Genomic DNA, 115,343 nt, shown 5'->3' with positions numbered 1-115,343 from the left:
AAACGATCAGGAAATCCGTGACGTGCTCTCCAAGCGTTATCATTTTGCGATGAAACGCCTGACACAAAGCAACAGTGAAGATGTTTTCCAGCTGGTGATGAATGCCTTCGCGCATGAAATCGATCCACACACCAACTATCTCTCTCCACGCAGCACCGAGCAGTTTAATACCGAAATGAGCTTGTCTCTGGAAGGTATCGGCGCAGTACTGCAGGGCGACGACGATTACACTGTCATCAATTCGATGGTAGCTGGCGGCCCGGCGGCCAAAAGCAAAGCTATCGCAGTCGGTGACCGCATTGTCGGTGTGGGACAGGTTCAGGCAGGAAAACCAACGCCAATTGTTGATGTGATTGGCTGGCGTCTTGATGACGTCGTCGCGCTCATCAAAGGACCGAAAGGCAGCAAAGTCCGTCTGCAAATCTTGCCTGCGGGTAAGAATGCTAAAAACCACGTAATCACCCTGACTCGCGAGAAAATCCGTCTGGAAGACCGCGCAGTTAAAATGACCATCAAGAATGTCGGCGCTCAAAAAGTCGCTGTGATGGACATACCTGGCTTCTACGTGGGGCTGACGGATGATGTGAAAGTTCAGCTGCAGAAAATGGCGAAGCAGAACGTAAACAGTCTGGTTATCGATCTCCGTACCAACGGCGGCGGTGCTCTGACTGAAGCGGTTTCGTTGTCTGGTCTGTTCATTCCAAGTGGCCCGGTGGTTCAGGTTCGCGATAACAACGGTCGTATCCGTCAGGACAGCGATACCGATGGCGTCGTTTACTATAAAGGCCCGCTGGTGGTTCTGGTTGACCGTTTCAGTGCTTCTGCTTCCGAAATCTTTGCTGCCGCAATGCAGGATTACGGTCGTGCGCTGATTGTGGGTGAGCCAACCTTCGGTAAAGGTACTGTTCAGCAATATCGTTCTCTGAACCGTATTTACGACCAGATGCTGCGTCCTGAATGGCCTGCGCTCGGTTCTGTGCAATACACTATCCAGAAGTTTTATCGTATCAACGGTGGCAGTACGCAGCGTAAAGGGGTTACCCCGGACATCCTGATGCCAACCGGTATTGAATCGATTGAAACCGGCGAGAAGTTCGAAGATAACGCACTTCCGTGGGATAGTATTAACGCGGCAACTTACACCAAATTAGGCGACATGAAACCGTTCCTGCCTGAATTGCTGAAAGACCATGAAGCCCGTATTGCTAAAGATCCTGAGTTCCAGTACATCCAGCAAGACATCGCTCATTACAAGGCGCTGAAAGACAAACGTAACATTGCCTCTCTGAATTACGCTCAGCGTGATAAAGAAGATAAAGAGGATGATGCGCTACGTCTTAGCCGTCTGAATGAACGCTTCAAGCGTGAAGGCAAGAAGCCGCTGAAATCTCTCGACGATTTGCCGAAAGATTACGTTGCTCCGGATCCTTATCTCGATGAAGCTGACCATATTGCTGTTGATCTCGGCACTATGGAAAAGGCTCAGGCCGACCAGACCGCCGCTAAATAAGCAAGCGGTCAGTCAAAGAAGAAAGCGCACTCAGGTGCGCTTTTTTTATGCGTGATTTTTTAAAATCATCTTAATTTCAGGCGTGTCTGTGAAATAAAACACTTCAAAATGTAAAGTATTGTGAATTCAGGCCTTCTGAACGCATGGACTCTTGAATCCTGATAAGAAGCCCATAGGATCAGTACAGCCGGGTAAGCTATGTGCCGGTGGTTAAACTCTGCCAATAACAATGAAGTAACAATGAGGAAGTAAAATTTTATGATGCGTATAGCGTTGTTCCTGCTGACTAACCTGGCCGTTATGCTGGTATTCGGGCTGGTGCTTAGCCTGACTGGCATTCAGCACAGCAGCGTGCCGGGATTAATGATCATGGCCGGGCTGTTTGGCTTCGGTGGTGCAATTGTCTCGTTGCTGATGTCTAAATGGATGGCGTTGCGCTCGGTGGGCGGTGAAGTTATCGAGCAACCTCGTAATGAAACTGAACGCTGGTTAATGGAAACCGTTCGCCGTCAGTCTCAGCAGGCGGGTATCGGCATGCCACAGGTCGCGATTTATCACGCGCCCGATATTAATGCGTTCGCGACAGGCGCGCGCCGCGATGCTTCTCTGGTCGCTGTCAGTACCGGATTGTTGCAAAGCATGAGTCAGGATGAAGCCGAAGCGGTTATTGCCCATGAAATCAGCCACATTGCGAATGGCGACATGGTGACCATGACCCTGATTCAGGGTGTGGTAAACACCTTCGTTATCTTCATTTCCCGCATTATCGCGCAGGTGGCCTCCGGTTTCCTTTCCGGTAACCGTGATGGCGAAGAGAGCAGCAACGGCAATCCGCTGATTTATTTTGCCGTGGCGACCGTGCTGGAACTGGTATTTGGTATTCTGGCCAGCATCATCACCATGTGGTTCTCGCGTCACCGTGAATTCCATGCCGATGCGGGTTCTGCAAAACTTGTAGGCCGTGAGAAAATGATTGCTGCGTTGCAGCGTCTGAAAACCAGCCATGAACCGCAGGAAGCGGGAAGTATGATGGCGTTTTGTATCAACGGTAAATCGAAGTCATTCAGCGAGCTGTTCATGTCTCACCCGCCGCTGGATAAACGTATCGAAGCGCTGCGCAGCGGTGCTTACATTAAATAAGTAGTAAATAATCAGCCTCTTGCGATTATTGATAAAAAAGCTCGGCAATAACTGCCGGGCTTTTTATTGTCTGAATTTTACAGTTTAGCGTTTTCTGCTTCACGCTGGCTGCTGGTTTTCTGCGTCATGCGCAGCAGACTGACCAAAGCGCCGGTGCCTGCGAGAGTTCCAGCGAGGATAAGCGAAGCGTGCGTACCGTGTTGCGGGAACAGGTTGAACATCAGTGCAACCATCGCCGCGCCGGTTGTTTGTCCCAGAAGACGAGCGGTACCTAGCAGGCCACTGGCTCCGCCGCTGCGATTGCGTGGCGCAGAGCTGATGATCGTGTGGTTATTGGGGGACTGGAACAGCCCAAAACCGGCACCGCACAGCAACATGCGCCAGATGATATTCAGATGCGAAGGTTCTGGTGGCAGTAATGAGAGTGAAAATAATCCGAATGAAAAGACCACCAGACCAATTCCGCCCAGCATTCCCGGATGGAAACGTTCCACCAGACGGCCTGCAATCGGTGCCATTACCATCGTCGCCAGCGGCCACGGCGTCAGCAAAAGACCGGTTTCCACTGAATTGAGGCCTAATGTGTTTTGCAGGAAGAAGGGCAGGGAAACAAATGCCAGCATCTGTGCGCTGAAAGAGCACAGGGAAGTCCCGAGCGACATACTGAAAATTGGAATACGCAGCAAATCAACCGGCAGCAGCGGGAAAGGTCTCGTCAGCTGACGGCGGACAAAGAACCAGCCGATGATCAGCAGCGCAATGACCTCACCGAGGATTAGCATATGATTCAGGCCCTGCGCAAATCCGCTGATGGCGCTTATCAGTAAACCAAAGGTCAGGGCGTTCATCACGCTGCTGGTGATATCAAATCGCTGTCCCTGGCTGCGTGTTGAATTGGCGGGTAAAAACTTGAGGCCAAGGATCAACGCGACAATACCAATCGGCACGTTGATGGCGAACAACCATTGCCAGGATGCAACAGAAAGGATACCCGCGGCGATGGTCGGTCCTGCCGCTGCGGAAACGGCCACGATCAGCGCATTGATGCCCACGCCGCGCCCTAAGAATCGCTGAGGATAGATAATCCGGATTAGCGCAGTGTTCACACTCATGATCGCAGCGGCACCAAAGCCTTGTAAAACACGGGCAACCGTCAGTGTCAGCAGGGAATCAGAAAGGGCGCAAAAAAGTGAAGTGATGCTAAATACCAGCAATCCGGTCTGATAGATACGCCGGTAGCCGAAAATATCGCCAAGCGATGCCAGAGAAAGCAGCGAAATAGTAATCGCCAGCTGGTAGGCATTTACCACCCAGATTGACGTCGCCGGACTGGCGTGGAAATCATTGGCAATGGTTGGCAGCGCGACGTTTGCGATTGCTCCGTCCAGCACCGAAACGGTGATCCCCAGTGCAATCGCCAGGATCGCGCCGTATCTTTGTGGAAGAGGTAAGCCATCAGTGGGTGTCGGAGTCATGAGTTCTGTCAGTGCGTAGTCATCAGTGAGGGGAATATTACTACGCTAATCAACTTAAAGTGACAATTGTCACATGATGAAATGAATTATTTATCCCTCTGTCAGGAATGAAACTGGCTTAACAGTTCTTACATTCTCAATCAATGGGTTGATTGCTTCTGTGCAATGCTTGCCACTATAATAAAAACCACGTTCTATTTTTTTTGAAACAAAACCAACGCGAGCAGGTAACTCACCCTATGGCTATCGCAGATCTTGATAAGCAACCCGATTCCGTCTCTTCTGTCCTGAAAGTTTTTGGCATTTTACAGGCGCTGGGCGAAGAACGTGAGATTGGTATTACTGAACTTTCTCAACGCGTTATGATGTCTAAAAGCACGGTTTACCGTTTTCTTCAGACCATGAAGTCACTCGGTTATGTTGCGCAGGAAGGCGAATCAGAGAAATACTCACTGACTCTGAAATTGTTCGAACTGGGTGCCAAAGCGCTGCAAAATGTCGATCTGATCCGCAGCGCGGATATTCAGATGCGCGAATTATCCCGCCTGACCCGTGAAACTATTCACCTTGGCGCGCTGGATGAAGACGGGATTGTCTACATCCATAAAATTGATTCGATGTACAACCTGCGTATGCATTCACGTATTGGTCGCCGCAATCCGCTACATACCACGGCGATTGGTAAAGTGTTGCTGGCGTGGGGCGATAAAGCAGAAGTCGCTGCGCTGTTGCAGGAAATTGAATTCACCCGAAGTACTGAAAACACCATCATGAACGCCGCCGATTTGCAGACTGCATTGTTACAGGTGCGCGAGCAAGGTTACGGCGAAGATAACGAAGAACAGGAACAAGGCCTGCGTTGTATCGCAGTTCCTGTCTTTGACCGCTTTGGCGTTGTGATTGCCGGGTTAAGTATTTCCTTCCCGACCATTCGTTTTTCTGAAGAAAGCAAAAGCCACTACGTGGAAATGCTGCACACCGCCGCACGTAATATCTCTGAGCAGATCGGATTCCACGACTATCCGTTCTGAGTCAGTACTGAACTGTAGGCATAAAAAAACCGAAGCCATTGGCTTCGGTTTTTTGTTTCCAGCAATCTGAACTTAGAGGTGAGCCAGTTCTGCTGTTTCTTCTGAATCCATCACTTCTTTGTCGGTCTGTTTCAGCAACTGGCTGGTGATCGTCCCGGCAGTCATTGAACCGCTGACATTCAGCGCCGTACGACCCATATCAATCAGTGGCTCGACGGAGATAAGCAGTGCCACCAGCGTAACCGGCAGCCCCATCGCAGGCAACACGATCAGCGCAGCAAACGTCGCACCGCCACCCACACCCGCCACACCGGCAGAGCTCAGTGTTACGATACCCACCAGCGTTGCAATCCACACCGGGTCAAACGGGTTAATACCCACTGTTGGCGCAACCATAACGGCCAGCATTGTCGGGTATAAACCAGCACAACCGTTCTGGCCGATAGTGGCGCCAAAGGAAGCGGCAAAGCTTGCGATCGATTCCGGAATACCCAGACGACGCGTTTGTGCTTCAACGCTCAGCGGAATGGTCGCTGCACTGGAACGACTGGTGAAGGCGAAGGTCAGCACCGGCCAGACTTTACGGAAGAATTTCGCAGGATTCACGCCAGTGAAAGAAAGCAGCAGCGCGTGTACCACAAACATAATCCCCAGACCCAGGTAAGACGCAACAACGAAGCTGCCCAGCTTAATGATGTCCTGAATGTTGGAACCGGCAACCACTTTGGTCATCAGCGCCAGAACGCCGTAAGGTGTCAGTTTCATGACCAAACGCACCAGTTTCATCACCCACGCCTGCAGGGTATCGATGAAGGCCAGAACACGCGGACCTTTCTCTGCGTCATCTTTTACCAGTTGCAGGGCAGCAACACCGACGAAGGCAGCAAAGATAACGACGCTGATGATCGACGTCGGGCTAGCGCCTGTCAGGTCAGCAAACGGGTTCTTAGGAATAAAGGAAAGGATCAGCTGAGGCACGCTCAGGTCAGCCACTTTGCCTACATAGTTGGACTGAATTGCCGTCAGGCGCGCGGTTTCCTGCGTTCCCTGAACCAGACCGTCAGCAGTCAGACCAAACAGGCCGGTAACAAAGATACCCACCAGCGAAGCAATCAGCGTGGTGAACAGTAAGGTACCGATGGTCAGGAAACTGATTTTGCCCAGCGAAGATGCATTATGCAGTTTCGCTACAGCACTCAGAATCGAAACGAAGACCAGCGGCATGACAATCATTTGCAGCAACTGAACGTAGCCGTTACCGACAATGTTGAACCAGGTAATAGAAGTCTTCAGTACCGGATCATCGGAACCGTAAATCAGCTGTAACGCCAGGCCAAACACAACACCCATGGCCAGACCGAGTAATACTTTTTTTGCCAGACTCCATTGCTTGTGGCGGGTTTGCGCCAGCAGCAAAAGGAGGACAACGAAAACCACTACGTTAAGAACGAGCGGAAGATTCATACCGAACTCCAGACTTATAGTTTTGATATTTAAAACGGGTGTTCCCGACAGGGTTTGCACCATCCCAAAGCAATGGTGAGCAGGATATCAGTTTGGGCACCTGAACATTTATATCCAAAAAGAATGCGTTATAACTTTTTGGTTTTATTTGTACCAATTATCGCCAGATTGGTGATATTTCATGCTGCTCAGATGAACAATTTCAGGATGTGGTTAAAAATGTCCGGATTGATTGCACCAATGATGGGCGTCCAGTCGGGCCAGAACAGCGTTAATCCGACCAGCATCAGACACAGCGTCCGTTCCAGCTGATTGCCTTTTTGACTATTGATTAGCGGCAGACGAAAACGCCAGCGGCATGGCCAGAGCAGGGGGACGCCAGCGGGCGTCAGCATATCAGCAAGAATATGGCTCAGATAACCGATGATCATGGCGTGAAAAGCGTCCACCGGAATGACCCAGTCGTGAGGGAAATGCGTGCGTAACAGGAAAATGCCCCCCGCCACGGCCAGCAGACTGTGGGTAAATCCTCGGTGACCAAATGCTCTGGCAATAGGATGAGAAAGCCATTTCAGACGCTGGCCGAGTACGGATTTCGGATGATCGATGTCGGGCAATAAGCAGGTAAGCAGGGACCCTGGAATAATATGCCACCAGTCGCCGTGCGCCAGCTCCGGAGAGAGCTGCGCCTTTTTGGCAAATACCGCACAGGCGATTGAGAAAATGAGATGGCCTTCCGCCGTCATGACGCGTCCGAACTGGATAACTGTTATTTTATCCAGTATAAGTGAAACTGTCACAATCTTGGAAGAGACACCCTGTAACTAATTGTCAACGGACTGATTAAAAAGAAAAAGGCGTATAAAAATACGCCATTTTACTGTCACGTCTTAGGCTGTTATCGCGCCAGCCAACCACCATCAACCGCAATCGTATAGCCGTTGACATAGTCGGATGCTTTTGACGCCAGAAATACCACCGGCCCCATGACATCTTCCGGTAGACCCCAGCGCCCGGCAGGGATCCGGTCGAGAATTTCTTTACTGCGGTCATCATCGGAACGCAGTTGTTCGGTGTTATTAGTCGCCATGTAACCCGGTGCAATCGCATTCACATTCACGCCATGCTTTGCCCATTCATTGGCCATCAGGCGGGTAATTCCCATCACTGCGCTTTTCGATGCAGTATAGGAAGGAACACGTATCCCGCCCTGATAAGAAAGCATTGAGGCGATGTTAATGATTTTGCCGCCCTTGCCTTGTTTGATGAATTGTTTCGCCACTGCCTGAGACATGAAGAACAGTGTCTTGCTGTTAACATTCATCACGTCGTCCCAGTTTTTTTCACTGAACTCGATGGCGTCTTCCCGGCGGATAATCCCGGCGTTATTGACCAGAATGTCAATATGACCGAATTCAGCAATGGCCTTTTCGATAAGCTGCGCAATGTCTTTAATGCTGCTCAGGTCGGCACGTAAATCAAGAAAGCGGCGACCGGTGGCGGTGACCTTTTGCTCCGTCTCTTCAGGAGCCGACTGGTTGATTCCCACGATATCGCAACCCGCCTGGGCCAGACCCAATGCCATGCCCTGGCCCAGTCCGGTATTACAGCCGGTCACGATGGCGACTTTGCCGCTTAATTCAAATGAGTCGAGGATCATATTCAGAATCTCTTTTGCAACGGCACACATTCGCCATAAAATGATGAATTGCTCTGCCATCTGCGGCAGAGCAAAGAGTTAGCGCAGTTCGCTGACCTTGACATGATCCATGTCGTCGAATACCTGGTTTTCTCCCACCATTCCCCAGATGAAGGTGTAATTTTTGGTGCCCACACCCGCGTGAATCGACCAGCTTGGTGAAATCACCGCCTGTTCGTTATGCACTAATAAATGACGGGTTTCCTGCGGTTGTCCCATCATGTGGAACACAGCAGTTTCTTCTTCCATATTGAAGTAGAAATACACTTCCATGCGGCGCTCGTGGGTGTGACAGGGCATGGTGTTCCACAGGCTACCTTCTTCCAGTTTGGTCAGCCCCATAGTCAGCTGGCAGGTTTCCAGTACGTCAGGCACGATAAATTTATTAATCGTGCGGCGGTTGCTGGTTGCTGCATCGCCGATGGTTTGTGGTGAGGCCTCTGCCAGTGTGATTTTCTTGTTCGGGAAAGTCGTATGGGCAGGAGCGCTGTTGTAGTAAAACTTGGCAGGTTTAGTCGCCTCAACACTGCTGAATTCGACATTTTTTGCCCCCTTTCCGACATACAGCGCTTCTTCATGACCGATTTCATATGTCGTGCCATCAACCACGATAAGTCCCGGCCCGCCAATGTTGATCACACCAAGCTCGCGACGTTCGAGGAAATAGCTCACCCCAAGTTGCTTACCGACTTCATCTCCCACAGAAACCGTTTTTTCAGCAGGCATGACACCGCCGACAATGATGCGGTCGATATGGCTGTAAGTCATCGTGTAGGCATTTCTTTCAAAGATTTTATCGATGAGAAATTCGCGGCGTAATTCGGCGGTATCAAGCGTTTTTGCGTGGTCGCTGTGAATGCTTTGACGAACTTGCATGTCGGTGCCTCTCGTAGAGTAGCGATTAAGGAGGACTTACCGGGCGTGTCTGACCGTTGCGTGGCAGTAACAGCGTACAGAAGCAGGAGAGCTCCCGGCTCGTCCTTGTTACTTAAAGGATAGGTTCATTGGCATGCGAATTCAATAAAAATGAAATATCGTTTTATTTATTTTATGAGTCAGCTCAAGGTTTGTGAAATTAAACGTCGCTTTGAGATTTATGGCTGAGGATGTGCGTGATGAAGGGATGAAAAGCAGCTACGTGCGCAGCAACGGTTGCCGCTGCGCATTTGTATCAGATGATATGTGCCGCGGCCAGCTCTTCCAGTGAGGACAGTTTGATATCCGCCAGCGCCCAGCGCGGATCTGCGAAATATTCCTTATCCGGTACCACCACAGAGCGCATACGTGCGGCTTTTGTGGCAATCATGCCATTAAAGGAGTCTTCAAGCGTGACGCAGTTCAGCGGATCGACGGCTAACTCGCCGGCAGCCAGCAGGTAAACTTCGGGATGCGGTTTGCTGTAGGGCAGTTTCTCGGCTGAAACGCGAACCTGGAAATAGGCTTGCAGATTGAACATTTCCAGTACGGTATCGAGCATAAATAATGGCGACGCGGAGGCCAGGCCAATCTTCAGTCCCTGATCACGGCATAATTCAAGCGCGTGGTTTACGCCGGGTAACAATGGCCGGGTTTGTTCGACCAGTTCAATGGTCCGTGCGATGATCATCGAAGCCACCTCCGCCTGGGCAGGTCCTTGCCACGGCAGCACCTGATACCACATTCTGACCACCTGATCGATGCGTAGCCCCAAAGTGTCAGGCAGCAAATGTCGCTGAGAAATATCGACGCCAAGGCGGCTGAAAACGTCCAGTTCAGCCTGAACCCACAACCGTTCAGAATCTATTAACAGACCATCCATATCGAAAATTGCTGCATTAACAGGGCGGACATAAGCCATGAAAGCGGACTCCCTAACAGTGAATAGGCCATCACTTTACCATTGGCTTTCGTGCGGATGAAATTTGTTGTACGGACAAATGACCTAGGGGCTCATACTGAAGAGGGGCTAACTGATTAAAACATTGGGCGGGAAAACCTTTCTGTGGGTAAACTTAGCTGTTGCTTAAGGTATCCTAACAAGGGGAATTCATGACGTACCAACAGGCCGGACGTGTGGCAGTGATTAAACGGATTGCAGGATGGATTATTTTTATCCCTGCGCTGCTTTCAACGCTGATCTCATTGCTAACCTTTATCAATGAGCATACTAAAACAGAGCAGGGCATTAATGCCGTTATGCTGGATTTTGTCCACGTGATGGTTGATATGATTAAGTTTAACACTTCGTTTTTGAACGTTTTCTGGTACAACTCGCCGGTACCTTCCCTTGGGCAAGGCGTGACAACCGCGAATATCATGTTCTTTATCATCTACTGGCTGATTTTTGTCGGGCTGGCACTTCAGGCTTCAGGCGCGAGAATGTCCCGTCAGGTGAAACATATTCGCGAAGGGATCCAGGATCAGCTGATCCTTGAGCAGGCTAAAGGTGCAGAAGGGCGGACCCGTCCTCAGATTGAAGAGCGTATTGTGATACCCCGGCACACCATTTTGGTGCAGTATTTCCCGTTATATATTTTGCCGATCATTATTGCGGTTATCGGATATTTCATTCTGAAATTATTAGGTTTGATCGCCTGATAATTCCATCAACATATTCATAACATGTTGCTGGGCGATATGTTATCGAACGGCGTTAACGATATAAATAAGGCCTGAATATTCACGTGTTCAGGCCTTATTTTTTGCAGCTTAAGGAGTCAGACGTTAATTGATGTCATCGTGTAACAGTCTTTCAACTGCACGTTGAGCGACCACCAGATGCTGACCGCCGAATAAATTACTGCGGTTAAGCAGATAATATAACTGGTATAGAGGTTGTCTCGAAATGAAGTCATCAGGTAACGGCGTTTTGCTCTGGTAACCGTCATATAACTGAGGCGGAACATTGGGATACAACGGCAACATAGCGAGATCACATTCCCGGTCGCCCCAGTAACACGCCGGGTCGAATATAACAGGACCGTTTTCTGATAACCCGCAGTTATGCGGCCATAAATCGCCGTGTAATAAAGACGGTTGTGGCTGATGATTCTGTAAACGTGCATGAACCATCGCGGTGATATCTTCAATATTGCCGAACGTCATGCCTTTTTCTGCCGCCAGTTGTAGCTGCCAGCCAATCCTCTGCTCTGCGAAAAACGTCGCCCAACGCCGTTGCCAGCTATTGGGTTGCGGGAGCGTCGCCAGTTCATTATCGAAATCGAGACCAAATTGCAGCTGTTCACTCCATTGGTGCAGTGCGGCAAGTTGTTGCCCCAAAACATACGCATTATGCGCATCCAGCGGTTTTTGCGGGATGTACTCAAGCAGAAGAAAGCTGTAATCACGGTCACTGCCCACGCCATACACTTCTGGTACCCGGACGGTCTGGCTACGCGCAAGCAGGGCGAGCTGATCGGCTTCTGCGGCAAAAATGGGCAGCATTTCGCGCGCATTGCATTTCACAAACACATCCCTGTCACCATAGCTCAGCCGCCATGCCGGGTGAATTTCACCTCCCGGCAGTTCAACACGTTCGCGGATTTCAGCACTGCCAAGGTGTTCACTCAACAAACGATTGACGGCTTGCCACATGGTATTACCCCTTCTGACTGGCCCGATAATTCATTAAGTTAGCGTTTTCTCTTCTTTAAAAACCCGATCCGGCGCACGGCTGAATCAGATGATGATGTTAATTTATGCAATTTTCGACGTTGATGAACTGAGAGCGTAATCAGTGAATCTGTTATTTTCAGAATATGTGACATGAAAGAGGTTTTATATACAGAATTGTCTTATCGACATGTTCCTAACCCCCTTGTTTAACAAAACAATAATAATAATAGACTAAAAATATATTCAGGTGTGGAAAGAAGATGTATATGCTACATCTCGTCCTAGTCGCGAGAGAGATAACGTGAAACCAAACATTCTTTATTTGATGGCCGCGCTATTGTTGGCGGGTTGCGCTAAAGAAACACCGGTTCAAACAACGCATTTTCTGAATCCATCGCCGCCACCTCAGCGCGATGCCTCATTAATGCATCCGGGGCCATATGGTGATGTCATTCACCAGGCGGCAAATACTTACGGCGTCGACGAAACACTTGTTAAAGCAATCATTCAGGTCGAATCTGGATATAACCCAACCGTTGTCAGCAAATCGAATGCGATTGGGTTAATGCAGCTAAAGGCCTCAACGGCAGGACGCGATGCCTACCGGATGAAAGGACGTTACGGTCAGCCCACGCCGCGTGATTTGAAAGATCCGGCGGTGAATATTGATCTGGGAACGGCGTATTTGAGTATCCTGCAACAGCAACTGGCAGGCATCAACAACCCTGAAACGCGTCGTTACGCGACAACATTAGCCTATGTGAACGGGGCCGGGGCGTTGCTGAGAACGTTTGCGAAAGATAAAACCTACGCAATTGCAAAGATTAATCTGATGACGCCTGCTGAGTTTTCACAGCACGTGCAGAAAAATCATCCTGCACCTCAGGCACCGCGTTATCTGTGGAAAGTGAACAACGCTTATCTTGCCATGCGATAAGCGTTGTTGTTTCTGCCAGCAGCTCAGGCTGCTGGCGGTAATGTCTTGATGATTTCAAGGATCCCGTTAATCACAAACTGAACGCCCATACACACCAGCAAGAATCCCATCAGACGTGAAATCGCTTCAATCCCACTTTTGCCGACCAGGCGCATAATTGCCCCTGAACTGCGCAGCGTTATCCATAAAATCAGTCCGACTAAAAAGAAAATAATCACCGGTGCGACGGTGATGATCCAATGCGGGAAATCAGAATCTCGGACGGTAGCAGCGCTGCTGATGATCATCGCAATGGTACCCGGGCCCGCGGTGCTAGGCATAGCCAGCGGAACGAAGGCAATATTCGGCGATTCCTGCTTGCGCATTTCCTCGGTTTTATTCTCAATCAGCACTCTTTCTTCCACGTGGGGCTGTGGAAACAGCATTCTGAAACCGATAAAGGTAACGATCATCCCCCCCGCAATCCTCAGTCCGGGAATGGAAATCCCAAACGTGTTCATCACCAGCTGACCAGCGTAATACGCCACCATCATGATGATGAAGACATACACAGAGGCCATCAGCGATTGCTGATTTCTTTCCTGCGTGGTCATTTTCCCTGAAAGGCCGAGCAGCAGTGCCACGGTAGTCAGGGGGTTTGCCAGCGGAAGGAGTACCACCAAACCCAAACCTATTGCTTCAAATAACAGCCTGACCTCAGACATATGCTTCCCTTATTCCATGTTTCTCTGAATACCTTATCTTGCCGGTGGGGATTACACGAAAAATATCCCCATTAAGCAACACAGGTTGCTGGAAATTCGCACTTTACGGGTGTTAAACTCGTTGCCTGTTTTCACGTCGCGTCCCGATACAATTACGTGATGTATTCCTGGGTGCCTATATTCGGCAAAGTAAAGCTGAATAGCGTGAATAACTACATGAAATTACACTCAAATATTTTTCTAGATGTGCTCTGTCGTGTGGGGCACCACTGTAGATTAAGGAATTAACATGCCTGTCATTACTCTTCCTGATGGAAGCCAGCGCGTTTTTGATCGCCCCGTTTCTCCTCTTGATGTTGCGCTTGATATCGGTCCTGGTCTGGCGAAAGCCTGTATCGCGGGTCGTGTTAACGGTGAACTCGTCGATGCAACTGACCTTATTGAAACCGATGCACAACTGGCGATCATCACCGCTAAAGACGAAGCCGGTCTTGAAATTCTGCGCCATTCCTGTGCGCACCTTTTGGGTCATGCCATCAAGCAATTGTGGCCAGACACCAAAATGGCTATCGGCCCGGTTATCGATAATGGCTTCTACTACGACGTCGATTTAGATCGCACGTTGACTCAGGAAGACATCGAACTGCTTGAAAAGCGCATGCACGAACTGGCTGAAAAGAATTACGACGTTATTAAAAAGAAAGTCAGCTGGCAGGAAGCACGCGATACCTTTGCAAGCCGCGGCGAAGAATACAAAGTGGCCATTCTGGATGAAAACATCAGTCATGATGACCGTCCGGGCTTGTACCACCATGAAGAATACGTTGATATGTGCCGTGGTCCGCACGTACCGAATATGCGTTTCTGCCATCATTTTAAACTGCAGAAAACCTCCGGTGCTTACTGGCGTGGCAACAGCGACAACAAAATGCTGCAGCGTATCTACGGCACCGCATGGGCAGATAAAAAGCAGCTGAATGCCTATATTCAGCGTCTGGAAGAAGCCGGTAAACGCGACCACCGTAAAATTGGAAAGCAACTCGACCTGTACCATATGCAGGAAGAAGCGCCTGGTATGGTGTTCTGGCATAACGACGGCTGGACTATTTTCCGTGAGCTGGAAGCTTTCGTGCGCATGAAACTGAAGTCATATGACTATCAGGAAGTAAAAGGTCCGTTCATGATGGACCGCGTGCTGTGGGAAAAAACGGGTCACTGGGAAAACTACAAAGAAGCGATGTTCACGACTTCTTCTGAAAACCGTGAATACTGCATCAAACCGATGAACTGCCCGGGTCACGTTCAGATCTTCAACCAGGGTCTGAAATCCTACCGCGATCTGCCGCTGCGTATGGCCGAGTTCGGCAGCTGCCACCGTAATGAGCCGTCAGGTGCATTGCATGGTCTGATGCGCGTTCGTGGCTTCACTCAGGATGATGCCCACATCTTCTGTACTGAAGAGCAGGTGCGTGATGAAGTGAATAGCTGTATCCGCATGGTTTACGACATGTACAGCACTTTTGGTTTCCAAAAGATTGTGGTGAAATTGTCCACTCGTCCTGAGAAGCGCATCGGTACTGACGAAATGTGGACTCGCGCTGAAGATGACCTCGCGGCTGCGCTGACTGAAAACGACATTCCGTTCGAATATCAGCCAGGTGAAGGGGCGTTCTACGGTCCAAAAATTGAATTTACCTTGCATGATTGTTTGGATCGTGCGTGGCAGTGTGGTACCGTGCAGCTCGACTTTTCATTACCTGGTCGCTTGAACGCCTCTTATATCGGCGAAAGCAACGACCGCCAGGTCCCGGTAATGATTCATCGTGCTATCCTGGGTTCAATGGAGCGTTTCATCGGTATTCTGACTGAAGAATACGCTGGCTTCTTCCCAACATGGATGGCTCCGGTACAGGTAGTGATCATGAATATCACTGACACACAGGCTACCTATGTCGAAGAATTAACTAAAAAACTGCAAGATGCAGGCATTCGCGTTAAAGCCGACTTGAGAAATGAGAAGATTGGCTTTAAAATCCGCGAACACACGCTACGCCGTGTTCCTTACATGTTAGTTTGTGGCGATAAAGAGGTCGAAGCAGGCAAAGTTGCTGTTCGTACCCGCCGCGGCAAAGACTTAGGAAGCATGGATGTTAGCGAAGTCGTTGACAAACTGCTGGCGGAAATCCGCAGCAGAAGTCTTCATCAACTGGAGGAATAAAGTATTAAAGGCGGAAAACGAGTTCAACCGGCGCGTCCTAATCGCATTAACAAAGAGATTCGCGCGCAAGAAGTTCGCCTCACCGGCGTCGATGGCGAGCAGATTGGTATTGTCAGTCTGAATGAAGCTCTTGAAAAAGCTGAGGAAGCGGGCGTCGATTTAGTAGAAATCAGTCCGAATGCCGAGCCGCCAGTTTGTCGAATCATGGATTACGGCAAATTCCTCTACGAGAAGAGCAAGTCGACTAAAGAGCAGAAAAAGAAACAAAAAGTTATTCAGGTTAAGGAAATCAAATTCCGACCTGGTACCGATGATGGCGACTATCAGGTCAAACTACGCAACCTGATTCGCTTTCTGGAAGATGGCGATAAAGCCAAAATCACCCTGCGTTTCCGTGGGCGTGAAATGGCGCACCAACAGATCGGTATGGAAGTGCTTAACCGCGTCCGTAAAGACCTGTGTGAAGATTCTGAACTGGCCGTTGTCGAATCCTTCCCTACGAAGATCGAAGGTCGTCAGATGATCATGGTGCTCGCACCTAAGAAGAAACAGTAAGGCTTCCAAGTAATCCTGCTACGCGGTGCTTGCACCGCGTATGCTGGATTCGCCTTTCTGATTCATGTTAATAACAATGCGAAGTGGAATTTAAAATGCCAAAGATCAAAACAGTACGCGGCGCCGCTAAACGCTTCAAAAAAACCGCCAACGGTGGTTTTAAGCGTAAGCACGCAAACCTGCGTCATATTCTGACCAAAAAAGCTACTAAGCGTAAACGTCACTTGCGTCCAAAAGGCCTGGTATCCAAGAACGATTTGGGTCTGGTCTCTGCATGTCTGCCGTACGCATAAATACACTTTTTTTCATCTAGAATATAAAACTCAGGAGAGCATATGGCTCGCGTAAAACGTGGTGTGATTGCACGTGCACGTCACAAGAAAATCTTAAAACAGGCGAAAGGTTACTACGGTGCCCGTTCTCGCGTATATCGTGTTGCATTCCAGGCTGTTATCAAAGCTGGTCAATACGCTTACCGTGACCGTCGTCAAAAGAAACGTCAGTTCCGTCAGCTGTGGATCGCGCGTATCAACGCAGCAGCTCGTCAGAACGACATGTCTTACAGCAAATTCATTAACGGCTTGAAAAAAGCTTCTATTGAAATTGACCGTAAGATCTTGGCTGACATCGCAGTCTTCGACAAAGTGGTATTTGCCGCTCTGGTTGAGAAAGCGAAAGCAGCACTGGCGTAAGTCAGGTGAAAGAGGGAGCTTGCTCCCTCTTTTATATTTTGTGTTTAAAAACATTCTGTTTCGTTGTTTAATACCCTTAGTTTGATACGAAGCACTTCGTCAGAACATCAGCACAAAATTTACAACCGATAAGGTAACGCAAGCATGAATGCTGCTATTTTCCGTTTCTTTTTTTACTTTAGCGCCTGACTCAGGAAGGCTTTCGCGCGTAAGAGAAGAAACGAAAAGTAGCGCCTAAGCCTCCCTCGTGGAGGCTTTTTTGTATCTGTGCTTTATACACTAAGGTTCAGGGTCAAAATCGCGCCCCTGATTAATCACGGTTATTTTACATCGGGCCATATTGGCCAGAAGAAGAGGAAAGCAATGCCACATCTCGCAGAGCTGGTTGCCAATGCCAAGGCAGCCGTAGAGAGTGCTCAGGATATCGCCGCGCTGGATAACGTGCGTGTCGAATATCTGGGTAAGAAAGGCCACCTGACACTCCAGATGACAACACTCCGTGAATTACCTGCGGAAGAACGTCCGGCAGCGGGCGCGGTCATCAACGAAGCGAAAGCGCAGGTTCAGGAAGCCCTGAATGCGCGTAAAAATACGCTGGAGTCTGCCGAACTGAATGCACGCCTGGCTGAAGAAACGATTGACGTTTCCCTGCCTGGCCGTCGTATTGAAAACGGCGGTCTGCATCCGGTGACCCGAACTATCGACCGCATTGAAACCTTCTTCGGTGAATTAGGCTTTACCGTGGAAACCGGCCCGGAAATCGAAGATGACTATCATAACTTCGATGCCCTGAATATCCCGGGGCACCATCCAGCACGTGCTGACCACGATACTTTCTGGTTTGATGCCAAGCGTTTGCTGCGCACCCAGACTTCCGGTGTTCAGATCCGCACCATGAAAGATCAGCAGCCGCCGATCCGCATTATCGCGCCGGGCCGCGTTTATCGTAACGATTACGACCAGACTCACACCCCGATGTTCCATCAGATGGAAGGCCTGATTGTTGATAAAGACATCAGCTTCTCCAACCTGAAAGGCACACTGCACGATTTCCTGAACAACTTCTTTGAAGCTGATTTGCAGATCCGTTTCCGTCCTTCCTATTTCCCGTTCACAGAACCTTCCGCGGAAGTGGATGTAATGGGTAAAAATGGCAAATGGCTGGAAGTGCTGGGTTGCGGCATGGTGCATCCGAATGTACTGCGCAACGTCGGCATTGATCCTGAAGTGTATTCCGGTTTTGCCTTCGGGATGGGAATGGAACGTCTGACCATGTTGCGCTATGGCGTGACTGACTTACGTGCATTCTTCGAAAATGATCTGCGTTTCCTCAAACAGTTTAAGTAAGGCGGGAATATCACATGAAATTCAGTGAACTCTGGTTGCGTGAGTGGGTAAACCCAGCCATCAGCAGCGAAGCATTATCAGACCAAATCACCATGGCCGGCCTTGAAGTCGATGGCGTTGATCCGGTTTCCGGCGCTTTCAATGGCGTGGTAGTCGGTGAAGTCGTCGAATGTGGTCAGCACCCTAACGCAGACAAACTGCGTGTGACCAAAGTGAATGTCGGCGGCGATCGCCTGCTGGACATCGTTTGTGGTGCACCAAACTGCCGTCAGGGTCTTAAAGTTGCGGTCGCGACTGTGGGTGCTGTATTGCCGGGCGATTTCAAAATCAAAGCCGCCAAACTGCGTGGCGAGCCTTCAGAAGGCATGTTGTGTTCGTTCTCCGAGCTGGGTATTTCTGAAGATCACGACGGTATCATTGAGCTGCCGCTGAATGCGCCGGTTGGCACCGATATCCGCGAATTCCTGAAACTCGATGACACCATTATCGAAATCAGCGTGACGCCAAACCGTGCTGACTGTCTGGGCATTCTGGGCGTGGCGCGTGATGTGGCGGTGATTAATCAGCTGCCGCTGATTGAGCCGGACATCAATCCGGTACAGGCCACTGTTGACGCTACCATTTCCATTGATGTGCAGGCGCCTCAGGCGTGTCCGCGTTATCTGGGTCGTGTGGTTAAAGGTATTAACGTTAAGGCTGCCACACCATTGTGGATGCGTGAAAAACTGCGCCGCTGCGGTATCCGTTCTATAGACGCTGTTGTCGATATCACCAACTTCGTGTTGCTCGAACTGGGACAGCCGATGCATGCGTTCGATTTGAATCGCATCAGCGGTGGCATTGTCGTGCGTATGGCACAGAAAGACGAAGCGCTGACCTTGCTCGATGGCACAAAAGCAAAACTGGCGGAAGACACGCTGGTGATCGCTGACCACGAGAAAGCGCTGGCGATGGCCGGTATCTTTGGTGGCGAACATTCAGGTGTGAACGATGAAACGCAGGATGTCCTGCTGGAATCTGCGTTCTTTGCTCCGCTCTCAATCACTGGCCGCGCACGCCGTCAGGGCCTGCATACGGATGCTTCTCATCGCTATGAACGTGGTGTGGATCCTGAGTTGCAATTTAAAGCCATTGAACGTGCAACCGCGCTGCTGTTGAGCATCTGTGGCGGTGAAGCCGGTCCGGTCATCAACGCGACCTCAGAAGAGCATCTGCCAAAAGCGGCAACCATCACATTGCGCCGTGAAAAACTGGATCGTCTGATTGGACACCATGTTGAAGATGCACAGGTGACCGACATTCTGACCCGTCTGGGCTGCCAGGTTAAGCATAATGGCGACCACTGGGTGGCTGTTGCGCCAAGCTGGCGTTTCGATATGCAAATAGAAGAAGACCTGGTGGAAGAAGTGGCCCGTGTTTACGGCTACAACAACATTCCTGATGTGCCGGTGAAAGCCAGTCTGGTGATGACTAAACACCGTGAAGCGAATTTGTCGCTGAAACGTGTGAAAAATCTGCTGGTTGACCGCGGCTTCCAGGAAGCGATCACCTATAGTTTTGTTGATCCAAAAGTTCAGGCTCTGCTGCACCCTGGCGAAGAAGCGCTGATTTTGCCAAGCCCGATTTCGGTAGAAATGTCAGCAATGCGTCTTTCACTGTGGTCTGGCCTGCTGACTTGCGTAGTAAATAACCAAAATCGTCAGCAAAGTCGTGTGCGTTTATTCGAGAGCGGCCTGCGCTTTGTGCCTGATACACAAGCTGATTTGGGTATCCGTCAGGACGTCATGCTGTCTGGTGTGATCTCCGGAACGAAAAATGAAGAGCATTGGGATCTGGCGCGCCAGTCAGTTGACTACTACGATTTGAAAGGTGATCTTGAGGCTATTCTTGAGCTTACCGGCAAAATGAACGATGTACAGTTCAAGGTTGAAGCAAATCCTGCGCTGCATCCTGGGCAGAGCGCAGCGATTTATTTACGCGGCGAACGTATTGGTTTCATTGGTGTAGTACACCCTGAGCTGGAACGTAAACTCGATCTTAATGGTCGTACCGTGGTCTTCGAACTGCTGTGGAACAAGGTCGCAGACCGCGTACTGCCTGATGCGAAAGAGATTTCTCGCTTCCCGGCGAACCGTCGTGACATCGCTGTTGTAGTGGCCGAAAACGTGCCCGCAGACGATATTTTGGCAGAGTGCAAGAAAGTTGGCGCAAATCAGGTAGTTGGCGTAAACTTGTTTGATGTGTACCGTGGCAAGGGCGTAGCTGAAGGTTACAAGAGCCTGGCTATCAGTCTGGTGTTGCAGGATACCGGCCGTACACTGGAAGAAGAGGAGATCGCCGCTACCGTTGCGAAATGTGTAGAGGCTCTAAAACAGCGATTCCAAGCATCCTTGAGGGATTGAACCTATGGCGCTTACTAAAGCTGAAATGTCAGAACACCTGTTTGAGAAGCTCGGGCTGAGCAAACGGGATGCCAAAGACCTTGTTGAGATATTTTTCGAAGAAGTCCGTCGTGCTTTGGAAAATGGCGAGCAAGTAAAACTGTCTGGCTTTGGCAATTTTGATCTGCGTGACAAAAACCAACGTCCGGGACGTAACCCGAAAACCGGCGAAGATATTCCGATCACGGCGCGTCGTGTGGTGACTTTCCGTCCGGGACAGAAATTGAAAAGTCGTGTAGAAAATGCCACTCCGAAAGAATAAGTGAAATCAGCAAAAAGGCCGCGAAAGCGGCCTTTTTTTTGGGCTTGACCCGTCCTAATTAGCGTTGACACGTTTCCGACTTAAATCCGGAGAACGTGATAATGGCTGAGTTTAAACGCACGCAACGTGACTATCCTTTGTCTTTTAAAATTGCTGTTGTTGAGCAGGTTGAAAAAGGCGAACTGACCTACAAACAGGCTCAACTGCGCTATGGTATTCAGGGACGCTCTACCGTCCTGACCTGGTTGCGTAAGCATGGCCGACTCAACTGGGCTCCAGGTCTTCTTCAGCTCTCCAGCCGGAATTTACCCATGGATCAACCCTCTGCACCTTTAACGCCTGAACAAAGAATCAAAGAACTGGAAGAACAGCTTGAGCGGGTCACACAGAAAGCTGAGTTCCTGGACGCCGTCGTTAATGTCCTGAAAAATGACTTTGGGATCAGCGTAATAAAAAAGCGACCAGGCAGGTCCTCACACAAAAACAAACCCAAAAAATAACGATCACCCGCGTCTGCCAGTTTCTGGGCCACAGCCGCCAGGCATGGTACCAATATATTACCCGGCTGAATGAACGGCAGAAACAGGACGTAAAGATCATCAATTTTATTAAAACGGTCCGGATGCGACAGCCCCGTATCGGAACCCGTAAGCTGCACTATCTTCTTAAGGAACAATCAGATGGTGAGTTATATATCGGACGTGACAAACTCTTTTCTCTGCTCAAAGAACGCAGGTTACTGGTTCCCGTTAGACGGGCTTATCATAAAACAACTGACAGTCATCACCGTTTTCGGCGACATCCGAATCTACTGAAATCCGGGCCGGAACAGGTGGTGGTGTGCCATCCGGAGCAGGTGTGGGTGGCAGATATTACTTATTTGCCGACCCGAAGTGGGATGGTCTACCTGAGTCTGATCACTGATGCCTGTTCAAGGAGGATCATGGGGCATTATGTCCACAGCGATCTGCGCACAATAAATGTTGCAGAGGCGCTGAAAAGGGCGTTAAAACAGCGAAAAACGAGCGAGCCTCTGATACATCACTCCGACAGGGGAATACAATACTGTTCAGCGGCTTATCAGTCAGTACATGAGAAAAACGGCTTAACGTGTTCGATGACAGACGGTTATGACTGCTATCAGAATGCGCTGGCAGAAAGAGTGAACGGTATACTGAAGACAGAGTTCCTGCTGTCTCGGCCGGCAGACCTGGAACAGGCAAGAAAGATGGTGAAAGAATCGATAGAGATATACAACGGGGAGCGACCGCACCTGTCGTTAAAATACAAAACGCCCGATGAATTTCACCAGGCGTTTTGAGGCTGAAAAGTGTCAACCTATATCAGGACTAGTCACTACATTTGCGGTTTAGTGAAAGGAGAAATAGGCATAGAAATGCGCAGGAAGTGAAAAGATTTCGTTAATGAGGTAGTCGTTTCAGGAATCGTCTGATAGATTAAATTCAACGGCAAGGCGTCTTTAATATTATATTTTACGGATTAGTTGTTAATTATTATTTGTATTTATCATAAGCAATGTTTTGTTCAATTTTTATCTCGGTGGGATTGTATAAAACAAAAAAGGGGCCAAAGCCCCTTGATGTTAAACGCATTGGCATCTGTTTATATTCAGATTCGCAGTCAGTAATAAACAAATGCAATGATGAAAATTCTTAATTAACGTTAGTGCCAGTAATAATGCGGATGACCACCGCCATGACCACCACCGTGGCCGTAAGGGCCCGGGAAGATACAGCCACTAAGGCTTACAACGACCAGAGCAACACCAACGAAAGCTAGAATACGACGCATAGGAATGTCCTTTATTGGAATAAACAATTTAATTATAAATAAAAGGCCGGCGGGTTATCGTCAGGCTTGCGTTAAGATTTGTTAGTATCGTAATAAGAATTGAATAGTTAATAACCTTCGTCCTGCTGAACTATTTCAGTCAGGATATATATGTATTTTTATTGTAAGGCCACAGCAAGTTATCCGAAAATGCGCCGCTCTCTTATATTCTCTGTCTTTCCTGCCTGATATAAAAAACACGTCATAAAAAATAAAGAAGGCGTGACTCTTATGAAAAAATCTCTTTTATTGCTTTGTTGTGCACTGGCATTGCCTGTGATCGCGCAGGCAAATGTTTCTGTTGACGTTAACGTACCCGGCGTATCGGTGCATCTCGGGGATCAGGACCAGCGCGGCTACTACTGGGATGGTTATGACTGGCGTCCGCCGCAGTGGTGGCATGATCATCAGGGCCATCATTACGGTGAGCGCAATGAGCATGGTATGTACTGGCATGGCAACCGCTGGGACTCTAAACCGCCGCAGCGTGGCCATAGCAATCCGCCCCACAACCCACCCCACAATCAGGGGCATCCGAACAATGGCGATCACCACGATAATCGTGATCATCAGGGCGGGCATAATGACAATCACGGGAATGGACAGCCGATCCCGCCAGATGGCCATCAGGGCCACTGATCCCATAGCTTCCATAAAGACTTTTCAAGCCGGTGCTTTGTCACCGGCTTTTTTGTTTCCCATTTTTATCATTATCCGGTTCACTAGACAGAGCTAACTGACTAATATCGGTAGGATAGTCATCCACAGCAAGTCTCAGGAAACTGCTTTTCATGCCAATTCCGCAGACCTATTCTGCTCTTGAACAACAACGGGAACGCCGTGACCGCCGGTGGCTGGTCGGGCTGAGCCTGTTGCTGGTAATTATTTGCGTATTCAGCCTGAGCGCGGGTGAAAACTGGTTATGGCCCGATCAGTGGCTGAGCAGCGAGGCACGGCTTTTTGTCTGGCAGTTGCGCTTACCCCGCGCTATCGCCGTAATTTTAGTCGGTGCGGGTCTTGCCGTTGCTGGCGCAGTAATGCAGTCATTATTCGAAAATCCGCTCGCCGAACCCGGATTACTGGGCGTTGCCAATGGTGCTGGTGTGGCGCTGGTATTTTGCGTCATGCTCAGCCACGGCATTTTACCTGTCTGGGTGATGAGTCTGGCGGCGATTGCCGGTGCACTGGTTGTCACATTTTTCCTGTTAACTATTTCCCGTAAACGTCTGTTAACCAACGCCCGTATGCTGCTGGTTGGCGTCGCGATCGGTATCGTTTGCAGCGCCTTAATGACCTGGGCCATTTACTTCAGCAGCAATCTTGATTTACGCCAGCTGATGTACTGGATGATGGGCGGGTTCGGAGGCATGGACTGGAACCAGATCTGGCTGGGATTACTGTTACTGCCGGTATTGCTGTGGCTGATCTTTCAGGGCAAAGCCCTCAACCTGCTGTCACTGGGGATTGTACAGGCGCAGCAACTGGGGATATCGCTGACGGCGTGGCGCTACGTTCTGGTTCTCGCGGTCGGCTGGATTGTCGGGCTGAGTGTGGCGTTGTCCGGGGTGATAAGTTTTATCGGACTGGTTATTCCGCATATTTTACGTCTGGCAGGTATCACCGATCAGCGTCGTTTACTGCCAGCCTGTGCGCTTGGCGGCGCCTGCGTGTTACTTCTCGCAGACGTAGTATCAAGAATTGGTCTGCATGCAGCAGAATTGCCCGTCGGGGTGGTTACCGCCACGCTGGGGGCTCCGGTCTTCATCTGGCTGCTGATCAGAGTCGGACAAATCCGCTGATTATTTATGGCGGGTCGTCTATGCTCTCCCTTTACCTAACCTGCAACTATCAGGATAAAAACGATGAGTAATGACATTTTTAACATCTCCCTGAAAACCATTGATGGCGAAACCACAACGCTGGGTGCTTATAAAGGTTCTGTATTGCTGGTCGTGAATGTAGCGTCACAATGTGGCCTGACCAAGCAGTATGAAGGCCTGGAAAATATTTATCAGGCATGGCATGACCAGGGATTTGAGGTTCTGGGCTTCCCGTGTAACGAGTTTGGTGCGCAGGAACCGGGCACGGAAGATGAAATTAAAACCTTCTGTACCACGAACTTTGGTGTGAAATTCCCGATGTTCAGCAAAATCAACGTCAATGGCGAAAACCGTCATCCGCTGTATTCTGCGCTGATTGCGGCCCGTCCCACGGCGGTAAAACCGGAAGACAGTGCGTTCTACGAGCGTCTGGCGAGCAAAGGCCGTCAGCCGCTAAAACCGGATGATATTTTGTGGAACTTTGAGAAATTCCTTATCGGCCGTGACGGCACTGTGGTGCAGCGCTTCGCACCGGACATGACGCCGGAAGATCCTATTCTGATGGAAACTATCAAAGCCGCACTGGCGAAATAACAGATTGATGCAAGCACACATGCTGGAATGTCGCGAAATTGCGGTTGAAGGTCGCCTTCTGGCGTTTAGTTCGCACATCGCGCCAGGAAGCCGCGTTCATCTCATCGGGCCAAACGGAGCAGGGAAGAGCACATTACTGAACCGGCTGGCAGGAATGTCGGGTGGGAAAGGTGAGGTCTTTATCGACGGACAACCTCTGGCTGAACTGTCAGGGCCGCGTCTGGCCCGACTACGTGCGTGGCTTTGCCAGCAGCTGACACCGGCATCTCTGATGCCGGTCTTTCAATATCTGTCACTTCATCAGCCGCAAAATTCCGATCCTGTTGTGCTGGGGCGCACGATTGCAAGATTGTGCTCCGCGCTGCATCTTGACGATAAACTTGCCCGCCCGGTCACGCATCTTTCGGGGGGAGAATGGCAGCGGGTTCGCCTCGCGGCAGTTTTACTGCAGGTGTGGCCTGATGTGAATCCGGACAGCCGGTTGCTGTTTCTCGACGAACCGATGAACAGTCTGGACGTGGCGCAACAGCAGGCACTGGACAAGCTGCTCACAGAATTCTGCGCTGCCGGACGTTCAGTGGTGATAAGCGACCACGATCTCAATCATACTTTGCATTATGCTCATGAAGTCTGGCTGATGTCGGCGGGTGAGGTTGTTTCGGCGGGGAAATGTTCTGTAGTTATGCGACCTGAAACACTTTCTGCGGTTTATCAGGTGGCATTTCAGGGATATGAACTGGCCGGTCGCCAATGGATAATGGCAGCGATGGCGTAACGCACTACTTAATCAATAGCGGTGTAATTATTTTATTATCAGCTGTTAGGTTTTTGACTGACCTTACCCTGTTCATAAAAAGAACAGTGTTTTCATTTTCTAAATAAAGTTCATTTTTTAGCATGTCGTTGAGTTGAATTCAATGCCTTGTTTTTAAAAAGCTTTTGCTTATCAATATTATTTCTTTTCTTCTGGTTTAGTTTCTATTTAACTTCACAAAACTGGAAAATCCTTAAGGTTAAATTAAGATTAAACCGACATCATAAGATTCATAAATTTATGACAGTGTTTACCTGTCGTTAAATAAATACGGTCTAAAGTTGGCATCAATTAATTACCTTTCGGGACAGCGTAATGGAAAACTTTTTGCCTTTCTCCCGTCCGTCTATGGGCGAAGAAGAGATAGCGGCTGTGGGACAGGTTTTGCGCTCAGGGTGGATTACCACCGGACCACAAACAAACCAGCTGGAACAGGATTTCTCCGCCGCTTTCGGTTGTAAACATGCTATCGCAGTCAGTTCCGCAACCGGTGGCATGCATGTCACGCTGATGGCGTTGGGCATTGGTCCCGGCGATGAAGTCATTACCCCATCCCAGACATGGGTTTCAACTATCAATATGATTGTTCTGCTGGGCGCAGAACCCGTCATGATCGACGTTGACCCGGATACCCTGATGGCCAGTGCAGAAGCCATTGCTTCCGCCATCACGCCTAAAACTAAAGCGATTATCCCGGTGCATTACGCGGGCGCGCCTTTAGATCTTGACGCGATTTACGCTGTCGCCAGTGAACACGGTATTCCGGTCGTAGAAGATGCTGCACATGCAGCAGGGACCCGTTACCGCGACCGCTGGATTGGCGCGCAGGGAACGGCAATTTTCTCCTTCCACGCAATCAAAAATATGACCTGCGCCGAAGGTGGCCTGATCGCCACGGATGACGACGAACTGGCGAATAAAGTCCGCGCGTTGAAATTCCACGGTCTGGCCGTTGATGCCTTTGATCGCCAGGTTCTCGGGCGCAAACCGCAGGCTGAAGTTGTCGAGCCCGGTTTTAAATACAATCTGTCCGACATTCACGCGTCTATTGCGGTCGTTCAGCTTAAGCGCCTGCATGAAATCAATGCGCGACGCGCCGAACTGGCTCAGCTTTATCTCGATAAATTACAGGGCTCACCTTATCTGCCAATGAATGTGCCGGCTTACCCGCACCTTCATGCCTGGCATTTATTCATGATCCGTGTGGATGAAGAGCGTTGCGGTATCAGCCGTGACGACCTGATGGAACGCCTGAAAGAGCAGGGGATCGGAACCGGTTTGCATTTCCGCGCAGCTCACACTCAAAAATATTACCGCGAACGTTATCCGCACCTGAGCCTGCCAAACAGTGAATGGAATTCGGCACGTTTGTGCAGCCTGCCGCTGTTCCCTGATATGCAAAACAGTGATGTGGACCGTGTTGTCGCGGCTCTTTTTTCCCTTCTGGAGGCGCAGTAGTGGCGCAATACGAACCCATTCGTAAAGTCTCGGTGGTTATCCCGGTCTACAACGAAGAAGAAAGCTTGCCAGCGTTGTTATCACGTACGCAGGCAGCCTGTAAGCAATTAACGCAACAATACGAAATCATTCTGGTGGATGACGGCAGTTCTGACAGCTCCGGCGACATGCTCACCGCAGCCGCAGAACAACCGGACAGCCATGTTATTGCTGTATTGCTCAACCGCAATTACGGTCAGCATTCCGCCATTATGGCCGGTTTCAGCCATGTGTCAGGCGACCTGGTCATTACGCTTGATGCTGACCTGCAAAACCCACCGGAAGAAATCCCGCGCCTGGTCGCCACGGCCGATGAAGGCTACGACGTTGTTGGTACCGTGCGCGCGAACCGCCGCGATTCGTGGTTCCGTAAATCGGCCTCGAAAATGATCAACATGATGATCCAGCGCGCCACCGGTAAATCAATGGGCGATTACGGTTGCATGTTGCGTGCTTATCGCCGCCACATTATCGAAGCCATGTTGCATTGCCACGAACGCAGCACCTTTATTCCTATTCTGGCAAACACCTTCGCCCGCAAAACGATTGAGATCCCGGTTCAGCACTCAGAGCGCGAATTCGGTGATTCCAAATACAGCCTGATGAAACTCATCAACCTGATGTATGACCTGATCACCTGCCTGACCACCACGCCGCTGAGAATGCTCAGCGTGGTGGGCAGTGCGATCGCCATCTTCGGGTTTGTGCTGGCGGTATTTCTGATTTTAATGCGCCTTATCAACGGTCCTGCCTGGGCTGCGGATGGCGTGTTTACGCTATTTGCATTGTTATTCATGTTTATCGGTGCGCAATTTGTGGGCATGGGGTTACTCGGTGAATACATCGGGCGTATCTACAATGATGTCCGTGCGCGTCCCCGTTATTTCGTTCAAAAAGTCGTCGGCGTTCGTTCCGAAGATAACAGTCAGGATAAAGAGTGATGAAAGCGATTGTATTTGCTTACCATGATATCGGTTGTGTTGGTTTACAGGCTCTGGTTGACGCGGGTTATGATGTTCAGGCGGTCTTTACGCACACTGATGCCCCGAATGAAAACCAGTTCTTTTCATCTGTGGCCCGTCAGGGCGCTGAACTGAATCTGCCAGTTTACGCACCGGAAGACGTAAACCATCCATTGTGGGTCGACCGCATCCGTGCTTTACAGCCTGATGTTATTTTCTCTTTCTACTATCGCAACATGCTGAGCGAAGAGATTTTATCTCTGGCGCCACACGGCGGTTTCAATCTGCACGGTTCATTGCTGCCACGCTACCGTGGCCGCGCACCGGTTAACTGGGCACTGCTTAATGGCGAAACTGAAACCGGCGTTACGCTGCATAAAATGGTTAAACGCCCGGATGCGGGCGATATCGTGGGTCAGCGTAAAGTGGCTATTGCCGCTGATGACACCGCACTCAAACTGCACGCTAAAGTGCGTGATGCCGCTAAAGCACTTCTGACGGATGTATTGCCGGAAATGAAAGCCGGTAAAATCACCCTGACCCCGCAAGACGAATCCCAGGCCAGCTATTTTGGCCGTCGTACCGCTGCGGATGGCGAAATTCACTGGCACAAATCTGCTACTGAAATTAATAACCTGATCCGTGCTGTGACCGAACCTTACCCGGGTGCGTTCTCTTATCTGGGTCAGCGTAAACTGACTGTCTGGCGGGCACGTCCGCTGGATACTCAGCATGACAAACAACCGGGCACCGTGCTTTCTTCTGATCCGCTGACCATCGCCTGTGGCGAAGGTGCACTGGAAATTCTGGCGGGGCAGAGCGAAAACGGCCTGTATGTTCAGGGTTCCCGTCTGGCGCTGGAACTGGGCATCATGCCTGACATGCGCGTGTCGACGCTGCCAACGGCCGTTATGAAACGCCGTACCCGTGTGCTGATTCTGGGGGTGAATGGTTTCATTGGTAACCACCTGAGCGAACGTTTGCTGCGTGAAGACCGTTATGAAATTTATGGTCTCGATATCAGCTCTGACGCGGTCAGCCGCTTCATGGATAACCCGCATTTCCACTTCGTTGAAGGCGATATCAGCATCCATTCAGAGTGGATCGAATATCACATCAAAAAATGTGATGTCGTTCTGCCGCTGGTGGCCATCGCAACGCCAATCGAATACACCCGTAACCCGCTGCGCGTGTTCGAACTGGATTTCGAAGAAAACCTGAAAATCGTTCGCGACTGTGTGAAATACAAAAAACGCATCATCTTCCCGTCAACGTCTGAAGTTTACGGTATGTGTGATGACAAAGAATTCGATGAAGATCATTCCCGTCTCATCGTCGGCCCGATCAACAAACAACGCTGGATTTACTCTGTTTCTAAACAGCTGCTGGATCGTGTTATCTGGGCTTATGGCGCGAAAGAAGGCCTGAAATTCACGCTGTTCCGTCCGTTTAACTGGATGGGACCACGTCTGGATAACCTGGATGCGGCGCGAATCGGCAGCTCACGTGCGATCACTCAGCTGATCCTGAATCTTGTAGAAGGTTCTCCGATCAAACTGGTCGATGGCGGCGAGCAGAAACGCTGCTTTACTGACATCAACGACGGTATCGAAGCGTTGTTCCGCATCATCGAGAACCGCGACAACCTGTGTGACGGTCAGATAATTAACATCGGTAACCCGACCAACGAAGCGAGCATCCGTCAGCTGGCAGAAATGCTGCTGAGCAGCTTTGAAGCTCACCCGCTGCGTGCTCAGTTCCCGCCGTTTGCCGGTTTCAATCTGGTCGAGAGCAGCACTTACTACGGTAAAGGCTATCAGGACGTTGAGCACCGCACGCCGAGCATCAAAAATGCCCGTCGTCTGCTGGACTGGAAACCTGAAATTGGCATGGATAAAACTGTCGCCGAGACGCTGGATTTCTTCCTGCGTTCTGTAAATCCTGACGCTGACAAAGCCTGATACGGTGCCAGACATGAAGAAAGTGGGTCTGCGCATAGATGTGGATACCTGGAGCGGCACCCGTGAGGGTGTCCCTCAGCTTCTGCAAACCCTTGCAAAACATAAAATTACCGCCAGTTTCTTCTTCAGCGTTGGCCCGGATAACATGGGGCGCCACTTGTGGCGCCTGCTTAAACCGCGCTTTCTGTGGAAAATGCTGCGCTCCAATGCTGCCTCTCTTTACGGCTGGGATATCTTGCTGGCGGGCACCGCCTGGCCGGGTAAACCTATCGCACGTGACCTTGGTTATCTGATGAAAGAAACCGCGAAACGTGGCCACGAAGTCGGATTGCACGCCTGGGATCATCAGGGCTGGCAGGCAAAAGTCGGGAAATGGTCAGAGAAACAGCTGGAAGAACAAATCCGGCTGGGGCTGGATGCGCTTGAAAAAAGCCTGGGTCATGACGTTGAATGTTCGGCGGTAGCGGGCTGGCGTGCAGATGAACGCGTCATAGAAGTGAAAGAGCGTTTTCATTTCTATTACAACAGCGATTGCCGCGGAACCCATCCTTTCCTGCCCGTGCTGGAAAATGGAACTCTGGGAACGGTGCAAATTCCGGTGACGCTGCCGACTTACGATGAAGTGGCGGGTGGCGAAATTACTGCGGATAACTTCAATGATTTCATTCTTGATGCTATCGCCCAAGATACGGGTGTGCCGGTTTATACCATCCACGCCGAAGTGGAAGGGATGTCGCTGGCAACCCATTTTGACGAGTTACTGACTCGCGCTGCCGCGCAGGGGATCCAGTTTTGTGCGCTGGGCGATTTACTCCCGCAAGATCTCAGTACGTTGCCGCATGGCAAAGTAGTTCGCGCCAGTTTCCCTGGACGGGAAGGTTGGTTAGGTTGTCAGCAAGAAGGTTTTTCCTGATGTCGAAAACAATTAAAGGCGTATGGAGCACCCTGATCCTGGTGTTCTTCGCGCTCGTTTATCTTGTTCCTCTTAATACCCGCATGTTGTGGCAACCCGATGAAACCCGTTATGCCGAAATCAGCCGCGAAATGCTTCAGCGCGGCGACTGGGTTGTACCTCATCTTCTCGGATTGCGTTATTTTGAAAAACCGGTGGCAGGTTACTGGTTCAACAATATCAGCCAGATGATTTTTGGTGAAAGCAACTTTGCGGTGCGTTTTGGTTCCGTCTTCAGCACTATGCTGAGCGCCATTCTGGTGTTCTGGCTGGCAAATCTGATGTGGCGTAATCGTCAGACCGCTTACATCGCTGTGCTTATCTACCTTTCCACTTCGCTGGTGTTCAGTATCGGCACTTACAGCGTTCTGGATCCGATGATCACCCTGTGGATGACCGCAGCTATGGTCGCCACCTGGTTCTGCCTGCGGGTTTCGCGGACACCGCAGAAAGCCATGAGCTGGATAGCTCTGGGACTGGCCTGCGGTATGGGCTTTATGACCAAAGGTTTTCTGGCGCTGGCGCTGCCAGTGATCGCGGTTCTGCCGATTGTCTGGCGGGAAAAACGCTTCAAAACCCTGTTTGGCTGGGGGCCGCTGGCGGTTCTGAGCGCGGTGGTACTGAGTTTGCCGTGGGTGCTGGCAATTGCGCGACATGAACCTGATTTCTGGAATTACTTCTTCTGGGTCGAACATATTCAGCGGTTCGCTGAAGCGGATGCACAACATAAAGCGCCGTTCTGGTTCTATCTGCCGGTGCTCTTATTGGGCGCTCTGCCTTGGCTCGGTTTGCTGCCGGGCGCATTGCGTGAAGGCTGGACTAAACGGGTTATGCGCCCGGAACTGTTCTTCCTGCTGAGCTGGGCGATTATGCCGCTGATCTTTTTCACCATTGCCAAAGGTAAACTGCCGACCTACATTCTGCCGTGCTTTGCGCCGATTGCGTTGCTGATGGCTGATTATCTCGAACAGATCCGCCAGTCTGGTAAATTACGCGCGTTGAAAGCGAATGGTGTCCTCAACATCATCTTTGGTGTTCTGATGGCGGTCGCTGTTCTGGTGATATCAGGCATTCTGCCGTTCCACGTTAAAGCCGTCTTTACCCGCACGGAATTACCCCGCGCTCTGATCGGTATTCTCTGTTTTGCCGTGTGGGCGCTGGCAGGGGCGATGTCTCTGACTGACGTGAAAAAACGCTGGTACTGGGGCGCGGTCTGCCCGCTGGTCCTGGCGCTTTTAGTCGGACAAGCCATTCCGCAGAAAATCATAGATTCCAAACAACCTCAGAACTTTTTAGAGCAACACTTTGATTTGTTACATGACAGTCGTTTTGTTCTGGCAGACAACGTCGGTGTGGCTACCGCAGTTGCCTGGTCACTGAAGCGCAGTGATATTCTGATGTTTGATGAAAAAGGCGAGTTGCAATACGGATTAAGTTATCCTGATGCCAAAGATAACTTTATTGATGCAGCAGGCTTCCCTGCATGGCTGCAGAAAGCCCGTCAGGAAGGAAATGTCTCTGTGATCCTCAGGCTTGACCGCAATGCGCAAATAAAATCAACCCTGCCTGCGGCTGACCAAACAGTGAAGTTTGATCGTCAGGCGATACTGTTCTACAAAAAACTGCCATGACCGGATTCCTTCTGGTTCTGGCGGTCAGTGTGATTACCTGTGCCGGTCAGCTTTGTCAGAAGCAGGCCGCTCAGGTGTCCGCTGACGGAATGGCGCGCGTACTGCGCTGGCTGGGACTGGCGGTGCTGCTGTTGGGCATCGCCATGCTGCTGTGGCTGCGGGTATTACAGCTGATGCCGCTGAGTCTGGCGTATCCGATGCTCAGTCTGAATTTTGTTCTTATTACCTTATGTGCCCGCTGGTTTTTCCATGAATATGTCGACGGTCGCCACTGGTGCGGCGTCGCGTTAATCATGTCCGGGATTGCACTGATGAGTGTCAGCTTATGAAAGGCTATCTGTGGGGCGGAGCCAGTGTGCTGCTGGTGACAACCGCGCAACTTCTGATGAAATGGGGGATGGTGCAGCTCCCGTGGATTGCTCTGTCTGCCATTGACACCTCGTTTATTCTTAGCCATTTAAGCGCGCTGATTGCGGTATTTTTTGGATTGTGCGGATACGTATTATCTATGGGCTGCTGGTTTTTTGCTTTACGGCATCTGCCGCTCAACCGCGCTTATACCTTGCTGAGTCTGAGCTATGCGCTGGTATATATCGCGGCGGTAACCTTGCCCTGGTTCAATGAAAGCATCAGCTTAACCAAAACGATGGGCGGGTTACTTATTCTGTCCGGTGTGTGGTTGATTCACAGTAAGCCTGTCAAAAAGCCTGAATAAATTTATTCTGAAACGATAAAAATCATCATAAAAGATTGGATGACGGATAAAATAGCGCTAAATTCTATTAGTTCTTAGATAACGGCGACTTATCCGGCCCGCGCAAACCTTCGTGTTCCGGTGATGCCGTGACGCTATTGAGGAAGGAATGCACTATGCGCTGGTCGTCCGTATCCATGTATTCCCTGCTGGCTGTTGCCGCGTTAATTCTTAACGGTTGCAGCAGCCACGCTCCACCGCCAAGCGGCCGGTTTGCTGATTCAATTACCGTTGTTGCCGAGCTTAATGATCAGCTCAGTCAATGGCATGGTGCGCCTTATCGTTATGGCGGCTTACAACCCAGCGGCGTCGATTGTTCCGGTTTCGTCTTTCGTACTTATCGCGATCGTTTTGGGGTGGTATTACCAAGAACAACAGTCGATCAAACTAAAATCGGCACTAAAGTTTCCCGTGATGAACTCCTTCCCGGCGATCTGGTTTTCTTTAAAACCGGCAGCGGAGAGAACGGTTTACACGTCGGGATTTACGATACCGCAGACCAGTTTATTCACGCCTCGACCAGTCAGGGCGTCACGCGTTCCTCACTCGATAACGTCTACTGGCGCAAGGTCTACTGGCAAGCTCGCCGTATCTGATACGGCATAAAACCCATTCCCCCTGATTTCACTGCGTATTTCATCCTGTTTTTTGCTGTTATTATCAGAGCAGACTCATTCAGGATGAATATGCGATGAAACCTCTCAGACTATTACTTTCCGATTCTTATGATCCCTGGTTCAACCTCGCCGTAGAAGATTGCATCTTCCGCGAAATGACGACTCAGCGGGTTTTATTCCTCTGGCGTAATGCTGAAACTGTGGTGATCGGGCAGGCGCAAAATCCCTGGAAAGAATGTAATACCCGAAGAATGGAAGAAGACGGTATCCGGCTGGCACGCCGCAGTAGTGGCGGTGGCGCGGTGTTTCATGATCTTGGGAATACTTGTTTTACGTTTATGGCGGGTAAGCCGGAATATGACAAAAGTGTCTCGACCAACATTATCCTCAATGCCTTAAAAAGCTCAGGCATCGACGCCAGCGCTTCCGGCCGCAACGATCTGGTGGTTCAGACCGCAGAAGGTGAGCGCAAAATCTCAGGTTCAGCTTATCGTGAAACGGCAGACCGCGGTTTTCATCACGGAACTTTGCTGCTCAATGCCGACCTGAGCCGTCTGGCAAACTATCTCAATCCTGATATCAAAAAGTTGCAGGCGAAGGGAATTACGTCAGTACGTTCCAGGGTGGCAAATCTCAGTGAATTTGTGCCGGATATTAACCACGAGCAGATTTGCGAAGCCGTGACTGCCGCTTTCTTTGACTGGTACGGTGCGAGCGTGGAACCGGAAATTATCTCACCAGACGTTTTCCCTGATATTCCGGGCTTCCCGGAACGATTTGCGAAACAAAGCAGCTGGGAATGGAATTTTGGCAAAGCACCGGCATTCAGCCATCTGCTGAACGAACGTTTTGTCTGGGGCGGGGTGGATATCCACTTTGACGTTGAAAAAGGCAGCATCAGCCGCGCGCAGGTTTTCACTGACAGCCTGAATCCAACCCCTTTACTGGCCTTAGCCGATGCACTTGTTGGTACGCGCTACCATGCGCAGGATGTCGGACTCACGTGCCAGGAAATCCTCGGTCAATATCCGGAAATGCGGGCAGAACTGACCGAACTACAATCCTGGCTGGTGCGTTGTATTCAGTAAGTATGAGTCCCGGAGATAGCCATTCTTACGCTGTCTCCGGTAAGAATTTAGCCACGACTCAGTTTATGTTGCAGACTTCTTTTCACCATCAGCCATTCATGGTCAATGATGGAAAAAACCACTGTGTCGCGATAACTCCCGTCAGCATTTTTGCTGTGATTGCGTAATACGCCATCCTGTTTAGCCCCCAGACGGGAAATCGCCGTGCGTGATTTATGATTATGCCAGTGAGTCCTGAATTCAACGGCAATCGCCTGAAGTTGTTCAAACGCATACTCCAGCATAAGTGCCTTACATTCTGTGTTCACCGAGGTTCGCTGGAAACGTAGCGCATACCAGGTAAAACCAATTTCCACCCGGTGGTTTTTGACATCGGCATTGGAAAATCGCGTCGTGCCGATAACTTGTCGGGTATCGTTATGGACGACAACGTATGGCAGAGCGCGTCCTGCCGCCTGCTCATTCAGGGCATCATCAATATACTTTGTCACCGTTTCCGGGCGGGGAACGGAGGTAAACCAAAGCTCCCATAATTCGCCGTCGGCAGCAGCTTCAGCCAGTGCCTCCGCATGGTCGTGACGTAAAGGGTGCAAACTGATAGTACTGCTTTCCAGAACCGCTTCTTTTAACCATAACGTCGCTGACATTGTCTAATAACCCCAGGTTTATTATTTGTTTAGAGGAGATGAAGCGTTCTGAGTGAGTGCCTCATTTGCCGCAGAACGCCTTGCGCGATATCTCATAAGACACTATAACCATTAACTAAAATCTTTGAAGATGCCTACGCGCAGACGTTCGCGTAAAATGTGACCTTTAATTTGTCTAAATATGTCTGATCGCGCTCATGCTGAACGTTGCGTGTTTTCACTGCTGACGATAAGATTAGTCTGAAACCCCTGTAATGACTGACATATCCCTCAATGAGAAGGTGAATAAGGGGAATCACATCTTGCAACGTTTTATTTCGCAGTCATCAGCACCGTTGTCGCCGCAAACTGGCAGCAGGACTGGGTCTTTCTTGATATCAATTTCTCTAACGTTTCGGTTACGCCTCGGGGCTCCGGCATCTTTATGATTTGATTGATAGTCAAAAAGGTTATTAATCAATTCGCAGTGCCGTTGATGTTTTGGATAAAAATGAAAATACAATTCGATACGGCCTTTAACAGTAGCTATCTGTGTCAGCCGGTCTACACCATTGAAGGGAAATTGCTTGCCGTAGAATTAATTTGCCGTTTTTCAAGCGCAGACAGCAAGCTGGTTATGCCTACAGAACTGGTGTTAAACCTCTTATCGCCACAGCAGTTACTGCATTTTCTCAACGAACAGCAAGTCTGGGCGAATGAACACGCCCGATGGTTTCACGACAATCAGGTTATCCTGAATATCAGTGTTGAAGAAAAACAGGTGGCTTTATTGCTCAGGGATGAAAAACTTCGTGAGGCTTTTAAAGCGCTTCCTTTTATTCATCTCAACCTGAGCGAATCATTTCCACAGCTTTCTCAGGGAAGGAATAACGCGCAACTGGTTGCACTGAAGCAACATTTTACTTTGTGGCTGGAAAACTTTGGCTCCGGAAATATTACAATGGCGCCGATTTTTGATCATCTCTTCCAGTGGGTGAAACTGGATAAAAACCTCTTCTGGCAACTTTATGACGGCGAGCATTTTACTATCGTGATGCCGTCATTAATCCGCAATGTTAACCGTTTTTGCCGCAATATCGTGGTCGACGGACTGGACAGTCAGGAGTATTTCGATGCATTGCGTAAGAAGGATGTGCAGGGTGTAAAAGGTCTGTTGTGGCCGGGTGTTGATCCCGCTGAGATGGACAGTCTGCTCAACCGGCCAGCTCAATTTCATTAATCGTCACTGTCGTCTTGATATTCAGGATCCCGGTCAGCACCCGCTGTACCGGGATTTTTTATGGCGGGTGACAATAATCTCCCTGCACTTACTCCGTGTTAATCGCGACAGAGCAGACCTACACTAAAGAAAAGGGGGATTTATGCCACAATTCGAACACCACTATGCAGACCAACTGCCCGGTTTTTACACCGCGCTGAAACCGACGCCACTTAAAGGTGCGCGCCTGCTTTATCATAGCGAGTCGCTGGCGCAGGAGCTGGGGCTGGATGAATCTCTTTTCGGCGCCGGTCACCGTGAATACTGGTGTGGCGAGAAATTCTTTCCGGGCATGCTGCCGGTGGCGCAGGTTTACAGCGGACATCAGTTTGGTGTCTGGGCCGGTCAGCTGGGAGACGGGCGTGGCATTCTTCTCGGCGAACAGGTTTTACCCGGCGGAAAACGCTTTGACTGGCACCTGAAAGGCGCCGGACTGACGCCATATTCACGCATGGGCGATGGCCGCGCAGTATTGCGCTCCGTCGTGCGTGAGTTTCTGGCCTCAGAAGCGCTGCATCATTTATCTATTCCCACCACGCGCGCATTGACGATTACCACCAGTGATGAGCCGGTTTTTCGTGAACAGCCGGAGCGCGGCGCGATGCTGATCCGCGTGGCCGAAAGCCATATTCGTTTCGGGCATTTCGAACATTTCTATTACCGCAAACAGCCCGAACAGGTGAAGCAGTTAGCCGATTATGTGATTGCTCACCACTGGCCAGAATTGCTGGAAAGTGAACCGGTCGAATCTGTACGTTATCAGCGCTGGTTTACGGAGGTAGTCGGGCGTACCGCCAGTCTGATGGCGCAATGGCAAAGTGTCGGATTCGCCCACGGCGTGATGAATACTGACAATATGTCTATTCTCGGGCTGACTATTGATTATGGCCCATTCGGTTTTCTGGATGATTATCAGCCGGGTTACATCTGTAATCATTCCGACCATCAGGGGCGCTACAGCTACGATAATCAGCCTGCCGTGGCGTACTGGAATTTGCACCGCCTGGCACAGACGCTGTCCGGCCTGATGACTACGGAACAATTACAGACGGCGCTTGGTGAGTATGAGTCAGTGCTGATGAAGGTTTACGGTACGCTGATGCGCGGCAAGCTGGGCTTCTTTACCGAGAACAAGCAGGACAACGACCTGCTGACCGGCCTGCTGAGTCTGATGGCGAAAGAGGGCAGGGATTTCACTCAAACCTTCCGGTTATTAAGTCAGACCGAACAGCAACAGGCCAGCTCGCCGTTGCGCGATGAATTTATTGATCGTGCGGCTTTCGACAGCTGGTATCAGTCTTATCGCCAGCGCCTGCTGACGGAGGAAGTTGCTGACTCGACGCGTCAGGATGCGATGAAACAGTGTAATCCGAGAATTGTTCTGAGGAATTATCTGGCGCAGCAGGCCATTGAACGCGCTGAAAAAGATGACATCAGCGCGCTGACGCAGTTGCATCAGGCTTTGCGTGACCCGTACAGTGACGCAAAGCAGTATGACCCGATGGCAGCGCTGCCGCCGGACTGGGGAAAACATCTGGAAATATCCTGCTCCAGCTGACAAAAAAGCCACAAAGCAAACTGCCTTGTGGCTTTTTCATTTGTTAACCGCGTTTTACTGGCGTAGAAAAACCTGAGGCAACGCGGTATCCGGATGCGGACAGACGTTTAAATCAGCCTGATACCAGCGACTCAGCGTTTCTTCGCTCAGCACCTGAGCCGGTGTCCCGCTGGCAACCACTTTCCCGCTATGCAGCAAAATAATCCGGTCGGCATACAGCGCGGCAAGATTCAGGTCATGCAGAACACAACACACAGCCAGCGGCGTCTGTTGCGTGAGCTGACGCAACAGGCGCAGCGCATGTTGCTGATGATATAAATCGAGCGCAGAAGTCGGTTCATCGAGAAACAGCCAGCGCGGGGCAGGCTCCGGTTGCCAGAGCTGGATTAATACCCGTGCCAGCTGAACACGCTGCTGTTCGCCACCGGATAACTGGCGGTAGTCACGCTCAGCCAGATTCAGGCAGTCTGTCTGCGCCATCACTTCTGCCAGCGCGAGCTGCATATTTTGCTGACCGTGCGGCGAGCGGCCGAGGGTCAGCACTTCGCGGACACTGAACCCAAATGCCAGCGTACTGTTCTGGCGCATTACCGCACGTGTGCGTGCCAGTTCTTGAGGCTGCCAGTCGTTCAGCGGTTTGCCCATCATCGAACATTGCCCGGAATCCGGGGCAAGATAACCGGTTAACATGCGCATCAGCGTTGATTTACCAGCACCGTTTGGCCCGATCAGTGCCACCATTTCGCCGCTTTCCAGACTGAGCGATACATCATCAATCAACCGGCGACTATTGACAGAATACGTCAGGTTTTCTGCCGTCATGCATGAGGACAAGTCAGACATTTCGCGGTACCCCAGGGCGAAGGATTAGCCAGAGGAAATACGGGCCCCCGAGTATACTGGTCAGCAAACCGACCGGCATTTCTGCCGGGGCGACCAGTGTGCGGGCCAGCGTATCCGCCAGCAATAACAGGCATGCTCCGGCCATAGCTGAACCCGGCAACAGCCAGCGGTGATCGGCGCCAATTCGCATACGTAAAAGATGCGGGATAACCAGACCGATAAAACCGATAACACCGGAAACTGCCACCGCAGCCCCCACCAGCAGGGCGCTCAGCAGCAACAACTGCAACTGGGTACGACGGACATTCACGCCCAGATAATGCGCATCTTCTTCACCCAGTTGCAGAATATTCAGACGTCGCGCCATAAACAGCGCTGCCACACAAGCAGGCAGGATAAGCGACGACGCGACGGCCAGAGTCGGCCATTGCGCCTGCCCGAGACTGCCCATGCTCCACAGCGAAAACTGACGCAACTGCTGGTCATCACTGACATACGTCAGAACACCCACCGCTGCGCCGCACAGCGCGTTAATGGCGATCCCCGCCAGCAGCAGGCGGGATAATCCGCCATGCCCGAAACGGCTCAGCGTGAATACAATGGCAGAAATCGCCAGACTGCCGAAAAAGGCGCTGATCATATGACTGTAAAGAGCCAGAAGCGGCGGCAGGGCGAAGGGCATGACAATGGTCAGTGCGACGGCCAGCGCCGCACCGCTGCTGATCCCAAGCAAGCCCGGATCGGCAAGAGGGTTTCTGAATAACCCCTGCATCACGGCACCGGAAGTCGCCAGTGCACAGCCGACCACCACAGCCAGTAAAACGCGTGGCAAACGTATGGTCAGCCAGACCTGCCAGAGGTCATCGTCAAAAGGACGCGAAAGCAGCGTTCTGAGTGACAACGCCATCGCGCCGGTATTGGCTGCGAGAATAGCCAGAAGCAGCAGAGCACCGCCGAGTCCGATCAGCGCCCAAACAGGCGAGCGGCGTCGTGATGGCATTGGAGGGCTCATGCTGCTCATTTAGCCTGTTCCGCCGCCTGACGAAGTTGCGCCATCACTGCCGGAGTTTGCAGGCCAAAGCCCAGCAGTGACATATCATCCAGCACTAAAACGCGTTTGTTTTTGCCCGCTGGCGTCATGGCCACGCCCGGTAATTTCCAAACCTCATCCAGCCCGCCAAGCGTTTTGACACCGTCTGCAGTCAGCAAAAGAATATCCGGCGCACTGGCAATCACGCCTTCCTGAGAAAGCGGACGGTAACGGCTGAAGCCCTGCATGGCATTTTGGGCACCCACGGAGGTGATCATCGCATCTGCCGCTGTATTTTGCCCCGCAGCCATTGAAGACATACCGCCGTGGCTCATCACAAACAGCATTTTTACCGGCAGCGCGTCATGGCGAATGGTCGAAAGCTGTGAACGATATGTGGCAATCAGTTTTTCACCTTCAGCCTGACGATTCAGGGCACCGGCGATAACCTCGATTTTTTCAGGAACGGTATTGATTGAAGGCGTACCCGGTACACGGACGACCTTTACGCCATTTTGCGAAAGCTGCTGCAACACAAGTGACGGTTCTGCCAGTTCGCTGCTCAGTACCATTGAAGGGTGCATAGATAAAATACCTTCGGTATTCAGCTGGCGCATATAACCGACATCGGGCAATGCCAGAACAGCTTTCGGGTGCAGACTGGTGCTGTCGCGGGCCACCAGCTCATTGCCAGCCCCGAGGGCATAAACAATCTCAGTGACATCGCCGCCGATGCTGACCAGCTTTTCAGCAGCATGAACCAGAGGTGCTGCCAGCAATGTGCCAGCAGTTAACAAAACTTTCAGGGAGCGTTTCATGCTGCAACGCCTTCGCCATTGAGCTGAGCCAGCTGCTCGCGCCACTGAGTCTGTTCTGGCGTGCCTTCGGTACGCTGTCCGTAAAGCTGAGCAATCTGAGTTCCGTCGGCCGCAAATAATTCCAGGCTGGTGACGAAACCGTCTTTGGTCGGCTTACGGGTGATCCAGCTTTGCGCGATGGCGCTTTCTACCAGATGCAGCGTGAAGCGTTCATTGAACACGTTGATCCACTCTCCGTGCGGCATCACTTTTTCAATCTGGCCGGTAAAGATCTGCACACAGCCCCGGTTACCAACGAAAATCATAATTTCGTTTTGATCCTCTTTGGCGATATTCAGCAAGCGGGTCAGGGAACCATTTTCCACGCGCCATGCCAGATCATTCCCCACCGCTTCAAAGGCCTGCTGACGTGTAATGTCATGGCGTTTCAGCAACTGAAAGAACTGATGTACGTCGGTCATTGCGCGCCATTCTGCATCAATAGCACTGGCATCAGCCGGTTTCACTGCCGGAGCAGATGATGCGGCTTCAATTTGCAGAGGCGGATTCACGTCGCTTTTGTACTCTGTAATCAGCGCGTCCCAGGCTGCCATATCGGTTTCATCAGTGTTGTAAACTTTATGCACTGCATCGCCATGAGTATCAAAAAACTGAATGCTGTGACGAACGCCGCGGGCCGTAGTTTCGGACATACTAAAAATATGCTGCCAGTGTTGCAGGAACAGGCGTAAATCCAGTGCCCGCGGATTCAGAATCAGGCCAGCATGACCATTCAGGTGCTGATTCTCATAGCGACCTTGCTGCTCATGCACGGCAAAATCGTTACGGGTAATCGATTTTGTCCCGCCAACATTTTCCAGAGCAGCCAGCAATGTGCGGGCATCCACATCCAGTCGTGCGGCATCATGGGAAACGCGTAATGCGGTTAATTCCGCCTCACTGATACCCAAAATCGCCGCCAGATCGCGGGCATATTTACCTGGGTTAGCTTCTTTAGCCTGTAAATAATCCTGATAGTGAACTGAATGCATTGCTATCTCCTCGTTAGCCTAAGTCACCCGCTATCTGGCGGGTTAAAACTCGCGATGTTATGTGAATGATTTGTAATAATATTCGGGGCGAAAGCCCGTAATTTTATTTTTTGGTAATGGGAATTACTATCAATTTGATAATCATTATCAAATCATTACAAGAACACATCAAGAAAATTTTTGTTGATAGAATGTAATTTCTGCAAGGTAACCCTCTAATTTAAGAGGGATAGCGAGGTGTTTTGGCGAGAAAAACACTGATAGTCAGGGGAAGTCGCGAACGGCGGGCATAAAAAAGGGCAACGACGTTGCCCTTTAAAAGTGATCGGAAAGTCATCAGAACCGGGTATCAGTGGCCTCAGCCAGCATCGACAACAAGGTTTCAGTATCTTCCCAGCTCAGACAAGGGTCAGTCACTGATTTGCCGTAGACCAACGGTTTACCCGGATGAATCGCCTGACTGCCTTCGACCAGAAAACTCTCTGCCATAATACCGGCAATTGCCGTCGAGCCGCTGCGGATCTGCTGGCAAATATCTTCTGCCACATCCAGCTGACGGCGGTGCTGTTTCTGACAGTTACCGTGGCTGAAATCGACCACCAGACGCTGAGGCAAATCAAACTCAGCCAGGTTCTGGCAAGCCTGCTCCAGATCTTCAGCATGATAGTTCGGCTTTTTACCGCCACGCATGATCACATGCCCGTAAGGGTTGCCTGAGGTGCGATAAATGGTCATCTGACCGGTTTTGTCCGGTGACAGGAACATATGGCTGGTGCGTGACGAACGTATGGCATCAATGGCGATACGTGTATTGCCGTCGGTACCATTTTTAAAGCCAACCGGGCACGACAAGGCTGACGCCATTTCACGGTGGATCTGACTTTCCGTGGTACGTGCGCCAATCGCACCCCAGCTGATGAGGTCAGCGATATACTGGCCGATCACCATATCCAGGAACTCGGTGGCGGTAGGAATACCCAGCTCATTGACGGCCAGCAGGACTTTGCGCGCCAGTTCAATACCGTCATTCACACGGCACGAACCGTTCAGCTCAGGATCAGAAATTAAGCCTTTCCAGCCGACAACGGTACGCGGTTTCTCAAAATATGTGCGCATCACGATTTCAAGGCGATCCTGATATTTGTCGCGCAACACGCGCAGTTTTCCCGCGTAATCAATTGCCGCTTCAATATCGTGAATAGAGCAGGGGCCGACGACAACCAGCAAGCGCTGATCTTCGCCGCTGACAATTTTTTCTATCCGTTTACGTGATTGCATCACGTGTTGTGCGACCGACGGGGAAATTGGCAATTTATCTGCCAGTGCCTGAGGCGTAATCAGGCTGTCGATGCGCGTCGTACGCAGTTCATCTGTTTGTGACATGGTGTTCTCGAAATTTGTTTCTTCTCTGCGGCAGGAATACCGGTAAGTGATGGCGATCACAATAACCGAAAAACAGATGAATTCAACCACTGTCGGCAGGATATGCCACCCAAATCAGGAAAAGGATTCAGAACATACGGCGACTCATACCGAAGCTGTCCATAATCTTCGCTGATATCTCTTCAACGGAATAATTCGTACTGTTGAGATAGCGGATTTTGTTCTTACGAAACAGCGCTTCCACTTCCGAAACTTCCATCCGGCACTGACGCAAAGACGCATAACGGCTGTTTTCAACGCGCTCCTGACGGATAGCGGTCAGACGTTCGGGATCAATCGTCAGGCCAAACAGTTTATGTATATGGGGTTTCAGTGCCGCGGGCAGCTGGATGTTATCCATATCGTCAGCAGTAAAAGGGTAGTTAGCGGCGCGGATACCAAACTGAAGCGCCAGATACAGGCTGGTGGGGGTTTTACCGCAGCGCGAGACGCCCAGTAAAATCACCTGCGCCTGATCGAGATTACGCAGGGAAATACCATCATCGTGCGCCAGCGTGTAGTCAATTGCGGCAATACGCGCATCATATTTGGTGATGTTGCTGGCCGTCAGACCGTGCGTTCGGTTGGCGATCGGAGTGGGATCGACACCCAACTCATTTTGCAGAGGCGCCACCAGCGATTGAACAATATCCTGGCAAAACCCTTCGCTACCTTTAATGATGTCCCGGATGTTGGGAGAAATAATCGAGTAAAAAACCAGAGGACGGGCGCCGGTTTTTTCAAAAATTTCATTGATCTGCTTACAGACAGTTCTCGCACGTTCCTCACTTTCCACAAAAGGTAATGAGTAAGTTGTCGCGTTGACCGGAAATTGAGAAAGCACCGCATGGCCCAAAACCTCTGCCGTAATAGCTGTACCATCGGAAATGTAAAACACGCATCTGTCCACAAACGACTCCTGAATTAAATCACTTCATTTTATTTATTCGCCCCGATTTTTCGCGGCTTATTAAGTAATAACCAGATTTGAAGAAAATAAAAAGGGTAATTCTTCCGCAATTCCATCTTATCTTCATTGCTGCGAGATAGTGCGCAAAATCGCTGTAATAAATGAAATGGCATTTTAAATTTCTCGCGATTCATCGCAGGTTTTTGATTTGCTTCAGCAGGACTTCAGCAGCTCTGTTAGCATGAATTACTGACCGGAGAGGTAGATAACTTCTTCATGATTCATAAGGAATAATGCTCATTTCCCGTCAGTAACGAAAATCCGGGTTCTGGATTTTTCCTAAACAAAAATAGTTTGATTTGCTGGATCGATTCACCTTTCCATCTCTTATGGCTCATTATGCTAGTCTCAAAAAGACAACGTTGTTTAATGACACAAAAAGTGTCGCAGGCAACGGTGGAATAACCGGTTTTACACTCCTGTTGACTATTACTGTAAATAAATAAGAAAGGATTGTTTCATGGCTCATCTCGATCCCGATTTACGCAATGTTATCTGGTACAACCAACTGGGTATGAACGACGTTGATAAAGTCGGGGGCAAGAACGCATCCCTCGGGGAAATGATCACTAATTTATCTGATCTGGGTGTCTCCGTTCCCAATGGTTTTGCAACGACGTCTCAGGCGTTTAACGATTTTCTCGATCAGAGCGGCGTGAACCACCGTATCCATGAATTACTGGATAAAACGGATGTGGACGACATCGCGCAGCTGACTAAAGCGGGCACGCAAATTCGTCAGTGGATCATTGAGACGCCGTTCCAGCCAGAACTCGAGCAGGCTATCCGCGAGGCTTATCAGCAGCTTTCTGAAGGCGAGCCGGATGCTTCTTTCGCTGTGCGTTCATCGGCAACGGCCGAAGATATGCCGGACGCGTCTTTCGCCGGACAACAGGAAACCTTCCTGAACGTTCAGGGATTTGATGCGGTCATGACTGCCGTGAAACATGTTTATGCATCCCTCTTTAACGACCGCGCAATTTCTTATCGTGTGCATCAGGGTTACGACCATCGTGGTGTGGCGTTATCTGCCGGTGTTCAGCGTATGGTGCGTTCAGATCTCGCCGCGGCTGGCGTGATGTTTACCATTGATACTGAATCGGGTTTTGATCAGGTGGTCTTCATTACTTCTGCATACGGCCTGGGTGAAATGGTGGTACAGGGTGCGGTAAACCCCGACGAGTTCTATGTGCACAAGCCGACGCTCGAGAAGAATAAACCTTCGATTGTGCGCCGCACCATGGGCTCAAAGAAAATCCGCATGATCTATGCCCCCAGCCAGGAGCACGGTAAACAAGTCCAGATTGAAGATGTGCCGGCAGAGTTGAGCACCCGATTCTCCCTGAGCGACGACGAAGTGCAGGCGCTGGCGCGTCAGGCGCTGTTGATCGAAAAACATTATGGCCGCCCGATGGATATCGAATGGGCCAAAGACGGTCATAACGGCAAACTTTACATTGTACAGGCGCGTCCTGAGACCGTACGTTCTAACGGTCAGGTAATGGAACGTTACCAGCTCAATGGCAGCAGCAAAGTGTTGGTAGAAGGACGTGCAATTGGTCATCGCATCGGTGCGGGGCCGGTTAAGATCATTCATGACATCAGCGAAATGCATCACGTTAAAGCAGGCGATGTTCTCGTGACCGACATGACGGATCCCGACTGGGAGCCGATCATGAAAAAGGCCTCTGCCATTGTCACTAACCGCGGCGGACGTACTTGCCACGCGGCGATCATCGCCCGTGAACTGGGTATTCCGGCCGTAGTCGGTTGTGGCGATGCCACTGAGAAACTTACCGAAAATCAGAAAGTCACGGTTTCCTGTTCAGAAGGTGACACCGGGTACGTGTATCAGGATGAGCTGGATTTCACAGTGCAAAGTTCTGAAATCGATGAGCTGCCAGAATTACCGCTGAAAATCATGATGAATATCGGGAATCCGGATCGTGCCTTTGATTTCGCCTGTCTGCCCAATGAAGGTGTCGGGCTGGCGCGCCTGGAATTTATCATCAACCGCATGATTGGTGTGCATCCTAAAGCCTTGCTTGAATTTGATCAGCAATCGCCTGAGCTTCAGGAAGAAATCAGCAAGCTGATACAGGGTTACGAGAGCCCGCGGGAATACTACGTTGCGCGTCTGACAGAAGGGATTGCCACATTGGGCGCGGCATTCTGGCCGAAACGGGTCATCGTTCGTTTGTCTGATTTCAAATCAAACGAGTATGCCAATCTGGTCGGTGGCGAGAAGTATGAACCGCACGAAGAAAACCCGATGCTCGGCTTCCGTGGTGCCGGTCGTTATGTCTCAGACAGCTTCCGTGATTGTTTTGCACTGGAATGTGAAGCAATGAAGCGCGTGCGTAATGATATGGATCTCACTAACGTTGAAGTGATGATTCCGTTTGTGCGTACCGTGGCTCAGGCAGAAGCCGTTGTCGCCGAACTGGCTAATCAGGGACTGAAGCGTGGCGAGAACGGGCTGAAAGTCATCATGATGTGTGAAATTCCGTCGAATGCTTTACTGGCGGATCAGTTCCTCGAACACTTTGACGGCTTCTCAATTGGTTCGAATGACATGACTCAGCTTGCTCTGGGGCTGGACCGCGATTCCGGTGTGGTTTCTGAACTCTTTGACGAACGAAATGAAGCTGTCAAAGCGTTGCTTTCGATGGCTATCAGAGCAGCGAAAAAGCAAGGGAAATATGTCGGCATCTGCGGGCAGGGGCCTTCAGATCACCAGGACTTTGCGCAATGGTTGATGGATGAGGGAATCGACAGTTTGTCGCTGAATCCGGATACGGTTGTACAAACCTGGCTGGCGTTAGCGGAAAAGTAAATGGACTCGTAAAGAAATTCCGAAAGCATAAACTAAAGGCTATCACCCACGGGGGATGGCCTTTTCTTTTTTTGTAAAATTACTGGCGACTATTTATACCGGGGAAGGGAGATCAAAAAATCAGAGGTTTTTTCAGGCTGTTTTAGGGGTAATAATTAAATTCGAGCGAACAATAAGCCGGAGAATAAATAAAAAAAAAAGCCCGTCATAGAAGACAGGCAAAGACTACACACAGCAATTTGGGGTATACCGGCTCAGGGGAAAGCCTGTATATAAATCAGTGAGTTGAAATCCGAACTGTTAATAATACTAAGTTTCTCAACGTATTTAGTCTGTAAGAATTCTCCTAATAGGGTTTATTCTCGTACTATTTAGTGAGGGAAGTATTGAGGACTGGTCTGAAGATGTAAAAATGATGGGAAACAAGAAGGGAATAAATAACGGCGCTACCCATTCAATTTCACAGGCAACGCCGTCAGAGTGTTACTTAAGGGAGGTATTATTCATCCAGAGCTTTTAATGCTTCTTCTGGATCCATCTCCGGTTCAGGGGCTTCATGTACCCAGAGTGAAATCAGACGATAGGATACGGCCAGCACGACCGGACCGATGAACAGCCCGATCATACCGAAGGCAAACAACCCGCCGATAACACCAGACAAAATCAGCAGCATAGGCAAATCCGCACCCATGCGGATCAGAACCGGACGCAGTACGTTATCCAGTGACCCGACCACACAACTCCAGACCAGAAGCACGGTGCCCCAGGTATTGTCGCCGGACCAGTAGAGCCAGATGATTGCCGGGATAAGTATCAGCAGCGGACCGATTTGCGCGACACAGCACACGAACATTATTACGGTGAGCACGGTGGCATAAGGGATGCCCGCAATCGCAAGGCCGATACCGCCAAGAATTGACTGCACAATGGCTGTTACGACCACGCCTAAAGCCACGGCGCGGATAGCTTGCCCGGCGAGAATGACGGCGGCGTCACCGCGTTCTGCGGCCAGACGAATAGCGAAGTGGCGGATCCCCAGAGCAACCTGTTCACCACGGCTGTATAGCAAGGCACTGAATAACAACATCAGCGAACAGTGGACAATAAACCGGCCCAGATGACCGGCCTGGGTGACAAACCACGCGGCTGTTTGTCCGACATAGGGCTGAACTTTACCCATCAGCGCGTTACCGCCGCCATTAATCAGCGCGTGCCAGCCGGTATAAAGCTTATGGCCCACCAACGGAATGGAATTGAGCCAGTGGAAATCAGGCATATGCAATGAAGAAGGATGGCTGGCGATTTCTACCAGTGGCGCACCATTTTCAATCGCACTGCTCACCAGCAACGCAATAGGCAAAACAAACAATAAGATCAGCAACAAAGTCATGATGATGACGGCAAGAAACCGGCGTCCCCAAAGCAGGCGCTGGAGCTTTATCATCAGCGGCCATGTTGCGATAACCACCATGCCTGCCCAGACAAACCCAAGAATAAAGGGCTGAACGATCCAGATACTGGCGACGGTCATCAGTGCAATAAACAGCACCCCAAACATAATCTGAGGCAAATCGTAACGTTTAATTGGGAGATTCATTCATGTTTCTCAATGTGATAAACGAAGTAAGGCACGAACCCTGTGCCTCCATACTTTGTATTTCAAGCCCAGGATCTTCAAAGTCCGGGGTATTCAAAATTCAGTGTGCTCATGAGCCACAATGTTCATGGACCTGTGCGCTCAAAATTCAGGCGGTCAGAAATAAGCATGGAACATCCGGCTGCTTTTGGATAGCTCGCCGCAAGATTAGTTGCAACGTGTTTTGCTGATACGTGCTTTTTGCGATTCATCATGAAAGTAATGCAACAAAGGGCAACCAGACGGAGCGCGGAAAAACGAAGTATGTTAGTTTTTATTCTGGGTAAATAACAGGTGGATCTGCACGGCAGATCCGGCAGGTCGCCTCGGGCCCGCCAGGCATACAACAAAGACAGAGTCATAATTCAATGATCCCACAGATTTCTCAGGCGCCGGGTGTCATCCAGCTGGTGCTCGATTTTTTGGAAGCGTTAAAAAAGAACGGTTTTACGGGTGATGTCACAACAACTTACGCAGACCGGCTGACGATGGCGACAGACAACAGTGTGTATCAGCTGTTGCCGGATGCTGTCTTATTCCCAATCGCCACGTCAGACGTCGCATTGATTGCGCGTCTGGCCGGGCAGGAACGTTTTAAAACGCTGGTATTCACTCCGCGTGGTGGCGGTACCGGTACCAACGGTCAGTCTCTGAACCGAGGAATTGTGGTTGATATGTCCCGCCATATGAACCGCATTCTGGATATTAATACCGAGCAGGGATGGGTCAAAGTAGAGTCTGGTGTAATAAAAGATCAACTTAATGATTACCTGCGCCCGTTTGGCTATTTCTTCTCACCTGAACTCTCGACCAGTAATCGCGCGACGCTCGGCGGGATGATTAATACCGATGCTTCCGGGCAGGGGTCGCTGGTGTACGGTAAAACCTCAGATCACGTGCTGGGCGTCCGGGCGATTGTGCTGGGCGGCGACATGCTGGATACCACCGCTATTCCTACTGAACTTGCCGATAAACTGGGCGAAGAGGATTCGGTCATCGGGCGGATATACCGCACTGTGCTCGACAGCTGCCGTGATAACCGGGCGCTGGTTATAGAGAAATTCCCGAAGCTAAACCGTTTCCTGACGGGATACGATTTACGTCATGTGCTGAGTGATGACCTGCAAACCTTCAATCTGACCCGCATTCTGACAGGTTCGGAAGGTTCGCTGGCCTTTATTACTGAGGCCCGTCTGAATATCACTCCCATCCCTAAAGTGCGTCGTCTGGTCAACATCAAGTATGACTCTTTCAACTCGGCACTGCGTAACGCACCTTTTATGGTGGAAGCGAAAGCCCTTTCAGTAGAAACCGTCGACTCAAAAGTGCTGAATCTGGCACGTGAGGATATTGTCTGGCACAGCGTGCGTGACTACATCACGGATGTTGAAGGCAAAGATATGCAGGGGCTGAACATTGTCGAATTTGCCGGAGATGATGCGGATCTCATTGAAAGTCAGGTCAGCGCATTGTGTGAGCGTCTTGACGGACTGATGAGTGACAAAGAAGGCGGAGTGATTGGCTATCAGATTTGTGCCGATCTGCCGGGTATTGAGCGCATCTATAACATGCGTAAAAAAGCCGTGGGGTTACTGGGTAATGCAAAAGGTCAGGCTAAACCGCTGCCTTTTGCTGAAGACACCTGCGTACCACCTCAGCATCTTGCGGACTACATCGTAGAATTTCGGGCGTTGCTCGACAGCCATAATCTAAGCTACGGAATGTTTGGCCACGTGGATGCGGGCGTATTACACGTTCGTCCGGCGCTGGACATGTGTGATCCGCAGCAGGAAATGCTGCTCAAGCAAATTTCCGATGAAGTGGTGGCACTGACGGCAAAATATGGCGGCCTGTTGTGGGGCGAGCATGGGAAAGGTTTCCGTGCCGAATATAGCCCGGCATTTTTTGGTGAAGAACTGTTCCACGAATTACGCCGGATTAAGACCGTCTTCGACCCGGATAACCGTCTCAATCCCGGCAAAATCTGTGCGCCGCTCGATTGCGAGGAACCGATGATGAAGGTGGACGCGGCTAAACGCGGCACACTCGATCGTCGTATTCCGCTGGAAGTCCGTCAGTCATTCCGTGGTGCGATGGAATGTAACGGTAACGGATTGTGTTTTAATTTCGATGTGAAAAGCCCGATGTGCCCGTCGATGAAAATCACCGGCAGTCGTATTCATTCGCCAAAAGGCCGCGCAGGTCTGGTACGCGAATGGCTGCGTCTGCTGTCAGAACAGGGCGTTGATCCACTGGCGCTGGAAAATTCCCTGCCTGAAAAGGGTCTTAGTTTCCGTACCCTGATTGACCGCACCCGCAATACCTGGCACGCCAATAAAGGCGAATATGATTTTTCGCATGAAGTGAAAGAGGCGATGTCCGGCTGTCTGGCCTGTAAAGCCTGTTCGACGCAGTGCCCGATTAAAATTGATGTTCCCGGATTCCGTTCGCGTTTCCTCCAGCTTTATCACACACGTTACTTGCGTCCTGCCCGCGATCATTTCGTGGCTGGTGTAGAAAGCTACGCACCGCTGATGGCGAAAGCGCCTAAGTTGTTTAACTTCTTCCTTAAACAACCCTGGGTGCGTGAAATGAGCCGGAAAAGTATTGGCATGGTAGATTTGCCATTGCTCTCTTCTCCGACATTGCGTGAGCAGCTGCTTGGGCATCGCGCCAGTACGATGACGCTTGAGCAACTGGAAGCCATTCCACCTGCACAGCGCGGCGAATATGTGCTGGTTGTGCAGGATCCATTTACCAGCTTCTATGATGCTCAGGTAGTGGCTGATTTTGTCCGGTTGATCGAAAAGCTCGGGCTTAAACCTGTTCTTTTGCCATTCTCTCCGAATGGTAAAGCGCAGCACATTAAAGGCTTCCTGACCCGCTTCGCGAAAACAGCGAAGAAAACGTCGCTGTTCCTCAACCGTGTTTCACAATTGGGGATGCCGATGGTTGGCGTCGATCCTGCGCTGGTGCTGTGCTATCGCGACGAATATAAAGAAATTCTGGGCGAATCGCGTGGCTCATTCCAGGTGCAGCTGGTACATGAATGGCTTGATGCGTGGCTGGCAGAGCGTCCGGCTCAGCAGCAAAGTGGTGAATCCTGGTATCTGTTTGGTCATTGCACGGAAAGTACGGCGTTGCCAAACAGCGGTAAACAGTGGGGGGAGATATTTGCCCGCTATGGCGCGAAGCTGGAAAGTGTCAGTGTCGGCTGCTGCGGAATGGCCGGTACTTACGGGCATGAAACTAAAAATCTCGAGAATTCACTGGGGATTTACGAGCTTTCCTGGCACACCTCTTTGCAGCGATTACCGCGTCAGCGCTGTCTGGCAACCGGATATTCTTGTCGCAGTCAGGTAAAACGTATTGAAGGCAACGGTGTCCGCCATCCGTTACAAGCTTTACTGGAAATTATTCCCTAATCATAAGGAAGCGCTATGCCATTCTGGAAACGCAGTACCACGCTCGATGCTCTCAATCAGCGTAGTCAGGGATGTATGGTCGGGCATGTGGGAATAGAGTTTACCCGGCTCGGCGAGGACTTTCTCGAAGCTACGATGCCGGTAGACAGCCGCACGACACAACCTTTTGGGCTGTTGCATGGCGGCGCATCAGTGGTTCTGGCTGAAACGTTGGGGTCGATGGCGGGCTATTTATGTTGCGAAGGCGGCCAGACGGTGGTCGGCGTGGAGATTAATGCCAGCCATATGCACTCAGCGCGGCAGGGATATGTCCGTGGCGTATGTCGTGCGTTGCGTACCGGGCGTCGCAGCCAGGTGTGGCAAATTGAAATTTTTGATGAGCATGAAAATCTGTGCTGTGTTTCAAGGTTAACGACGATGGTAATTGATCACTGATACCGGCGTTGATCCGTTTCATTGAGACCTGATACAGGGGAGGGCGGACACATAAATCATGTTTCCGCCTTTTTATTTGGCTTAAGAAACCGCATAACCTATTGATATCACATTAAAGCTGGAAAGGGACGCGTTTGGCGAAGTCAGTTTGAAATGCCGTTGCTTTTTCCCAGATGCCCATCATGGCATAATACTGACAAATGAGTTTTAACGTATGCCGCGCAAAATGATAACTCTGAACACGAAAGAGCTCACAGCGGACAACACTGTTGATTTCAAGGATCAGACGGTTGTGTAATTTGCAAAGCGCATGAAGATAACTGTGATCATCGCCGTTTTGCAGGCACAGATTCGCCATTTCCAGACAAATATTGTTGAAGCGTTTGAGCTGGCACAGATGTGCATCAGGGCGTCGTAAGGCAGCATCAGCCATATAAAAATCCACTGTAGCGTCGCGGACGTTCGATTTGTATTCGTCAATCTTGCCTTGCAACCACGCATTTACCGATTGAGCCATTCTCAGTATTCCGGGTTATCTGAATGATAATCATTATCAAAGAATGGTCATCATATTGACAATAAATGAGCGGATCAATGTTTTCATCGGTTTTTTTATTTTCTAGTTTAAAAGCAGGTAAGCAAAAAGAGCTTTAATTTTTGGTTGTGGCGAATTCATAAATAGGCATTTCCGATGAATGTTTTATAATAGACACAATGAAAGCTATTAACCCGCAATGTTTATAAGGTTAATTTTAATTTTTAACAAAAAATTGACAATTTATTCAATCAGTTGATGGTTGCGGTGTTCAAGACCCGCCAGCGACCAGGTGTTAACCCGATGCACATTGAGCGGCTTTCCTCGTGGGCAATCGCTATACCCTCTTAAAACAAGAGGTTGAAGTGGTACCTGTTATCACTAGAATAGAGACAATAGGTCTTGTCTATGACCGTAAATTTATGAGGTAAGACAGATGCAAACTGAAACTGTCGGCTCTTTCTCTTTAGACGACAACGTATGGCAAGGTGTGAGCCTGACTGATTCTGCAGCGAAGCAGATTAATACTCTGGTGACGCAGGATCCTGAAGTCAAAGGTCTCCAGCTCTCGGTGAAACAATCAGGCTGTGCCGGCTTTGGCTACGTTCTGGATTTAACCAAACAACCGGCCAGCGATGACCTGGTGTTTGAACATGACGGCGCTTTGCTGTTTGTTCCGCTGAAGGCCATGCCTTTCATCGACGGAACCGAGGTGGATTTTGTCCGCGAAGGACTGAATCAGATATTTAAATTCAATAATCCTAAAGCTCAGCATGCCTGCGGGTGTGGCGAAAGTTTCGGCCTGTAAGAAAACGGCTTTCAGTCTCTAAGATTATTGTAAACAAAGCGATGTAACCAACATGTCACGAAGCAACGTAGAAATTCCAGATGATGTGCAGTCTTGGGTCGGCGAGGGGACGAACTATAAAGAAGGGTTCTTTACCCAGCTGGCAACCGATGAATTAGCATCAGGCATCAATGAAGATGTGGTGCGTGCCATTTCCGCGAAGCGTAATGAGCCTGAGTGGATGCTGGAGTTCCGTCTGCAGGCTTATCATGCCTGGTTGAAAATGGAAGAACCGCACTGGCTCAAAGCGTATTACACGCCTCTTGATTACCAGGATTACAGTTATTACTCCGCGCCATCCTGTGGCAGCTGCGATGATACCTGCGGTTCCCAGCCTGGCGCCACGCAGCAACCTCCGGCCGATTCTCACAGCATCCCTGCGCTCGATGGTAAAAACTATCTGACCAGCGAAGTGGAAAAAGCCTTTGAGCAGCTGGGTGTTCCGGTTCGTGAAGGTAAAGAAGTGGCGGTCGATGCAATCTTCGACTCCGTTTCTGTCTCCACTACCTACCGTGAAAAGCTGGCGGAATCAGGCGTTATTTTCTGCTCATTCGGTGAAGCCATTCACGAGTATCCTGATCTGGTGCGCAAATATCTCGGTACTGTGGTTCCCGCGCAGGATAACTTCTTCGCCGCGTTGAATGCCGCCGTTGCTTCTGATGGTACCTTCGTGTACGTGCCAAAAGGCGTGCGTTGCCCGATGGAGTTGTCGACTTATTTCCGTATCAACGCCGCGAAAACGGGTCAGTTCGAACGTACGATCCTGATTGCCGACGAAGGCAGTTATGTCAGCTACATCGAAGGGTGTTCTGCGCCGGTTCGTGATACCTACCAGCTGCACGCAGCGGTGGTTGAGGTGATTCTGCACAAAGATGCGGAAGTGAAATACTCCACCGTGCAGAACTGGTTCTCTGGCAGCAAAGACAGCAGCGGCGGGATTCTGAACTTCGTGACCAAACGTGCATTGTGCGAAGGCGCGGGTTCGAAAATGTCCTGGACGCAGTCCGAAACCGGCTCAGCGATCACCTGGAAATACCCAAGCGTTATCCTTAAAGGCGATAACTCTATTGGTGAGTTCTTCTCTGTTGCACTGACCAGCGGCAAACAGCAGGCCGATACCGGTACCAAAATGATCCACATTGGTAAGAACACCAAGTCGACCATTATTTCCAAAGGTATCTCTGCGGGCCACAGCCAGAACAGCTATCGCGGCCTGGTGAAGATCCTGCCAAGTGCAGAAAACGCCCGTAACTTTACGCAGTGTGATTCAATGCTGATTGGTGCGGACAGCGCCGCGCATACTTTCCCGTATGTTGAAGTGCGTAACAATACCGCCCAGCTGGAACATGAAGCCACAACGTCAAAAATCGGCGATGACCAGCTGTTCTATTGTCTGCAACGTGGTATCAGCGAAGATGATGCTATTTCCATGATTGTTAATGGTTTCTGTAAAGATGTCTTTTCCGAGCTGCCGCTGGAGTTCGCTGTTGAAGCACAGAAACTGCTGGCCATCAGTCTTGAACATAGCGTCGGTTAATTCGCCGACGTTTTTCCTCCCGGCATAGCGTGGTGTGACGTCAGCGCCGGGCAGGTTTTAGTTCAGCAAAGTTAAAGCATAAACAGAATTATGAGCGCGCAGGCGCAAACTCAAGGATACGTATGTTAAGCATTAAGAATTTGAAGGTCCGTGTCGAAGAAAAGGAAATTCTGAAAGGCCTTGATCTGGAGATCAAACCGGGTGAAGTACACGCCATCATGGGCCCGAACGGCTCAGGTAAAAGTACGCTCTCCGCGACACTGGCTGGCCGTGAAGATTACGAAGTCACCGATGGCTCTGTAATGTTCAACGGTAAAGATTTACTGGAACTCGCACCTGAAGATCGTGCGGGTGAAGGCGTCTTTATGGCGTTCCAGTACCCGGTAGAAATTCCAGGTGTGACTAACCATTTCTTCCTGCAAACAGCAGTGAATGCCGTGCGTAAATACCGCGGGCAGGAACCCATGGATCGCTTTGACTTCGCTGATTTCATCGAAGAAAAAATCGAAATGCTGAAAATGCCAGCCGATTTGCTGACCCGTTCAGTCAACGTAGGCTTCTCCGGTGGTGAGAAAAAACGTAACGATATCCTGCAGATGGCGGCGCTTGAGCCAAACCTTTGCATTCTGGATGAAACTGACTCAGGTCTGGACATCGATGCGCTGAAAATCGTTTCCGAAGGTGTTAACACACTGCGTGACGGTAAACGTTCATTCGTTATCGTGACCCACTACCAGCGTATCCTCGACTACATCAAGCCTGACTACGTGCACGTTCTGTATCAGGGCCGCATTGTCAAATCCGGCGATTTCACCTTGGTTAAACAGTTAGAGGAGCAGGGTTATGGCTGGCTTACCGACGAAGAGTAATGCACCTGCGGCGGGCAGTTCGCACGCCATGCAGCAGCTTTACCGTCTTTTTGAAAGCCGTGGCGGTGAACAATCTACTCATGCTCATGCACACTGGCAACAGGTGCTGCGCCTGGGTTTCCCGCACGCAAAACTGGAAGACTGGAAATACACTCCGGTTTCTTCACTGCTGGGTAATCAGTTCTTTGCTCCACAGCAGCAGGCGCTGACTGTTGAACAGGTTAAATCACTGGCGCTGCCAGTCGATTGCTACCGTCTGGTGTTCGTTGATGGCCTTTTCGATGCGGATCTCAGTGATTCAGACACCGGTGCTTTTGAAATTGAGAAACTGAGCCCGGCGGCGCAACAGACGTTGCCTGATCCGATTCAGTCAGAAGTGTTTTTGCATCTGACAGAAAGTCTGGCGCAGGATCCTTTATCTGTTCGCTTGCCGGCGGGCAAGCAGGCTGAAAAACCACTGTATCTGTTGCATCTGAGCAGTGGCCGTGACCAGTCACGCGAAATGAATACCGTGCATCATCGCTATCATCTGGCGATTGAAGGCGGTGCGAATGCAGAAGTCATCGAACATTATCTCAGCCTGAACGATCACGGCCATTTCACCGGCGCTCGCATGACGGTGAATGTGGGTGATAATGCCGATTTCACGCATTACAAACTGGCTTTCGAAAGCCAGGCAAGTTTCCACTTCTCGCACAACGATCTGGTTATCGGTCGTGATGCGCGTGTTTCCAGCCACAGCTTCCTGCTCGGTGCGGGCCTGACCCGTAATAACACCAGTGCGCAGCTCAACGGTGAAAACAGCGACCTGAACATTAACAGCCTGGTTCTGCCGGTGGATTCTGAGATTGCTGATACCCGTACCTATCTGGAACACAACAAAGGTTATTGCAACAGCAACCAGTTGCATAAAGTGATCGTGAACGATCGTGCTAAAGCGGTTTTCAACGGCATGATCAAAGTGGCCCAGCACGCACTGAAAACCGACGGCAAAATGACCAACAACAACTTGTTGCTGGGCAAGCACACCGAGGTTGATACTAAACCTCAGCTGGAAATTTATGCCGATGACGTGAAGTGCAGCCACGGTGCTACTGTGGGTCGTATCGACGACGAACAGCTTTTCTATCTGCGCACCCGTGGGATCAGCGGGCAGGATGCTCAGCAAATGATCATCTTTGCTTTTGCCGCTGAACTGACGGAAGCCATTGAGAATGAAACCCTGCGTGAAGTCGTGATTGCCCGTATTGCAGCCCGGCTAAATCGAGGTAAGTAATGAGTTTTCCACTGGAAAGAGTACGTAGCGATTTCCCTGTGCTGAGCCGTGAAGTTAACGGCCAGCCGCTGGCCTACCTTGACAGCGCGGCCAGCGCACAGAAACCGCGTCAGGTCATTCAACGTGAAATGTCTTTCTTCGAACAAGGTTATGCTGCGGTTCACCGCGGTATTCATACCATGAGCGCAGAAGCGACCGAGCAGATGGAAAACGTCCGCACGCAGGCCGCACAATTCATGAATGCTGCGTCGGCAGAAGAAATTGTCTTCGTGAAAGGTTCCACGGAAGCCATTAATCTGGTCGCCAATACCTGGGGGCGTGAATTTTTACAGCCCGGCGACCATATCATTCTGACCGAAATGGAACACCACGCGAACATCGTGCCCTGGCAGATGCTGGCCAAAGAACGCGGTCTGCATATCGATGTCTGGCATCTGACGACGGAAGGTGAGCTGGATTTATCACAGCTTGAAACCCTGATCACGCCTCGCACTAAATTGCTGACGCTGGCGCATGTTTCCAACGTGCTGGGCACCGTTAACCCGGTCGAAAAAATCATTCCGCAGGCGAAAGCCGCCGGACTGACCGTTCTTGTGGATGGCGCGCAGGCGGTTATGCATCACGCAGTAGATGTTCAGGCGCTGGGTTGTGATTTCTACGTGTGGTCCGGGCATAAACTCTACGGGCCAACCGGTATCGGTATTCTGTACGGTCGCAAAGCGTTGCTGGATCAGATGCCACCTTGGGAAGGCGGCGGGTCGATGATCAAGCATGTCAGCCTGACCGAAGGCACCACGTTTGCAGCAGCCCCGTGGCGATTTGAAGCAGGAACCCCGAACACCGGCGGTATCATGGGGTTGGGCGCAGCCATTGAGTATGTGACTGAACTGGGTCTGGAGAATATCCACGCTTATGAACAGGAACTGATGGCTTACGCGCTGAAAGCGATGGAGCAGGTGCCGGATATTCAAATCTACGGCCCGGCGACACGTGCAGGCGTGATTGCGTTCAATCTGGGTAAACACCACGCCTATGATGTCGGCAGTTTCCTTGATCAATACGGAATTGCAATTCGCACCGGTCATCACTGTGCGATGCCGTTAATGTCCTTCTACGGTGTACCGGCTATGTGCCGCGCGTCGCTCGCGATGTACAATACCCGTGAAGAAGTCGACCGTCTGGTCGCAGGACTGCAACGTATTCACCGGCTGTTGGGCTAATCCTGCCAGCCCTGATCAGGATGTTGTTATGGCTTTGCCAGATAAAAATAAGTTAGTCAGAAACTTTTCCCGGTGCCCGAACTGGGAAGAAAAATATTTGTACGTGATCGAACTGGGTGGCCAGTTACCGGCGCTGGCAGAAGAACATCGTCAGGATAAAAACCTGATTTCCGGCTGCCAGAGCCAGGTGTGGATTGTGATGCGTACGGATGAAAACGGTGCGCTGACTTTTGAGGGTGACAGTGACGCTGCCATCGTCAAAGGTCTGGTGGCTATCGTGTTCAGCCTGTATCAGGGTTTAACGCCGCGTGATGTGGTTGAACTGGATGTGCGTCCGTTCTTCACTGAGCTGGAACTGAGCCAGCATCTGACGCCTTCCCGCTCGCAGGGGCTGGAAGCGATGATCCGCTCGATTCGTGCTAAGGCCGCGGAGCTGTCTTAATACAGCTTCTGCGCTGCTGCTTTGCTCATTAGGAATTGTCTGCTAATGAGCAAAGCAAATTCCCCGTTCTACCTTTCGCATTTCCTTTTTAGTCTGATTTTTCAATTCACTATCTTTGTCGTTTTCTCCAGACTTCCTTCAGGTAACTTTCTGATTTTCTGTGGTTTGATTGCCACCAGATTCTGCGCTGCTAGTATTACCAGACGAGATAATTGTCTTGCCTCAGATTGTCTGAGCGCAGGCCGAAAAAGGACTGAGTATGAGACGCGCATTACCCCTTCTGGCAATGTTAGTTGGCACATTTGTGGCAACCCATTCCATGACCGCAAGTGCAGCAGAATACCCTTTGCCGCCGGATAATAGCCGCCTGATTGGCGAAAACACGACTTATGTGGTGCCCAATGACGGCAAACCACTGGAAGACGTGGCCGCCAAATATCAGATTGGCCTGATCGCGATGCTGGAAGCTAATCCCGGCACTGATCCCTATCTGCCAAAAGCGGGAACCGTACTGACTATTCCTTCACAGATGCTGTTGCCTGACACGAAACGCGAAGGCATTGTGGTGAATCTGGCGGAGCTGCGTCTGTACTACTATCCGAAAGGCGAGGATAAAGTCATCGTCTATCCGATTGGTATTGGCCAGCTGGGACGAAATACGCCGGAGATGGTGACTTCTGTCAGCCAGAAAATCCCCAATCCTACCTGGACGCCGACGGCTAACATCCGCAAAGCCTATCTGAAAGATGGTATTACCTTGCCGGGAATGGTGCCTGCTGGCCCGGATAACCCGATGGGGCTGTTTGCGATGCGTCTGTCGGCCGGAACAGGTCAGTATCTGATCCACGGCACGAACGCCAACTTTGGTATTGGTATGCGCGTGAGCTCAGGCTGTATCCGTCTGCGTCCTGACGATATCGAAGCGCTGTTTAACTCGGTGCCAAAGGGAACGCGCGTGCAGATTGTGAATCAGCCGATAAAATATGATGTGGAGCCGGATGGTAAGCGTTATATCGAAGTGCATCAGCCTTTGTCGCATACCGAAAAGGATGATCCGCAAACCAAACCGATCCCGCTGACTGCCGCAATGAAGAAATTCATCAAGAACGATGAGACTAATGCCGCGATGGTAAAAGAAGCGATTACACGACGTTCAGGCATGCCTGTCGTCGTAAGCGTAGGTGATAAGGCAACGGATACACCGCCGCCCGTTAATGATCCACAAACGGCTGCTGCGGCACAAGCATCTGACGTAACAACTGCAAGCGCGCAGTAAACGTTACAGAAACGATTTAGAAGCGATTTTTCCAAAAGGAGCCACCATGGCTCCTTTTTTGTGTCCGGTGTTCAGGCATGTCATAGGGAGCGTTTCAAGGGGTGCTACGATGACGTTAAGATCCGATGAGTGAAAGCGAGGGCAGAGGGAATTGCAGACAAAAAAAATGGCGCACTGAGTGCGCCATTGAACTAGAGAAGTAAATATTACTTCTTGTAAGCGTGTGCTTGGTTGTCCAGACGTTGGTTAGCGCGAGCTGCATCGTCTTTAGCTGCTTGAACGTCAGAACGCATTGCGTTCACGTCGTTGCTCAGTTGGTCAACTTTAGAGTTCAGAGTAGAAACGTCTGAAGACAGTTGGTCGATTTTAGCATTGCTTGAACAACCAGCCAGCATAGTTGAAGCCAGGATTACAGCGCCCAGTACCAGTTTAGTGCGATTCATTATAAAACCCTCTAGATTAAGTTAATCTCCATGTAGCGTTACAAGTATTACACAAACTATTTTCTAATGAGAATAATTTTTTGCCGGTAAACGCTATATTTTGATCGTTCGCTCAAAGAAGCATCTTTTTTTACGAAAAAGTTAAAAATTGCAGCGAAAACAGCTGTATTCCATGGGACTTATCCCAATTTTACTGCTACCGCTTTTCGCACTTTTTATGAAACAAGATACTTTTTGAATAAATTAACGCCACTTTACGCGGCGTTCATTAATGCTTCTGGTCACGTTTTTAATTAAACAACATGCACCGATGAAGTATTTGTTGTGCCGCTCTGAACCAGTGCGCCAGAAACCATCACTACGATGTCGCCTTTCTGAGCCAGACCACTTTCGATGGCGGCTTCTTTACCGATACGGTAGAAATCATCAGTAGAGGCAATTTCTTTTACCAGCTGAGTCACAACACCTTTGGTCAGGATCAGCTGACGTGCAGTGATTTCATTGGTGGTCAGAGCCAGGATAGTGGCATGCGGGAAGTATTTACGCACAGCTTTAGCTGATTTACCACCGCTGGTTGCAACAACGATCAGTGGCGCATCCAGTTTCTCAGCAGTTTCTACTGCACCACGGCAAACGGCTTCAGTAATACGCAGTTTGCGATTGTCGTTCTGACCATCAATGCGGCTCTGCATTACGCGGTCAGTACGGTCACAAATGGTGGCCATGATGGTCACAGCTTCCAGCGGGTATTTACCTTTCGCACTTTCACCAGACAGCATAACAGCGTCGGTGCCGTCGATGATGGCGTTGGCCACGTCGCCAGCTTCAGCGCGGGTAGGGCGTGGGTTTTTGATCATGGAATCGAGCATCTGCGTAGCGGTGATAACCACTTTTCGCGCACGGTTACATTTTTCAATCATCATCTTCTGCGCGAAGATAACTTCTTCAACCGGGATTTCAACGCCCAGGTCGCCACGTGCAACCATGATGCCGTCAGAAGCTTCGAGGATTTCGTCGAAGTTGTTCAGGCCTTCCTGGTTTTCAATTTTGGAGATGATCTGGATGTGTTCGCCACCGTGTGCTTTCAGGTGTTCGCGGATTTCCAGAACGTCAGAACGTTTACGGATGAAAGAAGCTGCGACGAAATCAACGCCTTGCTCACAACCAAAGATCAGGTCACGTTTGTCTTTTTCAGCCAGCGCTGGCAGTGCGATAGAAACGCCTGGCAGGTTAACGCCTTTATTTTCGCCCAGGTCGCCGTTGTTCAGCACTTTACAGGTAACTTCGGATTCGGTGACGTTGGTCACTTCCATACCGATCAGGCCATCATCGACCAGAATGGTGTTACCGATTTTCAGGTCAGCTGCGAAGCCCTGATAGGTCACGGCTACGCGTTCGGTGTTACCGATAACACTTTGATCAGTAGTGAAGGTATAAGTCTGACCCGCAACCAGAGAAGCGTCTTTGCCGCCTTCCAGTTTCATGGTGCGAATTTCAGGACCTTTGGTGTCCAGCAGAATTGCCGCTTTGTGACCGGTCTTCGCCATCACGTTGCGGATATTTTGAATGCGCTGACCGTGCTCTTCATAATCACCGTGGGAGAAGTTCAGACGCATAACGTTCATGCCTGCATCAAGCAGTTTGGTCAGCATTTCTTCGGATTCGGTTTTCGGGCCGATGGTACAAACAATTTTGGTCTTTTTCATGACGATTTTATCTACAAGTTGTGATGGATTGGAAAAGTGTTTGCCTGACAGCATTGCTGCCCGCGCGGAATTGAGGTGGTGCCTGGTTGAATCAAATCATTACTAAGCGTAGAAGACTGTGAAAGGAATGGTGTAGTAAGTTCAGCCAAAGCATAGCGATTTGTGCGATTTATCATCGCTACTGGAGTGGTGACGCTTTTATTAGGGCGATATCGACAGATCAAGGGGCTGAAACCATTCAATCGAAGAGACGATGCGTATTATAGAGGGGAACGGGTTGGGAAACCAAATAAAAAACGTGATGTTGCGCAAGCTTAGCGCAGATATCGGAACGTTGTTTTGAATTCATCCAATGCGGGCAGCGTAAAAATCAGCAGGTCACAACAATTTTTTCACCCGACGATCGAAAATGACACAAGTGAAAAATAATCTTAAAAAAATACAAACGGATGATGTGAAGAAACGCTGGGCGAAAGTATAAAACGGTATTCAGGGGGGGTAGCGTTGGGATTTGAATCAGAGAGGAAAGAGAGAGCGTTGCTTTGGTGCGTCCGAGTGGACTCGAACCACCGACCCCCACCATGTCAAGGTGGTGCTCTAACCAACTGAGCTACGGACGCACATTATGCAACGGTACTGCGAGAAAATTGGTGCGTCCGAGTGGACTCGAACCACCGACCCCCACCATGTCAAGGTGGTGCTCTAACCAACTGAGCTACGGACGCAACGTTTTTCTTTTTCGTCAGCCAGTCTTGGCGACGGGGACGAATATTAACGACCTCTCTGAAGGCTGGCAAGGGAAAAAAGACATTTTCCTGTCATATTGTGCGTGACTGTCGAGCTAATGCGCATTGCGTTGTTTTTTTAGGCATAACAGCCACTGTACAGACCCGAAATCCCACGCGCCGTCAGTGAATTTTTCAGCGCGTGGAAGATAACGACGGATCAACGACCGGCTTTTTGCAAAATCGTGTAGGACGGTTGCTTCTGTAACCAGCGCATGCGCAAGGTCATCATCATCGCCGCAAAGGTCAGCCCCAGAATAAATCCGCACCAGAAACCACTCGGTCCCATTCTCGGTACCAGCAAATCGGTAAGGCCCAGCATGTATCCGACCGGCAAACCCAGCACCCAATAAGCGATGAACGTGATATAGAAGATAGAACGGGTATCTTTATAGCCACGCAGAATGCCGCTACCAATCACCTGAATGGCGTCTGAAATCTGGAACAACGCCGCAAAAATCAAAAGATGCGATGCAAGCATCACCACTTCCGGGCTGTCGTTGTACAGCGCTGCAATGTGTTCGCGGAACAAAATCGCCGTCGTCGCAGTACAACAGGCCATAAGAATACCGGTCATGATGCTGGTATAAGCAGCAACCTTCGCGCCTTCAACGGAAGATTCTCCAAGCTTTGACCCTACCCGTATGGTTGCCGCAACGCCCAGCGAGAGCGGCACAACAAACATCAGTGAGCCGACGTTAAGGGCAATCTGATGACTGGCAACGGCCACAATTCCCAGCGGGGAAACGAGCAGGGCGACGATGGCGAACAGTGTGACTTCAAAGAATAAGGCCAGTGCAATCGGCAAACCCAGCTGGGAAAGACGGCGCAGCGTCGCCCAGTCGGGTTTAGCAAAGCGTGAAGCAGGCTGAGTATCACGCAGGGCACGGTTATGACGGACATAATATCTCATCATAAAGAACATCACCCAGTAGACGGTCCCGGTTGCAACACCGCAGCCAACGCCACCGAGAGCAGGCGCACCGAATTTGCCATAGATGAAAATATAGTTAACGGGAATATTCACCAGCAAACCGATAAAGCCGAATACCATGCCCGGCTTGGTTTTCGACAAACCTTCGCACTGGTCGCGCAGCACCTGGAAGAACAAATAACCCGGCGCCCCCCACATAATGGCGTGCAAATAACCGACTGCTTTTTCTTTCAGCTCCGGATCAATATTGTGCATCAGGCCGAGAATATGGTCGCACTGATATAAAACGGCGATGACCAGCACGGAAACACCCGAGGCCAGCCAGAACCCCTGCTGAACCTGATGACCGATTTTGTCACGACGTCCGGCGCCGTTTAAATGCGCAATGGTTGGCGTCAGCGACAGTAACAAACCGTGTCCGAACAGGATGGCGGGCAACCAGATTGAGGTCCCGACTGCGACAGCGGCCATGTCCGTGGCACTGACCGAACCGGCCATTATAGTATCGACAACGCCCATAGAGGTCTGAGCGATTTGCGCAAGGATGACCGGAATGGCAAGCGCTAATAAAACCCGCGCCTCTGCAAGGTACTTCTGCACAGATACACCTTTTTTGTTGATTATATTGAATAAAAATCGCCACGAAGGGTGGCCATAAAGAGTGGGAAATAGTCCGAAGATTGTACATTGTCGGTATTTTTAAGCAAACAAAGCTGTTAACGGGCAGTTAAATAATGAAATGAAAGCAGACGGTGCTATTTCTTCCCGCGAGGATTTGGCTTTCCATTAAATCTGCGGCAAACTGACAGCAGTGTCGTTTTTAATACAACAGACTTATGAATTGAGGAAAGGGCTATGTTTACCGGAATTGTTCAGGGAACCGGAACGGTCGTATCGATCGACGAAAAACCTAATTTCAGAACCCATGTTGTTCGCTTGCCGGAGGATATGCTCGACAATCTGCAACTGGGCGCTTCTGTTTCACATAACGGTTGTTGTCTGACGGTGACAGAAGTGAATGGCGACCTGGTCAGCTTTGATCTGATGAAAGAAACGCTTCGCCTGACCAATCTGGGCGATCTGAATGTCGGCGACTCCGTGAACCTGGAACGTGCAGCGCGTTTTAATGATGAAATCGGCGGCCACCTGATGTCGGGGCATATTATTTGTACCGCGGAAGTGGCGAAGATCTTGACGTCAGAAAATAACCGTCAGATCTGGTTCCGTATGCCACATGAAGATCTGATGAAATATGTATTACATAAAGGTTATATCGGCATTGACGGTATTAGTCTGACCATCGGCGAAGTTACCCGTACCCGTTTCTGCGTGCACTTAATTCCGGAAACATTGCAACGGACTACGCTTGGGACTAAGCGTCTGGGCGATAAAATTAATATTGAAATTGACCCGCAGACTCAGGCCATTGTTGATACTGTCGAACGTGTTTTAGCCAGCCGCGAAGCTGCTATTGCAACCGCACAGGCCATGATCGAGAAGTCTGAATAACGGTGATACCCGCGTGCTTTTCAGACTCTGCAAAATAAAAACCGGACGTTCATGTCCGGTTTTTTTATGTCGGTTAGTCAATGTAAAGTACGATTAACGTGGAACGCGCATTCCGCCGTCAACGCCTTGCGGACTGAACACCACTTGCCAGAGCTGAATATCACGTGCCCTGAATGCCCCTGCACAGGCATTGAGATAATAGGTGAACATGCGGTGGAAACGATCGCCATATTTCTCTGCCAGTTCAGGCCAATGTTTCTGGAAACGTTCATGCCACGCCATCAGGGTACGATCATAATCCGCGCCGATATTGTGCCAGTCTTCCATCACAAACAAAGATTCGCTGGTTTGCGCAATTTGCTGAATTGAAGGCAGACAACCGTTCGGGAAGATATATTTATCAATCCACGGGTCGACGTTAAGATCTGTTTTGTTAGAACCGATAGTGTGCAGCAGGAAAATGCCGTCGGGTTTGATATTGCGTTGGGCGACATTAAAGTAAGTCTGATAATTCTTCGGACCGACATGTTCGAACATCCCGACCGAGACAATCCGGTCGAACTGATCGTTGAGATCACGGTAATCCTGCAAGAGGATGGTGACATCCAGTCCTTCACATCTTTTTTGCGCGAGTTTTTGTTGTTCTGCAGAAATAGTGACACCTACGACGCTTACACCGTAATTGCGTGCTGCAAACTCAGACAATCCACCCCATCCGCAACCTATATCCAGCAAACGCTGACCGGGTTTTAATTGCAGTTTATCGCAGATCATTTTGAGTTTGGCTTCCTGCGCTTCTTCAAGCGTTGTTGCTTCTTTCCAGTAGCCACAGGAATATTGCATGTAAGGATCGAGCATCAGAGTGAATAAATCGTTGCCCAGGTCGTAATGCTCTTTGCCAACAATCCACGCACGTTTACGCGATTGTAAATTGGTAAGGCGTGCTGCGGCGACGCGCAAAGTGTCTTTAAAATGGTGGGGGAGTTTATTTTCCAAACCTGCACGGATAACACGCTGGAAAAAAATATCAAGGCGGTCGCAATCCCACCAACCATCCATATAGCTTTCACCCAGCCCCAGAGAACCTTCCTGTAAAACACGCTTAAAAAAGTCAGTGTTTTTTACTTTAAGGTCGAAAGGGCGATTTCCATTTACCTGGATGTCCGCCATAGCCAGCATTTCACTGGCTATCCGATACCACTGATTATCCTGAATGCTTAGGTCTTCTATACACGATGAACTCATAGCTTCTCCATCACTTTCTCTTCTGACTTATTAACCTGCCGGGAAAAGCAAAGGCTATTTTTGCAGGTCTTTATGAGAACAGACGACTAGCGCCTCGTCCGATATCCGACACCAACAGAGGAAATTTAGAGGAACGCCTGCGGTCACAAGTCACGCAGGAAAATCATCCTTGAAAAACGTACTAGAAAAAATAGTGTGACGCATTCCGCGCGTCCGGCTTAAGTATGTAATAAAAGTTTTGTAAAAATGCTATTTTATTGGGTTTTGTTGAGTATAGGCTCGCCGGCAGGCATTCTCAATAGTTAATCGCCATGAATGAAAATGACCGTTAAGTGATTGTAACTTATGGTCATTATAACGATTAACTTTCGAGGCTGAATCAGGCTTCCTGCTCTGACTTTTGCTCAGTATATTGCGGATTTTCGTGCCGTATAGACATCCACCGGCCCAAAACTACCAACAATAGTGTAGACAGCATGGTGGTGACTGTCGCTATCAATGGTTGCACAATAAATGCGGAAACCATGAGACTGGCGAGGAAGCATAATCCCAGTTGCAGGGTATTTTGCAACGCGGCGGCTTTACCTGTATTAGCAGGAAATGGCATTAATGCGTTTGCGACAACAATTGGATAGATTGCGCCATTCACCAGCGCCATGAAGCAGAACGGGATCAACAGGCTCACTAACCCGGCATCAGTGAACATGGCAATACAAAACAGACCCGCAACACTCAGGCCATAACCCGTCAGCAGCCAGGGTAAAATTTTGTTCCCGTCTAACTTGCTGATAAGCAACCGGCAGCCAAAACCACCGAGCAGAAAAGCAATGGTCTGCGGAACATAGCTCAGACCAATCACGCCCGGCGAATAACCCATATCGCTCAGAATAAACGGTGAGCCTGTCAGCCACGCAAAGAAACCGGCGGAGCAGGCGGCGTAAATCATGACATTACCGCTGTAAACGCGGGATTTCAGCAACGTGCTAAAGCCCGCTTTATCCGCAGATTTGTGCTCTGCTGACTTATTTTCCCGAAGCGTAAAAGTGGCGATAAGCAACAGGAGCGCAACCGCGGTCAGCAGGGCAAAGATGGCTTCCCAGTCAAAATGATTGAGCACCCATGCGCCCAGCAAAGGAGCCAGCGCCGGTGAAAGTGCCACTAAAGGCATAATGCTGGCGAAGGTTTTTTTTGCAACATCCGCTGAAAAACGGTCAACAACGATAGCCTGCCAGGTCACCGCAGCCGCACAGACGCCCATCGCCTGTAAGAAACGCAGAGCCAGAAGGGCGCGCACGTTCTCGACCCAAATAATGCCCAGGCAACCGACAGCAAACAGCGTCAGGCCCAGCAGTAATACCGGTTTGCGGCCAATGCGGTCCGACAGGGGGCCCCACAGCAATTGTCCTATCGCGAATCCGCCGAGAAAAATACTCAGGCTGGCGCTGATCATTCCCGGACTGGTCATCAGGCTGATTTGCATTGCACTAAACGCAGGAAGGTACATATCTGTCGCTAAAAAGCCGAGCATGCTCAGGCCTGCCAGATAGAGCATAAATCCAAAGGAGGGTTTCATTATTATCTCGTTAATTTATTTGTTGCAGATGATTTGAAGCAGAAATCAGTTCGGATGCGGATTTTAACGCTTTGATAACAGCGTTGTGAAACGCTAATATTTGCACTCTGCTATCAAAAATATTGAAGGCTAAATTATGTGGTCAGAATACGCTCTTGAAGTCGTTGATGCCGTCGCAAGAACCGGCAGCTTCAGCGCAGCCGCACAGGATTTACATCGTGTGCCTTCTGCCATCAGCTATACCGTTCGTCAGCTGGAGCAATGGCTGGCAGTGCCCTTGTTCGAGCGCCGTCACCGTGATGTGGTTTTAACGCCCGCAGGTAAAGTCTTTGTGGATGAAGCCCGTGTTCTGACAAAAAAAATGATAGCTACACGCCGCCAGTGTCAGCAGGTGGCTAACGGGTGGCGTGGCGAGTTGCGAATTGCAGTCGACAGGATAGTTAAACCGGCAAGAACCCGGCGGCTGGTGCTGGATTTCTATCGCCATTTCCCCGATACGGAACTGATTATTCATTCCGAAGTGTTTAATGGCGTGTGGGACGCACTGGTTGACGGGCGTGCGGATGTGGCGATAGGCGCAACACGCGCGATCCCGGTGGGCGGCCGTTTCAGCTTTCGTGACATGGGATTTATGGACTGGCACTGCGTGGTCAGCCCGCAACATCCGCTGGCGCAGTTATCGGGCGCGCTAAGTGATGAACAGCTCAGGCCATACCCTGCGCTGTGTCTTGAAGATACTTCGAGGACGTTGCCCAAGCGTGATACCTGGACCCTCGATAACCAGCGGCGTCTGGTTGTTCCGGACTGGACCTGCGCGCTTGAATGCCTGAGTGAAGGTTTGTGCGTCGGAATGATGCCGGTACATCGCGTGAGTCAGCCGATTGAGCAGCAGAAATTACAGGTTCTGGATCTTGAGAATACGTTCCCTGACAGCCCGTGCTGCCTGACGTGGGATCAGAGCAATCCGTCACCCTCTCTGGCCTGGTTACTGGAATATATGGGCGATACGCAAACGATGAATAAAGAATGGCTGCGGGATGGATAAATAAAAACGCCTGCAAAGCAGGCGTCAGAAACGATTAACGGCGGTAGTCGCGGTAAGGGCCATCAGCCACCGAACGACGTTCAACCAGTTTCGGATGCACCTCGATGGTTTGTGATTCTTCGCGTTTGCTGATGATGCGGTCGAGCAGCATGGTAAAGGCCATCTCACCCAGCCGTTCTTTCGGCTGATGCACGGTGGTCAGTGCCGGAGAGAAGTACCGTGCATTACGCACGTTGTCATAACCGATCACTGAAATATCCTGCGGAACGCGCAGTCCGAGCTCATCAGCGGCGCAAATAGCGCCCATCGCCATCACATCACCGCCGCAGAAAACGGCAGTCGGGCGTTGTTTCTGCATCAGAATCTTATGCATCGCCTGATAACCTGATTCCGGTTCAAAGTCGCCCTGAACCACCCATTCTTCGCGAAGCGGGATATTGGCTTCTGTCAGCGCTTTGACGAATCCCTGGAAACGACCGCCGCCTGTGTTACGCGCCAGTTGGCCCGGAATCACGCCAATATCGCGATGTCCGCGTTCAATCAGATAGCGTCCGGCCATATAACCGCCTTCGAAAGCATTATCGATAATGCTGTCGGTGAAGTTTTTACGTGCTTCGCCCCAGTCCATCACGACCATCGGGATTGAACGGTACTCTTCAAGCATATTGAGCAGTTCGTCAGGATATTCCGCGCACATCACCAGCAACCCGTCGACGCGTTTTTGCGCCAGCATTTGCAGATAAGCCTGTTGTTTTTCCAGGTTATTGTGCGAGTTACATAAGATGAGCGTATAGCCTTTGGAGAAGCAGCTGTTCTCTACGGCTTCAATCACCTCGGCGAAATAGGGTGCTTCACTGGACGTTGCCAGCAAACCAATCGTCTTGGTGTTATTCACTTTAAGGCTACGGGCTACAGCGCTCGGCGAATAATGTAGCTCTTTAATGGCGAGGAGCACCGCTTCCTTGGTTTCTTCGGCGACGAAACGTGTTTTATTGATGACGTGCGACACGGTTGTAGTGGAAACGCCAGCGCGCTTTGCGACATCTTTAATCGTTGCCATGTAAAGAATGACTCCTGAACTTCCGTGCTTTAGCACGTTAGCATTATGTTAATCGTTTGCTTGCGTTGATTACACTGCGGACATCTTAAAGGGCAGTGAAATCGTTGGGTGGATTCTTCAGAATGAGGCGTGAAATGCTCTCGGGTGAAATCGACCGGCACACAGGCGTGTTAACCGACAATTTTCTCTTATAATGCATGAAAGTGGAAGTAAAATTGTCATGTTCGCATTGTCATTCAGCAGAAGATTTTAAATGTGAATTATGCGAAAATGCGTTGGCACACATTTAGTGTGGCTAAAAGAAACGCCACAACTTGATCCGAAAGGGGGTTTGATGGACAGCAACCTGAAATTATCGTTGATCACCACGGTTTGCGCTTTGCTCATGATTATCGCTTTCAGCTTCACGGCAGTGATGAACTAATTCAGTAGTGAGACGCAACAAAAAAGGGCGATTCCTTTCACAGGAATCGCCCTTTTCAATTTTACGCAGTGCCCGATATCCCCGATACTCTTCCCTGCAGAAACTCTTCGTTAAATGCTATTCAATGGCTGATTAGCGAAACTTCAGACTTAACGAATTGTTTATTATCGGATTGTTTTCGGGGTCATCACCCGACGTGCGCCAACATAATGATCTTGCCAGTAATCATCGCCTAATGAAGTGATTTTGATGTCTTCACCGGTTCTTGGCGACTGAATGAATTTGCCGTTGCCGACATAAACACCCACGTGGTCCGCAGCGCCGCGGTTGTTAATCCGAAAGAACACCAGGTCACCGCTTTCAAGTTCGCCACGTTTGACGGGAGCCGCATCGCGCAGGTGGTACATTTCATTTGCCGTGCGCGGCATTTTAATGCGGATCAAATCTTTGTAGGCGTAATAGACCAGGCCACTGCAATCGAAACCGGTATTCGGGGAGGTACCTCCCCAGCGATAAGGTTTACCGACCTGGTGCATCAGTTTGGTCATCGCCGTTTGTTGTGCATGCTGATAGCGTTTTTTATGAGTCGCACTTAGCGTAATCGGTTTGGTGTCTTCTTCGCGTAACTTCTTACCTTTGCGGTGTCGGCCATACGCTTCTTTTTTACTGACCTTTTCAGTGCTGTTTTTGGCAAGCGTTCGGGATTTCGTGTTTTTCTCTGTTTTGCTCTCGGCCCGCGTTGTCCTGAGTGTTTTTTCTTTTTTGTTTTCGGCCCGGGTTGTTTTAACGCTTTTCTCTGAAGTTGTCTTTCGTTTGACCAGTTCAGTTCTGCTGATTTTTTTCGATTGAGATGTTTTTTCCTGAGTCTTTTTCTCTGTCACCGGCGCGACTTTTGATTTCTTACTGGTTTTCGCCGCCACTGTTTTTCGCTTTCGCCGTTCTTCCGGCGTCACGGGAGTCGCATGACTCTTTCGCTGATCGGCAGAGACGCGTGTCTGTGGCGACGCATGAGCCATATTAAGAAACAGCTGGGTAAAGAGCAGCACAAAAAGCGTGAACAGTACGCGCATAGCTTCGTTACCATGAGTGGTTGGGTTAAACATCAGGGATGTCAGAGTATTGCCTAAAAGAACCCGACAAAAAAGCACGAATTGACTCGATTCTAGATCATATTGTGAGAAAAAGTTAATAGCTTTTTTTATGTCGAAATAACCGCCATTTTCAGTCAAAAAAATAACCATTTTTCATCAGGTTAATATTTGAGATAAAGAATGCGATTTTGCAAATCTGACATTATCGTCGAACGGCAAAAATGTTATTCTCGATGAATCTTTAAATATGTGATGCTCAGCGCAGCCGACGAAAATTGTTTAATAAAATGCCAGTATTGAGAAAGACCACACAAAAAATGGCGTTTTTATCTGATGGCTGGCGTCGTTACAATAGAAAGTATTGTGTTTGCGCACCGTCTTTGGGTGCCGCGCGTGATGAGTAATGACCGTGACAGCCGGTACCGGCTTGAGGAAGCAAGAAATGACCACTCCAACTATTGAAAAGATTCAGAAGCAAGTTTCTGAAAACCCGATCCTGCTTTATATGAAAGGTTCTCCAAAGCTGCCAAGCTGCGGTTTTTCCGCTCAGGCTGTTCAGGCGCTTTCCGCCTGTGGCGAACGTTTTGCTTACGTTGATATCTTGCAGAACCCTGATATCCGCGCTGAAATGCCAAAATATGCTAACTGGCCAACTTTCCCGCAATTGTGGGTTGATGGTGAACTGGTTGGCGGTTGCGACATCGTGGTTGAGATGTTCCAGCGTGGCGAACTGCAGCAGCTGATCAAAGAAACTGCTGAAAAATACAAATCTTCTGAAGAGTAATTCGAAGAAGGCTGCCGTTCTTTAAGGATGGCGGAAACAAAAAGAGCGACATTGCGTCGCTCTTTTTTTATGTCTGAATTGAGTCAGTCGAGAACTGCACACAGTATGGTCTTACTGCTGATTTTCCTGTTGTGCGGCTTCGTCTTCGGTTTCTTCTGCGGTCAGTGGCAACGGCCAGCCACCAAGACGCTTCCAGCGATTCACCAGCTCACAGAACAGCTCTGCGGTGCGTTCGGTATCATACAGCGCAGAGTGTGCCTGACTGCTGTCAAAGACCATTCCCGCACTGATACAGGCTTTTGCCAGCACCGTTTGTCCGAGTACCAGCCCGCTTAACGCGGCTGTATCAAATGTCGCGAAAGGGTGGAACGGATTGCGTTTCAGCCCGGCGCGTTCAGCTGCTGCCATCAGGAAGCTGTGATCGAAATTGGCATTGTGCGCCACAATGATCGCGCGGTTGCAGTTTTGCTCTTTCATCCCTTTGCGGATGACTTTAAAAATTTCGTGCAGGGCGTCATATTCACTGACTGCACCGCGCAGCGGATTGGTCGGGTCGATACCGTTAAACGCCAGCGCTTCCGGCACCAGTACCGAGCCTTCAAAAGGTTCTACGTGGAAATGCACGGTCTCATCGCTTTGCAGCCAGCCGTCCTCATCCATCTTCAGTGTGATTGCCGCAATTTCCAGCAGCGCATCGGTTTGGGCATTAAATCCGGCAGTTTCAACATCAATTACTACCGGATAAAAACCACGAAAACGGCCTCTCAGGGCGTTAATGTCACTATTCTCGGCCATTAGTTTCTTATCTTCATCGAATTCAGCGCGCATTATGACAAATTTTGCCGCCCGTTGCAGGGCTGCGGCAAAAATTGGGCAATAAAAAAGGGCGCAGATGCGCCCCTTTCAGCATTCAGGGGAATTAGTTACCCAGACCCTGACCTGCATGTTTGGATTCGATCAGCTCAATTTTGTAGCCGTCGGGATCTTCAACAAACGCGATGATAGTAGAGCCGCCTTTAACCGGACCGGCTTCACGGGTCACTTTGCCGCCCGCGTTGCGGATGTCATCGCAGGTTTGCGCGACGTTATCCACGCCCAGTGCGATATGGCCGTAAGCGGTGCCTATATCGTAGCTGTCAACGCCCCAGTTATAGGTCAGTTCAATGACGGCACCTTCACTTTCATCGGTGTAACCTACAAATGCCAGGGAGTATTTGTATTCAGTGTTTTCGCTGGTACGCAGCAGGCGCATGCCTAACACATCGGTATAGAAGCTTATCGCGCGTTGCAGATCGCCAACACGAAGCATGGTATGGAGTAAACGCATAGGTTCCTCTTTATTTGCAGGATGAGAATTATCGGTTCAAGCCTAACTGATAGCGACCATTTTGTCTGTAAAACGACGCTCAGTTGCTGAAGGCCTGACCAAAAAAAGCAGCAGAAGGAGGGCATCTTCTGCTGCAAGGATGGGATCACACTTTTTTAATCATTACAGCGTCGGGTAATCGGTATAACCCTGAGCACCGCCGCCGTAGAAGGTTTCTGGTTTTGGATCGTTAAGCGGGGCGTGAGATTTCAGGCGTTCGACCAGGTCCGGGTTAGCGATATAGCTGCGACCGAAAGCCACTGCGTCGATGTAACCTTTTTCGATAAGCTCTTCGCCTTTCTCAGCGGTATAAGCACCGGCACCGACAATTACGCCCTGATAATGAGCACGGATCACCGCTCGGAATTCTACAGAGTAAGGTTTGCCGCCAGCCCAGTCCGGTTCAGAAATATGCAGATAAGCGAGTTTACGTTTGTTCAGTTCATCCAGCAGATAAATAGCGGCCTGTTCCTGATCTTCACCGTTGTCCAGCCCGTTAAACGGACCCATGGGTGAAATACGAATACCCACGCGGTCTGCGCCGATAGCAGCGATGGTTGCATCAACCACTTCCAGTGTCAGGCGGGTACGGTTTTCAATGTTGCCGCCGTATTCGTCTTCACGCAGGTTAGATGCCGGAGACATGAACTGGTGCAACAGATAACCGTGCGCCGCATGCAGCTCAATGTAATCAAAACCGGCTTCGGCAGAACACTCAGCCGCATGACGGAAATCGTTAATGATCCCCGGAATTTCGCTGAGTTCCAGCGCACGCGGTGTCGGGCAATCAACGCGGATCGCGTGGCCTTGTTCGTCGCGCAGGCTGGTGCGGGTATTAGGATTGACAGCGGAAGCTGAGACCGGTGTCTGATTATCCGGCTGAACGCTGTTATGAGAAATACGGCCTGTGTGCCATAGCTGAACCGCAATATGGCTATTTTTCTGATGCACGCCTGCGACGATTTTTTTCCACGCAGCCACCTGTTCCGGCGTGTGCAGACCCGGCGCACCCGCATAACCTTTCGCCTGGAAAGAAACCTGAGTGGCTTCAGTAATGATCAGGCCGGAACTGTGGCGCTGAGCGTAATATTCGCCCATCAGCGGGGTAGGGATGTCACCCGGTTCGATGCTGCGCAGGCGGGTAAGCGGCGCCATAAAGACACGGTTAGGCAGCGTATTTTTACCGACAACAATGGGGGTGAAAAGCTTGGTCATTTCTATAACTCCGGATTAAGTGGACTGATCGGCAGGCTAATCAGGAACATAGTTCCCGCTACACGACCGTTTCGCAATGCCTCTTTCTATCGCATCTGGCCTCTGTCTGACTACGCGCACGGTGCCTTTTTGCAGATCCTCTTGCAGGATGAGCAGAAAACGTCTTGAATAAAAGTTCACCGTTATTTACGGAGGGCGTGTGGCCCAGCAACTTGAGTTTTTCGAAATACCCAGCCCGTGCAGGGGAATTTGTCAGGCCGATGAGCGCGGTTATTGTCGCGGTTGCCTGCGCAGCCGTGAGGAACGTTTTGGCTGGATGAAAATGACGGACACGGAAAAACGCCATGTCCTGCGTTTATGTCAGCAGCGCCTTTTGCGTCAGCTTCGCGCTGGAAAACAGCCCGACGAACCTTTGCCTGAACAACCGGAACTGTTCTGATTTTTCATGCCAGACGTCAGCGTCGTGATGGCGGTCTGCTTCTTTGCAATTCTTACGCTCCGCATCAATACAGCGCCGCAGGCGTTGTGTATTCTGTTGGTCGAAAATCAAAAACTTAAGGGATTCATAATGGAAGCGCGTACCCCGATTTCTCCTCAAGGTCCGGTATTCTCGAAACTGATTTGCGGTTACTGGCGTCTGATGGAATGGAACATGACGCCGCAACAGATTCTGGCGTTCATGGAACAGCATATTGAGCTGGGCATTACGACTGCCGATCATGCGGATATTTACGGTGATTATCAGTGTGAAGCCGCGTTCGGTGAGGCTCTTCGACTCAAGCCTGCTCTGCGCGAAAAAATGCAGCTGGTCAGTAAATGCGGCATTGCGACACGTGCCAATCCTGATAATAAAATCGGTCACTACATTACAGACACAAAGTACATCGTGGAGCGCGCCGAGAAATCGTTAAGTAATCTGCATACCGATTATCTGGATTTGCTGTTGATCCACCGCCCGGATCCGCTGATGGATGCCGACGAAGTCGCTGAGGCGTTCACGCAGTTGCACAAAAGCGGCAAAGTAAAACACTTCGGCGTTTCCAACTTTACGCCTGCGCAGTTCAGTCTGTTGCAATCACGCCTGCCGTTCCAGCTGGCGACGAATCAGGTGGAAATTTCTCCCATTCATCAGCCTGCAATTCTGGATGGCACGCTGGATCTCTGTCAGCAATTGCGCATCAGGCCGATGGCGTGGTCCTGTCTGGGTGGCGGTCGTTTGTTCAGTGATGCTGAGTTCCAGCCACTGCGCGACGAACTTCAGGCGGTGGCGAATGAAATGGGTGCCGGGACTATCGAACAGGTGGTTTACGCCTGGGTGATGCGTCTGCCGTCTCAGCCACTGCCGATTATCGGTTCGGGCAAAATTGAACGCGTGAAATCAGCCTGGAAATCATTGTCACTCGAAATGACCCGTCAGCAGTGGTTCCGTATTCGTAAAGCTGCGCTGGGCTACGACGTTCCATAATCGCTCCTGCTTCAGGCTGCGGTTAACTTTCGCAGCCTGAAGGGTTAAGCGTCAGGCAGGTTTGGTGGTACTGACCACCGGCGGTGCCGGACCATCATCCGTTGAAATGGCCTGCTGCAATTGTGACAGCGAGCAGTACAGACGCCAGATAACCCCCGCCAGTTCGCGCGCCGCCGGTTCAGGGTGATGCGCCAGTGAATTGCTCATCCGCAGTAACTCAGTCAGCGTGGCATCCAGATTTTCGTGGCTGACGCCGCGTTCCGTCATGACCCCTTTCAGACAGTGAATACACACGTCACGTACCGCAGAGAGCGGATCCGAACGGGTTTCCCATTCACGCAACTGCCAAACAATGTGGCTGCAATTGAGCAGCACCACGCCCCAGCGCAACAGCCAGGTGCGGGAAATCTGATCTTTACTCTGACTGAGCTGATTCATGCGGTGGTAAATCAGCGATTCAAACTGGAAATGACTCAGGGAAGGTTTGCGGCTGAGCTGATCCATAAAATCACGGCGCAGGGCGCGGATAATACGACGGCTCTTACGCTTATCCGAACTCGGCCTTAAGACCTGAAACGCGACCCCTGCCAGCATGACACCGGCAATCTTGGCCACGCCGTCGTTCATAAACGACTGATAGTCGAAATCCGGCGGATTAGTGACGGCTAAAAAAGAGCCCATGAAGACAATCATTTGTCCCCACAATCCCGCGTAACGTTTGTACTGCAATTTCATCATCTGCATAGTGACAAGCATCGGCAGGAAGAAAGCACAGAATACCCAAAAGTTATCGATTTGAACCATCAGCCCGAACTTGAGCAGAAAACAGCCGACAAACAGTAAACCCAGCGATTTAATTAACAATGTGACGCTGCTGATCGGGGAGGCGGTCGAGGAATAAAGCACACAACTGACGGCCGTCAGCGCCACGGCACCGGCGCCGGAATCCCACTGCGTGCTCATCCAGAACCCGCAACCAATCACGATGCACAAAAAAGTTCTCAGCCCGTTGTAGGCAGCTTCCAGTGTGTCGGTATGTTGCGCGAGATGACTGATTTTTGGCGGCTGGAGTGTTTCAGCCTCGGCCACATTGGCGTTTTCCACCCGGCGCAGCCAGCGTTCACTGCGCAGATACAGCCAGCAGAAATCACGTAACCGCTGCCAGAAGGCCTGATGACGAAAATCGGACGTGTCGTGAGGTTTAATGTGCTCAAGAATTTTCGACAGTTTGTATTTGTCAGTATCGGGTTTGCGCAATTCATCGAGCAAAACGCTCATCACTTCAGTCAGGTTTTCCGGCGGATTCGGCCAGTTGAGCAACATACGGCGCAAGCTGGAAATATAACTGGTCATGCGCAACTGCTGATGAAGCAGATAATTGAGCACGTTATTCTGACGGCGCAGGCGGTAATGGCTCCAGACGGCCTGAATGCGCAACAGATTCAGGGTGAGAATTTGCCCGATCAGACCTTCATGCGAGGTGCGGATCTGGTCGGAGATTTCGGTACGCCAGAGCAACTGCGCATGTTCCAGCAACTGGGTATGCATTTTGCGCAGGGAAGTGAGCAGGGCGTCTCCGTCTGAGGTGCTGGGCAGCACCATCATCATAAAGCCACCGCATAAAATACCGGTGATGACTTCACCGACACGCGCCTGGGCGATATCAAAAATCTGCGTTGTATCCGTGACGTCTACGGTTGAGAACGCAATAATTGCCGCCGTATAACCCGCCAGTGCGAAAGCGTACGAGACGTTGTTTTGATAATGGTTGGAGACATAAGTACAAATCCCCAGCCAGGCGGCGATGGCGAAAGTGAAAAGCCACGGCTCATTCAGGCAATGTCCGGCAATGAATACCGCCCCCACGGCGCCCAGCAAACTGCCAATAATTCTGCCGATACTTTTACTGATAACGCCACCCACCGTCGGAAAACTGACGACGGCAGCAGATGTCAGCGCCCAGTAAGGTTCGTCCATCTGAAATTCAAAAGCGATATACAGCGCGAGGATCATCGCAAGGGAATTACGTAAGGCATACCGCCATTGGCCGCCGGTCGCTTTTCCCCACGGGGTGTTTTTCCATTCGAGCCAGGAAAGATTCACGACGAAACCTTAATTGCGCACAGAAATCGTACAGGTGGTTCCGGCCACCAGAACAACATGTTCTGGCACGTTCTCAAGTTTAATTCTTACCGGTATTCTCTGTGCAAGACGTACCCATGGCACATTCGGTTTTACATTCATCAGTAAATCTTCCGGTGTATCGAGGCTCTGGTCATAAATCGCACGGCCAATACTTTCCACGCGCCCCTGCAACGGGATATTGCCGTTAAAGAGGGTGATATCCGCTATATTTCCTTCGCGAATATTTTTGAGTTTAGTTTCTTCGAAATATCCGAGAACATAAAACGAATGGATATCCACCAGTCCGACCAGCGGCGTACCGGTCGTGGCATAGTTGCCTCTGCGGGTTTGCAGGTTGGTGATATAACCGTCTGTCGGCGCGACAATAGTGGTTTTACTCAGATTCCACTTTGCCTGTTCTAATGCAGACTGCGCGGCCTGATATTGCGCCTGCATTCCTTTGGCAGTGATATTGGATTCATCTAATGATTCGGCGGAAATAACGTTAGTGCCGAGCCCGCGGCGTCGCTGGGCTTCATGATTGGCTTTGGCTAAATCAGCCGCGGCTTTAGCCAGTGCGGCTTCGGCATTATCGACTGCGATTTTAAACGGCACCGGATCAAGCCTGAACAGCAGATCACCGCTTTTAACAAACTGGTTATCGTGGATATTTATTTCAGTGATCCGCCCGGAAACTTCCGGCGTGATATCCACAATTTCTGCGCGAACTTTGCCATCCCGTGTCCACGGGGACTGCATATAATAATTCCACATCCACCATCCGGCGCATATTGCGACTGCGAAAACCAGCACTGTCGAGAAATATTTGAGGGTCTTAAATTTCATTTCAGAGGTTCACCATAAGTATCAGTGCGGCACAAATAGAGATAACGAAAAGAGATAAATCCATCAGCGTGGGATGCCAGACTTCACCAGAATAAATCCAGTCGCGGAGCAGTCGGTGTATCAGAAGCCAGAATACCAGCCCCAGTAAAAGCGCTTTGAACATCGGGGGGAAATAAAGTGAGGCACCCAGGACCAGATCCGGTAGCGGGAAGCCTGAGTGAAACATTTGCGCATTCACAATATTAATCTCTGCCGGTGATTGTGTTATAAACAAGTTTAAATCTGAAAGCGGGGACACCGCTCCCGGATGCAATAGTACCTATCATTATATATAGAATTGTAATTTCTCGAATAAAGTTCCAAAAACTAAGCTAAACTCTGGGGAGTTATCTTAGCATGCTAATTATAAGGAGGGGATAATTGGAATCGAATCTGGGGTCAGATCTAGCACGATTAGTTCGTGCCTGGCGTGCGTTGATTGACGATCGGTTAAAGCCGTTGGAACTCACGCAAACACACTGGGTAACACTGCACAATATCAACATGTTGCCTCCGGAGCAGTCTCAGATCCAACTGGCGAAAGCCATCGGGATTGAGCAGCCTTCTCTGGTTCGTACACTGGATCAACTGGAAGAAAAGAAACTGATTACCCGTCAGACTTGTGCGAGCGATCGCCGTGCCAAGCGCATCAAACTGACTGAAGAAGCCGCGCCAATCATCAATGAAATGGAATCGGTTATTGATTCCACGCGCAAAGAAATTTTGTCTGGCATGTCTACTGTAGAAATCGAACAACTCGGCGGGATGTTATCCCGGCTGGAAAAAAATATTGCTTCACTGCAAAGCAAATCATAAGAACCGGTTGTTTGCTCTTTTCGTCACACAGCGTCGCATTTGTTCTACCCATAAAAAAACCGAAGCCAGTGGCTTCGGTTTTTTGTTTGCACTCAGTGGCTGGCTCTCAGAAGAGATCAGGCACCCGGAGAAACGGTGATGGTGCTGCCGCTGCTCGCCATGCTCACACGCTGACCTACGCTGAATTTGGTCGCGCCGACTTTCTGAACCACCTGGATTGTGGTGCCGTCATCACGACGGATTTGCAGTTCTACGCCCTGAGAGCGGTTAAGAGAACTTTGCACGCCCTGACCCGCAACGCCACCGGCAACTGCGCCCGCAGCCGTTGCCAGGCTACGACCTGTACCGCCACCCACCGTATTACCCAGGAAACCACCCAGTACCGCACCACCCAAAGCACCGACGATGTTTGAATCATCTCCGCCCTGGATTTGTACCGCACGCGTAGAAACGATCGTCCCGTAGGTCACTTGCTGAATTTGTTTTGCCTGAGACGAGGAGTAAACATCGCCAGACAGTGAGTTATCGCTGACGCAGCCAGCAAGTGAAATGCCGGCAAGTGCGACGACGAGTAAACGCTTAATCATAAATAGCTCCTTTATAATGCTGCTGCACAGCTTTCAGACTAGCCACAACAACAGAGAAAAAACAGTACACAGTTCAACATCAGTGTCGAGGGTGGTCACATACCATATTTACTTCACTTTTTCCTAGTATACAGGAAGCGTGCTCAACTAATAATAAACGCAGGTTTACGTTTTAGACAGCAATGACTGCGATCAAATATGTCAGTCCTTAATGTTATTATCGCCTGATTTATCGCCAGACTGTTTTTAAAAATTAAAATTCGTAACAAGAAAAACACGAAGCCATCACAGGGTGTAATAAAAACTGAGTAACTCATGGCGTTATGCTTCCTATACCGATTACTCTGTCACTATTACTTTTGTCGGATGTTTTCCGGGAGTTGAGGATGTTATCTATGAAGTCAGGTCGTTATATCGGCGTGATGTCCGGCACCAGTCTCGATGGTGTTGATGTCGTGCTGGCTGCAATCGACGAGCGCATGGTCGCGCAACAGGCCAGTTATTCGCATCCTATTCCGATCGCATTGAAAAACGCCATTCTTGGCATGTGCCAGGGGCAACAGGTGACGCTGGAAGAAGTCGGCAGACTTGATACGCAACTGGGGATTTTATTCGGTGAGGCTATTTTGGGACTGCTTAAAAGCGCCGATATTTCACCGGAAGAAGTCACCGCCATTGGCTGCCACGGACAAACGGTCTGGCACCAGCCTAAAGGCGATACCACTTTTTCGATGCAGCTGGGGGATAACAACCGCATTGCGGCCATGACCGGCATTACTACCGTCGGGGATTTCCGCCGTCGCGATATGGCGTGGGGCGGGCAGGGCGCGCCGCTGGTACCGGCATTTCATCAGGCGCTGTTGTCTGATCCGGCAGAGCGCCGGATGATCCTTAATATCGGCGGCATTGCGAATCTTTCCATGTTACTGCCGGGACAGCCTGTGCGCGGTTACGACACCGGTCCCGGCAACATGCTGATGGACGCGTGGATCTGGCGTCATAAAGCCCAGCCTTACGACAAAGGCGCCGAATGGGCGAGCGAGGGGCGTGTAAACTTACGCCTGCTGCAACAGATGTTGTCCGACGCGTACTTCGCCGAGCCTGCGCCAAAAAGTACCGGCCGCGAATACTTCAACATGGCGTGGCTGGAAAAGCAGCTGGCGCGTTCAGCGGAAATTTCTCCTGCCGATGTGCAGGCCACCCTGGCTGAGCTCACGGCAGTCAGTATCGCCGAACAGGTTCAGCTGGCGGGCGGATGTGACCGTCTGATGGTTTGTGGCGGTGGTGCGCGTAATCCGCTGCTGATGACGCGTCTGTCGGCCATGCTGCCGGGCACGGAAGTGTGTACCACCGATGCCTGCGGGATCAGTGGTGATGATATGGAAGCGCTCGCGTTTGCCTGGCTGGCATTCAGAACGTTATCCGGTCAGTCAGGTAACTTGCCTTCCGTGACCGGTGCCAGTCGCGAAACCCTGCTCGGTGCGATTTATCCGGTGGTTTCAACCCGCGCCTGAACCGTTCTCGGTTTTATCTCAATGTGTTGTGCAACCTGACATGGTACATAACAGATAAACCGAGAACACTCAGGGAGTTCAGAATGAAAAAGGCGATCATCGCTTCTCTTGCAGGATTAACGCTGGCCGGATGTAGCCAGTTCAGCCACCAGCCCGAAAGCCCGACCCAGGAACTGCATTATCAGTGCGGAACATTGCCGCTGACCGTCACGCTGGACAAACCGGCGCAGCAGGTTGATATGGTGCTCGACGGCGAGCAACTGAAACTGAAACAGGTTGAGGCCGCTTCCGGCACTAAATACAGCGATGGTCGTTACACGTTCTGGTCAAAAGGCAATCAGGCCTTTGTACAGCGTGGTGAGAACGTCATCATTGACGATTGCGTTCAGCAATAGAATTTATTACACCTCCGCTTTCCCTTTCTAAACCCCGCGTCAGGAACGTTGAGATCCTGACGCGGCGGGTGCACAATGCGTTTACCTTCCCCAGATACGCAATTGATCCATATGGCTGATAATAAAGAATTTGATATTGCGGACTCGCGCCGTGAATACACGCGTGGCGGATTACGTCGTGCGGATTTAACGCCACAACCGCTGCCTTTGTTTGAACGCTGGCTGAAACAGGCATGTGATGCCCGTCTGGCCGACCCGACGGCGATGGTTGTCGCGACGGTTGATGAAAACGGACAGCCTTTCCAGCGTATCGTGCTGCTCAAACATTATGATGAAAAGGGGCTGGTGTTTTACACCAATCTCGGCAGCCGAAAGGCGCAGCAGCTGGCGGGCAATTCGCGCATCAGCCTGTTATTCCCGTGGCACATGCTCGACAGACAAGTGAATGTTCTCGGACAGGCAGAACGTTTATCGACGCTGGAAGTGATGAAATACTTCACCAGCCGTCCGAAAGACAGCCAGATCGGTGCCTGGGTTTCTCAGCAATCCACCCGCATCTCGGCGCGCGGCGTGCTGGAAAGTAAATTCCTCGAACTGAAACAGAAATTCAGTAATGGCGAAGTCCCGCTGCCAAGTTTCTGGGGCGGTTTTCGTGTCAAAGTTGATTCAATGGAATTCTGGCAGGGCGGCGAACATCGTCTCCACGACCGGTTCATTTATCAGCGTGATGAAGCAGAGACAGAAACTGGCTGGAAAATAGACCGCCTCGCACCTTAACCACGAAAAAACACGCGATTCCCTAGCGCTCGGGCGACGAGCGCTTTATTCTATGTCGTTCCCCGTGAAGGTGAGAGAAAAGGCACATGCGCGGCATGATGTCAGACATGAATCTGCACATATTCGGTACAAATTTCTAAGTACAAACAAACGGAGTCTTTGATGGCGAGCAGCAACCTGATTAAACAACTGCAAGAGCGGGGCCTCATTGCCCAGGTAACGGATGAAGAAGCGTTAGCAGAGCGACTGGCGCAAGGGCCAATTGCACTCTATTGCGGTTTCGATCCTACCGCAGACAGCTTGCATTTGGGACATCTGGTGCCTTTGCTTTGCCTGAAACGCTTCCAGCTGAACGGCCATAAGCCTGTCGCACTGGTCGGTGGCGCAACCGGCCTTATCGGTGACCCGAGCTTTAAAGCCACCGAGCGTAAGCTGAACACCAATGAAACCGTGAACGAGTGGGTGGAAAAAATCCGCCATCAGGTTTCTCCGTTCCTGGATTTCAGCTGTGGCGAAAACAGCGCGATCACCGCAAACAACTACGACTGGTTTGGCGGCATGAACGTGCTGACCTTCCTGCGCGATATCGGTAAACACTTCTCTGTTAACCAGATGATCAACAAAGAAGCGGTGAAACAGCGTCTGAACCGCGATGACAGCGGCATCTCCTTCACCGAATTTTCTTACAACTTGTTGCAGGGTTACGATTTTGCTTCCCTTCACGAACTGCACAAAGTGGAGCTGCAAATCGGTGGTTCCGACCAGTGGGGCAACATCACGTCAGGCATCGACCTGACCCGTCGTCTGCATCAGAAACAAGTGTTCGGCCTGACCGTTCCGCTGATTACCAAATCTGACGGCACCAAATTCGGTAAAACTGAAGGTGGCGCAGTGTGGCTGGATCCTAAGAAAACCAGCCCGTACAAATTCTACCAGTTCTGGATCAACACCGCGGACGCCGACGTTTACCGCTTCCTGAAGTTCTTCACCTTCATGAGCATTGAAGACATCAATGCGCTGGAAGAAGAAGACAAAACCAGCGGCAAAGCGCCACGCGCACAGTACGTTCTGGCCGAAGAAGTGACCGGTATGGTTCACGGAGCGGAAGGTCTGGCGGCTGCGAAACGTATCACGCAGAGTCTGTTCTCCGGTTCCCTGAGCGAAATGACCGAAGTCGATTTCGGTCAGCTGGCGCAGGATGGTCTGGAATTGTTTGAAGTGCCACGCGACACAGACCTGCAACAGGCGCTGGTTATTGCAGGAATGGCGCCATCGAAAGGTCAGGCGCGTACCATGATTTCTTCCAACGCGGTTTCTGTAAACGGCGAAAAACAGACTGATACGGAATACAGCTTCACTGACAGCGATCGTCTGTTTGGTCGTTACACCTTGCTGCGTCGCGGTAAAAAGAACTACACCCTGCTGCTCTGGGCATAAGTTTTAGGCTGACATAACGGGGGGCTGAAAGGTCTCCCGTTTTTGTTCACTGATATCAGTTATTCCGCCATCTCCCGATGACGTTGCAATCGGAAATTCCTCATGAAAAGCATTCTTTCTATCCAGTCACACACGGTTTTTGGTCACGCGGGTAACAGCGCGGCGGAGTTCCCTATGCGTCGTATGGGCGCAAACGTTTGGCCACTGAACACCGTTCAGTTCTCCAATCATACCCAGTACGGCCACTGGACGGGTTGTGTGATGCCCGCCACGCATCTGACCGAGATCGCGCAGGGGATTGCGGACATTGACCGTCTGAAGGATTGTGACGCGGTACTGAGCGGCTATATTGGCTCGCCGGAACAGGGACAAAGCATTCTGGAAATTGTCCGTCTGGTGAAAGCGGCGAATCCGGATGCCTGGTATTTTTGCGACCCGGTCATGGGGCACCCTGAAAAGGGTTGTATCGTGGCGCCGGGCGTTGCTGAGTTCCATTGCAATCAGGCACTGGTTAACTGCGACATCATCGCCCCGAACCTGCTGGAGCTGGAATTACTGAGCGGCCATGCGGTGGCAAGTGTTGAAGAGGCAGTTGCTACAGCGCGTGAGCTTATCAGTAAAGGCCCGAAAATCGTGCTGGTGAAACATTTAAGCCGCGCCGGTTATCACAGCGATCGCTTTGAAATGCTGCTGGTGACAGCAGATGAAGCCTGGCATATCGACCGTCCGCTGGTTGATTTTGGTGTGCGTCAGCCGGTCGGCGTTGGTGACCTGACCAGTGGTTTGCTGCTGGTGAATCTTCTCAAAGGCGAGGCGCTGGACAAAGCACTGGAACACGTCACTGCCGCAGTTTATGAAGTGATGCTGACCACTCACGCGATGGGTGAGTATGAGCTGCAAATCGTGGCCGCGCAGGACAAAATGGTCAAACCTGAGCATCATTTCCCGGCGGTCAGACTGTAAAGTTTGCCCATAAAAAAACGCCCCGCGCTGATCAAGCCGGGGCGTTTTTGTTTGTGCTAAATTCTTTTACTCAACAGTTTCAGGAATTACTTCAGGCCTTCCGCAGTCAGTGCAGCATCCACCGCAGGACGCGCAGCCACACGATCCAGGTACGTATTCAGGTCTGTCAGCGCGCTCAGGTCAAACTTCAGGGCTTTTGCCCAGCCCATCACGGTGAACAGATACGCATCAGCCACGCTGAAACGGGCGCCCAGCAGGAACTGATTGCCTTTCAGTGACTCATTCACGTAAGCAAATTTCTTGCTCAGCGCTTCGCGGGTCACGGTCTTAAAATCTTCCGGCGTTTTTGGATTAAACAGCGGGGAGAAGCCTTTATGCAGCTCAGTCGCAATATAGTTCAGCCATTCCAGCGCGTGATAACGGGCCAGCGTACCTTGTTCCGGCATCAGCTGACGGTCTGGTTTCTGATCCGCCAGATACTGCACGATAGCCACGCCTTCGGTCAGAATGCTGCCATCGTTGAGCAGAAGCGTCGGGATTTGTCCCTTCGGGTTCACCGCCAGGAAGTCGTCACCGGCTTCGGTTTTCTTGGTCGCCAGATCAACTTTTTCAATGCTGAAGTCCAGACCTGCTTCACGAAGAATGATGTGCGGGGAGAGGGAACAGGCACCGGATTTATAATACAGTTTCATAAATACTCCATTGGATGAGCAACCCGTCTGACGCCGTAAAACACGGAGGTTTCGCGGGACACAATACGGCTATATAAAATCTGCTTCTATCCTAGAACCGGCGGGAGCAAATGTCAGTGTTTTAATTGTGAGAGTGAGCCTGACTGCTCATATTGTGATGTGCAGAGTGACGGCCAGCGCTGACCGTCACCGGGCTTATCAGCGGGAATGCTGATTCAGGAAGTCACGAATTGCCGCTTCAACATTTTCCGGCGCAGGAAGCATCGGGGAACGCAGCTCATTGTTCATCAGCCCGTCGAGCGATAAAGCGTATTTAATCGCAGCAGGATTCGGCGCAGAGAACATCAGGCGGATCATCGGTAGCAGGCCGAAAAACGTTTTACGTGCCGCCACAATATCCTGTTCTTTGAACTGACGGATAAGCTCTACAAACTCTTGTGGGAAAATATGCGAAGAAGCGGCAATGGCACCGGTACCGCCCAGACTCAGCGTCGAGAAAATCTGCACGTCTTCACCACACAGCACATCCAGTTCCCCGTCAGCGAGCAGTGAAAGCGTCAGGTCAATACTGCCGCCACAATCTTTGACTGCGCTAATCTGCGGATGCTTCGCCAGCTGGCGGAATGTGTCCAGCTCCATCTGCACGCCGGTGCGATAAGGAATGTTGTAAAGTACCACCGGCACCGTGGAATGGTCGGCAATTTCACTAAACCAGGCAACCAGTGCGGCCTGAGAGGGGCGGATATAATACGGTGCGGGGATCAGCAGCCCCGCGACAGGGCGACGCAGGATCGCATCCTGCATTTCGCGGATAACCGGCATGTGAGTACCGGAAAGTCCCATGATGACCTGATGACCGGGGACAACTTGCAGTACGGCATCAAGAACCTGAAGTTGTTCTTCTTTGGAAAGCATCGGCGCTTCGCCGGTGGTACCGCAGACGACAACGCCATCAACACCCCGTTTGAGCAGCCGGGTGCACAGAGATTTCAGTGCAGTAAAGTCGATCTCACCCTGACTGAAAGGCGTGACCAGCGGGACCCAGATACCTGAAAACGATGACATGATGTATTTCCTTAAACGGCGTTATTTATCAGCCTCGGATCATGTCAGTAAAACAGGGACGAGCGCCAATTGAATGAATTAATAAGGTGTTTTGAGTTATCTATGAAGCTTATGTATCAGCGTTTCAGGTACTGGCTGACATATTCATTTCAGTGGTAAGCAACGTAGATAAGACTTCAACCGGGACCGGTCGTGAGAAAAGATAGCCCTGAAGATGCGAGCAACCTGCTGATACTAAAAAAGATTTTTGAAGCTGATTTTCGACGCCTTCAGCGATCACATTGAGGTGCATTTTATTGCCGAGCTGGGAGACGGCAGAAACGATGGCGGCGGTATCATTCACTTCTGTGACGTACTGCACAAACGAACGGTCGATTTTCACGCTGTCCACCGAAATATCTTTCAGCAAACTGAGGCTGGAATACCCGGTGCCGAAATCATCGAGCGAAATTTTGACACCCGCTTTGCGCAGTTTAGCCAGATGACTGAGGCTGGTCGCATTAGCGTTCATCACCGACGTTTCTGTCAGCTCAAGTTCCAGACGTGAAGGCGGGAAATCCTCTTCTGCCAGAACGGCCAGAATGCGGGGGCCAAAATCCGGTTCACCCAGCTGTACGGCGGAAACGTTAATCGCCAGATTCAGCTGGCCGAAGTTTTTAATATCCCGGCAGGCCTGACGCAGAACGATTTCACCCAACTGAATGACCAGACCGGTTTCTTCTGCCAGCGCAATGAACTGCACCGGGGAAACCTGACCGAGCACGCCGTGGTTCCAGCGTGCCAGCGCTTCCACGCACACGACTTTTTCATCACGGCTGCGCAAAATCGGCTGGTAGACGCAGGAGAGATCGCCCTCTTTTGCCAGCGATTCAGCCAGCGCTTTTACCATAATGCGTTTGCTGACGCTGCTGGCATCCAGCAATTCTGAATAAAACGAGAACATATTCTTGCCGCGTTGCTTGGCTTCCAGCAGCGCGGTATTTCCGCGACGCATAATTTCGCCGGCCGTAATATTTTCAGCGCCAAACATCACGATACCGAATGAAATAGTGATCATCGGATTAGCGCGGGTCAGTGTGAAAGGCTGGCGCATCATCACCAGAATTTCCAGCGCCAGATTATTGGCCATTTCGCTGGTCGGATTATTTCGCAATATTATGGAAAATTCATCGCCGCCGATCCGCGAAACTGTTCCGCTGTTACCCACTTCATTTCGCAAACGTTGCCCGAATTCACACAAAATTGCATCACCGGCCTGATAACCATAGGTATCGTTGATGTAGTTGAAATCATTAAGGTTGAGCAGGAAAAGCGCGTAGGGTTCGGGACGATACATGCGCTGCGCCGCAATCTGGCTGAGTTCTTCACTCAGCGCCGTACGGTTCGGCAGGCCTGTCAGAACATCATGGCGGGCGAGATAACGGATTTGCGCTTCGGAACTGCGCAGCAGGGAGATATCCATGATAGAGGTCAGAATAAAATGCCGGGTCTCAAGGGTGACGCGCGACTTGCGCACCAGCACATTGCGACGTTTTCCGGAAGGATCCACCAGCGTTTCTTCATTAACCGTTTTCTCACCGGTTTCCAGCACTTCGATATCACGCTCACGCTGACGGGCTGCCTGTTCCGGCTCGGTGAAAAATGAAACATCCTGACCAATCAGTTCTTCACGCGGACGACCATAAAACTCACTGGCTTTCTGATTGAGAAATACCAGTTTGCGGCTGTCGTCTTTGAGCACCGTCGCCTCGGGTAGAGCATCAAGAACTGCCTGGCATATCGCAATATCAGTAAGCATGAGTTAACTACCCCGAGCAGAATATGAGTGTGGTGTGGCGCAGTGAATAAGCCGGTGACTCATCAGGTTGTTTTTTGCAATTATTACTCACAATTGAATGAGAATATTACCGTTGTTTTTAATTTCTAAAATTCAATCGGTTATCACGCCCTAAGTGAGGTATTCGATATTTTGTTCGGGTGAATAACGATCAACTCAGCTCAATGCGGTTTTACCGGAGGATTTCGCCCGATACAAAGCATGATCTGCCTGGATTAAGAAATGTGAGATTGAGTCCTGATCGGGTTCACTGAACGCTATCCCTACACTGACCGTCATCGGAATATTGTGCTGTGAATTATGAATGGTTATTTACGGGCATGCCTTAAATTTTTTTGACTGTTCAACAGCTCAGGACAGAAACACTTTTATCAAATTTAGGAATTTCTTTATGGTCAGAATGATCAACGGAGGCGTTCAGGCAGGGAAAAAACTCAGGGATGTTTTTTAGTGCCGAATTTTTGATCCCATTCGCGGCGGTAACTGCGCGATTGTTTACGGCCTTTGAGCCACAGAACAGTACAGACGATGCAAACACTGGCCGAAAAAACGATATTACGCATGTCCTGATCGTAAAAAATTACCAGCACGCAGTCCAGGGCGGCCACGATGGCAAACCATTTGTGCATGTGCGATTGCCTGCGGGTTTCCGCATTCATACGTTTGAGCTGACGCCCTTCATCCAGGACCTTTCTTTTTTCCATGGGCATTTCCTGGCGATGGCTGAGGGAGAAAACGAATCGTGCTTTTTTAAGAATAGCAAATCACGAAAGTGAGGATCTTCAACGTGATATTAACCGATCCAAAAATAATTATCGCGGACAACCTGATCATTCAATCCGGCGAATAGCGCCCTTTAATTCCTGATTTTACAAACTGTTGTGTGAGTTTCTTTGACCGCAAAAATATTAAGAATCGGGGAAAATGTATTACCAATTGCTGCTACGCATTGATTTAACAGTATGAGGTAGATTATGGTTTCGGAATTATCTTAATTTTCGGTGAGAAAATGAGCGATTCATCTTCACGAAAGATAGTTGACGGCGCCAACATCTATCAGGATTTCGAGACCCGTTTTTATGAATGGGAGGACGGGATGTCCAGCGCAGGCTTTAAGCTTGAACTGCCAGACCGTCACAGGGATGAATTTGACTGGGGTGTGACCGGATACAATTTCGGGCGCGTCATCGGCGGCGTTCTGACTGTCAGCGAGCACGATATTAACCGCCAGTATGGCAATCTGTTTTCCATGCCCGATCACATTGTCATTTTCATCATTATTATCGGCGGGATGGAATGCCAGTGCTTTGGCGAGCGTTTTACCCTGGTGCAGGGAGACATCATGATCCAGGATATGTCTCAGCCGATCAAAATCCATGTCTATCCGGGTGACCAGAAACCGCGTCTGGGCTCGTATCAGTACATTATTATGCCCAAGCACAGCCTGCATTTTAATGTTGATATTGCGGCCCTGCACGGCAAGCGCATTCCTGCAACATCACCGGTGAACATTATTTTACGCAACCACTTTGCGACGATGGTGCAGGTGTTTGATCAGATGACCGAGCAGGAAGTTCTGAGCACCGGAGAAGGCGCGGCGTCGGTTTTCCTGCAAACGCTGCATCTGGTGGCGGGTAAGAAAGTGGAGCACCCGTTTGAGCAAAGTGCCCGTCTTGAACGAATCTGTCTGTACATCGAAAAACACCTCAGCCAGCCGGTTAGCGTGGACGTGCTGTGTAAAAATTTTGCCATTTCGCGCTCGGGTTTATACCGGTTATTTGAGCCACTCGGTGGCATTGCTCAGTTCATCCGCAGCCGTCGCTTATTGCTTGCGAAACGTCTGCTGCGAACGTCATCAATGTCTGATCAAAGTCTGGCCGTTATTGCCCGTCAGTGCGGGCTTGAGCCGGGCGCGCTGCGCCGTTACTTCCTTGAGTTTTATGGCGCAACCCCGACAGAAATGAGGCAGAAATACCGCCGTGAGGCAGAACAATCTGATCAGACTGATGCCACGCATGTGAACTGGGTCAGCTCACTTTAACCGTTGATTTACCGCTGTTTGTGCGAATTTCGTTAAAAAATTACGTTTTTTGTGATCTGTCACTATTCTGATTTTTGCCCGACAGGGGCGTAATCAGAGCCGGTTTTCCGGTCAAACGCAGTAGACTTGATGGCATATTCACCAGTCATCATTGAGAGTGCATTATGTTAGTCCCTCAACAGGCAGTTGATGAACAGGCCCGGCTTGCGATACTGGCTTCTCTGGGCATCTTGGATTCCCCCAGAATTGAGGAGATCGACCGTATCACCCGCATGGCTGCGCGCCAGTTTCAGGCCAAAGCCGTCGTTGTCTCATTGATTGATGCCGACCGGCAGTGGTTTTTGTCCCATACCGGCATCGATATCAATCAGTCCCCGCGCGATACCTCATTTTGTGGTCATACCATTCTTGAATCCGGCCCGCTGATTGTCCGGGATGCCCGGCTGGATTTGCGGTTTCACGATAATCCGCTGGTCACCGGCGCGCCGCATATCGTCTTCTATGCCGGTTGCGCACTGCATTCCCAGCAGGGAGTTGCACTGGGCGCTCTGTGTCTGATTGACGACCGGACAAGAGAGTGGAGCGAGGAAGACGGACAAACCCTGATCGACATGACCGCGCTGGTGCAAAGCTACATTTTCCATCTGGAAAACCGCCAGTACACCGCACGGGTGGAAGATAATCTGGCGAAAAGCGAAGCCTTATTTGAGCAGACTTTTGCTCATGCCGCTGTCGGGTTTTCTCTGGTCGGGCTCGACTGGCGCTGGCTGCGCATCAATCCTCAGGTATGTAATATGCTGGGCTACGCCGAATACCAGCTCCGCAGTTGCCTGCTGCATGACGTGACCCATCCTGACGATCTCTATGCCGAAAATATTCTGATCCCCCGTTTACTCTCAGGCGAAATTAACAGTTTTAGCGTTGAGAAATTGCTTGAGCGGGCCAATGGCAGCACGTTGTGGGTGACGCTCACCGCTTCTCTGGTACGCAATGCCGCAGGAGAGGCGCACCATTATATTGTGGTGATCAGCGACATTACCGAGCGCAAAAATATTGAACAGACGTTGTATTCGTTGCAGGGTGATCTGGAACGTCGCGTAGCTGCGCGTACTAATGAACTGCAGGTGGCGATGGAGCAACTGCATCAGGAAATTGCACAGCGCCTGCATCGTGAGCGGGAACTGACGGAAAGCAAGAACCGGCTGCGGGCGATCACCGACAACATTCCGGCACTCATTTGTCATGTTGACGCGAATGAAGAATACATTTTTGTGAACCACTTTCACGCCAGCTGGTACGGCGTGGCTGAAGACAAAGTGCGTGGCCGCCAGGTAAAAGATGTCGTGGGGCAGGAGACTTATCAGCAAATCGAGCCTTATATCCGCCAGGTCTTGCAGGGGGTGGCCGTGAGCTATGACATTGAGTTACCAGGATATTCCCGTAACGGAAGAGGCGGTGTTTTGCACACCACGCTTATTCCCTGTGATGACAGCGGTCATGGCTACTACGGTCTTTCGACCGACATCAGCGAGATTAAAGAGTTACAGGCGCAGCTTGAGTTTGAGGCCAATCATGATTCGCTGACCGGACTTCCTAACCGGCGGGCGTTCCAGCAATCCCTGATTTATGCAGCCAGACAACAAGAAAAAGCAGACAAAGACATAGCCTTACTTTTTTTAGATATTGATAACTTTAAAGCTTACAACGACACCTACGGGCACGAATTTGGCGATCTTATTCTGAAGTTTTTCGGTCATACCTTGCGTGATAATCTGCGCTCACAGGACGTGGTAGCACGGCTGGCGGGAGACGAATTTACGGTTTTACTGGGCCACTTAGTGAATACGGAAAGCGACGTCAGCCGGATTTGTATCAGCCTGATGAACGCATTGCGCTGTATTGACCGCGTCGCGGGCGTACCGGTATCGCTGTCAGCCAGTATTGGCGTAGCAGTGGGGCGCGCGCGTCAGCCGTTGTTACCCGATACGCTGATGGCACGTGCTGACGCCGCCATGTATCGCGCAAAACAAAGCGGGAAGGGGCGTTACTATCTGGGGTAAATCGCTGGGTAAAAGTTGAGGTGAAAATGCCGTCCGCTGACGGCTTAGGTTTTGATGATGATCTTGCTGCTCTTTTCGGTATAGCACACCGCGTTATCGGGGATATCTTTATTGATGAACGACATCGCACCGATGGTGACATTGTGACCAATGGTAATATCATTGCCGATAATGCAGCAATTAGCGCCGATATCGACATCATCGCCAATCACCAGCCGTCTTGTTCCCTCATCCACTTTAATGCCGACAGTGGTGTTTTGCCGGATGCGGAAATTCTTCCCAATGATGCAATGAGGGTTAATGACGATCCCCGTCAGATGAGGGAGTCTGATCCCTTCACCAATTTGCGCGCCGAGCATAATCTCGATGCCATACTTTCTGATTAACGAATAGTTCATCTTGCGGGCACGGGCCTTACAAAAATGACTGTTCGTCGAATATAAATAGCTCGCGATGCGCCACCAGAAAATATACCTGTGCTGAGGCTGTTTTATGCAACGGATAATGATCCTCCGCCAGGAGAAAGCTTTTTTGTTCTTAAGAATATCAGCGGATAAATAGCGGGTTAATTGCGTATAGGGACTGTGATTTTCGCTCATCAGGATTGTTCCGTTTTCGTAAGTCGCGCTTACGCAATCCTAACACAATGAAAATATTTGCTAAATCTCTGCCATAAAAAACGCCTCCCGGAGGAGGCGTTCGTCAACCATCGTGAAAGACTATCTGCAATTACTGAGCAGCAGAAGCCAGTTCTGGTTGCTTCTCGTCAGTGTCACGATCCAGCGTCATGCGGTGCAGTTTAGATGCAGTTACCAGCATCAGCAGAGCAATGACACCCGTTGCAATACCAATCTGCAAGAACACGTGGCTGTAAATCGCCAGAGAAGCATGCGCATCTTCGATGTCTGCAGGTACGGCGGTCAGGTTCGCCACATAGCCCGCGATAATCGCAGCGGCTGCGGTAGTCAGGAACCATGCGCCCATGATAAAGCCCATCAGACGCTGTGGTACCAGCTGTGCAACCATAGCCAGACCCAGACCGGAAATCATCAGCTCACCGATACTTTGCAGCGCGTAGCTCAGCACCAGCCAGTTCACTGACACGATACCGTGCTCATTCGCCAGGCTTGCACCCCACGGCAGAACCAGGAAGGCACCAGAACACAGCACCATACCAATCGCAAACTTGTGCGGCATTGGCATACGATCGCCAACTTTGGTGTAAACAGCGGCCAGAATCGGACTGGCAACCATGATCCAGAACGGGTTCAGAGCCTGGAACTGCTCCGGCTGGAAGCTCAGACCCAGCAACTCATGACCGACGTTGTGAATAGCAAAGAAGTTCAGGGACGTTGGCATCTGGCTGTAGAGCACGAAGAATACCACCGCTTCCATCATCAGCAGGAAGGCCACAATCATCTTACGACGTGCGATACCTTGCATGGAGAAGGTTTCTTTCGCAAACACAATAATGATACCCACAGAAACCACAGCCAGAACCATACGTGCGATGGTTTGGTTATGCAGCAACCAGCTGGACAGGAAGACCAGTGCAACCACACCGACCAGAACCATCAGCAGCTTCTTGAACTGCAGCGGGGCGAAGTCTGGTTTAGAACCCTGACGTTTTACCCATTTGCGGCAGAACATGAAGTTCACGATGGTGATCAGCATACCGACAACGCTCAGAGAGAACGCGACACTCCAGCCATACTGCGCGGCAAGCCAGGGGGTTGCCAGCATAGAGAAGAATGAGCCGATGTTGACGGACATGTAATACATGGTGAATGCGCCATCGAGACGCGGGTCATCTTTTTCGTAGCAGGTAGAAAGCAATGAGGATGGATTTGCTTTAAACAAGCCACTGCCGACGGCGATTGTCGCCATACCCAGATAAACCCAGAACACCTCGTGGCCAGAATAGGCAACGAAGGAATAACCTAACGCCAGAACAATCGCGCCGAGCACGATCACGCGTTTTGAGCCGAGAACTTTATCGCCTAACCAGCCGCCGATGGCGACGAAACCGTAAACCAGCGCACTGAAAGAGGAGAACAGGGTGATGGAGTCAGCTTCACTCAGGCCAAGCATTTTGACCAGGTAAACCGCCATGATCCCTTGCAGGCCGTAATAACCGAAACGTTCCCACAATTCGATGGAGAAGATCAGGTAAAACGCTTTTGGCTGTTTGAAGGCGTTCAGACTCACGCTTTCATTGTTTGGTGTTTTGTTTGCAGTTGACACTCGTACCTCTGTTTATTCCTTCTGCCTGTATAGAGCAGAAACGCATAAGTGGCGCGAAATAAGCACCCTTTGCATTGTTATAAGATGGGATGACGGCAAGTAATGTTCACTATCTTCGTAAATGAGGCAAGGAGTTTGACATATACCGTTACATTTAACTTATCCGGCCTGATTAAACTGTGTTCGAAATGTTATGCAGAATTAACGTTTATGTTTTCTAAATAGACAATGTGAATGTGTTGTATAAATAATAATCCAGATTCTGAAATTGTTATTGTTTTTCTTAAAAAGTTTTAACTGGATTATTCATCCACGTGATGATGAATAAATAGTGAATACGTCTGGAATGGGGTGCTGTTTACGGGTTTTTCTGAAAATTAAAAACAACGCTGAAAGCCCATTCGGAACGATGCATAGTCTAGTGTGATCTGCATCTCGTTTTAACACTAAATTTCCGGTTGAAAATAAGATTAGTACGACTTATGGCGGTTACGTAGCGGGGGTATTTACATTTGGCTTCTCCGGCAGGGTAATATCCTGCCGGAAAGAGAGGGGGTAGCATGAAGGGAAATGCGGTGGGAACTCAACGGTTCAGGGTATCTCCCAGCGTCTGAATCAGGCGGTTTGACCAGCTGAACAGTGCGGCAGTCAGCAGGATATCCAGAGATTGTGTTGCCGAATAACCGGCGTCCGATAATCCATGTAGCTGGCGCGCGTCAAACCGCTCAGGTGTGCGGGTCAGCGTGATTACGGCGTCCAGCAATGCGGCTTCTTTTCTGTCAGACAGCGTTTTCGACAGTGCATCAACCGCATCATCACGATAATTTTCTTCAAATAAGCCGTTGATAATGGCTTCGTTGCCACCGGCTTCAAGATATAAACGTCCGTGAATGCCCGCGCAATAAAGGCAACCATTTAACTGTGACGTTGCCACTGCCGACAGTTCGCGCCATGCGGCTTTCGGGCGCTCACCCGCCTGCATCACATGATTAAACACGGCAGAGAATTCGCTCAGCGCGTCGGCGTCATGCACCAGCAGAGTATAAAACGAAGAAGATCGCGCATCGGGGGCGATTAAATCCAGAACATCCTGCTGATACTTGCTGGCGGTTTCCGTTGCGACTTCCGGCAGCCTTGATTTCCATTGCAACATGGCAAGAGAAAATCCTTTCTGTTCGCAGCCTTCTGGTGCAGGGAATCCGGGCAGTACCGCTGCCGCGCGCCCGCGTAAACCATTTAGTATGGCCAATACGCGCGCCTGATAACTGACAAAACCGGTCAGCTGTGTGAAAGTCACGATATCGCGGGTACTGAATCCTACGCTGTAGAGCTGTTCCAGCATCGGCGGGGTGATAAGCGTCGGTTGTGTGGCGAGTAACCGGGCGAACTGTGTGATATGAGTCTGGCGGATGTTACTTTCACGAGAGGCATCAGGGCTGGAGAGCGGGGCGAGGCGGGCGGCGTAGTGGCTACAAAGAGACTGTATGCCGGTCACCTGCGCAACGGTCAGCGCGCTGCTGAGGCGGTCATATAAAGTCAGCGTTTCGGTACGCGATACGCTGAGAGTTTCCGGGAAAAGAACCTCGTAACAGGCGCGTGAGGCGCGCAGAAGTTTCTGGCGTTCGTTAAGCAACTGGCGAAGTGTCGGATCAAGCTGCATATCCAGCCCGAGCAGAAAGCGATCCTGAACTAACGCAGCATGGGGATCAAGCGGCAGGTGACCATACTGGCTGGATTGTGTTTCATGATACCAGCCGCTGTGCGCGGCCTTGCGTTGTTGTTCCATGAACGGGTCCTTTGCTTCAAGCCTGGCGTCCAGGCAAATTATCAGACCCTATCCTTGCTGATACTGTTGTCGATATAAAATAATGTTAAGCGATAAATCATATCTAAAAGGAATAGAAAACGGCAGATATGCCAGAGGAACGGGTTTGGTCGCGAATTTCATCGGTCATTTCCCCGATTATAATGATAAAAAACGGTGCCGTTTCAGGCACCGTTCATGTATTCAGCTTATAACCTGCCAGCAGAGCGCCGGACTAGTTGCCGTCGCGACGCCAGGCATCTGCCGTGAGAGCCTCACCGAAATGACTGGAGATCAGCCTTTTCGTCAGATCATGCAGCGGTGCCGCCAGCACTTCTGCGGTATTGCCACGCTCGACGACCTCACCTTCATGCATTACCAGAACCTGATCGCTGATGTGTTTCATCATGCCAAGATGCTGGGTCACATAAATGTATGAGATACCCTGTTTTTCCTGCAATTCAAGCATCATGTTGATGATTTGCGAACGCATGGACATATCCAGAGACGCCAGCGCCTCATCGGCCACAATCACTTTCGGTTGCAGAATCAGCGCGCGCGCCAGAGCCACACGTTGCTTCTGACCGGACGCCAGCATATGCGGATAATAATTCGCGTGGTCAGGTAACATACCGACCAGACGCAGCGTCTGGTTGATGCGCTGTTCACGTTGCTGCGCGTCCATTTCACCATTAAGGCGCAAAGGCGCTTCAAGCAGCTGACCGATGCGCTGACGCGGATTAAGCGATGTGCTCGGATCCTGAAAAATCATGCGGATTTGCTGGCTGCGGAAACGATAATCGCGAAATTCCAGCGGATGCTCATCAATCAGGATTTCACCGCCGCTCGGTTCAACCATCCCGGAAAGCATTTTCGCCAGCGTCGATTTACCAGAACCGTTTTCACCGATAATCGCCAGCGTCTGTTTTTCACGCAGCGTAAAGCTGACCGGTTTCACCGCATCAAGATTCATCTTGCGGAACAGTCCGGTGCGATAACGGAACGTTTTGCTCAGATTACGGACTTCGAGCAGGGTTTCGCCCATTATTGCTCCTCCATGTTCAGCGGGAAGTGGCAGGCGTAAGCGTGCGTTTTCGCCAGACGCAGACGCGGCGTCTCAATGCATTTTTTCTGCGCGTAAGGGCAGCGCGGTCCCAGACGACAGCCAATCGGCAGATGTTCCAGTGAAGGAATGGCACCCGGCAGCGTATTCAGACGGCTTTTATGCGGCAATGAACGACCAAAATCGGGCATCGCGCGGATCAGCGCCTGCGTATAAGGATGATGCGGCGCAGCCAGCAGGTCTTCACACACGGCGCTCTCAACGGTCTGACCGCAATACAGCACGTTCACGCGGTTCGCCCATTTACTCATCATTTGTAGGTCGTGGCTGATCAGCAAAATTGTGGTGTTATTGTTCTGATTCAGTCGTGCCAGCAGGCGGAAAATCTGCGCCTGTGTGGTCGGTTCCATCGCATTGGTGGGTTCATCGGCAATCAGCAAACGTGGCTGATTCGCCAGCGCAATGGCAATCATCACTTTCTGGCATTCGCCTTCGGTCAGTTCATACGGATAACTGGCCATGATGTCTTTGTGATCTTTAATCCCGACACGGTGCAGCAGTTCAATGGCGCGTTTTTTCCGCCATTTCCAGCGCTGATACCAGCGGCCTTTGTACGTCCAGCCGGGAATGGCCTGGATCAACTGACGGCCGATACTTTCCGAAGGATCCAGACAGGATTGCGGTTCCTGAAAAATCATCGATACGTTTTGCCCGACCAGTTTGCGGCGTTCGCGTGGCGACAACTGCAACAGGTCGATATTGTCAAAACGCATACGGTCTGCCGTTACGCGCCAGTTATCTTTGGTTACGCCGCAGATAGCTTTGGCAATCAGGCTTTTACCTGAGCCGGATTCGCCCACCAGCCCGCGAATCTCACCGGCATTCAGCGTCATGCTGACGCGGTCAACGGCTTTGACCGGGCCGTCGGCGGTCATAAATTCAATAGTCAGATTGCGGATATCGAGTAACGGCATTATTCCACTCCCGCATTAATCGCCCGACGCACACCGTCACCCAGCAGGTTAATCAGCAGTACGCTGATGAGAATGGCAGCACCCGGCAGCATCACGGTCCACGGCGCGACATACACCAGCTCCAGCGAATCCCCGAGCATTGCTCCCCATTCCGGTGAAGGTAATTGTGCACCTAAATCCAGAAAACCTAACGCGGCAATGTCCAGGATCGCCATCGACAGGGCACGGGTAAATTCTGTCGCCAGTACCGCCACAATATTGGGCAATACGGCATAACGCAGAATCTGCCACGTCGATGCGCCGTCGAGGCGCACTGCGACCACATATTCTTTTTCCAGCTCGTCATGCACCGCGCTGTAAATGGTGCGCGAAATTCGTGGCAATAATGCCAGCCAGACGGCCAGCATCGCGTGTTCGAGTTTCGGGCCGATAAAGGCCACCACCACAATCGCCAGCAACAGGGAAGGGATCGACAGCAACGTATCCAGAATATGGTTGAGAATGGCTGATTTCAGTCCGCGGGTGATCCCCGCCAGTACGCCGATAATCACGCCACACAACGAGGCCGCGAGAGTTATCACCAGCGCACCACCGATGGTCGGCGCTGCACCGGTTAACATCCGGCTGAGTAAGTCCCGCCCCAGATCGTCGGTGCCGAGGAAGAATGAAACGTTACCGTAGCGTGACCATGAAGGCGGCAACAGCTGATAGCCAAGGAATTGCTGGTCGAGGGCGTACGGCGCCAGAAGATGACCAAAAATACACAAAAACAGCAGCCCGAGAACGCCGTAGAAGCCGATCATCGACAGCGTGTCGCGATAGAAAATCCCCCACGTGTGGCGCAGCGGACTGGGTACTTGTTTTTCGCGGTATACATTATCGAAGGGCATACCATTCCTTATGTTTCAATGGATTCATTAATGCACCGAGAATGTCTGAAAGCACGTTCACCACAATCACCAGCGATCCGACCACCATGACACCGGCTGAGATCGCGGCGTAATCCTGCTGGCGAATAGCGTTAATCAGCCAGCGGCCAATTCCCGGCCAGTTAAAGACCACTTCGGTAATCATCGCCAGTGTCAGCATGGTCGAAAATTGCAGCCCGAGCTTAGGAATAATTGGCGGCAGCGCGTTATGCAACACATGGCGGCGGATAATTGTAAACCGCGACAACCCGCGCGTGGCGGCAGCCTTGACGTAGTTTTTCGCCAGCACATCGTCGGTGGAAATTCGCATAAGACGGATAACTTCCGTCGTCGGTGCGACAGCCAGCGCGGCAATCGGCAAAATCATATGGCGAATGGCGCTGATGATCATTTCATGTCGATAAGGCGAATCGGAAAGCCACGCGTCAACCAGCGTCAGGCCGGTGACGGTTTTCAGCTGATAGAGCAAATCAAGGCGACCGGATACCGGAAGCCAGCCAAGCTGCATTGAGAAAAACAGCATCAGCAACACGGCCAGCCAGAATACCGGAATGGAAAAACCGAGCAGGGCGAGACTGCTGATCGCGACATCCGGCCATTTTCCGCGCATGACACCCGCCAGGATCCCCAGCGGAATACCTACGACTAACGCCAGCGCAAAAGCCAGAACACACAGTTCCATCGTCGCCGGGAATACAGCTTTGAGCTGATAGGTAATGCTTTCGCCGTTAATACTCGACACGCCAAAATCAAACTGGCAGATGCCTAAAAAATAGAAACGGTACGCATCCCATAGTGACGCCCCGCGCAGTGGCGCGTTGGGCGTAAAATAGCTCAGGCTGAACGCCACCAGACTGAGGAAAAACAGCGTGGCAATCAGCAACAATATGCGACGTAACGTGAAGATAATCATGGGGCTTTCCTTCCTTCATCATCACGACTTTTTTCATCTTCACGGAAGACACCAGCAAACGACGAATTGCCAAACGGGCTCAGTACCAGACCTTTGATGTCGTAACGGTAGGCCTGAAGCCGCAGGGAAGAGGCCAGCGGCAACACCGGCAGTTCCTGCTCAAGGATTTTCTGTGCCTGCTGATAAAACTCAATGCGCTGTGAAAGTTGTTGCGATAAAAGCCCCTGACGAAGTAATTCGTCAAATGCCGGATCACACCAGTGAGCATAGTTGGTCTGGGACTGAAGTGCTGCACAACTGAGCATCGGACGGAAGAAACTGTCCGGGTCATTACTGTCCGTTGACCAGCCTGTGAGCGTCAGGTCGTGATTCATTTCCATCAGCTTCGCTTCCTGAAAACGCCCTTCGACCGGAACAATGGTCACTTTAATGCCGACCTGCGCTAAATCGGCCTGGATCAGTTCAGCAGTTTTCAGCGGGCTTGGATTAAACGACTGGGATGCAGTCGGCACCCATAAATGAAGATTGAGTTTTTCCTGTCCCAGATCCTTTAAAATCTTTTTGGCTTTTTCAGGATTATATTCCGTGACCTGCGCATTGCTGTCATATGCCCACGACGCGCGCGGTAAAATAGACGCAGCGGTTTCAGCTGTGCCGTAATAAATCGACTGCATCAGACGCTGGTTATTAATCGACAGCGCAACGGCCTGACGAATGCGCGGATCGTTGAGCGGCGCTTTATTGGTATTGAAAGCCAGATAGGCGACGTTCATGCCCGGACGCAGCGACAGGCGCAAACGCGGATCTTCACGCAAAATCGACAACTGACTGGCCGCCGGATAAGCCAGTACGTCACACTCGCCGGTCAGCAATTTGGACAGACGTCCGGTTCCGCCGACGCCCATATCTATTACCACCTGCGCCATGCGCGGGGTGCCTTTCCAGTATTGTCCGTTACGCGCCAGGCGAACATATTGTCCGGTGCGATATTCCCCAAGCTGGAAAGGGCCTGTTCCCACTGGCTGGCGGTCAATTTCTTCTTCATTTCCAGATTTGGTCAGATTCGCCGCATATTCAGCGGAAAGTACCGGTGCATAGTGCGTGGCGAGATGCCAGAGGAAAGAAGCGTCAGGATTATTGAGACGAAACTCGACGGTATAATCATCGAGTTTTTTGATGCTTTTTACAGCACGGGCAAACTGCAGGCTGTCGAAATACGGATATTCCTCGCCGTTCACTGCGTGAAAATGATTATTCGGATCCACGATGCGCTGGAAACTAAACACCACGTCGTCAGCGTTCATTTTGCGCGAAGGCGAAAACCAGCTGGATTTCTGGAAAGGGACATCTTTGCGCAGGTGGAAACGGTAGGTCGCGCCGTCATCCAGCACTTCCCAGCTTTGCGCCAGTTCAGGGATCAGGCGATAGGTGTACGGGTCAACGTCCAGCAACCGGTCGTATAACTGCGCGGCAAGGGTATCGATAATCAGCCCGCTGCTGGCTTTTTGCGGGTTAAACGTATTGACCATGCCGTTAACGCAATAGACAAAGCCGCTCTGGCGAATATCTTTCACCGGTGCAGTAACCGCCGTCGTGCTGGCGTGTGTTGGGGCTGTCTCAGCAAAAACTGCTGTGGACAAGCCGCTCAGTAAAAGCATCCACAAAGTTAGACGACGCATAAAGGCTTCAAAGTTAAGGTGCAATAGCTTAAGTGTACCGTACTCTGCGAGGTACCCCAATCCATTGCACAAATCAGCCGACGATCCTGCGGCACTTCGCGCAAAAATCATCCGGACAAGACTTAAAGCGAAATAAAGCGGAGCCCATCAGAACCCCGGGGTGTTCAATAAGTAGCCATGATGTCGTTGTGGTAATGAGAAATATTCTCAACAAAGTGCTTTACAGACGATACTGAGAACCATTATCATTCTTTTCACCGGACGAGAGGTGGCCCGCCAGGGCGCTAATCGCGAGGTACGACATTGCTCACATTGCTTCCAGTATTACTTAGCCAGCTCGGGTGCTGGCTTTTTTTTTGCCTGTTATTCAGCGGGTTCCTGCGAGTTCACCAGAATTGCGTGTTTTTTCAACATCCCGCGCAACTGATGATAAGTCACGTTCAGCAGTTCAGCTGCCTTGCGCTGATTAAAGCGCGCCTGCCGTAAAGCCTGTTCTATCAGATTTTTTTCCTGTTCCGTCACCCATTGTTTGAGATCTAACGGCAGTGCTGGCAGATTTTCGTGCGTGCTGATGTCAGCCGGTTCTACGGCAGAAGTGCGCGGCGCAAACGGGTTTAGAATAATGTTATCAAGCGGAAAATCGCTGGTGCCGTGGCGATACATCGAACGTTCCACGACGTTTTTCAGTTCGCGGATATTGCCCGGCCAGCGGTAGGCCAGCAGGGTTTCGCGGGCGTATTCCGTAAATCCGGGAAATAAAGGCAGCGAAAGCTCGCGGCACATCTGGATGGCGAAATGCTCGGCCAGTAACATGATGTCTTGCTGTCGCTCACGCAGCGGCGGCAACTGCACTACATCAAACGCCAGGCGATCCAGCAGGTCGGCACGAAATTTTCCTTCTGCCGCCAGCTGCGGTAAATCATCGTTAGTCGCACACACCAGTCGCACATCAACCTGTAACGGCTGGCTGCCCCCGACGCGCTCGAGATGCCCGTATTCAATCACGCGCAGCAATTTTTCCTGCACCAGCATCGGCGCGGTCGCCAGTTCATCGAGAAATAAGGTGCCGCCGTCAGCGCGTTCAAAGCGCCCGAGATGGCGTTTCTGCGCCCCGGTAAACGCGCCCGCTTCGTGGCCGAACAATTCGGAATCCAGCAGGTTCTCGTTAAGTGCTGCGCAGTTGAGCGAAATGAACGGACCTTGCCAGCGGGGTGACAGATAATGCAGACGATGCGCGATCAGTTCTTTACCGCTTCCGCGCTCGCCAGTGACCAGAACCGGCTTGTTCAGTTTCGCCAGCTGCGAAACCTGTTCCAGCACTTCTATAAAGGCGTTGGCTTCGCCGAGCAAATTGTCTGTGTTATCCGTCATTTGGCTTTCCTTGTGTGGTGAAACACACTAACTATTAGTGAAAATAATCATCTCGAAAAATAAGCATAGCAGAGGAGAAAATAAAAAATTCAATTTATTCATGAAGATAATGTGATTAAAAAGTTGGCACGGATCCTGATATAGGTTTATCGCCGCAGTTGAAAATTTTCCTGTGGATTTAACCGGTAATCATTTGGCCGGAAACCAAACAGAAACAAAGAGGAATTTCGATTATGGGTATTTTTTCTCGCTTCGCTGACATCATTAACGCCAACATCAACACCTTGCTGGATAAAGCTGAAGATCCGCAAAAACTGGTTCGTCTGATGATTCAGGAAATGGAAGACACGCTGGTGGAGCTGCGTTCGACCTCCGCCCGTGCGCTGGCAGAAAAGAAACAGCTGATCCGCCGTATCGATCAGGGTGAATCCCAGCAGGCTGAATGGCAGGACAAAGCCGAACTGGCGCTGCGTAAAGATAAAGACGATCTGGCCCGTGCGGCGCTGATCGAAAAGCAAAAACTGTCCGAGCTGGTCACCACGCTGAAAAATGAAGTGACCGTGGTAGAAGAAACGCTGGACCGCATGAAGTCAGAAATTGGCGAACTGGAAAGCAAACTGACCGAAACCCGCGCCCGTCAGCAGGCGCTGACTTTACGTCATCAGGCTGCGGCGTCTTCGCGTGACGTTCGCCGTCAGCTCGACAGCGGTAAAATTGATGAAGCGATGGCGCGTTTTGAACAGTTCGAACGTCGCATCGATCACATGGAAGCGGAAGCAGAAAGTGTCAGCATCGGCAAAAAGAAATCGCTGGATCAGCAATTTGCTGAGCTGAAAGCCGACGATGAAATCAGCGCACAAATCGCTGCCCTGAAAGCTAAAATGAACGGCAACCAGGACGCGTAATGTTTGCCATCAAACCTGCCTGTCCGCAGGCAGGTTGTTGCAGGATAAACGCCGTAACCGGTAATAAAAAAGACTCATAAGGAGATGCAATGAGCTTCCTGTTTTTAGCTATTCCGCTGACCATTTTCGTTTTATTCGTGGCGCCCGTCTGGTTGTGGCTTCACTACAGCAATCGCCAGCAAAATGGCAGTCAGCTCAGTCAGCATGAGATGCAAAATCTCACCAGTCTGACCCATGAAGCGCAGCGTATGCGCGAACGTATTCAGGCGCTGGAAGAAATTCTTGATGCCGAACATCCGGGCTGGAGGCAATCATAATGGCGACCCGTCTGTCTGAGAAAAAACTCTACCGCGTGCCGGAAGAGGGCGTGGTGAAAGGCGTGCTGGCCGGGCTGTCGCACTATCTGGGCGTGCCGGTAAAGCTGCTGCGTATTATGGCGGTGCTGTCGATTTTCTTCGGCTTGTTCATGTTCACATTGGTGGCGTACATCATTCTCAGCTACGTGCTGGATCCGGTACCGGCCAGCGAATACGAAGATGAAAATGCCCCGTCGCCGCGTAATTTGCTGGAAGAAGCCGACCGTGAACTGAAAGCCAGTGAGCAGCGTTTACGTCAGGTCGAGCGTTACGTCACTTCCGAAACCTTTGGCGTACGCAGCCGGTTCCGTCAGCTTTAATTCTTACTTAACCGCTTTGCCTCTGGCTGCCGGACGTTGCTCCGGCTGCTATTTTCCTTCTCACCTCCCGCTTAAGGAATCTTTATGACCCGTTACCTGAATTCCTCGCTGCCGGGTAAGCGCAGCCTGTTTTCGAAAATCCTGAGCATCGCTTTTACACTGGCGCTCACTTTCGGCCCTGCCGGGCTGGCAGCTCGCGTGTTGGGTGTGGTGGGAAAAGGGCCACTGCGGTATGTTTTAGCACTATTATTAGAACCGTTATTCAAACGTATTCTTACCGCGCTGTTTGGGCGCTACGCCAGGGAGAGCAATGAAAAGACTACAAAACGAGTTTAATTCACTGATCAATCGCGGCATGGACAGGCATCTGCGGCTGGCCGTCACAGGTCTAAGCCGCAGCGGCAAAACCGCTTTCATTACCGCCTTCGTTAACCAGCTTTTACACATGCACAGCGGCGCACGTTTGCCGCTGTTTTCGGCTGCCCGCGAAGAGCGGTTGCTGGGGGTGAAACGCGTCCCCCAGCGTGATCTGGGCGTGTCGCGGTTTGCCTATGATGAAGGGCTGGCCGCACTTTACGGCACACCGCCTGCGTGGCCTACGCCGACCCGTGGCGTCAGCGAAATCCGCCTGGCAATCCGCTACCGTTCCAACGATTCCCTGCTGCGTCACTTCAAAGACACTTCCACGTTGTATCTGGAGATCGTCGATTATCCCGGCGAATGGCTGCTGGATTTGCCAATGCTGGAGCAAAATTATCTCGACTGGTCACGCCAGATGGCGGGGCTGTTGCAGGGGGATCGCGCAGAATGGGCGAAACCGTGGTTGACGCTGTGCGAACAGTGCGACCCGCTGGCACCGGTGGATGAAAATCTGCTGGGCAAGATTTCACAGGCGTACACCGATTATCTGGTGCGCTGCAAAACCGAAGGTTTGCATTTTATCCAGCCGGGACGTTTTGTTCTGCCGGGCGATATGGCCGGTGCGCCTGCGCTGCAATTTTTCCCGTGGCCCGAGCTGAACCGGTATTCCGATGCGCAGCTGGCGCAGGCGGATAAAAACAGCAATCTCGGCATGCTTCGCGCGCGTTTCGAGTATTACTGCCAGTACATCGTTAAAGGTTTTTATAAAGACCACTTCGTGAAATTTGACCGCCAGATTGTACTGGTCGATTGCCTGCAACCGCTGAACAGCGGGCCGCAGGCGTTTAACGATATGCGGCTCGCGCTGACGCAACTGATGCAAAGTTTCCATTACGGCAAACGCACATTGTTCCGCCGCCTGTTTAATCCGTGCATCGACAAATTAATGTTCGCCGCCACCAAAGCCGACCATATTACCGGCGATCAGCACGCTAATCTGGTGTCGCTGCTCCAGCAACTGGTGCAGGAAGCCTGGCAGAATGCCGCTTTCGAAGGTATCAGCATGGATTGCGCTGGACTGGCTTCAGTTCAGGCAACAGAAACCGGCATGGTGGAATATCAGGGGCAAAGTTTGCCTGCGCTGAAAGGCCACCGTTTACAAGATGGCGCGCCGCTGACGGTGTTCCCCGGCGAAGTGCCGGCACGTCTGCCGGGACATGCGTTCTGGCAAAAACAGGGTTTCCATTTTGACGAGTTTCATCCACGCGAAATGAGCGTGGACACGCCGTTGCCGCACATCCGTCTGGACGCGGTGATGGAGTTTTTACTGGGAGATAAAATGCGATGAGCGAACCCATTAAACCGCGTATCGATTTTGAAACGGAATTAAAAGCACCGGCTGAACCGGTGATTAAACCGGCGCTGGCCTTTGACGAACAGATTTCAGAACGTTTTATTCCGGTCACCGCTGAAACTGATGAACAGCAGGAAGAGGGCGAAGCCGAAGCGGTGCTTAACCGTGCGCTGAAGCCCCGCCGCAGTTTGTGGGGCAAAATTGTGCGGTTGGGCGTCGCGGTGCTGGGCATCAGCGTGGTGGCGCAGGGCGTGCAATGGGTTCACGAGGCCTGGATCCAGCAGGACTGGGTGGCGCTCGGCGCCTGCACGGCGGGCGGACTGATTATTCTTGCCGGTGTCGGCTCAATAGCCACCGAATGGCGACGCCTGTACCGGCTGCGTCAGCGCGCTGATGAGCGTGATGAAGCGCGTGAATTAATGCACAGTCACGGTTTAGGGCAGGGACGCGCGTTTTGCGAAAAACTGGCCGCGCAGGCCGGACTGGATAACAGCCATCCGGCGTTACAACGCTGGCAGGCATCACTGCATGAAACGCAAAATGACCGCGAAGTGGTGGAGCTTTACGCGCGATTGGTTCAGCCGGTTTTAGACGCACAGGCGCGCCGTGAGATCAGCCATTCGGCGGCGGAATCTGCGCTGATGATTGCCGTCAGCCCGCTGGCGCTGGTGGATATGGCCTTTATCGCCTGGCGCAACCTGCGTCTGGTCAACCGCATCGCCGTGTTGTATGGCATCGAACTCGGCTATTACAGCCGTATCCGCCTGTTCCGTCTGGTGCTGCTGAATATGGCGTTTGCCGGTGCGTCTGAACTGGTGCGTGAAGTGGGAATGGACTGGATGTCGCAGGATCTGGCAGCGCGCCTTTCTGCCCGTGCGGCACAAGGGATTGGTGCTGGTCTGCTGACCGCGCGTCTAGGCATTAAAACCATGGAACTTTGCCGTCCGCTGCCGTGGCTGGAGGGTGATAAACCAAAACTTGGCGATTTTCGCCGTGAGCTTATCGGCAAGCTGAAAAACAGCATGGTGAAAAGCGATAAAACTAAATCAGGCGTCTGATATTTCACCTGTTTAAAATCGCCAATAAAAAAGCCCCCAAATAAATGGGGGCTTGTAGTACTCTGATTAACCTTTAAAGACTGAAAACTAGGTTGTCAGATAGTTCTGTGCTTTAGCAAGACCATCGGAAATTTGTGAATACGCCTTGTTCACCGCATTACCGGTGTCACTTACCGCGTCCTGACCAAAGTTTGATAGGCGATCGGCAACTTTATTCACATCTTCCGACCAACCCGCACCATTAACCATTTCAATATCATGTTCTGTTAATTGTTTCATCTTAGGCCTTCCTTTTAATCTGTTAAAGCAAGTCCCCTTAACAACCGGGGGCGATGAAAACATTGAGTAATGCTATGGAGATAATTTCTACGCAATGTCTTCACGGGGATTAAGCCTAGAGCACTGGCGGCGGAATTTGACTAGGAATAATCTCCTAAGTGGATTTTAAAGATTAACTCATTGTTTTTTATTCAAATTAATAGTTAAGAAAATCTGATTTATTAATTTCACGTATAAAAAATAATCGGGCTGCGGTGAGAGATATTATTTTCACTACAAAAGGTAAATTAATATTAACGCGTAACTGTCTGCGTACGGAAATACCCCATGTTGATGTTTCAGAGTAATCGCGGTGGCAGGAGGTTTTCGGGCTGCTATCTTTCAAAGATTCTGTTTTTACAGCCTGTTTTTCCGGAACAAAAAATATGCTCTTTCGTAAAGAGGTCAATGAACATCAGCAAAACCACTGGACAGGTAAGGCGTTATTACTTGCCGGCTGGCCCATATGGATTGTGACGTCACTGACCGCTGTTTTTATTATTTTTTTACTGATATTCCTCATCTTCACTAATTACACCCGACGCATTAATGTCAGCGGTGAAATTATCACCCAGCCGCACAGTATTAATTTGTTCAGCCCCGAACAGGGCGTGATCACTGAGCTGTATGTCGATACCGGTAAGCCGGTTAAAAAAGGCCAGCCACTGTATGAAATTGACGTCAGCCGCGTGACGCAGGCGGGGAATGTCAGCACCACCACGCTCGCCGCCATCAAAAAACAACGCGAGCAAATTGATTCGATAGTGGCTCAGCTTGAGCACAACAAGCAGGAAACGCTGCAAAATCTGCAACAGCAGTTAGAGCAATATGAGAAAGCCCATCAGGTTTCGCAGAGCATGGTGGATTCCGCGCAGGAAGGGTTGGATGCGATGAAAAAAAGCATGCAGAACTACGGCGCGTATCAGAAGAAGGGGCTGATCAATACCGACCAGCTGAACAACCAGCGTTACCTGTTTTACCAGCAGCAGACATCGTTCCAGAGCCTGAATACGCAGGCGATTCAGGAAGCGTTGCAAATCACCAATCTGCGCAGCGAACTGGTGACGCGCGCCGCCGAGTTTGATAATCAGATTTCGCAATACGGCTACCAGCGTAATGACCTCGAGCGCCAGCTGGCGCAGGCTGATGCGAAAGGTTCTTTGCTGATCACCGCGCCGACCTCCGGCAAAATCTCCTCGCTGAGCGTGACGCCCGGACAAATGGTTAACGCCGGTGACAGCCTGGCACAGCTGGTGCCTGCCAGTAATTCCCCGTTCTTCCTCGTTGCCTGGCTGCCGAATGAAAGCGTGCCTTATGTGAAAGCAGGCGAGCATATTAATATCCGCTATGAAGCCTATCCGTATGAAAAATATGGCCAGTTCCCCGGCAAGGTGGAATCGATTTCTTCTGCACCGGTTTCGGAACAGGAACTGAATTCTTATGCCAGTGCGCCGCGAACCGCCAACGGCACGGTCAGCGGGCCATATTACAAAGTGATTGTGTCATTGGATAAAAAAGCGATGGACTGGCACGGCGAGACGCTGAATTTATCCAGCGGTATGAAAGCCGAATCGACATTATTCCTGGAGAAAAGGCCGCTGTATCAGTGGATGTTGTCTCCGTATTACAGCATGAAGAAAAGCGTGGTGGGGCCAATCAATGAATCTCGATAACGTACGGGAGCTGGCTGACCGCCTGCACTTTAGCTGGCGCCACCGGGTGCCGCAGATTATACAAACCGAAGCCGCCGAATGCGGGCTGGCCAGTCTGGCGATGGTGTTTGGCTATCACGGTAAACACGTCGATTTGCAGAGTCTGCGCCAGCATTACGGCATTTCTTCGCGCGGTGCGACGTTGCGCACGCTGATGGATATCGCCACCGCGAATGAGATGAAATCCCGCGCCCTGAAGCTGGATATCGACGAACTGAATGCGCTCAAAACGCCGTGTATTCTGCACTGGGATCTCAATCATTTCGTGGTGCTGGTCGGCGTTAAACAGGGCAAGGTGATTATTCACGATCCGGCGTTCGGGCGTCGTTCGCTGGGGATGCGCGAGGTTTCCGAACATTTCACCGGCGTGGCGCTCGAGCTGTGGCCGGACAACGGTTTCACCTCCGAAAAACCACGCGTGCGGCTGAACTTGCGCAAAATGATGGGCAACGTCAGCGGGCTCATTCCGGCGCTGACCAAAATTTTCTGCCTGTCGCTGATGATCGAATCCGTCAACCTGCTGCTGCCGGTCGGCATGCAACTGGTGATGGACCACGTGATCCCGGCGAAAGACCCGGATTTACTGACGCTGATTTGCCTTGGTTTGCTGTTCTTCATTATTTTCCGTACCGGCGTCAGTATGCTGCGCGCCTGGACATCACTGGTGATGAGTACGCTGATTGACGTGCAGTGGAAAGCGCGTCTGTTTGACCATCTGATGAAACTGCCACTCGACTACTTTGAGAAGCGCAAACTCGGCGACATTCAGTCGCGCTTTACCTCGCTCGACACGCTGCGTACCACGCTGACCACCAACGTGGTGAACAGTATTATCGACGGCATTATGTCGGTCGGCCTGATCGTGATGATGGTGTTATATGGCGGCTGGCTGATTTGGGTGATCCTGGGCTTTACGGCGATTTATGTGGTGTTCCGTCTGACAACCTACAACGCCTACCGTCAGGTGTCGGAAGAACAGATCGTCAAAGGCGCACGTGCCGGTTCGCACTTTATGGAAACGCTTTACGGCATCAGCACACTGAAAGCGCTGGGTTTATCGAAAGCGCGCGCTAATTTCTGGCTTAATCTGAACATTGATAACGCCAATGCGACAGTGCGTAAAACCAAGTTTGAAATGATGTTTACCGGCGGCAATACGCTGATTGCCACGCTCGATCAGGTGGCGCTGCTGTGGCTCGGCGCGTCGCAGGTGATTGACGGTCATATGACGCTCGGGATGTTTGTGGCATTTAACACTTATCGCGGGCAGTTCTCCGAGCGCGCGGCAAATCTGCTGAACATGGTGTTACAGCTGAGAATGCTTTCCCTGCACCGCGACCGTATCGCTGATATTGCGCTGACCGATACTGAAAAATCGCTGCCGGAGCGTGAACTGCTACGGGCAGGCGAGGCGGCGTCGCTGGATGTCCGCGATCTGGTTTTCCAGTACGACAGCCTTTCTGCGCCTCTGATCAACGGGCTGAATCTGTCGGTAGCGGCGGGTGAAAGTGTGGCGATCACCGGTCCGTCGGGACAGGGAAAAACCACGCTGATGAAAATCATGACCGGTTTGCTGACGCCCACCGAAGGCCGCATACTGATTAACGGCATGGATATCACCACCGCCGGGCTGAACAATTACCGCAGCTGCATCGCCTGTGTGTTACAGGATGATACGTTGTTCGCCGGTTCCATCGGCGAGAACATTGCCAGTTTCGATGAGCAGAAAGACGAAGCGCGGATTATCGACTGCGCGCGCCGTTGCAACATTCACGACGACATCGAACGCATGCCGATGGGCTATGAAACGCTGATCAGCGAACTGGGTGGCAGCTTGTCCGGCGGGCAAAAACAGCGGTTGCTGATTGCCCGCGCGTTATACCGTCGTCCGGCGATCCTGTTCCTCGACGAAGCTACCAGCCATCTGGATCTGGACAATGAAATGCGCATCAATCAGGCGATCAGTGAGCTGGATATCACGCGGATATTTATCGCGCACCGGCCTTCAACCATCGCCTCGGCGGACAGGGAAATTAAGTTAGGGTAATGTACTTCAGGCGATCCCAAATTCGGGATCGCCTTGCAGAAAATGCGGCCTCTGTTACATCTCCTCACGGAAAGTTCATCATTTGTTTAAAAGTTATTATAAAATGCGGGCTTCATCGTCTGACGGCGCTGCATTGCCTCCTGCCGTCTGAACTGTCTGCACTCCTGTTTCTTAAAAAATTTCAGTGCAACAGACTCATTTTTAGGAGTTTTCATGTCGAATCAGTTCCCGAGCTCACGTCTTCGCCGCCTGAGACAGTCCGAATCCCTGCGCACTCTTTTTCAGGAAACTGAATTTAGCGTCAACGATCTGGTACTGCCGATTTTCGTAGAAGAAGAGACCTCTGAATACGTACCGATCGAAGCTATGCCGGGCGTAATGCGCATTCCTGAATCCCGCCTGGCGTTTGAAATCGAACGCTACGCCCGTGCCGGTATCCGCTCTGTCATGACCTTTGGTATTTCGCATCATATGGATGCTACCGGCAGCGACACCTGGAACGAAAACGGTCTGGTTGCGCGTATGGCGCGTATCTGTAAAGACACCGTGCCTGAAATGATCGTCATGTCCGACACCT

The 115,343-nt window shown here is 50.8% G+C and carries 109 protein-coding genes, 2 tRNA genes, 1 other RNA gene and 1 other annotated feature (2 of these 113 cut by a window edge); of the genes, 62 read left to right on the top strand and 50 right to left on the bottom strand.

The window, feature by feature from the left end:
* Together prc and htpX are read left to right on the top strand one after the other, a co-directional pair.
* A protein-coding gene (prc, locus tag J1784_RS21570; protein ID WP_217150895.1) for a carboxy terminal-processing peptidase crosses the window boundary here: on the top strand, positions 1 to 1,510 show its 3' portion. Its footprint begins 563 nt before the window's first position; the window shows 1,510 of its 2,073 coding nt (coding positions 564-2,073); its start codon lies off the left edge, out of view; the stop codon is at positions 1,508 to 1,510.
* A 258-nt stretch (positions 1,511 to 1,768) separates the two neighbouring features.
* The gene (gene htpX / locus J1784_RS21565; RefSeq protein ID WP_112287988.1) at positions 1,769 to 2,650 is read left to right on the top strand and encodes a protease HtpX; all 882 of its coding nucleotides are present in this window, start codon (positions 1,769 to 1,771) and stop codon (positions 2,648 to 2,650) included.
* 77 nt (positions 2,651 to 2,727) lie between these two features.
* Here htpX and J1784_RS21560 read toward each other — a convergent pair whose 3' ends face one another.
* Positions 2,728 to 4,125, bottom strand: a complete 1,398-nt coding sequence (locus tag J1784_RS21560) for an MFS transporter (protein ID WP_217150894.1) — start codon at positions 4,123 to 4,125, stop codon at positions 2,728 to 2,730.
* A 239-nt stretch (positions 4,126 to 4,364) separates the two neighbouring features.
* On the opposite strand from J1784_RS21560, the gene kdgR reads away from it, so the two are divergent.
* The gene (gene kdgR, locus J1784_RS21555; RefSeq protein ID WP_217150893.1) at positions 4,365 to 5,156 is read left to right on the top strand and encodes a DNA-binding transcriptional regulator KdgR; all 792 of its coding nucleotides are present in this window, start codon (positions 4,365 to 4,367) and stop codon (positions 5,154 to 5,156) included.
* A gap of 72 nt (positions 5,157 to 5,228) precedes the next feature.
* Here the strand turns inward: kdgR and J1784_RS21550 are convergent, their stop codons facing one another.
* The 5 genes from J1784_RS21550 to hxpB form a co-directional block, all read right to left on the bottom strand.
* Complete coding sequence (locus J1784_RS21550) at positions 5,229 to 6,620, bottom strand: L-cystine transporter (protein ID WP_217150892.1); 1,392 nt, start codon at positions 6,618 to 6,620, stop codon at positions 5,229 to 5,231.
* Between the two features lie 188 nt (positions 6,621 to 6,808).
* Positions 6,809 to 7,366, bottom strand: coding sequence for a metal-dependent hydrolase (locus J1784_RS21545; RefSeq protein ID WP_217151149.1), 558 nt, complete (start codon positions 7,364 to 7,366; stop codon positions 6,809 to 6,811).
* A gap of 152 nt (positions 7,367 to 7,518) precedes the next feature.
* Positions 7,519 to 8,280, bottom strand: coding sequence for a 2-dehydro-3-deoxy-D-gluconate 5-dehydrogenase KduD (gene kduD, locus J1784_RS21540; protein ID WP_217150891.1), 762 nt, complete (start codon positions 8,278 to 8,280; stop codon positions 7,519 to 7,521).
* Between the two features lie 78 nt (positions 8,281 to 8,358).
* A complete protein-coding gene (kduI, locus tag J1784_RS21535; RefSeq protein WP_217150890.1) occupies positions 8,359 to 9,195 on the bottom strand; it encodes a 5-dehydro-4-deoxy-D-glucuronate isomerase in 837 nt (278 codons plus the stop codon).
* Between the two features lie 295 nt (positions 9,196 to 9,490).
* The gene (gene hxpB / locus J1784_RS21530; protein WP_217150889.1) at positions 9,491 to 10,156 is read right to left on the bottom strand and encodes a hexitol phosphatase HxpB; all 666 of its coding nucleotides are present in this window, start codon (positions 10,154 to 10,156) and stop codon (positions 9,491 to 9,493) included.
* Between the two features lie 191 nt (positions 10,157 to 10,347).
* Here hxpB and J1784_RS21525 point away from each other — a divergent pair, with 191 nt between their 5' ends.
* Positions 10,348 to 10,896 carry a YniB family protein gene (locus J1784_RS21525; RefSeq protein WP_217150888.1) on the top strand — a complete coding sequence of 183 codons (549 nt, stop codon included), beginning with the start codon at positions 10,348 to 10,350 and terminating at the stop codon, positions 10,894 to 10,896.
* 126 nt (positions 10,897 to 11,022) lie between these two features.
* On the opposite strand, the gene J1784_RS21520 is transcribed toward J1784_RS21525, so the two are convergent.
* Positions 11,023 to 11,892 carry a fructosamine kinase family protein gene (locus J1784_RS21520; protein ID WP_217150887.1) on the bottom strand — a complete coding sequence of 290 codons (870 nt, stop codon included), beginning with the start codon at positions 11,890 to 11,892 and terminating at the stop codon, positions 11,023 to 11,025.
* A gap of 322 nt (positions 11,893 to 12,214) precedes the next feature.
* Here J1784_RS21520 and J1784_RS21515 point away from each other — a divergent pair, with 322 nt between their 5' ends.
* Positions 12,215 to 12,850, top strand: coding sequence for a transglycosylase SLT domain-containing protein (locus tag J1784_RS21515; RefSeq protein WP_420803989.1), 636 nt, complete (start codon positions 12,215 to 12,217; stop codon positions 12,848 to 12,850).
* Positions 12,851 to 12,873: 23 nt separating this feature from the next.
* Here the strand turns inward: J1784_RS21515 and J1784_RS21510 are convergent, their stop codons facing one another.
* Positions 12,874 to 13,554, bottom strand: coding sequence for a MarC family NAAT transporter (locus J1784_RS21510; protein WP_217150886.1), 681 nt, complete (start codon positions 13,552 to 13,554; stop codon positions 12,874 to 12,876).
* Between the two features lie 289 nt (positions 13,555 to 13,843).
* On the opposite strand from J1784_RS21510, the gene thrS reads away from it, so the two are divergent.
* The 9 genes from thrS to J1784_RS21465 all read left to right on the top strand — a co-directional run bounded on the left by thrS (position 13,844) and on the right by J1784_RS21465 (position 22,390).
* Positions 13,844 to 15,772 (top strand): threonine--tRNA ligase, encoded by a 1,929-nt coding sequence (gene thrS, locus J1784_RS21505; protein WP_217150885.1) that lies wholly within the window; start codon positions 13,844 to 13,846, stop codon positions 15,770 to 15,772.
* A 3-nt stretch (positions 15,773 to 15,775) separates the two neighbouring features.
* The gene (infC, locus tag J1784_RS21500) at positions 15,776 to 16,327 is read left to right on the top strand and encodes a translation initiation factor IF-3 (protein ID WP_013576136.1); all 552 of its coding nucleotides are present in this window, start codon (positions 15,776 to 15,778) and stop codon (positions 16,325 to 16,327) included.
* Between the two features lie 95 nt (positions 16,328 to 16,422).
* Positions 16,423 to 16,620, top strand: a complete 198-nt coding sequence (gene rpmI, locus J1784_RS21495) for a 50S ribosomal protein L35 (RefSeq protein WP_013576135.1) — start codon at positions 16,423 to 16,425, stop codon at positions 16,618 to 16,620.
* 42 nt (positions 16,621 to 16,662) lie between these two features.
* The gene (gene rplT, locus J1784_RS21490; protein ID WP_056773451.1) at positions 16,663 to 17,019 is read left to right on the top strand and encodes a 50S ribosomal protein L20; all 357 of its coding nucleotides are present in this window, start codon (positions 16,663 to 16,665) and stop codon (positions 17,017 to 17,019) included.
* Between the two features lie 139 nt (positions 17,020 to 17,158).
* Positions 17,159 to 17,283, top strand: a sequence feature (Phe leader region).
* The gene (gene pheM, locus J1784_RS21485; protein ID WP_106120997.1) at positions 17,164 to 17,208 is read left to right on the top strand and encodes a pheST operon leader peptide PheM; all 45 of its coding nucleotides are present in this window, start codon (positions 17,164 to 17,166) and stop codon (positions 17,206 to 17,208) included. (Overlaps the previous feature by 45 nt.)
* 99 nt (positions 17,284 to 17,382) lie before the next feature.
* A complete protein-coding gene (gene pheS, locus J1784_RS21480; RefSeq protein ID WP_112287976.1) occupies positions 17,383 to 18,366 on the top strand; it encodes a phenylalanine--tRNA ligase subunit alpha in 984 nt (327 codons plus the stop codon).
* A 14-nt stretch (positions 18,367 to 18,380) separates the two neighbouring features.
* Positions 18,381 to 20,768 carry a phenylalanine--tRNA ligase subunit beta gene (pheT, locus tag J1784_RS21475; RefSeq protein ID WP_217150884.1) on the top strand — a complete coding sequence of 796 codons (2,388 nt, stop codon included), beginning with the start codon at positions 18,381 to 18,383 and terminating at the stop codon, positions 20,766 to 20,768.
* Positions 20,769 to 20,772: 4 nt separating this feature from the next.
* Entirely contained in the window at positions 20,773 to 21,069 is a 297-nt protein-coding gene (gene ihfA / locus J1784_RS21470) for an integration host factor subunit alpha (protein ID WP_004089944.1), read from the top strand.
* Positions 21,070 to 21,170: 101 nt separating this feature from the next.
* Positions 21,171 to 22,390, top strand: a protein-coding gene (locus tag J1784_RS21465; protein WP_238485649.1) for an IS3 family transposase whose coding sequence is annotated in 2 segments (ribosomal slippage) — positions 21,171 to 21,519 and positions 21,519 to 22,390 — 1,221 coding nt in all. Because the reading frame shifts where the segments join, the coding sequence is not laid out codon by codon here.
* Between the two features lie 362 nt (positions 22,391 to 22,752).
* Here J1784_RS21465 and J1784_RS26660 read toward each other — a convergent pair.
* The gene (locus J1784_RS26660) at positions 22,753 to 22,881 is read right to left on the bottom strand and encodes a lipoprotein (RefSeq protein WP_274387345.1); all 129 of its coding nucleotides are present in this window, start codon (positions 22,879 to 22,881) and stop codon (positions 22,753 to 22,755) included.
* 270 nt (positions 22,882 to 23,151) lie between these two features.
* On the opposite strand from J1784_RS26660, the gene J1784_RS21460 reads away from it, so the two are divergent.
* From J1784_RS21460 to J1784_RS21400, 13 genes are all read left to right on the top strand, one after another.
* Positions 23,152 to 23,559: a DUF2502 domain-containing protein gene (locus J1784_RS21460; RefSeq protein ID WP_217150883.1), complete on the top strand. Its 408-nt coding sequence runs from the start codon at positions 23,152 to 23,154 to the stop codon at positions 23,557 to 23,559.
* A gap of 152 nt (positions 23,560 to 23,711) precedes the next feature.
* Positions 23,712 to 24,719 (top strand): vitamin B12 ABC transporter permease BtuC, encoded by a 1,008-nt coding sequence (btuC, locus tag J1784_RS21455; protein ID WP_217150882.1) that lies wholly within the window; start codon positions 23,712 to 23,714, stop codon positions 24,717 to 24,719.
* A gap of 63 nt (positions 24,720 to 24,782) precedes the next feature.
* A complete protein-coding gene (locus J1784_RS21450) occupies positions 24,783 to 25,334 on the top strand; it encodes a glutathione peroxidase (protein ID WP_217150881.1) in 552 nt (183 codons plus the stop codon).
* 19 nt (positions 25,335 to 25,353) lie between these two features.
* Complete coding sequence (gene btuD / locus J1784_RS21445; protein WP_217151147.1) at positions 25,354 to 26,109, top strand: vitamin B12 ABC transporter ATP-binding protein BtuD; 756 nt, start codon at positions 25,354 to 25,356, stop codon at positions 26,107 to 26,109.
* 354 nt (positions 26,110 to 26,463) lie between these two features.
* On the top strand, positions 26,464 to 27,606 hold the full coding sequence (arnB, locus tag J1784_RS21440; protein WP_217150880.1) for a UDP-4-amino-4-deoxy-L-arabinose aminotransferase: 1,143 nt from the start codon (positions 26,464 to 26,466) through the stop codon (positions 27,604 to 27,606).
* A complete protein-coding gene (gene arnC, locus J1784_RS21435) occupies positions 27,606 to 28,586 on the top strand; it encodes an undecaprenyl-phosphate 4-deoxy-4-formamido-L-arabinose transferase (RefSeq protein WP_217150879.1) in 981 nt (326 codons plus the stop codon). The genes arnB and arnC overlap by 1 nt, the downstream gene beginning before the upstream one ends.
* Entirely contained in the window at positions 28,586 to 30,568 is a 1,983-nt protein-coding gene (gene arnA / locus J1784_RS21430; protein ID WP_217150878.1) for a bifunctional UDP-4-amino-4-deoxy-L-arabinose formyltransferase/UDP-glucuronic acid oxidase ArnA, read from the top strand. The genes arnC and arnA overlap by 1 nt, the downstream gene beginning before the upstream one ends.
* A 13-nt stretch (positions 30,569 to 30,581) precedes the next feature.
* The gene (gene arnD / locus J1784_RS21425) at positions 30,582 to 31,481 is read left to right on the top strand and encodes a 4-deoxy-4-formamido-L-arabinose-phosphoundecaprenol deformylase (protein ID WP_217150877.1); all 900 of its coding nucleotides are present in this window, start codon (positions 30,582 to 30,584) and stop codon (positions 31,479 to 31,481) included.
* A complete protein-coding gene (gene arnT / locus J1784_RS21420; RefSeq protein ID WP_217150876.1) occupies positions 31,481 to 33,151 on the top strand; it encodes a lipid IV(A) 4-amino-4-deoxy-L-arabinosyltransferase in 1,671 nt (556 codons plus the stop codon). Before arnD ends, arnT begins: the two co-directional genes overlap by 1 nt.
* Positions 33,148 to 33,480 (top strand): 4-amino-4-deoxy-L-arabinose-phosphoundecaprenol flippase subunit ArnE, encoded by a 333-nt coding sequence (gene arnE, locus J1784_RS21415; protein WP_217150875.1) that lies wholly within the window; start codon positions 33,148 to 33,150, stop codon positions 33,478 to 33,480. Before arnT ends, arnE begins: the two co-directional genes overlap by 4 nt.
* A complete protein-coding gene (gene arnF, locus J1784_RS21410; protein ID WP_217150874.1) occupies positions 33,477 to 33,866 on the top strand; it encodes a 4-amino-4-deoxy-L-arabinose-phosphoundecaprenol flippase subunit ArnF in 390 nt (129 codons plus the stop codon). Before arnE ends, arnF begins: the two co-directional genes overlap by 4 nt.
* Positions 33,867 to 34,021: 155 nt before the next feature.
* Positions 34,022 to 34,501, top strand: a complete 480-nt coding sequence (locus J1784_RS21405; RefSeq protein ID WP_120505966.1) for an NlpC/P60 family protein — start codon at positions 34,022 to 34,024, stop codon at positions 34,499 to 34,501.
* Positions 34,502 to 34,596: 95 nt separating this feature from the next.
* A complete protein-coding gene (locus J1784_RS21400) occupies positions 34,597 to 35,610 on the top strand; it encodes a lipoate--protein ligase (protein WP_217150873.1) in 1,014 nt (337 codons plus the stop codon).
* Between the two features lie 47 nt (positions 35,611 to 35,657).
* Here the strand turns inward: J1784_RS21400 and J1784_RS21395 are convergent, their stop codons facing one another.
* Positions 35,658 to 36,257, bottom strand: coding sequence for a GNAT family N-acetyltransferase (locus J1784_RS21395; protein ID WP_217150872.1), 600 nt, complete (start codon positions 36,255 to 36,257; stop codon positions 35,658 to 35,660).
* A gap of 490 nt (positions 36,258 to 36,747) precedes the next feature.
* Between J1784_RS21395 and J1784_RS21390 the strand changes: the two genes are divergently transcribed.
* Together J1784_RS21390 and J1784_RS21385 are read left to right on the top strand one after the other, a co-directional pair.
* Positions 36,748 to 37,476, top strand: coding sequence for an EAL domain-containing protein (locus J1784_RS21390; protein ID WP_217150871.1), 729 nt, complete (start codon positions 36,748 to 36,750; stop codon positions 37,474 to 37,476).
* A gap of 142 nt (positions 37,477 to 37,618) precedes the next feature.
* Positions 37,619 to 39,073, top strand: coding sequence for a protein adenylyltransferase SelO (locus tag J1784_RS21385; protein WP_217150870.1), 1,455 nt, complete (start codon positions 37,619 to 37,621; stop codon positions 39,071 to 39,073).
* A gap of 54 nt (positions 39,074 to 39,127) precedes the next feature.
* Here J1784_RS21385 and J1784_RS21380 read toward each other — a convergent pair whose 3' ends face one another.
* The 6 genes from J1784_RS21380 to ppsR form a co-directional block, all read right to left on the bottom strand.
* Positions 39,128 to 39,916, bottom strand: coding sequence for a heme ABC transporter ATP-binding protein (locus tag J1784_RS21380; protein WP_217150869.1), 789 nt, complete (start codon positions 39,914 to 39,916; stop codon positions 39,128 to 39,130).
* The gene (locus J1784_RS21375; protein WP_217150868.1) at positions 39,909 to 40,916 is read right to left on the bottom strand and encodes a FecCD family ABC transporter permease; all 1,008 of its coding nucleotides are present in this window, start codon (positions 40,914 to 40,916) and stop codon (positions 39,909 to 39,911) included. The genes J1784_RS21380 and J1784_RS21375 overlap by 8 nt, the downstream gene beginning before the upstream one ends.
* A gap of 17 nt (positions 40,917 to 40,933) precedes the next feature.
* Complete coding sequence (locus J1784_RS21370) at positions 40,934 to 41,764, bottom strand: heme/hemin ABC transporter substrate-binding protein (protein WP_217150867.1); 831 nt, start codon at positions 41,762 to 41,764, stop codon at positions 40,934 to 40,936.
* Positions 41,761 to 42,795, bottom strand: coding sequence for a hemin-degrading factor (locus J1784_RS21365; protein ID WP_217150866.1), 1,035 nt, complete (start codon positions 42,793 to 42,795; stop codon positions 41,761 to 41,763). Before J1784_RS21365 ends, J1784_RS21370 begins: the two co-directional genes overlap by 4 nt.
* 336 nt (positions 42,796 to 43,131) lie before the next feature.
* Positions 43,132 to 44,178: a 3-deoxy-7-phosphoheptulonate synthase gene (locus J1784_RS21360; protein WP_217150865.1), complete on the bottom strand. Its 1,047-nt coding sequence runs from the start codon at positions 44,176 to 44,178 to the stop codon at positions 43,132 to 43,134.
* A 127-nt stretch (positions 44,179 to 44,305) separates the two neighbouring features.
* Positions 44,306 to 45,127, bottom strand: a complete 822-nt coding sequence (ppsR, locus tag J1784_RS21355; RefSeq protein ID WP_217150864.1) for a posphoenolpyruvate synthetase regulatory kinase/phosphorylase PpsR — start codon at positions 45,125 to 45,127, stop codon at positions 44,306 to 44,308.
* 520 nt (positions 45,128 to 45,647) lie between these two features.
* On the opposite strand from ppsR, the gene ppsA reads away from it, so the two are divergent.
* Entirely contained in the window at positions 45,648 to 48,023 is a 2,376-nt protein-coding gene (gene ppsA, locus J1784_RS21350) for a phosphoenolpyruvate synthase (RefSeq protein ID WP_217150863.1), read from the top strand.
* A gap of 190 nt (positions 48,024 to 48,213) precedes the next feature.
* Here the strand turns inward: ppsA and rprA are convergent.
* Both rprA and ydiK read right to left on the bottom strand, forming a co-directional pair.
* An RNA gene (rprA, locus tag J1784_RS21345) (antisense sRNA RprA) lies at positions 48,214 to 48,324 on the bottom strand.
* Between the two features lie 198 nt (positions 48,325 to 48,522).
* The gene (ydiK, locus tag J1784_RS21340; protein WP_217150862.1) at positions 48,523 to 49,620 is read right to left on the bottom strand and encodes an AI-2E family transporter YdiK; all 1,098 of its coding nucleotides are present in this window, start codon (positions 49,618 to 49,620) and stop codon (positions 48,523 to 48,525) included.
* Positions 49,621 to 50,027: 407 nt separating this feature from the next.
* On the opposite strand from ydiK, the gene ydiJ reads away from it, so the two are divergent.
* Together ydiJ and J1784_RS21330 are read left to right on the top strand one after the other, a co-directional pair.
* Positions 50,028 to 53,084, top strand: coding sequence for a D-2-hydroxyglutarate dehydrogenase YdiJ (gene ydiJ, locus J1784_RS21335; protein WP_217150861.1), 3,057 nt, complete (start codon positions 50,028 to 50,030; stop codon positions 53,082 to 53,084).
* Positions 53,085 to 53,099: 15 nt separating this feature from the next.
* Complete coding sequence (locus J1784_RS21330) at positions 53,100 to 53,519, top strand: hotdog fold thioesterase (RefSeq protein WP_217150860.1); 420 nt, start codon at positions 53,100 to 53,102, stop codon at positions 53,517 to 53,519.
* 112 nt (positions 53,520 to 53,631) lie between these two features.
* On the opposite strand, the gene J1784_RS21325 is transcribed toward J1784_RS21330, so the two are convergent.
* Complete coding sequence (locus J1784_RS21325; RefSeq protein WP_112287950.1) at positions 53,632 to 54,036, bottom strand: hypothetical protein; 405 nt, start codon at positions 54,034 to 54,036, stop codon at positions 53,632 to 53,634.
* A gap of 454 nt (positions 54,037 to 54,490) precedes the next feature.
* Between J1784_RS21325 and sufA the strand changes: the two genes are divergently transcribed.
* The 7 genes from sufA to J1784_RS21290 all read left to right on the top strand — a co-directional run bounded on the left by sufA (position 54,491) and on the right by J1784_RS21290 (position 61,521).
* Entirely contained in the window at positions 54,491 to 54,862 is a 372-nt protein-coding gene (gene sufA / locus J1784_RS21320; RefSeq protein ID WP_217150859.1) for a Fe-S cluster assembly scaffold SufA, read from the top strand.
* 52 nt (positions 54,863 to 54,914) lie between these two features.
* Entirely contained in the window at positions 54,915 to 56,438 is a 1,524-nt protein-coding gene (sufB, locus tag J1784_RS21315) for a Fe-S cluster assembly protein SufB (RefSeq protein WP_120131974.1), read from the top strand.
* A 122-nt stretch (positions 56,439 to 56,560) separates the two neighbouring features.
* Entirely contained in the window at positions 56,561 to 57,307 is a 747-nt protein-coding gene (gene sufC / locus J1784_RS21310; RefSeq protein ID WP_217150858.1) for a Fe-S cluster assembly ATPase SufC, read from the top strand.
* The gene (gene sufD / locus J1784_RS21305; protein WP_217150857.1) at positions 57,282 to 58,583 is read left to right on the top strand and encodes a Fe-S cluster assembly protein SufD; all 1,302 of its coding nucleotides are present in this window, start codon (positions 57,282 to 57,284) and stop codon (positions 58,581 to 58,583) included. Before sufC ends, sufD begins: the two co-directional genes overlap by 26 nt.
* On the top strand, positions 58,583 to 59,803 hold the full coding sequence (sufS, locus tag J1784_RS21300) for a cysteine desulfurase SufS (protein WP_217150856.1): 1,221 nt from the start codon (positions 58,583 to 58,585) through the stop codon (positions 59,801 to 59,803). Before sufD ends, sufS begins: the two co-directional genes overlap by 1 nt.
* A 28-nt stretch (positions 59,804 to 59,831) precedes the next feature.
* Entirely contained in the window at positions 59,832 to 60,245 is a 414-nt protein-coding gene (gene sufE / locus J1784_RS21295) for a cysteine desulfuration protein SufE (RefSeq protein WP_217150855.1), read from the top strand.
* Between the two features lie 259 nt (positions 60,246 to 60,504).
* On the top strand, positions 60,505 to 61,521 hold the full coding sequence (locus J1784_RS21290) for a L,D-transpeptidase family protein (RefSeq protein ID WP_217150854.1): 1,017 nt from the start codon (positions 60,505 to 60,507) through the stop codon (positions 61,519 to 61,521).
* A gap of 206 nt (positions 61,522 to 61,727) precedes the next feature.
* Here the strand turns inward: J1784_RS21290 and J1784_RS21285 are convergent, their stop codons facing one another.
* The 5 genes from J1784_RS21285 to J1784_RS21265 form a co-directional block, all read right to left on the bottom strand.
* On the bottom strand, positions 61,728 to 61,964 hold the full coding sequence (locus J1784_RS21285) for a major outer membrane lipoprotein (RefSeq protein ID WP_056773575.1): 237 nt from the start codon (positions 61,962 to 61,964) through the stop codon (positions 61,728 to 61,730).
* Between the two features lie 293 nt (positions 61,965 to 62,257).
* Positions 62,258 to 63,670, bottom strand: a complete 1,413-nt coding sequence (gene pykF / locus J1784_RS21280; protein ID WP_217150853.1) for a pyruvate kinase PykF — start codon at positions 63,668 to 63,670, stop codon at positions 62,258 to 62,260.
* Between the two features lie 543 nt (positions 63,671 to 64,213).
* Positions 64,214 to 64,290, bottom strand: a tRNA-Val gene (locus J1784_RS21275).
* A 28-nt stretch (positions 64,291 to 64,318) separates the two neighbouring features.
* Positions 64,319 to 64,395 (bottom strand) — tRNA-Val (locus J1784_RS21270).
* A 220-nt stretch (positions 64,396 to 64,615) separates the two neighbouring features.
* Complete coding sequence (locus J1784_RS21265) at positions 64,616 to 65,989, bottom strand: MATE family efflux transporter (RefSeq protein ID WP_217150852.1); 1,374 nt, start codon at positions 65,987 to 65,989, stop codon at positions 64,616 to 64,618.
* 255 nt (positions 65,990 to 66,244) lie between these two features.
* Here J1784_RS21265 and J1784_RS21260 point away from each other — a divergent pair, with 255 nt between their 5' ends.
* Positions 66,245 to 66,898, top strand: coding sequence for a riboflavin synthase subunit alpha (locus J1784_RS21260; protein WP_217150851.1), 654 nt, complete (start codon positions 66,245 to 66,247; stop codon positions 66,896 to 66,898).
* A gap of 93 nt (positions 66,899 to 66,991) precedes the next feature.
* Here J1784_RS21260 and cfa read toward each other — a convergent pair whose 3' ends face one another.
* Together cfa and punC are read right to left on the bottom strand one after the other, a co-directional pair.
* The gene (gene cfa / locus J1784_RS21255; protein WP_217150850.1) at positions 66,992 to 68,143 is read right to left on the bottom strand and encodes a cyclopropane fatty acyl phospholipid synthase; all 1,152 of its coding nucleotides are present in this window, start codon (positions 68,141 to 68,143) and stop codon (positions 66,992 to 66,994) included.
* 379 nt (positions 68,144 to 68,522) lie between these two features.
* Positions 68,523 to 69,716 carry a purine nucleoside transporter PunC gene (gene punC, locus J1784_RS21250; RefSeq protein ID WP_217150849.1) on the bottom strand — a complete coding sequence of 398 codons (1,194 nt, stop codon included), beginning with the start codon at positions 69,714 to 69,716 and terminating at the stop codon, positions 68,523 to 68,525.
* 136 nt (positions 69,717 to 69,852) lie between these two features.
* Between punC and punR the strand changes: the two genes are divergently transcribed.
* Positions 69,853 to 70,761 carry a DNA-binding transcriptional activator PunR gene (gene punR, locus J1784_RS21245; protein WP_217150848.1) on the top strand — a complete coding sequence of 303 codons (909 nt, stop codon included), beginning with the start codon at positions 69,853 to 69,855 and terminating at the stop codon, positions 70,759 to 70,761.
* A gap of 34 nt (positions 70,762 to 70,795) precedes the next feature.
* Here the strand turns inward: punR and purR are convergent, their stop codons facing one another.
* A complete protein-coding gene (gene purR, locus J1784_RS21240) occupies positions 70,796 to 71,821 on the bottom strand; it encodes an HTH-type transcriptional repressor PurR (RefSeq protein ID WP_217150847.1) in 1,026 nt (341 codons plus the stop codon).
* 262 nt (positions 71,822 to 72,083) lie between these two features.
* Between purR and cydH the strand changes: the two genes are divergently transcribed.
* Positions 72,084 to 72,245: a cytochrome bd-I oxidase subunit CydH gene (gene cydH, locus J1784_RS26930; RefSeq protein ID WP_112287936.1), complete on the top strand. Its 162-nt coding sequence runs from the start codon at positions 72,084 to 72,086 to the stop codon at positions 72,243 to 72,245.
* Between the two features lie 164 nt (positions 72,246 to 72,409).
* Here the strand turns inward: cydH and J1784_RS21230 are convergent, their stop codons facing one another.
* A complete protein-coding gene (locus J1784_RS21230; RefSeq protein WP_217151146.1) occupies positions 72,410 to 73,315 on the bottom strand; it encodes a C40 family peptidase in 906 nt (301 codons plus the stop codon).
* A 463-nt stretch (positions 73,316 to 73,778) separates the two neighbouring features.
* Here J1784_RS21230 and J1784_RS21225 point away from each other — a divergent pair, with 463 nt between their 5' ends.
* Positions 73,779 to 74,120, top strand: a complete 342-nt coding sequence (locus J1784_RS21225) for a Grx4 family monothiol glutaredoxin (protein ID WP_120505939.1) — start codon at positions 73,779 to 73,781, stop codon at positions 74,118 to 74,120.
* 111 nt (positions 74,121 to 74,231) lie between these two features.
* Here J1784_RS21225 and rnt read toward each other — a convergent pair whose 3' ends face one another.
* The 3 genes from rnt to nemA all read right to left on the bottom strand — a co-directional run bounded on the left by rnt (position 74,232) and on the right by nemA (position 76,707).
* Positions 74,232 to 74,948, bottom strand: coding sequence for a ribonuclease T (rnt, locus tag J1784_RS21220; protein WP_120505938.1), 717 nt, complete (start codon positions 74,946 to 74,948; stop codon positions 74,232 to 74,234).
* Positions 74,949 to 75,039: 91 nt separating this feature from the next.
* Positions 75,040 to 75,447 carry a lactoylglutathione lyase gene (gene gloA, locus J1784_RS21215; RefSeq protein WP_112287933.1) on the bottom strand — a complete coding sequence of 136 codons (408 nt, stop codon included), beginning with the start codon at positions 75,445 to 75,447 and terminating at the stop codon, positions 75,040 to 75,042.
* A gap of 162 nt (positions 75,448 to 75,609) precedes the next feature.
* Positions 75,610 to 76,707: an alkene reductase gene (gene nemA / locus J1784_RS21210; RefSeq protein ID WP_217151145.1), complete on the bottom strand. Its 1,098-nt coding sequence runs from the start codon at positions 76,705 to 76,707 to the stop codon at positions 75,610 to 75,612.
* A 193-nt stretch (positions 76,708 to 76,900) separates the two neighbouring features.
* Between nemA and J1784_RS21205 the strand changes: the two genes are divergently transcribed.
* On the top strand, positions 76,901 to 77,140 hold the full coding sequence (locus J1784_RS21205) for a DUF1289 domain-containing protein (RefSeq protein WP_217150846.1): 240 nt from the start codon (positions 76,901 to 76,903) through the stop codon (positions 77,138 to 77,140).
* 129 nt (positions 77,141 to 77,269) lie between these two features.
* Entirely contained in the window at positions 77,270 to 78,166 is an 897-nt protein-coding gene (locus J1784_RS21200; RefSeq protein WP_217150845.1) for an aldo/keto reductase, read from the top strand.
* 51 nt (positions 78,167 to 78,217) lie between these two features.
* On the opposite strand, the gene J1784_RS21195 is transcribed toward J1784_RS21200, so the two are convergent.
* The 3 genes from J1784_RS21195 to J1784_RS21185 are packed head-to-tail and all read right to left on the bottom strand — an operon-like array spanning position 78,218 to position 81,362.
* Entirely contained in the window at positions 78,218 to 80,269 is a 2,052-nt protein-coding gene (locus J1784_RS21195) for an FUSC family protein (protein WP_217150844.1), read from the bottom strand.
* Positions 80,270 to 80,278: 9 nt separating this feature from the next.
* Complete coding sequence (locus J1784_RS21190) at positions 80,279 to 81,136, bottom strand: efflux RND transporter periplasmic adaptor subunit (RefSeq protein ID WP_217150843.1); 858 nt, start codon at positions 81,134 to 81,136, stop codon at positions 80,279 to 80,281.
* A gap of 1 nt (position 81,137) precedes the next feature.
* Positions 81,138 to 81,362 (bottom strand): DUF1656 domain-containing protein, encoded by a 225-nt coding sequence (locus J1784_RS21185; RefSeq protein ID WP_112288005.1) that lies wholly within the window; start codon positions 81,360 to 81,362, stop codon positions 81,138 to 81,140.
* A 194-nt stretch (positions 81,363 to 81,556) separates the two neighbouring features.
* Here J1784_RS21185 and slyA point away from each other — a divergent pair, with 194 nt between their 5' ends.
* Complete coding sequence (gene slyA, locus J1784_RS21180) at positions 81,557 to 81,991, top strand: transcriptional regulator SlyA (protein ID WP_217150842.1); 435 nt, start codon at positions 81,557 to 81,559, stop codon at positions 81,989 to 81,991.
* A 116-nt stretch (positions 81,992 to 82,107) separates the two neighbouring features.
* Here slyA and J1784_RS21175 read toward each other — a convergent pair whose 3' ends face one another.
* Entirely contained in the window at positions 82,108 to 82,578 is a 471-nt protein-coding gene (locus J1784_RS21175) for an outer membrane lipoprotein (RefSeq protein ID WP_120505933.1), read from the bottom strand.
* A gap of 395 nt (positions 82,579 to 82,973) precedes the next feature.
* Here J1784_RS21175 and anmK point away from each other — a divergent pair, with 395 nt between their 5' ends.
* The 5 genes from anmK to pdxY all read left to right on the top strand — a co-directional run bounded on the left by anmK (position 82,974) and on the right by pdxY (position 87,664).
* Entirely contained in the window at positions 82,974 to 84,092 is a 1,119-nt protein-coding gene (gene anmK / locus J1784_RS21170; RefSeq protein WP_217150841.1) for an anhydro-N-acetylmuramic acid kinase, read from the top strand.
* Positions 84,093 to 84,175: 83 nt separating this feature from the next.
* Positions 84,176 to 84,487: an MliC family protein gene (locus J1784_RS21165; RefSeq protein ID WP_217150840.1), complete on the top strand. Its 312-nt coding sequence runs from the start codon at positions 84,176 to 84,178 to the stop codon at positions 84,485 to 84,487.
* A 111-nt stretch (positions 84,488 to 84,598) separates the two neighbouring features.
* Complete coding sequence (gene pdxH / locus J1784_RS21160; protein WP_120132069.1) at positions 84,599 to 85,264, top strand: pyridoxamine 5'-phosphate oxidase; 666 nt, start codon at positions 84,599 to 84,601, stop codon at positions 85,262 to 85,264.
* A 162-nt stretch (positions 85,265 to 85,426) separates the two neighbouring features.
* Positions 85,427 to 86,701: a tyrosine--tRNA ligase gene (gene tyrS, locus J1784_RS21155; RefSeq protein ID WP_217150839.1), complete on the top strand. Its 1,275-nt coding sequence runs from the start codon at positions 85,427 to 85,429 to the stop codon at positions 86,699 to 86,701.
* Positions 86,702 to 86,803: 102 nt separating this feature from the next.
* On the top strand, positions 86,804 to 87,664 hold the full coding sequence (gene pdxY / locus J1784_RS21150; RefSeq protein ID WP_217150838.1) for a pyridoxal kinase PdxY: 861 nt from the start codon (positions 86,804 to 86,806) through the stop codon (positions 87,662 to 87,664).
* Positions 87,665 to 87,750: 86 nt separating this feature from the next.
* Here the strand turns inward: pdxY and gstA are convergent, their stop codons facing one another.
* The 5 genes from gstA to J1784_RS21125 form a co-directional block, all read right to left on the bottom strand.
* Positions 87,751 to 88,356 (bottom strand): glutathione transferase GstA, encoded by a 606-nt coding sequence (gene gstA, locus J1784_RS21145; protein WP_217150837.1) that lies wholly within the window; start codon positions 88,354 to 88,356, stop codon positions 87,751 to 87,753.
* Between the two features lie 198 nt (positions 88,357 to 88,554).
* A complete protein-coding gene (dapA, locus tag J1784_RS21140) occupies positions 88,555 to 89,421 on the bottom strand; it encodes a 4-hydroxy-tetrahydrodipicolinate synthase (RefSeq protein ID WP_217150836.1) in 867 nt (288 codons plus the stop codon).
* 124 nt (positions 89,422 to 89,545) lie between these two features.
* Positions 89,546 to 91,219, bottom strand: coding sequence for a putative bifunctional diguanylate cyclase/phosphodiesterase (locus tag J1784_RS21135; RefSeq protein WP_217150835.1), 1,674 nt, complete (start codon positions 91,217 to 91,219; stop codon positions 89,546 to 89,548).
* A 195-nt stretch (positions 91,220 to 91,414) separates the two neighbouring features.
* Positions 91,415 to 91,564: a diguanylate cyclase domain-containing protein gene (locus J1784_RS26925; protein ID WP_420803988.1), complete on the bottom strand. Its 150-nt coding sequence runs from the start codon at positions 91,562 to 91,564 to the stop codon at positions 91,415 to 91,417.
* 128 nt (positions 91,565 to 91,692) lie between these two features.
* The gene (locus J1784_RS21125) at positions 91,693 to 91,962 is read right to left on the bottom strand and encodes a hypothetical protein (RefSeq protein WP_217150833.1); all 270 of its coding nucleotides are present in this window, start codon (positions 91,960 to 91,962) and stop codon (positions 91,693 to 91,695) included.
* A 305-nt stretch (positions 91,963 to 92,267) separates the two neighbouring features.
* Between J1784_RS21125 and J1784_RS21120 the strand changes: the two genes are divergently transcribed.
* Entirely contained in the window at positions 92,268 to 93,299 is a 1,032-nt protein-coding gene (locus tag J1784_RS21120; protein ID WP_217150832.1) for an AraC family transcriptional regulator, read from the top strand.
* 164 nt (positions 93,300 to 93,463) lie between these two features.
* Entirely contained in the window at positions 93,464 to 95,359 is a 1,896-nt protein-coding gene (locus J1784_RS21115) for a diguanylate cyclase domain-containing protein (RefSeq protein ID WP_217150831.1), read from the top strand.
* A 44-nt stretch (positions 95,360 to 95,403) separates the two neighbouring features.
* On the opposite strand, the gene J1784_RS21110 is transcribed toward J1784_RS21115, so the two are convergent.
* From J1784_RS21110 to pspF, 9 genes are all read right to left on the bottom strand, one after another.
* Entirely contained in the window at positions 95,404 to 95,958 is a 555-nt protein-coding gene (locus tag J1784_RS21110; RefSeq protein ID WP_217150830.1) for a serine acetyltransferase, read from the bottom strand.
* A 130-nt stretch (positions 95,959 to 96,088) separates the two neighbouring features.
* Positions 96,089 to 97,603 carry a dipeptide/tripeptide permease DtpA gene (gene dtpA, locus J1784_RS21105; protein WP_217150829.1) on the bottom strand — a complete coding sequence of 505 codons (1,515 nt, stop codon included), beginning with the start codon at positions 97,601 to 97,603 and terminating at the stop codon, positions 96,089 to 96,091.
* Positions 97,604 to 98,186: 583 nt separating this feature from the next.
* Positions 98,187 to 99,389, bottom strand: a complete 1,203-nt coding sequence (locus J1784_RS21100; protein ID WP_217150828.1) for a CMD domain-containing protein — start codon at positions 99,387 to 99,389, stop codon at positions 98,187 to 98,189.
* A gap of 253 nt (positions 99,390 to 99,642) precedes the next feature.
* Positions 99,643 to 100,452, bottom strand: a complete 810-nt coding sequence (sapF, locus tag J1784_RS21095; RefSeq protein ID WP_095921494.1) for a putrescine export ABC transporter ATP-binding protein SapF — start codon at positions 100,450 to 100,452, stop codon at positions 99,643 to 99,645.
* Positions 100,452 to 101,444 carry a putrescine export ABC transporter ATP-binding protein SapD gene (sapD, locus tag J1784_RS21090; protein ID WP_217150827.1) on the bottom strand — a complete coding sequence of 331 codons (993 nt, stop codon included), beginning with the start codon at positions 101,442 to 101,444 and terminating at the stop codon, positions 100,452 to 100,454. The genes sapF and sapD overlap by 1 nt, the downstream gene beginning before the upstream one ends.
* Complete coding sequence (sapC, locus tag J1784_RS21085; protein WP_112287903.1) at positions 101,444 to 102,334, bottom strand: putrescine export ABC transporter permease SapC; 891 nt, start codon at positions 102,332 to 102,334, stop codon at positions 101,444 to 101,446. The genes sapD and sapC overlap by 1 nt, the downstream gene beginning before the upstream one ends.
* Positions 102,321 to 103,286, bottom strand: coding sequence for a putrescine export ABC transporter permease SapB (gene sapB / locus J1784_RS21080; protein WP_217150826.1), 966 nt, complete (start codon positions 103,284 to 103,286; stop codon positions 102,321 to 102,323). Before sapB ends, sapC begins: the two co-directional genes overlap by 14 nt.
* Complete coding sequence (gene sapA / locus J1784_RS21075; protein WP_217150825.1) at positions 103,283 to 104,965, bottom strand: ABC transporter substrate-binding protein SapA; 1,683 nt, start codon at positions 104,963 to 104,965, stop codon at positions 103,283 to 103,285. Before sapA ends, sapB begins: the two co-directional genes overlap by 4 nt.
* A 363-nt stretch (positions 104,966 to 105,328) precedes the next feature.
* Entirely contained in the window at positions 105,329 to 106,336 is a 1,008-nt protein-coding gene (pspF, locus tag J1784_RS21070) for a phage shock protein operon transcriptional activator (protein WP_217150824.1), read from the bottom strand.
* A gap of 233 nt (positions 106,337 to 106,569) precedes the next feature.
* Between pspF and pspA the strand changes: the two genes are divergently transcribed.
* The 6 genes from pspA (at position 106,570) to J1784_RS21040 (ending at position 110,689) form a co-directional block, all read left to right on the top strand.
* Positions 106,570 to 107,241 carry a phage shock protein PspA gene (gene pspA, locus J1784_RS21065; RefSeq protein ID WP_120131882.1) on the top strand — a complete coding sequence of 224 codons (672 nt, stop codon included), beginning with the start codon at positions 106,570 to 106,572 and terminating at the stop codon, positions 107,239 to 107,241.
* A gap of 89 nt (positions 107,242 to 107,330) precedes the next feature.
* A complete protein-coding gene (gene pspB / locus J1784_RS21060) occupies positions 107,331 to 107,558 on the top strand; it encodes an envelope stress response membrane protein PspB (protein WP_013576050.1) in 228 nt (75 codons plus the stop codon).
* Entirely contained in the window at positions 107,558 to 107,917 is a 360-nt protein-coding gene (pspC, locus tag J1784_RS21055) for an envelope stress response membrane protein PspC (RefSeq protein ID WP_217150823.1), read from the top strand. The genes pspB and pspC overlap by 1 nt, the downstream gene beginning before the upstream one ends.
* Before the next feature lie 84 nt (positions 107,918 to 108,001).
* Positions 108,002 to 108,253 carry a phage shock protein PspD gene (locus J1784_RS21050; protein ID WP_120505912.1) on the top strand — a complete coding sequence of 84 codons (252 nt, stop codon included), beginning with the start codon at positions 108,002 to 108,004 and terminating at the stop codon, positions 108,251 to 108,253.
* The gene (locus J1784_RS21045; protein WP_217150822.1) at positions 108,228 to 109,625 is read left to right on the top strand and encodes a YcjX family GTP-binding protein; all 1,398 of its coding nucleotides are present in this window, start codon (positions 108,228 to 108,230) and stop codon (positions 109,623 to 109,625) included. Before J1784_RS21050 ends, J1784_RS21045 begins: the two co-directional genes overlap by 26 nt.
* Positions 109,622 to 110,689: a YcjF family protein gene (locus J1784_RS21040; RefSeq protein ID WP_217150821.1), complete on the top strand. Its 1,068-nt coding sequence runs from the start codon at positions 109,622 to 109,624 to the stop codon at positions 110,687 to 110,689. The genes J1784_RS21045 and J1784_RS21040 overlap by 4 nt, the downstream gene beginning before the upstream one ends.
* An 87-nt stretch (positions 110,690 to 110,776) precedes the next feature.
* Here the strand turns inward: J1784_RS21040 and J1784_RS21035 are convergent, their stop codons facing one another.
* Entirely contained in the window at positions 110,777 to 110,968 is a 192-nt protein-coding gene (locus J1784_RS21035) for a chemotaxis protein (RefSeq protein WP_120131877.1), read from the bottom strand.
* A gap of 425 nt (positions 110,969 to 111,393) precedes the next feature.
* Between J1784_RS21035 and J1784_RS21030 the strand changes: the two genes are divergently transcribed.
* The 3 genes from J1784_RS21030 to hemB form a co-directional block, all read left to right on the top strand.
* The gene (locus tag J1784_RS21030; RefSeq protein WP_217150820.1) at positions 111,394 to 112,680 is read left to right on the top strand and encodes an HlyD family secretion protein; all 1,287 of its coding nucleotides are present in this window, start codon (positions 111,394 to 111,396) and stop codon (positions 112,678 to 112,680) included.
* Positions 112,667 to 114,766: a peptidase domain-containing ABC transporter gene (locus J1784_RS21025; RefSeq protein ID WP_217150819.1), complete on the top strand. Its 2,100-nt coding sequence runs from the start codon at positions 112,667 to 112,669 to the stop codon at positions 114,764 to 114,766. The genes J1784_RS21030 and J1784_RS21025 overlap by 14 nt, the downstream gene beginning before the upstream one ends.
* Before the next feature lie 213 nt (positions 114,767 to 114,979).
* Positions 114,980 to 115,343: the start of a porphobilinogen synthase gene (gene hemB, locus J1784_RS21020; RefSeq protein ID WP_217150818.1), read on the top strand. 611 nt of this gene lie beyond the right edge of the window; only the first 364 of its 975 coding nucleotides appear in the window; its start codon is at positions 114,980 to 114,982; its stop codon lies off the right edge, out of view.

Source organism: Rahnella ecdela, assembly GCF_019049625.1.
Taxonomy (GTDB): domain Bacteria; phylum Pseudomonadota; class Gammaproteobacteria; order Enterobacterales; family Enterobacteriaceae; genus Rahnella; species Rahnella ecdela.
This window is presented reverse-complemented; position numbering and strand designations above follow the sequence as displayed.

What these genes read in the sequence shown, in the direction of transcription:
- J1784_RS21390 (WP_217150871.1), top strand. Translation starts at nt 36,748, where the DNA reads ATGAAAATACAATTCGATACGGCCTTTAACAGTAGCTATCTGTGTCAG.
- pspB (WP_013576050.1), top strand. Translation starts at nt 107,331, where the DNA reads ATGAGCTTCCTGTTTTTAGCTATTCCGCTGACCATTTTCGTTTTATTC.
- cydH (WP_112287936.1), top strand. Translation starts at nt 72,084, where the DNA reads ATGCGAAAATGCGTTGGCACACATTTAGTGTGGCTAAAAGAAACGCCA.
- J1784_RS21380 (WP_217150869.1), bottom strand. Translation starts at nt 39,916, where the DNA reads ATGTCTGACTTGTCCTCATGCATGACGGCAGAAAACCTGACGTATTCT.
- cfa (WP_217150850.1), bottom strand. Translation starts at nt 68,143, where the DNA reads ATGAGTTCATCGTGTATAGAAGACCTAAGCATTCAGGATAATCAGTGG.
- punR (WP_217150848.1), top strand. Translation starts at nt 69,853, where the DNA reads ATGTGGTCAGAATACGCTCTTGAAGTCGTTGATGCCGTCGCAAGAACC.
- pspA (WP_120131882.1), top strand. Translation starts at nt 106,570, where the DNA reads ATGGGTATTTTTTCTCGCTTCGCTGACATCATTAACGCCAACATCAAC.
- arnT (WP_217150876.1), top strand. Translation starts at nt 31,481, where the DNA reads ATGTCGAAAACAATTAAAGGCGTATGGAGCACCCTGATCCTGGTGTTC.
- pspF (WP_217150824.1), bottom strand. Translation starts at nt 106,336, where the DNA reads ATGACGGATAACACAGACAATTTGCTCGGCGAAGCCAACGCCTTTATA.
- J1784_RS21560 (WP_217150894.1), bottom strand. Translation starts at nt 4,125, where the DNA reads ATGACTCCGACACCCACTGATGGCTTACCTCTTCCACAAAGATACGGC.
- J1784_RS21200 (WP_217150845.1), top strand. Translation starts at nt 77,270, where the DNA reads ATGGAAGCGCGTACCCCGATTTCTCCTCAAGGTCCGGTATTCTCGAAA.
- J1784_RS21370 (WP_217150867.1), bottom strand. Translation starts at nt 41,764, where the DNA reads ATGAAACGCTCCCTGAAAGTTTTGTTAACTGCTGGCACATTGCTGGCA.
- kduI (WP_217150890.1), bottom strand. Translation starts at nt 9,195, where the DNA reads ATGCAAGTTCGTCAAAGCATTCACAGCGACCACGCAAAAACGCTTGAT.
- J1784_RS21550 (WP_217150892.1), bottom strand. Translation starts at nt 6,620, where the DNA reads ATGAATCTTCCGCTCGTTCTTAACGTAGTGGTTTTCGTTGTCCTCCTT.
- arnD (WP_217150877.1), top strand. Translation starts at nt 30,582, where the DNA reads ATGAAGAAAGTGGGTCTGCGCATAGATGTGGATACCTGGAGCGGCACC.
- J1784_RS21405 (WP_120505966.1), top strand. Translation starts at nt 34,022, where the DNA reads ATGCGCTGGTCGTCCGTATCCATGTATTCCCTGCTGGCTGTTGCCGCG.
- thrS (WP_217150885.1), top strand. Translation starts at nt 13,844, where the DNA reads ATGCCTGTCATTACTCTTCCTGATGGAAGCCAGCGCGTTTTTGATCGC.
- sufB (WP_120131974.1), top strand. Translation starts at nt 54,915, where the DNA reads ATGTCACGAAGCAACGTAGAAATTCCAGATGATGTGCAGTCTTGGGTC.
- kduD (WP_217150891.1), bottom strand. Translation starts at nt 8,280, where the DNA reads ATGATCCTCGACTCATTTGAATTAAGCGGCAAAGTCGCCATCGTGACC.
- J1784_RS21110 (WP_217150830.1), bottom strand. Translation starts at nt 95,958, where the DNA reads ATGAGCGAAAATCACAGTCCCTATACGCAATTAACCCGCTATTTATCC.
- J1784_RS21510 (WP_217150886.1), bottom strand. Translation starts at nt 13,554, where the DNA reads ATGTCTGAGGTCAGGCTGTTATTTGAAGCAATAGGTTTGGGTTTGGTG.
- J1784_RS21115 (WP_217150831.1), top strand. Translation starts at nt 93,464, where the DNA reads ATGTTAGTCCCTCAACAGGCAGTTGATGAACAGGCCCGGCTTGCGATA.
- J1784_RS21365 (WP_217150866.1), bottom strand. Translation starts at nt 42,795, where the DNA reads ATGCATTCAGTTCACTATCAGGATTATTTACAGGCTAAAGAAGCTAAC.
- J1784_RS21040 (WP_217150821.1), top strand. Translation starts at nt 109,622, where the DNA reads ATGAGCGAACCCATTAAACCGCGTATCGATTTTGAAACGGAATTAAAA.
- J1784_RS21045 (WP_217150822.1), top strand. Translation starts at nt 108,228, where the DNA reads ATGAAAAGACTACAAAACGAGTTTAATTCACTGATCAATCGCGGCATG.
- ydiJ (WP_217150861.1), top strand. Translation starts at nt 50,028, where the DNA reads ATGATCCCACAGATTTCTCAGGCGCCGGGTGTCATCCAGCTGGTGCTC.
- ydiK (WP_217150862.1), bottom strand. Translation starts at nt 49,620, where the DNA reads ATGAATCTCCCAATTAAACGTTACGATTTGCCTCAGATTATGTTTGGG.
- J1784_RS21025 (WP_217150819.1), top strand. Translation starts at nt 112,667, where the DNA reads ATGAATCTCGATAACGTACGGGAGCTGGCTGACCGCCTGCACTTTAGC.
- sufS (WP_217150856.1), top strand. Translation starts at nt 58,583, where the DNA reads ATGAGTTTTCCACTGGAAAGAGTACGTAGCGATTTCCCTGTGCTGAGC.
- sapA (WP_217150825.1), bottom strand. Translation starts at nt 104,965, where the DNA reads ATGCGTCGTCTAACTTTGTGGATGCTTTTACTGAGCGGCTTGTCCACA.
- hxpB (WP_217150889.1), bottom strand. Translation starts at nt 10,156, where the DNA reads ATGGCTTATGTCCGCCCTGTTAATGCAGCAATTTTCGATATGGATGGT.
- gstA (WP_217150837.1), bottom strand. Translation starts at nt 88,356, where the DNA reads ATGAAACTGTATTATAAATCCGGTGCCTGTTCCCTCTCCCCGCACATC.
- J1784_RS21035 (WP_120131877.1), bottom strand. Translation starts at nt 110,968, where the DNA reads ATGAAACAATTAACAGAACATGATATTGAAATGGTTAATGGTGCGGGT.
- J1784_RS21285 (WP_056773575.1), bottom strand. Translation starts at nt 61,964, where the DNA reads ATGAATCGCACTAAACTGGTACTGGGCGCTGTAATCCTGGCTTCAACT.
- J1784_RS21135 (WP_217150835.1), bottom strand. Translation starts at nt 91,219, where the DNA reads ATGCTTACTGATATTGCGATATGCCAGGCAGTTCTTGATGCTCTACCC.
- sufE (WP_217150855.1), top strand. Translation starts at nt 59,832, where the DNA reads ATGGCTTTGCCAGATAAAAATAAGTTAGTCAGAAACTTTTCCCGGTGC.
- J1784_RS21545 (WP_217151149.1), bottom strand. Translation starts at nt 7,366, where the DNA reads ATGACGGCGGAAGGCCATCTCATTTTCTCAATCGCCTGTGCGGTATTT.
- arnB (WP_217150880.1), top strand. Translation starts at nt 26,464, where the DNA reads ATGGAAAACTTTTTGCCTTTCTCCCGTCCGTCTATGGGCGAAGAAGAG.
- punC (WP_217150849.1), bottom strand. Translation starts at nt 69,716, where the DNA reads ATGAAACCCTCCTTTGGATTTATGCTCTATCTGGCAGGCCTGAGCATG.
- tyrS (WP_217150839.1), top strand. Translation starts at nt 85,427, where the DNA reads ATGGCGAGCAGCAACCTGATTAAACAACTGCAAGAGCGGGGCCTCATT.
- arnA (WP_217150878.1), top strand. Translation starts at nt 28,586, where the DNA reads ATGAAAGCGATTGTATTTGCTTACCATGATATCGGTTGTGTTGGTTTA.
- J1784_RS21260 (WP_217150851.1), top strand. Translation starts at nt 66,245, where the DNA reads ATGTTTACCGGAATTGTTCAGGGAACCGGAACGGTCGTATCGATCGAC.
- ppsA (WP_217150863.1), top strand. Translation starts at nt 45,648, where the DNA reads ATGGCTCATCTCGATCCCGATTTACGCAATGTTATCTGGTACAACCAA.
- pheT (WP_217150884.1), top strand. Translation starts at nt 18,381, where the DNA reads ATGAAATTCAGTGAACTCTGGTTGCGTGAGTGGGTAAACCCAGCCATC.
- J1784_RS21460 (WP_217150883.1), top strand. Translation starts at nt 23,152, where the DNA reads ATGAAAAAATCTCTTTTATTGCTTTGTTGTGCACTGGCATTGCCTGTG.
- rplT (WP_056773451.1), top strand. Translation starts at nt 16,663, where the DNA reads ATGGCTCGCGTAAAACGTGGTGTGATTGCACGTGCACGTCACAAGAAA.
- sufA (WP_217150859.1), top strand. Translation starts at nt 54,491, where the DNA reads ATGCAAACTGAAACTGTCGGCTCTTTCTCTTTAGACGACAACGTATGG.
- sapD (WP_217150827.1), bottom strand. Translation starts at nt 101,444, where the DNA reads ATGCCGTTACTCGATATCCGCAATCTGACTATTGAATTTATGACCGCC.
- sapC (WP_112287903.1), bottom strand. Translation starts at nt 102,334, where the DNA reads ATGCCCTTCGATAATGTATACCGCGAAAAACAAGTACCCAGTCCGCTG.
- J1784_RS21120 (WP_217150832.1), top strand. Translation starts at nt 92,268, where the DNA reads ATGAGCGATTCATCTTCACGAAAGATAGTTGACGGCGCCAACATCTAT.
- J1784_RS21450 (WP_217150881.1), top strand. Translation starts at nt 24,783, where the DNA reads ATGAGTAATGACATTTTTAACATCTCCCTGAAAACCATTGATGGCGAA.
- sufC (WP_217150858.1), top strand. Translation starts at nt 56,561, where the DNA reads ATGTTAAGCATTAAGAATTTGAAGGTCCGTGTCGAAGAAAAGGAAATT.
- anmK (WP_217150841.1), top strand. Translation starts at nt 82,974, where the DNA reads ATGAAGTCAGGTCGTTATATCGGCGTGATGTCCGGCACCAGTCTCGAT.
- J1784_RS21375 (WP_217150868.1), bottom strand. Translation starts at nt 40,916, where the DNA reads ATGCCATCACGACGCCGCTCGCCTGTTTGGGCGCTGATCGGACTCGGC.
- J1784_RS21360 (WP_217150865.1), bottom strand. Translation starts at nt 44,178, where the DNA reads ATGTCACAAACAGATGAACTGCGTACGACGCGCATCGACAGCCTGATT.
- htpX (WP_112287988.1), top strand. Translation starts at nt 1,769, where the DNA reads ATGATGCGTATAGCGTTGTTCCTGCTGACTAACCTGGCCGTTATGCTG.
- kdgR (WP_217150893.1), top strand. Translation starts at nt 4,365, where the DNA reads ATGGCTATCGCAGATCTTGATAAGCAACCCGATTCCGTCTCTTCTGTC.
- J1784_RS21030 (WP_217150820.1), top strand. Translation starts at nt 111,394, where the DNA reads ATGCTCTTTCGTAAAGAGGTCAATGAACATCAGCAAAACCACTGGACA.
- J1784_RS21185 (WP_112288005.1), bottom strand. Translation starts at nt 81,362, where the DNA reads ATGTTTCACTCAGGCTTCCCGCTACCGGATCTGGTCCTGGGTGCCTCA.
- J1784_RS21330 (WP_217150860.1), top strand. Translation starts at nt 53,100, where the DNA reads ATGCCATTCTGGAAACGCAGTACCACGCTCGATGCTCTCAATCAGCGT.
- btuD (WP_217151147.1), top strand. Translation starts at nt 25,354, where the DNA reads ATGCTGGAATGTCGCGAAATTGCGGTTGAAGGTCGCCTTCTGGCGTTT.
- ihfA (WP_004089944.1), top strand. Translation starts at nt 20,773, where the DNA reads ATGGCGCTTACTAAAGCTGAAATGTCAGAACACCTGTTTGAGAAGCTC.
- J1784_RS21165 (WP_217150840.1), top strand. Translation starts at nt 84,176, where the DNA reads ATGAAAAAGGCGATCATCGCTTCTCTTGCAGGATTAACGCTGGCCGGA.
- arnE (WP_217150875.1), top strand. Translation starts at nt 33,148, where the DNA reads ATGACCGGATTCCTTCTGGTTCTGGCGGTCAGTGTGATTACCTGTGCC.
- J1784_RS21395 (WP_217150872.1), bottom strand. Translation starts at nt 36,257, where the DNA reads ATGTCAGCGACGTTATGGTTAAAAGAAGCGGTTCTGGAAAGCAGTACT.
- pspC (WP_217150823.1), top strand. Translation starts at nt 107,558, where the DNA reads ATGGCGACCCGTCTGTCTGAGAAAAAACTCTACCGCGTGCCGGAAGAG.
- J1784_RS21175 (WP_120505933.1), bottom strand. Translation starts at nt 82,578, where the DNA reads ATGATTAAGCGTTTACTCGTCGTCGCACTTGCCGGCATTTCACTTGCT.
- J1784_RS21050 (WP_120505912.1), top strand. Translation starts at nt 108,002, where the DNA reads ATGACCCGTTACCTGAATTCCTCGCTGCCGGGTAAGCGCAGCCTGTTT.
- sufD (WP_217150857.1), top strand. Translation starts at nt 57,282, where the DNA reads ATGGCTGGCTTACCGACGAAGAGTAATGCACCTGCGGCGGGCAGTTCG.
- rnt (WP_120505938.1), bottom strand. Translation starts at nt 74,948, where the DNA reads ATGCGCGCTGAATTCGATGAAGATAAGAAACTAATGGCCGAGAATAGT.
- pheS (WP_112287976.1), top strand. Translation starts at nt 17,383, where the DNA reads ATGCCACATCTCGCAGAGCTGGTTGCCAATGCCAAGGCAGCCGTAGAG.
- sapF (WP_095921494.1), bottom strand. Translation starts at nt 100,452, where the DNA reads ATGGGCGAAACCCTGCTCGAAGTCCGTAATCTGAGCAAAACGTTCCGT.
- rpmI (WP_013576135.1), top strand. Translation starts at nt 16,423, where the DNA reads ATGCCAAAGATCAAAACAGTACGCGGCGCCGCTAAACGCTTCAAAAAA.
- btuC (WP_217150882.1), top strand. Translation starts at nt 23,712, where the DNA reads ATGCCAATTCCGCAGACCTATTCTGCTCTTGAACAACAACGGGAACGC.
- arnF (WP_217150874.1), top strand. Translation starts at nt 33,477, where the DNA reads ATGAAAGGCTATCTGTGGGGCGGAGCCAGTGTGCTGCTGGTGACAACC.
- J1784_RS21520 (WP_217150887.1), bottom strand. Translation starts at nt 11,892, where the DNA reads ATGTGGCAAGCCGTCAATCGTTTGTTGAGTGAACACCTTGGCAGTGCT.
- J1784_RS21225 (WP_120505939.1), top strand. Translation starts at nt 73,779, where the DNA reads ATGACCACTCCAACTATTGAAAAGATTCAGAAGCAAGTTTCTGAAAAC.
- J1784_RS21400 (WP_217150873.1), top strand. Translation starts at nt 34,597, where the DNA reads ATGAAACCTCTCAGACTATTACTTTCCGATTCTTATGATCCCTGGTTC.
- pdxH (WP_120132069.1), top strand. Translation starts at nt 84,599, where the DNA reads ATGGCTGATAATAAAGAATTTGATATTGCGGACTCGCGCCGTGAATAC.
- J1784_RS21290 (WP_217150854.1), top strand. Translation starts at nt 60,505, where the DNA reads ATGAGACGCGCATTACCCCTTCTGGCAATGTTAGTTGGCACATTTGTG.
- pykF (WP_217150853.1), bottom strand. Translation starts at nt 63,670, where the DNA reads ATGAAAAAGACCAAAATTGTTTGTACCATCGGCCCGAAAACCGAATCC.
- J1784_RS21100 (WP_217150828.1), bottom strand. Translation starts at nt 99,389, where the DNA reads ATGGAACAACAACGCAAGGCCGCGCACAGCGGCTGGTATCATGAAACA.
- purR (WP_217150847.1), bottom strand. Translation starts at nt 71,821, where the DNA reads ATGGCAACGATTAAAGATGTCGCAAAGCGCGCTGGCGTTTCCACTACA.
- J1784_RS21325 (WP_112287950.1), bottom strand. Translation starts at nt 54,036, where the DNA reads ATGGCTCAATCGGTAAATGCGTGGTTGCAAGGCAAGATTGACGAATAC.
- dapA (WP_217150836.1), bottom strand. Translation starts at nt 89,421, where the DNA reads ATGTCATCGTTTTCAGGTATCTGGGTCCCGCTGGTCACGCCTTTCAGT.
- J1784_RS21190 (WP_217150843.1), bottom strand. Translation starts at nt 81,136, where the DNA reads ATGAAATTTAAGACCCTCAAATATTTCTCGACAGTGCTGGTTTTCGCA.
- J1784_RS21230 (WP_217151146.1), bottom strand. Translation starts at nt 73,315, where the DNA reads ATGCGCGTACTGTTCACGCTTTTTGTGCTGCTCTTTACCCAGCTGTTT.
- J1784_RS21385 (WP_217150870.1), top strand. Translation starts at nt 37,619, where the DNA reads ATGCCACAATTCGAACACCACTATGCAGACCAACTGCCCGGTTTTTAC.
- gloA (WP_112287933.1), bottom strand. Translation starts at nt 75,447, where the DNA reads ATGCGTTTACTCCATACCATGCTTCGTGTTGGCGATCTGCAACGCGCG.
- J1784_RS26660 (WP_274387345.1), bottom strand. Translation starts at nt 22,881, where the DNA reads ATGCGTCGTATTCTAGCTTTCGTTGGTGTTGCTCTGGTCGTTGTAAGC.
- pdxY (WP_217150838.1), top strand. Translation starts at nt 86,804, where the DNA reads ATGAAAAGCATTCTTTCTATCCAGTCACACACGGTTTTTGGTCACGCG.
- J1784_RS21125 (WP_217150833.1), bottom strand. Translation starts at nt 91,962, where the DNA reads ATGGAAAAAAGAAAGGTCCTGGATGAAGGGCGTCAGCTCAAACGTATG.
- sapB (WP_217150826.1), bottom strand. Translation starts at nt 103,286, where the DNA reads ATGATTATCTTCACGTTACGTCGCATATTGTTGCTGATTGCCACGCTG.
- J1784_RS21525 (WP_217150888.1), top strand. Translation starts at nt 10,348, where the DNA reads ATGACGTACCAACAGGCCGGACGTGTGGCAGTGATTAAACGGATTGCA.